Genomic DNA, 115343 nt, shown 5'->3' with positions numbered 1-115343 from the left:
GATGCGGCCTCGGGTTTCGCCGTGGTGACCAGTCGCGCAAGTTATGAAATGGTCGCAAAGGCGGCCGCCGCCGGCATGCCGCTGCTTGCCGCCATCTCCGCGCCGACCGCACTGGCAGTGGATCTGGCGGACAGCTGCGGGCTGACACTGGTCGGCTTTCTTCGCAGCGACCGGCATGTGATCTACAGCCATGCTTCCAGGTTGGCGAACGATCGAGGCGCCTAGCTCGCAGCCGCTTCGGGCCGGTCGCGGGATCGCAACGCGTCAAGGCGATCGCTCATACCCGACTAGGACGGCATGCTGGCGCCCGCAGTGACCGGCGGGAGGCATACGCTGGATCGATTTAAATGGGATGATCCCGGCGACGATCCAGCGGCCCCGTTCGGGGACAGTTTCATGGACTTTGCGCATCACGATGACGGCGCCCGGACTTGCCTTGTTGCCGACGTCGGTGGCACGAACGCGCGCCTCGGATGGACGCGTGACGGACGCGAGGTGCTGGATGTGTCCACGTATCGCTGCGGAGACTACCGCGCTCTTGCCGATATCCTGGACGCGTATATCCAACGGATCGCGGCAGAGCATGATGGACGGCGGCCTTCCGAAGCCGTCGTGGCCATCGCGGGATTCCTCCATGGCGATCGCCTGGTGAACGCGAACCTGCCCTGGGACGTGTCGGTCAGTCGCACGTCGGAGGCTGCCGGTCTCGGATCGTTGGCGCTCATCAACGATTTCGGTGCCGTCGCCCATGCGCTTCCGGGGATACGACGGGACACACTGGTTGCCCTGTTGCCGGGACAACATGATCACGGCATGCAGGCGCCCGCGCTGGTGATCGGCCCAGGCACTGGCCTGGGTGCTGCGATGTGCCTCGACCCGGCGGGCAGCGACGTGCTGTTGACCGAGGCGGGACATGCGGCGCTCACGGCCGGCAACACGAAAGAGCTGGATGTACTGGAAGACCTTAGCCACCAATGGCGGCATGTAGATATCGAGCGCGCCCTGTCGGGTACCGGGCTGATGAACCTCTATGGAAGCCTGTCCCGGTTGCGAGGCGAGGCCCCGCGCTGGCCACGCGTGGAACAGGTGGTCGAGGCCGCAGGGGCTGACGATGCCATTGCACGCGAAACGTTGGACGTCTTCTGCGGTTGGCTGGGTAGTACGGTGGCCGATCTCGTGCTGACGCTGGGTGCGCGCGATGTGTATCTGGCCGGAGGCGTCACCACCCACATCGCCGGATTCCTGCATGCAGGAACGTTCCAGCAGCGTTACCTCGACAGATTCGAAGGCGCGCGGACGGCTCCCGCGGTGTGGCGAATCGACCATGGACAGCTGGGCCTCGTCGGCGCTGCCGCTTACTGGCGCACTCACCTGAGCGATCATCGGGATCAATATCTTGAGGCGTATGCATGAACGACAGAAGGAAATTCCTCGGGCAGATGGCGCTGTCTGCGGGCGCACTCGCCGTGTCGAGCGGGCTGGATGCGAAGTCCCCGGATCCCCGAGCGCCCGAAGGTGGGCGCGTGGTGTCCACCTGGGATTTCGGCGTGGGCGCCAATCAGGCGGCATGGGCGCGGCTGATCGCGGGAGGCAGTGCGCTGGACGCCGTCGAACAGGGGGCGCGCTGGGCTGAAACCGATCTATGCAATCCGACCGTGGGCCGCTGCGGCAACCCGGACAGGGACGGCGTACTGACGCTGGATGCCAGCATCATGGACGGCGATGGCCGATGCGGTGCCGTCGCTGCACTTGAAGACATCGACCACCCCATCAGCGTGGCGCGACGGGTCATGGAAGATACGCCACACGTCATGCTGGTGGGCGAGGGCGCGCAGCAGTTTGCCGTGTCCAAGGGTTTCCGCAAGCAGCGCCTCCTCACCCCGGAAGCCGAACAGGCGTGGCAGGCATGGCGTGAGCGCGCCGAGTACCAGCCGCAGATCAATGCCGAACGCCGGCAGCGACCCGGCGACAAGGACAACCACGACACGTTGGGCATGCTTGCGATCGATCGTCATGGCCGGCTTGCCGGCGCCTGCACCACCAGCGGCATGGCGTGGAAGATGCATGGACGCGTGGGCGACAGTCCCATCATCGGCGCGGGGCTTTACGTGGACAACGAGGTAGGCGCGGCGACGGCATCGGGCGTGGGCGAGGAAATGATCCGCAATGCAGCGAGCTTCCTGGTGGTGGAACTGATGCGCCAGGGACGCACGCCGATGGACGCCTGTCACGAAGCGATCGAACGCGTGGTGCGCAAGCGGCCCGAGGCGAGTAAGTCATTGCAGGTCTGTTTCCTCGCCATCAACAGGCACGGCGAGGTGGGTGCCTTCGCCTTGCACGAAGGATTCGTCTACGCGGTCTGCGATGCCACGAAACAGGATGCGCTGCATGCCTCGGACGCGATCTACGCAGGTTCGGGCGCATGACCGGTTCCGCCCGTCCGGTGCTGGAGATCGCTGCAGGATCGCTGGCATCCGCACTCGTCGCCCAGGGAGCAGGGGCGGACCGGGTCGAGCTCTGCGATGCGCTCGAAACCGGCGGACTCACACCTTCCTATGGCGCGCTTGCCTGCGCACGTGATCGCTTGCGCATCCCGCTCTTCGTGCTGATCAGGCCGCGTGCCGGTGATTTTCTCTACAGCACGCAGGACGCGGACGTGATGCTGCGCGATATCGACGTCTGCGTGCGACTCGGCTGTGACGGCGTCGTGGTGGGGGCGCTGGATTCCGAAGGTGCCCTTGATGAGTCGTTGTGTCGGCAACTGGTCGCGGCGGCCGGAACACTGCCAGCGACCTTCCATCGAGCATTCGATGCGACACGCGACCCACCTGCGGCGCTGGAGCAGGTGATCACCCTGGGTTTCACCCGTTTGCTGACCTCGGGCGGCCGCGCCACCGCGATGGAAGGCGGCGAAGACATCGCGTCGCACGTTCGCCAGGCCGCAGGACGACTGCACGTCATGCCGGGCGCCGGCATCGACGCCACCAACATCGCCAGGCTCGCTGACCTTACCGGCGCACATGAATTCCATGCGTCCGCGAAAGCGCCACGCGCTTCCGCAATGCGTTTCACACCTCCGGCGCTGGACGGTTTATCGCCCGACTGGAGCGAGACCGATCCCGCGCGGGTGCGTGCGTTGCGCGCGGCGCTGGACGGGCGGTAGCGCGCGTCACCGCGACATCGAGTACGGCAGCGCCAGACGCCCGCCCGCAGGTATCTTGTCCGGTGCGGCCTGCATCGTGAAGCGCAGTTCGCCGCCCGCCAGGATATCCGCGTGCTCCAGATACGTGCGCTCCAGCGGCTTGCCATTGAGCGTCACGCTGCCGACGTAGGTGTGGGCATCATCCAGGCCTTCGGCGACGACGGTGAAGCGCTTGCCGTTGGGAAGATGCAGCGTGGCGCGGGGCAGGAACGGACGCCCCAGCACGTACTGGTTGCTGGCCGGCGTGACCGGATAGAAGCCGAGTGCGGTGAACACGTACCAGGCCGACATCTGGCCAAGATCGTCGTTACCGGCCAGGCCGTCCGGCCGCGGCGCGTACTGCGTGTCCATGATCTGCTTCAGGCGCGCCTGTGTACGCCAGGGCTGGCCGGCATAGGCGTACAGGTAGGCGACATGATGGCTCGGTTCGTTGCCATGCGCGTACCAGCCGATGAGGCCGGTAATGTCCTCCATGTGTTCGAACACGGCCGGATCGACCTTGGCGTCGAACACCGCATCCAGTTTGGCCAGCAACGCGTCGCTGCCGCCGTGCGCCGCCGCCAGTCCGGCGACATCCTGCGGTACATACCAGGAGTATTGCCAGGCATTGCCTTCGGTGTAGTCGGTACCGTACCCGCTGGCGGTCGGATCGAACGGATCACGGAACACGCCATCGCGCTTGCGCGCCCGCATGAAGCCGGTGGCCGGATCGAACGCATGCTTCCAGTTGGCAGCACGCCCGTTGAATTCCCGAGCAACATCGGTCTTGCCCATTCCCTGCGCCATCTGCGCGATGGTCCAGTCGTCGTAGGCGTACTCCAGCGTCTTGCTCGCCGCTTCGCCTTCCTCATCGATCGGCACGTAGCCCAGCTCGCGGTAGGCGGCGATGCCGTCGTACGGTCCGTAGTTGGCGCTGGCCACCATCGCCTGCAGGGCCTCCTCGGTGTCGTAGCCGCGGATGCCCTTCATGTAGGCATCGGCGATTACCGGTGTTGCGTGGTAGCCGATCATGCACCACGTTTCCAGGCCGTGGAACGACCACACCGGCAGCACGCCATACGGGCTTTCGCGTCGCGCGGCGAGCAGGGAATTGACGAAGTCATTCGTGCGTTGCGGAGGCTGGACCAGCGTGGTCAGCGGATGCAGGGCGCGATAGGTGTCCCATAGCGAGAAGGTGGAGTAGTTCGTCCACCCCTTGGCCTGATGGACTGCATTGTCGGGGCCGCGGTAGCGGCCGTCGCTGTCCATGAACAACGTGGGGCCGAGTAGCGTGTGATAGAGCGCGGTGTAGAAGCTCGTTCGCTGTGTCTGGTCGCCTTGGACTTCCACTGCGCCCAGCGCATCACTCCATTGCTGTTTTGCGTCTGCGCGCATGCCATCGAAATCCCAACCCGGGGCTTCCGCTTCGAGATTGGCGATGGCGTTGTCCTCGCTGACGGGCGAGATCGACACCTTCACCAGCAGCGGCTGTCCGGCGGGTGGCGCCACATCGAACGCGGCGACCAGCTGGCGGCCTTCTATCTGCGCACGCTGGCCAGGGTCCTTGTCGCCGGGCGGCGGAAAGCCCTTGTAGGGGATGTCCTGCTCCGTGTTGTGCAACTGGTGAGCTTTGAGCGGCTGCGAGAACCGCACAGCGAAGTAGAGCTGACGGCCCGGCGCCCAGCCTCGCGTTTCGCGAAAACCTGTGACCGTGCCATCAGGGCGCACGCGCACACGCGACCACGACACCTTGCCAGGGTAGTCGTACATGCTGGTACGCAGATCCAGCACCACATGCGCGGGCTTGTCCTTGGGAAAGGTGTAGCGGTGCATCCCGACGCGTGGGCTGGCCGTGAGTTCGGCACGTACGTCGTGGTCATCCAGCGTGACGGCGTAATAGCCCGGCTGGGCGGATTCGGTGGCATGGCGGAACCGCGAGGTGTATCCGCTCCGCGGCTGATCGGGATTCCCGCGCTCGAGCTTCAGCTCGCCGGTGATGGGCATCAGCAGTAGGTCACCCAGGTCCGAGTGGCCCGTGCCGGAGAAATGGGTATGCGAGAAACCGACGATGGTGGTGTCGCTGTTGCGATAGCCCGCAGCCCAGCCATATCCGTCCTTGCGGGGCTGGATGCGGGTGTCGGGGGAGAGTTGCACCATGCCGAACGGCACCGTGGCACCGGGGTAGGTGTGGCCTTCGCCTCCGGTACCGATGAAGGGATCCACGGCCTGGAAAGCCGCCTCGCCGGCGCCGGCCGACGCGGCGAACGCGCTCCCGGAAGCCAGCGCAGTGACGCCTGCCATTCCTGCCAGCATGACCATGGCCGTACCGAACTGCTTCATCCGCGCACCCTTTAGATCGGTCGAATGCGGGCAAAACTAGCACAGGTGTCAAGCCCCGCTAGCACGAGAGTGATGGCAACGTGCACGCGATCATGTTTGGTGGCAGGCGAGGGTGGCTGTTGCGGAGCAGCATGCAAGATGACCAGGAGCATGCTAAATCTGCACGTGAATTGGATCGATCCAAATTCTCTTCGGACGATAGCGCGCTGCCCGGGGAGGGCCGCATATCGATCATGGTCAGTTCGCCGTTGACACGGAAATCCGCATGAACACCCGGTTCACGACGCTTGCTGCAATCCACAGAGTGCTCGGCATCAGGACGCTGCGCTTGCTTTCGCTGATCGTGCTGTCCGTCCTGGCGGCTGGCGCGCAGGCCGTGGAGGTGAGCGTTCTTGACCAGGGCTGGGAGTTCCGGCAGATGCCGGCGCCGGACGGAACTACGGAGAAGGAATCGAGTGTCGGAACTTCGTGGCGGGCAGCATCGATGCCCGGCACGGTACATACCGATCTGCTTGCCCATGGCCTGATTCCCGATCCCTACGTCGGGGCGCCGGAAGCCGGACTGCAGTGGATCGGCCTGGCGGACTGGGAATATCGCACCACGTTCCAGGCGACCACTGGAATGCGCGACGCCGCGCGCAGCGAGCTGACGTTCGAGGGGCTGGATACCTTTGCCGAGGTCTTCCTCAACGGTGAGAGGGTACTGGAAGCCGACAACGCGTTCCGCACATGGCGCATTCCGGTACAAGGCAGGCTGAGGGAAGGCGGCAACGAACTGCGCGTCATCCTGCGCTCACCGATACGGCGCATGCTGCCGCACGTGCAGGACATGCCGTACCGCATCGCCGGCAACTATCCGTCGCCGTACGGCGACGAGCCGAAGGACGCGATGACGGCGAACTTCGTACGCAAGCCGGGTTATCACTACGGTTGGGACTGGGGTCCGCGCTACGTGACCGCCGGACTTTGGCGTCCCGTGCGGCTTGCCAGCTGGAATGCCGCACGCGTGGACGATCTTCAGCTGCGTCAGGATCTTGTAGATGAAGAAGTCGCCAACGTCACCGCGATAGCGACCGTGGATGCGGCCAAGCCAGGCAACTATCTGATGCGCGTCTGGCAGACCGCCCCCAATGGACGGAGAACGGTGGCAGCAGAGCAACGCATCACGCTGCCTGCGGGAACCAGTCGCGTTCCCGCGCCTATCCGCATCGAACGACCACAGCGCTGGTACCCGGCCGGTTACGGAGCGCAACCGTTGTACGTGTTCGAAGCGGAGCTTGCACTGGGAACGCAGATCGTCGACACACGCCGCGTGCGCACGGGCTTGCGGAGCGTGGAGCTCAGCCGTAAGGCTGACGGGAAGGGAAGGGAATTCGCCTTCGTCGTCAACGATATCCCGGTCTTCGCCAAGGGGGCGAACTCCATTCCCTTCGACATGTTTCCCTCGCGGGTCACGCCGGCACAGATCCGGCGCGTCCTGCAGTCGGCCGCAGATGCCAACATGAACATGGTACGGAGTTGGGGCGGTGGCTACTACGAGAGCGATGCGTTCTACGACATCGCCGCCGAACTGGGCCTGCTGGTGTGGCAGGACTTCATGTTCGGTGGCGGCATGCAGCCCGCTTACGATCCAGCGTTCCGCGCCAATGTGGTGGCCGAGGCGCAAGACCAGATCCGACGGCTCCGCAATCACCCCAGCATTGTCCTGTGGTGTGGCAACAACGAAGAAGAGATCGCCTGGAAGTACTGGGGCCACGGCAAGACGCTGAAAGAGGCCGATCCTGCCTTCGCTGATCGTGTCTGGAACGGCTACGTGCAGCTGTTCGACCGCGACCTGCGTGGCGTGGTGGAGGCAGAAGCGGGCGGTATCGCCTACTGGCCGAGTTCGCCCAGCGATGACATGGCGGAGACGGCCAACACCCCCACAAGTGGTGACATGCACTACTGGGAGGTCTGGGGGAATCCCGCACGCGCTCCCGCGGCATACCTGGATATCACGCCGCGTTTCATGTCCGAGTACGGCTTACAGGCGTGGCCGGTCCCCAGGACGATCGACCACTTCGTCGGCCGGCAGGAGCAACGCATCGATTCGCCGGTGATTGAAGCGCATCAGAAGTTTCTCGCCGGCAAAGGCAATGAGCGGCTACTGCATTACATCCGCATGGAGTTCGGTGAACCGCGCGACTTCGCCGACTTCGTCTACCTTAGCCAGGTCATGCAGGCCGAAGGCATAGGACTGGCCGCACGCCACCATCGCGCCAGCCAGCCCTACACCATGGGTTCGCTGTACTGGCAACTCAATGATGTGTGGCCCGGAGCGTCGTGGTCGGGAGTCGACTGGTTCGGGCGCTGGAAGGCATTGCAGTTTCATGCGCGCCGGTTCTTCGCGCCCGTGGCGCTGGCGGCATTGCGCAAGGATGCAAGCACGACGATCACCGTGGTATCGGATCGCACCACCGCGCGCCAGGGAGAATGGCGGCTGCGGGTGATGGATCTGGAGGGCCGTACGCTCCGCGACGAGCGCAGGCAGATCAGCGTGAAGCCACTGTCGGCAACTCGCCTGGCCTCGTACAACGACGGCGAACTGCTCGGCAGCGCCGATCCAAGGCGAACGGTTGCCGTTGTCGACCTCAGTGTGGATGGCGAGGCGCCATCGCGAGAAATCGTTTACTTCACCGAGGCGAAGAACATCGACTGGCCGGTGTCCCGCGTGCAGGCCGGACTACATCGTGACGCCAACGGCACGTCGCTCGACGTTGTCTCGGATTCGCTAGCACGCGCCGTGTGGATCGATTTCGGTGACCTTGACGTCGAGATCTCCGACAACGCCCTTACGTTGCTGCCCGGCGAGCGCGTCAGACTGCGCATCAAATCCAACGCTGCGCCCGAGGCACTGCGAAGCTCGCTTCATGTGCGCACGCTGGCGGACGCCCTGTCCACAACCTCATTCCCCCGGAGTACCGCATCACCATGACCCAGCTTGCTCCCGCACATGACAATTTTCGTAGTGAGGCGTTCCTGCGCGACCACATCCGCAAAACGATGGCCTTCTACCATCCCCGCTGCATCGATCCGGCAGGAGGCTTCTACCACTACTTCAAGGATGATGGACGCGTCTACGATGCATCGCATCGCCATCTCGTCAGCAGCACGCGCTTCGTCTTCAACTACGCCACGGCGGCGATGGAGTTCGGTGGCGAGGATCTGGCGCTGCGGCAGACCTACATGGACGCAGTGAATCACGGCCTGGCGTTCCTGCGTGAGCGACACATGGACCCGGTGAGCGGCGGCTACTTCTGGACACTTAGAGATGGTGTGCCGGAAGACACCACACAGCACTGCTATGGCGCGGCTTTCGTGCTGCTGGCGTACTCCATCGCCTTGAAGGCAGGTGTCGAAGGCTGCCGCCCGTGGATGGATGCGCACTGGGACCTGTTGGAGGCCCGCTATTGGGAACCCTCGCATGGGCTCTACCGCGACGAAGCCACACGCGACTGGCAGTTCAGTGACTACCGCGGCCAGAACGCCAACATGCACATGTGCGAGGCCATGCTGGCGGCGTACGAGGCCAGCGGTGAGGTGCGCTATCGCGATCGTGCCCTGTTGCTGGCCGACAACATGACCCGCCGCCAGGCCGCACAGAGCGAGGGACTGGTGTGGGAGCACTACGATGTGCAATGGCAGGTGGACACCGACTATCACCGCGATGATCCGAAGCACCTGTTCCGTCCGTGGGGGTTTCAGCCCGGGCATCAGACGGAGTGGGCCAAGCTGCTACTGATCCTTGACGGACACCTGCGCCGGGCGGGCGAAAGCACTGACTGGCTGTTACCGCGTGCTCAGGAACTTTTCGACCGTTCCATGGACGCGTCGTGGGACCACGAGCACGGCGGCTTGGTGTACGGCTTCGCGCCGGAATCACTGAGGAAGGACATCACCGGTCCGCAGCTGCCGGATGGTCGCCATTTCGTCTGCGACGACGACAAGTATTTCTGGGTGCAGGCCGAGTCGCTGGCCTGTGCGGCACGACTGGCGGTCGCCACAGGCAGTGAACGTTACTGGCAGTGGTATGACCGGCTGTGGGATTACGCGTGGGCCCACATGGTCGATCACGTCCATGGCGCATGGTTCCGCATCCTCGACCGTCGCAATCGCAAGTACGACGACGACAAGAGCCCCGCGGGGAAGACCGACTACCACACCATGGGAGCCTGCCATGACGTTCTGTCCATCCTGCGCGCACATGACTGAGTACTCGCTCGTGAGGCGCGCGTCCGCGGCGGCGGCGATGCTCCTGCTGCTGGCAAGCACACGCCCGGCCTTTGCAGAAGACGCAGCCTTCTCCACGTCGTTCGAGGAAGGCCAGATCCTTCCAGCCGTGGCAGGGCGGGGGGAGGTGCGTGTCGAGGTAGGTGGCGGACCCGAACGACCTTATGCAGCAAGGCCGGGCAAAGGCTATACCGGGCAGAAGGCGCTGGGTTATCGCGCCGATGCCAGCGGCCGTCTGTCATTGTTCGAGGTCGACATCAAGGTCGGGAAGTATACGACGTTGTCCTGGATGGTCCTGCCCGAAATCGTGTCCGGGCACACGGCGGCATCCACGGGCGTTTCGCTGGACCTGGTGTTCGATGACGGTCGCCGCTTGTCGGAACTCGGGATGACGGACCAGCACGGTGCCCCGGTCGGTGCGCAAGGCCAGGCCGCGTCGATGACGCTGTATCCGCAGCAGTGGGCGCACAAGCAGGTACGCGTGGGTGACGTGGCTGGCCTGCGCGGAAAGCGCATCCGCGCTATCGAACTGCAGGTGTTGCCCGGCCCTGGCGGCAGCGCGGCGGGATGGATCGACGACATCGCCCTCCGGCAGGAATCCGTTGACGACGCAATACGACCCAGCGATTACGTGCTCACCACGCGTGGCACGCAGTCCAACAGTACGTTCTCGCGCGGCAACAACATCGCGGCCACGGCCATGCCCCACGGCTTCAACTTCTGGGTGCCCGTGACCGACGCGGGTTCACTCAGCTGGCTGTACCGGTGGAACGAGCAGAACGGCGATGACAACCGGCCCCGTTTGCAGGCGTTGTCGCTCAGTCACCAGCCCAGTCCGTGGATGGGCGACCGCCAGACGTTCCAGGTGATGCCGTCCTCGGCAGCAGGCATTCCCGAAGCGGACCGCCAGAAGCGTGCGCTGCCGTTCACGCATGAACGTGAGGAAGCCCGCCCGCATCTCTACCGCATTGACTTCGATAACGGCATCCGTGCCGAGATCGCCCCGAGTGAGCGCGCGGCAGTGTTCCGGTTCCACTTCCCCAAAGGAGGCGATGTCAACCTGCTGTTCGACAACGTCGATGCACGCGGTGGCCTGATCCTGGACAAGGCTTCGCAGACGCTCCGCGGCTACACCGATACCCGGAGCGGCCTGTCCAATGGCGCGACCCGCATGTTCGTCTATGCACGTTTCGATCGGCCCTGGACCGACAGTGGCATGATCGCGACGGGCCGGCCCACCGGCTACGTGAAGTTCTCGCCGGACGAGAAGGGCGGCGTGGTCATGCGCATCGCCACGTCGCTGATCTCCGTGGAGCAGGCGAAGCGCAATCTCGACCTGGAGATCGGCGATGCGAACTTCGACACGGTCCGGGCGCGCGCGCAAGACGCCTGGGACGCACTGCTCGGACGGGTCAGGTTGCAGGAAGCGAGCCACGACCAGCGGGTGACGGTCTACTCCAACCTCTACCGCTTGTTCCTGTATCCCAACGTGGCCCACGAGAACGTCGGTACGGTGGAACATCCAGACTGGCGTCACGCCGACCAGAACAGTTGGTCGAAGGAGAATGCCGGCGGCAACGCCGAACGCACGTCCGCGCCCGTCAAACCGGGCAGGATCTACGTCAACAACGGTTTCTGGGATACGTTCCGCACGACGTGGCCGGCGTACGCGCTGTTCGCACCCGAGCGTGCCGGCGACATGGTCGAGGGCTTCGTGCAGCAGTATCGTGATGGCGGCTGGATCGCCCGCTGGTCATCGCCCGGTTACGCGGACCTGATGGTAGGCACCAGTTCCGACGTAGCGTTCGCCGACGCCTGGTTGAAGGGCGTGCGCGGCTTCGATGCGCACGCCGCGTATGAAGCCGGATTGCGTAACGCCACCGTGGTACCGCCCGTGTCCAACGTGGGGCGAAAAGGCATTTCAAGGTCGATGTATCGCGGCTACGCAGACAACAGCGTCCACGAGGGTCTTTCCTGGACGCTGGAAGGCGCGCTTAACGACTTCGGCCTGGCGCAGCTCGGCCTCGCCCTTGCGGAAGATGAAAAGGATCCCGTGCGTGCACGTCGTTACCGTGAGGAGGCGGAGTATTTCCAGGCACGCGCGACGGAATACGTTCATCTGTTCGACCCTGCCACCCGGTTCTTCCGTGGTCGCACGCCGGATGGCCACTGGCAGCCCGCCGCATCGGGATTCGATCCTCGTGTCTGGGGCGGCGACTACACCGAAGCCAATGCATGGACGTTCGCCTTCACGGCGCCTCACGACGCGGCAGGACTGGCGACATTGCTCGGCGGCGAGAATGCACTCGCGCAGCGACTGGATGAGTTCTTCGCCACGCCTGAAACAGCGGAAAAGCAATTTGCTGGCTCGTACGGCAACGTCATCCACGAGATGACCGAGGCCCGCGACGTACGCATGGGCATGTACGCGCACAGCAACCAGCCTTCGCACCACATTCCATGGATGTACGTGGCCGCTGGACAGCCATGGAAGACGCAGCGCATCACCCGCGACATCCTGGGCCGCTTGTACCTGGGCAGCGAGATAGGGCAGGGCTATCCCGGCGACGAGGACAACGGCGAGATGTCGGCGTGGTATCTGTTCGGCATGCTCGGTCTTTACCCGCTCAGGATGGGGGCGCCGGAGTACATCATCGGTTCCCCTCTCTTTCCGTATGCCGAAGTCGATCTAAGCGACGGAAAGAAGCTCACCGTGATCGCCCACAACAACAGTGCGGGCAACGTGTATGTGCAGTCGCTGAAGGTCAACGGGCAACCTTGGACACAGGCATGGCTACGCCACGCCGACATCGCCGGCGGCGGAACGCTGGAGTTCGTCATGGGCGACAGGCCGTCGACGTGGGGCAGTGATGCCGACGCCTTGCCGCCATCGCTGACGCCGCGGGGCGCTGCACCCCGTGGTTTGGGTGACGTGGCTTCGCGAGCCAAGAACATCTCCGTCTCTGGCGTGCGACAAGTCTCGGCGCTGGTCGATGACGACGCCGCCACATCGGTCGCACTGCCGGCAGCGGCCAGCATCGACTTCCATTTCGATACGCCCACGCGCACCAGTCATTACACGCTGACCAGTGCGGACAAGCCGCTGACAGGGCTGTCGTGGACTCTGGAAGGGCGGTCCGGCGAGGGCCGCTGGACGATGCTGGACCAGCGCAGCGCGCAGACATTTGTATCGGCGCATCAGTTGCGTCCATTCGTCATTGAGCGCCCGGGGGAATACACGGACTATCGCGTGCGGTTCGGGAGGGACGCGAGCGTGGCGCTCTCGGAAGTTGAACTACTGCAGCCCGTATCCCGCGCGCCGGTTCCCTGAGACGAGGCACATTAGGGCAGGCGCGTGGGCGCGCCGCCCCTGATCATGCAAGGACGAAGCCCGGAGTTGCTGCGAGGCAGCATGCAACCTGGAAAACGGTGTGGTAATTATGCGCACCGTCGAATTAGAACGATCTAATTCGGGTTCTGGAGGATGGAGGGAAAGAGGGGAGTTCCGTCGCGTGCCACGCTGGCACCCGGTCCTCCCTGGCGGACGGTTTTCTACGTCCGCAAATTTAGATCGATATAAATCATCGCGTCAGCAGCCGATCAATCTTGGGAGAGGGTGATTGAAATGAAATGCACGCCACACGCACGCAACCGCAGCACGTTGTACGTAGGTATCGCCATTGCGCTGTCCGCCACCATTGCCTCCGGTAACGCGCTTGCGCAGCAGGCCGACGCGCCAGCAACGTCGGGCCAGGCCGAAGTACAGGCCACCGATTTGGACGCCGTGACGGTCAAGGGGTATCGCTACTCGATCGAGCAGAGCCTGGAGCAGAAGCGCAACGCCAACGCCGTGGTCGAAGTGATCACCGCCGAGGATGTCGGCAAGTTCCCCGACAAGAACGTGGCCGATGCGCTGCAACGCGTGCCGGGCGTGCTCATCAGCCGCGATGGCGGTGAAGGCAAGAATGTCAGTGTTCGTGGCCTTTCATCGGAGCTCGTCCTGACTCAGTTGAACGGCAATTACGTCGCCAGCGCCGAGTCCAACGGCGATCCCACGCGCTCGTTCAACTACACGCTGCTGCCGTCCAACATGCTCGGCAGCGCCGAGTTGTTCAAGACGCCGGAAGCGCGCATCGACGAAGGCGGCATCGGCGGCACGGTGATCCTGCATACCCGCCGCCCGCTGGAACTGGAGTCCAACTCGGGCTTCGTCAACATCGAAGGCACGTGGGCCGACACTACCAAGAAGACAGACGGACAGTTCTCGGGTTCCTACTCCTGGCACGACCAGGAAGACCGGTTCGGCGTTTTCGTCGGCTACACCCAGCAGAAGCGCACCACGCGCACCATGGGTGCCAGCACCGAGAGCTGGCAATGGTATGGCCGGGACGAAGGCGGCACGGCCGTCGACGTCAATGGCAACCCGTCGGACTTCAATTCGAACTGGTGGGGCGGCACGGGCTTCTGGGACCAGAACGGCAACTACTACACCGGCTTCATGATGCCGACGTCGGTCAACTTCAACGTCAAGGAAGAAGAGCGCGAACGCAAGGGCGGCCAGCTGACGTTCCAGTTCAAGCCTACCGACAACCTCACGCTGACGGCAAACTACTTCCGCTTCGACCTGTCGCAGAATTCCCAGACGAACACGCTGAAGGTGCCGGAGTGGAACATCGCCCGCTACTTCCGCGACGGTAACTGGGCAGGGGGACGCATGCTCGACGGGCTTACGTTCGATCCCAGTGGCACCATCGTCACCGGCGCTGATTACAGCCTGCATCCCGGCAAGACCTACTACTGCAGTGAAGAAGAAGCTGCGGCCGGCGGCATGGAACCGGGTGGCTGGGGTTCGGACGACTGCACCGTGCCTACGCCGCAGATCACCGGCAGTTACAACATCGAAAAGTCGCTGTCCCAGACGGTCGATTTTGGCGGCGAGTGGCGTGGCGAGAAGCTCGACGTCTCGTTCAAGGCCGGCCGCACCTGGGCGGAAGGTGGTCCCGAGCTGCAGTTCGGCCTGCCCATCAAGCCGCGTCGTCAGAATGCGGACGGCAGCTGGACGAACGGCAACTACGCGAGCTCATGGAATCTGATGGGAACGCCGACGATGACGTTCTCGCCCGAACTGATGCAGAACCTGCAGAACGGCATCCTGCAGGTCGACCTCGGATCGACCGGTTCGTCGTGGACCCGCAACGACACCGAGCAGAAGTACGCACAGGCCGACGGTACCTGGCACTTCGACGGGGACTTCTTCGAATCGCTCCAGTTCGGCGTCAAGGGGCGTGACGGCGGCATTCATCGCAGCACGGGCAACAGCTACTGGGTCTGCCCGGGTACCGATCCGAGCGACTACGACAACCGCTATTGGGCAGGCCGCTGCAACGACGTCGCGACCCAGTTCTCTCCGAACCTCATCACCTCATTGGGCAACCTGCCCGGCGGTATCAGCGCCAGCGCGTACCCGGCGATCAACTTCCCGGGCTACATCGCCTATCTCAACAGCACCTACGGCGCAATGCAGACCCGCGAGGAGGACAACTTCGTCTACAACGTCGACGAAAAAATCTACTCCACCTACCTGCAGGCCAACTTCCGTACCGACCGCCTGCGCGGCAATGTCGGTGTACGCATCGCGCGTACCAAACAGCATGCGGACTCGACAGACAAGGTCACCAACTACAACGACTACTTCTTCGACGGCCCCGACGGCAACCCGCTGGCTTGTCAGCAGGGCGCACCGGTGCCCGTTGGATCACCGGTAGATACCTACTGTGGCAGTGAAGGATACTGGCGTCTACATGAAGACGTGGGTAGGCCGGAGACGTACGAAGTCTCGTCGCTCGACCGCAACTACACGGACGTGCTGCCGAGTTTCAATCTGGCCTACGATTTGACCGAGAACCTGCTGCTGCGCGCTGCCGCCTCCAAGGTGGTCTCCCGCCCCAGCTACAGCGATATCGCCGCACCCGGCAGCCTGGCGTTCTACAGTCAGGAATATGTGGACGACCGTCGACTGACGGGCGGTGCGGGCGAGCTGGGTTGGTACGGGTCGGGCAGCAACAAGAACCTGGAGCCGTACAAGGCGACGCAGTTCGACCTGGGTCTGGAGTGGTACTTCCACCCCGGTTCCGTCGTGGGGCTGGGCCTGTTCCGCAAGAACGTCGAGAACTTCGCCGTGGACGTGATCAGTGACGTGAACATGATCATCGGCGGCGAGACGGTCACCGTGCAGAACTACAGCACCCAGGCCGGTGGCCAGGATGCGGTTTCGCAGGGCGTCGAGCTGTATGCGCAGCACACGCTGGATTTCGGCCTGGGCTTCCAGTTCAACTACACCTACAACGACGCCAGCAAGGCAGCCGTGAGCCTGGAGGACGGTACCGAGGTCGGCAAGACCTCGATGCCGGGCAGCGCCAAGAACCAGACCAACTTCACCGTGTTTTACGAGACGCAGAACCTGTTGCTACGCGCCTCGTACAACCGTCGTGGCGAAGTGGTACAGGGCTTGGTGAATGGCCTGAACGTCTACGATGAGCCGTACTACCAGATTGATCTGAACGCGGCTTACAACATCACCCCGGCACTCAGCATCAGCGCATCGGTGCTGAACCTGACGGAAGAGGAGACGCGCTCGCATCTGGGCAATGACACCAAGGATCGCTTCTACACCAACGGCTATGCCGGCCGCCTCGCGTACCTTGGACTGACCTACAAGTTCTGACGTTGCGCTCCGTGTTTGGCTCCATGCTTTCTCTCCCGCCCGGCAACGGGCGGCGTGGAGCCGACGGCCCGGCCCAGGCCGGGCCACTTTTTCCTTCGCGCGCGGCAATCTACCCCAATGCCGCGTGCAGTGAACCAAGATGGACCCCGAACGCATGAAGCCCCCCCAGATCCTTTCCTTGTGGCGCACGGCTCCCTTGTTGCTGTTGCTGGTGATGTCCGCCACCGCTACCGCGCAGAAGCTCAGTGCCGAGGTGAATACGTTCATCGGCAGCAAGGACGACGGCAACACGTTCCCGGGGGCATCCGCGCCGTTCGGCATGATCCAGGTCAGTCCGATCGGCTCGCACTACTCGGGCTGGCGTTACGACGATCCGCAGATCCGCGGCTTCGGTCATTCCTTCCTTTCCGGCGCAGGCTGCTGGGAGCAGGGCGGGCAGGTGTCGGTGTTGCCCGTGACCGGGCGCATCGGCCCCGGCGGCGATTTCGACACGGCAGACCCGAAAGCCTTCGACCACAAGCGTTACGGATCGCGCTATCGGCACGACGGCGAAAGCGGGCAGGCCGGCTATTACAAGGTGCGGTTGACGGACTACGGCGGGATTGATGCCGAAGCCACCGCGCTGACCCGCGCTGCAGCCGAACGCTATACCTTCACTTCGACCGGCGAGGGCCATGTACTGGTCAACATCGGCCAGGCCAACGAGCGGCACGCGGTGACCGGCAGCGCGCTAACGGTGGTCGGTGACCGTGTGGTGGAAGGCAAGCTGGTGACGAAGAGTTTCTGCGGTGGCCATCAGTACACCACGTGGTTCCGCATGGAGTTCGACCGTCCTTTCAAGGCGTTCGGTACGTGGGGCGAGGGCGGTGGCATACCGGGCTCGCGCCACGTCATGGAGGGCGAGGGCAAGCCGAGTGGGGCATGGTTGACCTTCGACCTTGGGAAGGATCGCGCCGTGACCGCGGTTTCCGCCATCTCCCATGTCGATGCGGAAGGTGCACGCGCCAATCTGCGCAGCGAAGGCATGTCCGGCGGCCGACTGCTCGGCTTCGATGCGATGCGCGCACGCGCGCAGAAGACGTGGGATGCGGAACTCGCCAGCATCCGGGTGCAGGGCGGCAACCGCGACGATCGGACCGTGTTCTATACCGCGCTGTACCACGCGTTGCTGCAGCCGTTGACCGGCAGCGACGCCGATGGGCGCTATCGCGGGTATGACGATCTGATCCATCGCGCCGAAGGCTGGACGTACTACGAGTACTTCTCGCTGTGGGATACCTACCGTTCGCAGAACCAGTTGATCGCGTTGCTGCGACCGCAGCGCGCCACCGACATCGCCCGCTCGGTGCTGGCCATCGACCAGCAAGGCGGTTGGCTGCCGCGCTGGGGGTACGCCAGTTTCGAAACCAACATCATGACCGGCGATCCGGTGACACCGTTCCTGGTGGACTTGTGGCGTTTCGGCGCTTTACAGGGACGCGAAGCAGACGCGTATGCCGCGCTGCGCAGGAATGCCTTCGATGTGCCGCCGCTCAACTCGCGACATGCGGGTCGCTCCGGCAATCCGAACTACCTGACGCAAGGCTTCGTGCAGTATGACCGCGCGTTTCCGTCCAAGGGCATGGATGTGGATCCGCACCACGGCGGCTCCGCAACCCTGGAATATGCATTGGCCGATTGCTCCCTGTCCGTCATGGCACAGGCCCTGGGACACGCCGACGATGCTGCGGTGCTTAAGCGGCGCGGCCGCAACTGGCAGACGCTGTGGGATGCGACGGTGCGCGATGAAGCAGCCGGTTTCAGCGGCTTCCCGCGGCCACGTACCGAGGACGGACAGTGGTACACACCGTCCGAAGGTCACTACAGCCCACGGTCGCACCACGGCTTCCACGAAGGCACGGCCTGGCAGTACCAGTGGCTGGCGCAACAGGATGTGCCCGGGCTGGTACAGGCCATGCACGGACCCGGGGAAGCGGCGCGCCGCCTGGACGACTTCTTCGCCTACGACGCGTTGATCGCTGATCCCGCGGGTGCGGCGCGCAAGGAATGGGTCGTAGGCCCGTACAGCTACTACAACCAGTTCCGCTACAACCCCAACAACGAGCCCGACCTGCACGTGCCGTGGATGTACACGCTGATCGGCCAGCCGTGGAAGACATCCACGGTGCTGCACGCCGCGCAGCAACTATTCACCAACGCACCGAACGGCGTCACCGGCAACGACGATCTGGGCACGATGTCGGCGTGGTACCTGTTCAGTGCCATGGGCCTGTACCCCGTCGTGCCGGGCACGGGGCAGTTCGTGCTGCATGCACCCCGCTTCTCGCGTATCGACATCGACGTGGCGTCGGGCCGCACGCTGCACATCGAGGCCCCCAGGGCCGATGACGGAAAACCCCGCTATGTCCGCGGCGTATCGTTCGACGGCCGCGAGCACCCGGCGGTCTGGCTGGACTGGGAGCGCCTGCAGCAAGGTGGCCGACTTCGGTTCGATCTCACCGATACGCCGCAGCCGCAAGGGTGGGGCACGCAGCAGGGCGACCTGCCGGCGTCGCCCTGCGCCGCGGATGCCGCCACCGTGGCGGGGCAGGGACATTGAGTTGTCGCGTTGCGAGCGCATGGAGGTCGGCGTGATGGTTTACGCTGGGCGCACCATCGCAATGGATCGATCCATATGAGTCCGAAACGCCCGCCCCGGCCGGAGACCGCACGTGCGCCCAAAGCCACACCAAAGGTGGCCAGGAAGGCGAATGCGGTGCCAGGTTCCAAGGCAGGCAAGCCGGCTGGCGCCGATCGCGGCCGGGATCCGCAGCGTGTGGTTACGGTCACCGACATCGCCAACGCCATCGGCGTCTCGCGCGCCACGGTATCCCTGGTCCTGCGCGGCAGTCCGCTCGTGCATGCGGATACGCGGGCGAGGGTAGAGGCCGAACTCAAGCGGCAGCGCTACGTCTACAACCGCGGCGCGGCCAATCTGCGGCGACGCACGTCATCCAGTGTCGCGCTGGTCATCAATGACCTGGCCAATCCGTTCTTTGCCGAATTCGCGGCCGGTGTCGATGAGGCGCTCGGCGACAGAGGCTTCGTCACCCTGCTGGGCAGCACGGGCGAATCGCCCGAACGGCAGCAGGCGGTGCTGACCTCCCTGATGGAGCACACGCCGGCAGGTGTGATCCTGTCGCCCGCCGAGGGCAGCGATGCCGCCCAACTGCACAAGGTGCTGGACGCGCGCGCAAACGTGTTGCTCTTCAATCGCGAACTGACCGGTGCCGACGATTGGGGTTTCCTTGGCCTGGACAACCAGCACGGCGCCCAGCTCGCTACCGAACATCTGATTTCCCTCGGCCATCGACGCATTGCGTTTTATGGGGGGCACGCCGACTCGAGTTCATGCCGCCAGCGGCGAGCAGGGCATGCGCAGGCGATGAAGAAGGCAGGACTGCCCGTCGACCCCACGTGGCTGATCGAATCGGCACCCAACCGCCTGGAAGCGGCCGCACGTACGGGTGAGCTGTTTGGTGACAACGATCATGCGCCGCCGACCGCTGCGGTCTGCTACAACGATACGGTCGCGCTGGGCCTGATGCTGGGGCTTCTGGCCCGCGGCATCCAACCGGGCAAAGGCTTTGCGGTCACCGGATTCGACGACATTCCCGAAGCGGCCGTGACCACGCCGCCGCTGACGACACTGGCCGCCGAGCCGCGCGAACGTGGACGCCAGGCGGCACAGCTCGTCCTCAAGCAACTGGACGCTGGTGCATCACCTCAAAGGACCATCGCACCGGTGACACTGTCGATCCGCGAGAGCAGCGGGGCACGCCTGAAGTGATGTCTGCGATGCCGCACACGTTCCCTGCCTTCGCACTAAGCGACACCGCGCGATTGGTGCTGCGCCCTGTTTTCCTTTCCTTCGTCGTACTCCCCATGAACCAGATCGCTTCAAACGCTTCATCTCCTGCTCGCGCGCGAACCTCGGCGCCCCTGTCAGGGAGCGCCGCATGAGCCCTCCGGCACGCAAGATCGTCTGCTTCGGCGAAGCATTGATCGACATGCTGGCGCAACCGCCGGCGACTCCCGATGCGCCGCGCAATTTCCTGCAGTACGCCGGCGGCGCTCCTGCCAACGTCGCGGTGGCAGCGGCCCGACTGGGTGCCGACGTCCATTTCGCCGGCATGCTGGGCAACGACATGTTCGGCGACTTCCTGTTCGACAGCCTGGCATCGGCCGGCGTCGCCACGGATTGCATCGTGCGGACGGACGAGGCGAAGACGGCGCTGGCGTTCGTGGCGCTGGACGAGCAGGGCGAGCGCAGTTTCAGTTTCTACCGTCCGCCGGCGGCTGATCTGCTGTTTCGCGCGGGGGACTTCACGCCGGCGTGCTTCGAAGGAACGGGCGTTTTCCACGTCTGCTCGAACAGTCTGACCGAGGCCGCCATTGCCGAAGCGACCTACGAAGGCATGCGTCTCGCGCGCGCCGGTGGGGCCGTCGTCAGCATCGATCTGAACCTGCGTCCGGCGTTGTGGCCGCATGGCGAGGATCCTTCACCGCGGCTGTGGCAAGCACTTGCCGAGGCGGACCTCGTGAAGCTGTCGCGCGAAGAGCTCGAGTATCTGGCCGGCCCCTTGGGTGGAGAAGACGCGGTCATGGCACGCCTCTGGCAGCACCGGGCGCAACTGCTCGTGATCACGGACGGCGCCAAGCCCATCCATTGGTACACGCGTGCGGCGCACGGGTCGGTCGAGACGTTCCAGGTCACCGCACTGGACACCACGGCGGCAGGCGATGCGTTTGTCGGCGGAATGCTCTTCAACATCACCCGGCAGAGCGGACCTCGCGATGGGTTCGCCGGGTTTGTCGCGAATGACGGCAACATCGTTTCCGCCATTCGTTTCGGCTCAGCAGTAGGCGCGTTGGCCGTCACGCGCAAAGGCGCGTTTGCTGCGATGCCGAGCTTTGAAGAGGTTGGTGTGCTGCTGTGACGGACCAAGTGCCCGCACGCTCGGGCGATAGCTCGCAGAACTGAGCGGCCCGCGGTCTGGCAGGCGATAAATATATAGGTACCTGCCAAGCGCCGCCCGTCCTGGCGGGCAAGCGAAGCCGAAGGCGGCTGCAGACCCTGGCTCATCCCTTGCTGGTAGTCCCGATGTCTCGCCCGGAGAGGCTGTGCGCGCGCGATGGTGGCGGACCTGAGGAGTGTTCGAAACCCACTTCCAGAGGTCTCCCGTAGATCCGTGACCCGGTGACTAGGGTCCGAGCTGGCTCAGACGGTTCCTGCCCCCTAAACCTTCTCCCACTTCCCGGGACTTGGAGTGATAGGCCCTGACAGCGTCCATGGAGGAGGCGGGGGCGATCGGGGAGTTCGGGTATGTCGGCAGTGTTCACGGGTAATGGCCTGGGTCTGTTCAACACCTCGCTGAGCCAGCTGGGGTATGGAGGCGGGGCCGGGGTGGGGCAAGGACGCGATGCCCAGTACGTGAACGTGGCCACGGGCAACCTGGTCTGGCAGGGCAATGACGAGCATCTGGTGTTCCGCGGCTTGAGCGTAGGGCTGAACCGGACCTACAACAGCCGGGGGCAGCTTGCCGACAGTGGAGCCGACGGGTGGATCACCGGCTTCGAGCGCCGGGTGGCCATGCATAGCGGCAGCTTCAACACTGCCGGCAGTGTGATTCGTCGACACACCGGCGATGGGTCCTACCAGGACTTCACTTACGTCTCGGCCAACAACTACCAGTCCGCCGGTGGCGATGGTGCACACGACACGCTCACCTGGACCGGCACGGTCTGGCGCTACGTGGAGGGCAGCACGCGGCGGGAAGAGGGTTATGCGCAGGTGTCTGATCCCTTGCTACAAGGGCGCCTCACCTACATTCGCGATCAGCGCAGCGACGGCACCACGCCGACGACCTGGCTGGTGGACTATGACGCCAACGGCCGCATCGCCGAGATTCGGAGCGAGGACGGCACGACTGCCGGCGATGCGCTGGTGTTCGGTTACGACGGCAACGGCCGCCTCAGCGCGATAGCCTCCCGTGAGAACGGCACGCTCAAGAGTCAGGTCTGGTACGAGTACGACGTCAGCGGCCGGCTGGCCGCAGTGGTAACGGATCTGACCCCGGATACGGTGGCCAGCGTCACCACCGCGCGCAGCGGCGACAATCTGTGGAACAGTACGGCATCTGCCAACAACGGCAAGCTGTTCCGCACGCAGTACAGCTACGAGGGCACCAGCCTGCGCCTAGCTTCGGTCACGCAGAGCGATGGCACGCTGGTGAGCTTCACCTACCACGCCGATGGGCGGCTCAAAAGCCTGACACGTGGCGATGGCAACGCCAACGATGCCGATGGCGTGGGCCAGACGCAAACTTACACCTATGGCACCGGCACCACCACGGTGGCGGACAGTCTCGGCCGCAGTTGGGTATATGCCTTCGATGCGGCCGGCCAGCTGACCAGCCTGACTGCGCCGGCGTTGTCAGGCCAGTCTGATGTGACGACCTATCAGTATGATGCGGCTGGCAATGTGACTCAGGTAAAGACCGTGCGTGGCGCCACGGTGTTGGCGCAGGTGGACTACGCCTACGACGCGGCGGGCAACGTGACGTGGGAGTGGGATGCGCTGGGCAATGCAATCAGCCGCACTTGGAGTGCGACCAATCAACTGCTTAGTGTGACCCAGTACAGCGGCGTGGATCCGGACCGCACCGGCGCCAGTCTGCCGACTGGCGGCATGACCACGCGCTACGTCTACGACATACAGGACAGGTTGCGCTTCGCGATCGATGCCCTGGGCAGCGTCAGCGAGTTTACCTACGCCACAGGCGGCAACGGCATCGGTCAGCAGGGCAGCCTGCGCCATTACTTGGGTGCCAGCTACAGCGGCGCGTACGACCTGACTAGCCTGCAGGCCTGGGCCACCACGACACAGAAGGCCAATAGTACGCTGAGCGAGCTCAGCTACGATGCTTGGGGTCGCCTGAGCCAGCGGACCGACTACGCCACGGTCGACGCCTCTGGCGGGGGCGTGCTGGATGCAGCCACTGCGATCAGCCGCTACACCTACGACGCCCAGGGCCTGCTGCGCCAGCAGAGCACGCTGCGCGGTACCAGTCGCACGCTGACGGGTACTGCGGTGGCTGGTAGCCAGCAAGTGGTCTATGCCTACGACGGCATGGGGCGTTTGATGAGCAGCACTGTTCGCCAGGTGGGTAGCACGGACACCGACGTGAGCACGATCCACACCAGCTACGCCTATCTTGATTCGGGCCAGCAGATCGTCACGAGTACCGATACAGGCGTGACCCGCACGGAGACACGCAACGCGGCCGGGCGATTGCTCTCGGTCAGTGAGGTCGGCAACGGCGGGGGTGGCAACCAGACCCGTACCACGCTCAACTATTACGATAGCGCCGGCCAGCTGCGTGCCAGCGAAGACGCCGGCGGCGGGCGCACGTACTTCTTCTACGATGCCAAGGGCCGACTGGAGGCCACGGTAGACGCGACTGGTGCGGTCAGCCGCAGCTACTACGATGGCGCCGACCGCGTGGTGGGCACGCGCCGGTACGCCAACCGCCTGACCACCACGGCCTGGCTGGTAAGCGGACAGGTGGTGCCTACCCAGGTAGACAGCCTCGGCATCGTGGCCAGCAATACGAGCGATCGCGTCACCGAGACCAACTACGACGGTGCCGGGCGTATCGCTACAGTGACCGATGGCATTGCCAGCAGTGCAGCGCGCACGATCAGCACCTACACCTACGATGGCGCGCATCGCCTGTTGCAGGTGCGTACGACCGACACGGTCGGTACTACCGCCACCGCGCGGCTTGTGCGTTCTTTCTACGACAGCGCTGGTCGCCAGATCGCCACATTGGATGCGGCCGGCTACCTGACCGAGGTGCAGTACGACCGTGCAGGGCGAGTGCAGGCGCAGACCCGCTACGCCACCGTCTCGCCCTCGGCCCAATGGGCCAGCGGCACGCTGGCGCAACTGCGTCCGGCGGCCAACACCCTCAACGATCAGACCACGCGTTACTACTACGACGGCCGAAGCAACCAGACAGGTGTGCTGGATGCGCAGGGCTACCTGACCGAATGGATCTTCGATGAAGCCGGCAACGCGCGCGCCGAACGCCGCTATTCCAACGCGTTGACCTGGGCGAGCAACGATACCCTGGCTACTCTGCGCAGCCGGGCAGGAAGCTACCGTGAACAGCGCATGGCCTACAACGCGCTGGGGCAAGTGCAGACTCAGACCAACGCCGAAGGCACGGTCACCCGTTACACCTACGATGAGGCCGGCCGTCTGGTGAAGACGGAGGTGGCCCAGGGCACCAGCGAAGTACGCGAGGGCCACCTACGTTACAACGCGTTCAACGAGCTGATCGGTGAGCTCAGCGGTGAGGGCGCCCTGCAGGTGCTGCCGGGGATGACCGAGGCTCAGTTGGATGCGGTGTACGCCCAGCATGGCGTTCGCCATGGTTATGACGTGCTGGGACGCCGGATCGAGAGCATCGATGCATCCGGCAACCGTACCTGGTACTTCTACGATGCCGTGGGTCGGCCTAGCTTCACCGTACGCGGCGTGGCCGATAGCGGCAACGTGGCCAACGCGCAAGGCGAGGTGACCGAGACACGTTACAACGCCTTCGGCCAGGCCAGCGAAACGATTACTTACACCGGCCGCATAAACCTTGCCACGCCGGGCAGCCGCGCCAGTGCTCAGGCGGCGATCTCTGTGCTCAGCTATGCGGCAGCTACCGATACGCGGCGCCAGTACACGTACACCAACCGCGGGCAGCTGGCCAGCCTGCTCGATGCCGAAGGAACCACCACCGAATACAGCTACGACGCGTTCGGTCAACTACGCGAGCAGATCGCCGCCGCTGGCACAGCAGTTGCGCAGACAACGCAGTACCGCTATGACGCTCGTGGGCTGCAGACGCGCGTGATCGAGGGCGTAGGCACGGCCCTGCAACGTGAGCGCACCGCTACATACGATGCCTTTGGGCGGCTGAGCACCACCACCGACGCGCGTGGTGCGGTGCGCAGTCTGACCTACGACCGGCTGGGTCGGCAGCTGGCCGTGAGCCAGACAGTGTCCGGGCGCGTGGAGGCGACCACCACCGTCTATGACGCCTACGGCCAGGTAACCAGCCAGACCGACGCGCTGGGTGCGGTGACCACCTATGTGCACGATGACACCGCGCGCAGCCTGACGGTGACCTCGCCCGAGGGGGTGGTGGTAAGCACGCTGCACAACCGCCACGGGCAGACAGTGCGCGTGACCGATGCCGTGGGCTACAGCGAGTACACCTATAACCGCGACGGCCAGCTGACGCTGACCCAGCGCCGGGCGAGCGATGGCACGCTCGTTACCTCGCAGAGTGATGAGTACGACGTAGCCCGCGGCTTGCTGACTGCCACTGTCGATGGCAGTGGCCGCCGGACGGAGTTCACCTACGATGCGGTCGGCCGGGTGCTGCGCCGGATCGAGGATCCGGCTGGCACGCCGCTGATCACGCAGTACCAGTACGACGGGCAGGGCCGGCAGCTGGCGGTGACCGATCCCAGCGGCCGGGTGGTGCAGTATGCCTACGATCGTGAGGGCCGCCTAAAGGAGGTGGCACAGGATCCCAGCGGACTGAACCTGCGCACGCAGTACACGTACGATGCCGCCGGCCGGCAGGTCAGCGTGATCGAAGGAGCGGGCACGGCGGCGGCGCGCACGATCCAGTATGGCTATGACGCACTAGGCCGCCGCACCAGCGAGGTGATCGATCCCGGGGTCGGGAAGCTCAACCTGACCATCGGCTACGCGTACGACAGCAATGACAACGTAATCCGTCGTACCGATGCCAACGGTACGGTAACGAGGTACTACTACGACGATGCCAATCGGCAGATCTACAGTGTCGGCCCACTAGGCGCGATGACGCGCAACTGGTACGACGCAGCGGGTCGGGTAGTGGCTACGCGAAGCTTCGTCCAGCCGACCAATGCGGCGACGTTGACCGACAGCGACACGATTGCGCAACTGGATGCCCGCCTGACATGGGGGGCCACGGACCAGGGCGATTACCGCGTCTATGACCAGGATGGTCGCCTGCACTGGTCGATCGGACGTAACGGAGAGGTGCGGAAATCGTTGTACGACGCAGCAGGCCGCCTGATAGGCGAACGCGCTTACGCTGCCAAGTTCTATCCTGATACCACGTTGCTTTCCAAGCTGCTCGTCGGCACCGCTGTGCCCAGCGAGATTGCAGCAACCCAGAACGATACGCGCGACCAGCGCACCTATCGCGTGCTGGATGCGGCCGGACAGGCCCGCCTGCTGATTGACGGGCTGGGCAATGTGCGTCAAATGCATTACGACGCGGCTGGCCGGTTGGTCGGCAGCATCGCCTTCGCGCAGGCTGCCGCCCTGACGACAGCGCTGCGCACGCAACTGGAAGCAGGCACGGCGACCCAGTCCAGCATTCTGGCCAAGGTCACTCCTGATGCCGCGCGCGATCAGGTGCAGTACCGTGTGCACGATGCTGCTGGTCGCCTGCGCTACACGATCGATGCGATCGGCGCGGTCCGCGAAAGTCTTCTCGACGCCGCAGGCAACGTGGTGGGCGAGCGTGCGTACGCCACGCCGATCACCGTCGATGCGACCCTTCGCGGCAAGCTGCAGGCAGGTTCGGCGACGGTGGCAGAGGTCGGCGGGCTGTTGGCGGCCAGCGATGTCCGCAACGTCGAGCAATATCAGGTTCGAGATGCAGCCGGGCGGGTGCGCTTCACGCTGAACGTCTTGCGGGATAGCTCGAGCACCGGCACAGGCCTGATGACCGAGTTCAAGTACGACGAGACAGGCCGCCTGATCGAACGTATAGAACGCGAGACGCCGATCAGCGGCGCCACTTTGGATGCACAGTTGCCGGCGCTTCGTGCCGGCACGGCCAGCGTAACCACGCTGGCCAGCTGGATGAGCGGCACCACCCGCAACACCATCTGGATCTACGACGCGGCCGGGCGCGCGCGTTACACACTGCAGGCCGATACGGCCAGCACTTGGACCGTGAGCGAGCAGCGCTACGACGCGATGGGTCGAGTGGTGGCCGACTTGGCCTATGCGGTCACCATCTCCTCCGGCACTTCACGGACCGTGGCCGGTGTGGCCGCAGCTATGACCGCTGCCGGCGGCGATACGGCGGCCCAGCATCGGGTGACGCGGTACGTGTTCGATGCCAATGGCCAGTTGCGCTTCCGCATGGACGACACCGGCGCGGTGAGCGAATTGCGCTACGACGGACTCGGCCGGATGGTGGAGAGTCGCCAGTATCCATCGTCGATCAGCCCGAGCACACCTGCCAGCGAGTCGGCGATGACTGCGGCCGTCAATGGCCAGGCCAACGTGCGCGTCACGCAGACCGCGTACGACTCGGCAGGGCAGGTGGTCTCGGTAACCGATGCTGCCGGAGAAACCGAAAGCTATGCCTATAACGGCGTAGGACTGAGGGTACAACTGACGAACAAGCTGGGGCATGTCTGGACCTACGTCTATGACGCTGCCGGACGCATGGTGGAGCAGACCAGTCCGGCGGTGACCGTGGCCACTGCCAGCATCACCGGTACGGTCAGCACCAGCACGCGTGCGATCAAGACCGTCATTACCTACGACGCGCTGGGCAACGTGCTCAGCCGTACCGAAGATGCCACCGGCTCGCAGCCGCGGACTACGCAGTACCTTTACGACAGCCGCGGTCACCAGATCCGCACGATCTTCCCCGATGCCTGGCAGGTCAACCCGGCCACCGGCCAGCTGGTGGCTACCGGCACCGCGCCTACGATCGAGGTCACCTACGACGCGCTGGGGCGGGCGGTGGTGCAGAAAGACGTGCGCGGTTACTACAGCTACAAGGTCTACGACACCCTAGGACGTGTGTCCCATGAGGTGGATGCCGATGGCTATGTCACGACCTACGGCTATAACGTCTTCGGTGAGCAGACCACGCTGCGTCGCCATGCGGCCAAGCTCAACACGGCCGCCATCGCCGGGTTCACAGCCGGCAACGCGCTGTCGCTGTCGCAGATGACCGCCAGCGCGGTGGTGACAGACGCCGCAAATGATCGCGTGCTGACCACCTCCTACGACCGGCGTGGCCTGAAGACCCAGGTCATCCAGTCCGCGATCACCTACGTGCGCACGACCGGCGCCACTGCCAGTGCTTCCCCCACCACGCAGTTCAGCTACAACGCTTTCGGCGAACTGGCAAGAACTTCCGTTCTGCTGGATCAAGCTGCCGGACTTTGGGCACACAGCTGGCAGTATTACGACGAGCTGGGACGGGCCACGCTGAGTGTGGATGCGGAGGGTTATGTCACCACCAGCCAATACAACGCTTTGGGTGAACTGGTTCAGGTGCGCGAGTATGCGCGCGCATTGTCGACCGCGACGCAGGCTGCCCTGACGACGACAGTGCCGCCCGCTGCGCCGCCGGCCGGGGAGGCATCGATCGGCTATGACCGAATCATCAGCTACACCTACGACGCAATGGGTCGAAGGGCTAGCGAGACGGCGTTGCGACGCTATGGCAGGGCTGACGGCTCGCAGGGCATACGTGATGTAAGCACGCAGTGGACCTACGATGCCGTTGGGCAGGTAGTGATTACCGACCTGGATGGCCAGCAGACGCGAACGAGCTACGACGTGCTGGGGCGTATCAGCGCGGTGCAGGAAGCGGCTCAGCAACGGCTGGCGAACAGTGCTGAAAGCCAGCTGTTGGGAACCATCAACGTCGGACTGGGCACGCAGAGTGTGTACGTGCAGGTCTCGGCCTACACTGCAATGGCGTACGACGCGTTCGGCAATGCGGTGCGCGTAACACGTTACGCAAACGGCTTGCAGAGCGGGCAAAGTGCACCTGTAGCCGATGCGGCCAATGATCAGGTCAGCGTAACCATGTTCGACCGTCAGGGCAGGGCGGTGATGAGCCAGGATGCGCAGGGCCAGCGCGTGTTCATGCAATACGATGCGGCTGATCATGTGGTGCACAGCTGGTATGCGCTGTCAGGCAACGATGGTCGCGACACCACCGTGCACAGCTACTACAGCTACGATGGCGCTGGCCGCCAGCTGAGCAGCCGTACCCAGCGCGATGGATCCAGCGCGCCAGACCAGCGCGAAGCGGTGCGATACAACGCCTTCGGCGAGATCGTCGCCAAGGGCGATGATGATACCGCTGGAGCGACGCTGCAGGCGCAGTACCAGTACGACCAAGCCGGCAATCTTGTACGTAGCAATGCAGAGGGCGGCGCCTGGCGTGACTACGGCTACAACCTGGGCGGGCATCAGGTCCGCGAGTCGCACAGCGTTTACACGGGGTCCGGCAATGTCACCGCGGTGACCCGACAGATCACCGACCGGTTGGGCCGCACCGTGCAGATGGTGCTGCCTTCGCACACCGATACGGTAGGCCAGGTCAATTATCTGTCCCAGCGCGTAGACCGCTGGGGCAATGTACTGGATCTGGTGGATCCGCGCGGCTACCAGACCACCTTCCAGTACAACGATCGCAATCAGCTGGTGAAGCAGATCCAGCCTCTGGTGAAGGTGGTGACGAACACCGAGACCGGAACGTGGCAGCGACCAGAGTTGAGCTGGTCCTATGACGAGTTGGGGCGACTGGTAGCCAGTCGCGATGGCAACGGCAATCTGACCCGCTACGAGTACGACAACGCCGGCAAGCAGACCAAGGTCATCGATGCCAACGGCAGCGTGACCCTCACTGCCTACGATGCCCTTGGACGTGCGCGTATTACGCAGAACGCGCTGGGCTATCTGACATTCAAGGAGTACGACCGGCTGGACCGGGTCACTGCCCATGGCGACTACCTGCCTGCTTCCAGTGGCAATACCCGGACAAGGAAGGTGCTGGAGAGCTATGTGCTCAACCAGAATGGCCAGCGCCTCCAGTCCACCAATGCGATGGGGCAGACCTACAAGTACGACTACGACAGTCGGGGCTCGCTCATCCGCAGCCAGACACCGATGAACGTAGTGATGGAATATGGCTACGATCTCGGCGGGCGACGCTCGCTGGAACGGTATGCGTTGGACCATAAGGATGGCGTGGACCGCGACGGTGAAACCGTGCGTCGCAACGAGCAGACTTGGGACTACGACTACTTCGGAAGGTTGATCGACCGCAACGACCTGAGCGGACGCGACTACAACTTCACGTACGACACCGCTTCTGGCCAGCTGGTCACCGAAACGAGCCAAGCGACGAACGATATCCACGACGAGGACCCGTTATACGTTCCGGACACCCGCGTTCTGAATCGCACCACGACGTACTACGCCAATGGGCTGGTCAAGCAGATCCAGGAGGTCGGTGGCGGTACGTACACCTACGCTTATGACCAGGCGGGGAACCGCATCCTGGAACAGGCCTTGGTCAGCGATAGCCGTGGCAAGACATTCAACCTGCGTACGCAGATCGTCTACGACAGCCACAACCGTCTGCAGAGGGTCGTGCAGGACGATCTGGCCACCGGCCAGCGGGCCTTCGAACTGACCTACGACTACGATGCAGCAGGCAACCGAACGCATGTTGTCGCACGCACCGGCTATGGCGAGAACACCTTGCCGATTACGGTCCTGGATGCAGCCCCGGAAGTGATCGGTCTGCCGCCCGCCCGAGGCATCCGCACCGGTGTGGCCAGCGAGTTCCGCGTCCGCCTGACGGACCTCTTCCGCGACCCGGAAGGCAAGCCGTTGACCATCACGGCCCAACAGATCGTCAGTGGCAATGCGACGGCGCTCCCGGGTTGGCTCAGCTACAGCGTCGATGCCAACACCGGCGAAGCAGTGTTCGTATCCAGCAACGCCTCCATCGCCGGCACCTACAGCATTCGCCTGACCGCCAGCGATGGCACCTCCACTGCAGCGGTGACGTTCAACCTTACCGTGGGCAGCAATACGGCGCCTGGATCCAACCCGACCGCACCAACCCAAGTCCCTGTGCGCATTGGTACGGCCTGGATCGGTGAGTTCAATGTCGCCGACTACTTCCAGGACGCCGATGTCGGCGACGTGCTCACCCTGTCGTTGATCGGCATTTCGCCTGCCGCGTCGTGGCTCACGGTGGAGACCAACCCTGGCCAGGTGCGCTTGAGCGGTAACCCGCTGGCCGCCCATGCCGGTACTTATGCGGTCACGCTGCGAGCCACGGACAGTAGCGGGGCAACCCACACCCGCGTCGTCAATCTGGTGGTATCGCAGAACCAGACGCCGCAAGTGGTCAGTACACCGGCCGAACAACAGGCCGGCATCGGCCGGCAGTTCCTGCTCGAACTGCCGGTATCTTCGGTGTTCCTGGATCCGGATGGCGACCCGCTGGCATTGAGCGCGACACTGGCCAACGGTGGGGCGCTACCTCCTTGGCTCAATCTGAGCGTGATCGAAGCCTCGCCGCGCATACTGCGGCTGGAGGGCGTGGCGCCAGGTACAACCACGGACGGAACCCGTCTGTCGATCCGCCTGATCGCCCAAGACCCGCAGGGAGCAAGTGTTCACGCGCAGTTCGATCTGGTGTTGCTCAACAATCTTGCGCCTGTACTGAACCAGCCTCTGGCCAACCAGACCGCCGGCAGGAACGCGAGCTTCAGTTACCAGATTCCGGTCGCCGCCTTCAGTGATCCGGAGGGCTACTTCCTCAGTTACAGCGCGTCTGGCATGCCCAGTGGTGTCACCTTCAATGCGGCCACCCGCACGTTCTCGGGTACGCCACAGACGTTGGGCGTTCACGTCATCACGGTGACTGCCAGCGATGGGCAGGGCGGTACGCGCAGTAGCACCTTTACTTTGACGGTCACTAACAGCGCACCGATCGCGCCGACCATCCCGGCGCAGAACGCCGTTGGCGGTACCGCATGGAGTTACTTGGTGCCGGCATTCAGCGATCCGAACAGCGATGCGCTGACCTATGCAGTGAGCGGCATGCCGGGCTGGATGACTTTCAATGCCGCCACCCGCACGCTGAGCGGCACGCCTGGTCCGGTAGGCAGTTGGAGCGTCACCGTCACCGCCACCGATTCAGCTGGCGCTTCGGCAACGCGAACGTTCACCGTTACTACGCCCAACAGTGTCCCGACGGCGGCGACCATCCCGACCCAGACCCTTTATCGCAACGTCGCTGGCAACGTGTCGATTGCCAGTTTTTTCAGTGACGTCAATGGCGATACGCTGACATTCACGGCCACCGGCCTGCCGGCAGCACTTGGCATCAGCGCGGCCGGTGTGATCAGCGGTGCTTCGACCGCAGTCCTTGGCAACTACACGGTCACGGCCACCGCCAGTGATGGTCGCGGGGGCACCGTCTCGCGCACCTTTACCCTGGCGATCGCCAACAGCGCACCGGTCGCACCCACGATCCAGAACCAGACGGTCACGGCCGGGACGGCTTGGAGCTACCAGGTCCCCGAGTTTACCGACCCGAATGGCGATGGCTTGACCTACACGGTCACCGGCATGCCGGCGTGGATGAGCTTCAATCCCGCCACCCGCACGCTCAGCGGCACCGCCGGCGTGGTTGGAGCCTGGACCATTAGCGTCACCGCCCGTGACCCGTCCAACCTGACCGCCAGCCGCAGCTTCACCGTCAGTACGCCCAACGACAATCCCACTGCGGTCAACATCCCCACGCAGACGCTGTATCGCAATATCAGCGGCAACTTCTCCATCGCCAGCTACTTCAGCGACATCAACGGCGATGCGTTGACTTTCACCGCAACCGGTCTGCCCAATGGACTGAGCATCTCCAGCGCGGGTCTGGTCAGCGGCAGCACGGGGGTGGCGCTGGGCAGTTATGCGGTGACGGTGACGGCCAATGACGGTCGGGGCGGCACGGTCGCCAAGGCTTTCACACTGACCATCGGCAATACGGCGCCGACGGCCCCGACAATCAACAATCAGACCGCTACCGCGGGCACCGGCTGGAGTTTCCTGATTCCGGCGTTCACCGATCTCAACGGCGATACCCTGACCTACACCGTCAGCGGCCTGCCGACGTGGATGAGCTTCAACGCTGCCAACCGCACACTCAATGGCACGCCCGGTCCTGTTGGCAGTTGGAACATCACCGTCACCGCCACCGATACGGCCGGTGCCGCGGCGACCCGAACCTTCACCGTTTCAACGCCAAACGTAGCGCCCGTGCTGGCCACCAGCCTGGGGAACCATTCAGTGGGCCGCAACCAGGGCTGGTCGTATCAGATCCCGCTGGGCACGTTCTCCGACGTCAACGGCGACGCGCTGACGTACAGCGTTGGCACGCTGCCCGCAGGAATCAGCTACAACAGCGCGACACGCACACTGAGCGGCACGCCCAGCGTCCTCGGCAACCACACGATCACAGTCACGGTCGTGGATGGCAACGGCGGCACGCGCAGCACCACCTTTACCCTCAGCGTCGTCAATACGCCGCCCGTCTACAACGGCGGGCTGGTCGACCGCAGCGCAAACCGCGCGGGTGCGGTGAACTGGTCGCTACCGGGCGGAAGTTTCAGCGACGTCAACGGCGACGGTCTGAGTTACACCGTCTGGGTGGAACGCCCCGGCTACTGGCAAAGCTATGAACCGTTCCCGGGAGAGCTGGATGTCAGGTGGGTCCCCGCACAGTGGTTCCCGGGGAGCAACTACAGCCTGAGCTTCAGCGGTGGAGCGATCACCGGTACTGCGTGGCCGATGGTGCTCGAGAGTGGCACGTCGATGGTGCAAGGCCAGATTACCCACGACTACCGTGTCAAAGTCGTGGCCAACGATGGCAACGGCGGCACGGCAGAGGGCATCTTTTCGCTCCATGTGAACGAGTTGCCCACCGGCCATGTGCCCAACCAGAGCTTCAAGAGTGGGCTGCCCTGGTCATACCAGATACCGGCCTTCAGTGATCCCAATGGCGACTCGCTTACCTACAGCGTAACGGGCCTGCCCAGTGGACTCAGTTTCAATGCCGGCAACAGGACCATCTCCGGGACGGCCGCGACCGCGGGGACGTACACCGTCACGGTGACCGCAAACGATGGGCAGGGCGGCGTCACCGCGGTGTCGTTCACCATGACTGTGCAGGCCAACACGGCGCCCACGGCGCCCAGTGTCTCGAACCAGTCGGCGACAGTAGGGGCACTCTTCAGCTACACGGTGCCCTCGTTTACCGATCCCAACGGCGACGTGATGACGTACACGGCCAGCGGAGTCCCCGCAGGCATGGCGTTCAATGCAGGGAGTCGGGTAATCAGCGGGACGCCATCAACGGCGGGAACCTATACGGTCACGGTCACTGCCAACGACGGTCGAGGGGGCACCACGTCGGTCAACTTCTCCATCACCGTCAACGCCGCCGCACCGCCGAACCAGGCGCCTTATGTCAACGTGGCGCAGAACCAAACCTACTACCACTTCCACTCTACAAACCGCTACTCGGTACCGTCCGAGAGTTTCTCGGTCCCGGTCGGCGCGTTTGTCGATCCCGACAACAATCCGCTTACCTACACCATCCTGCAGAAGCCGGCATGGTTGAGCTACAGCTTTGTCCCGGGTACTGGTCACGTGTTCCAGGGTGTCAACAACGACTCCAGCCCCTACAACTCGCACACCATTCAGATCAGGGCCACCGATCCCTCCGGCCTTTCGGCGACACTGACGTTGTATGTGACGTCTTCGTACGACTACTACGACCCATGGAATCCCACTGATCCCATGGCGCTTCCGGGTGGTCCGGTGCAGATGTTCAGCATGGCGTCCACGCCGATGGAAAAGAGCGGCACGGTGTCGCCTGCGTCGGCAATGATGCAGACGACAAGCACGCCCACCGCCCGTACCGAAAGCTCCTGGTACGCCTACGACAAGCTCAACCGCGTAGCGGTGGTGAATGGCGACTTGGACGCCAATGGGCAGGTCGTCATTTCGCAGTATCGCAACAGCCACGGTTTCGCCTACGACGCCGCAGGCAACCAGGTAGCTCGCCTGCAGTGGAGCAACGGCGAGCTGACGGCCATCCAGCAGGACTACAACCTGCGTGGTCAGCTGATGCTGGAGCACGACCAGCGTCTGGCATCCGCCGGCCCCAATGGTCTGCCCCTATGGGGAGGGCTCGGCGCGGTGGAGAGTCGGACCTACGACGAAGCCGGCAGGGTCACCGAGGTGCGACGTGCGTATCCGCGCGACAGCTGGCAGTGGATTCGTTACGCCGATGGATCCTGGTTTGAGACAAATGTCGGTGGGTGGCTCAAGTCCATCGAAAGAACGACGTATGACGCGGATGGTCGCGTCCTGACGGTAGAGACCAAGTCGCGTCGGGAATACTCCAGTGCACAAGGTCAGATCTCTCAGCACCAGCCCTTGCCGGAACAGGAGATGGAAGAGGCCTACCTGACGGAGCTGACCAAGGTCAGTTATACCGGAAGTGCTGAACTTGGCTACGACGCGGCGGGCCGGGTGAAGGGATACAGCTATCTGTCACGCATGGCAGGCTCAGGCGGAAACTACGAGCACACGTACACGTACAAATACGAAGGCGCGGGTGGCTATCTCGAGAAGACCGTCGCGGGTGTCAGCGACAACACGAACTACAAATCCACAACCAGCACCATGACGTACGATGGTGCGGGACGTCAGATCGAAATCAGTGAGCACACCAACGGCATCACGATGGACGATCGTGTCCGCACGTTCACGTACAACGGCGATGGGATGATCATCACCCGTCGCGATGGCACCGTCACCAGTTCGAATGTCTTCCAGCAGAGGTTCAATAATGCGCCTGCGACGGGTACCCGTCTGGGGCAGATGAACCTGCGCAACGTGTATGCCAATGGGCAGCACGTCGCAGGCCTGGATGAAGCGGGCAGGATCGATGTGCTTAGCCGGTTGACGGGCTTCAGCAATACCGGGTCTGGCAAGACGCAGATCGTGGCGCAAGCGGGTGACACGCCACGTACCATCGCGCAACGCGTTTACGGCAACGGCAACCTGTGGTACCTCGTCGCGGAAGCCAATGGGCTGGATAACAGCCCGGATGGCGCCCTGGTCGCAGGCACCAGCCTGACGGTACCGGAGGCGAAGACCTCAAGTAACGACGCCAACACGTTCAAGCCCTACAACCCCGGCGAGATCACGGGGCCGACGACTCCTGGGCTGCCTTACATCGAGCCCCCGGATAAGGGCTGCGGCACTTTGGGCATGATCATCATGTTGGTGGTCATCATTGTGGTGAGCTACTTCACGGCGGGGGCAGCCACTGCCGCAATGACTTCTGCTGCGCAGGCGGGTGGCGCAACCATGCTGGCGTCTACCGCGACCGTCACGACAGTGGCTGGCGTTACCACTACAACAGCATCTCTTACAGCGCTTGGCACGGCAGTATCAGTAGCGGCGGGGGCGGCCGCAGGCGCAGCAGCGGGCATGGCGGTCGGCAGCGCAATGGGCGTTGCTAGCTTCAGCTGGCGAAATGTGGCGCAGGCGGGTGTCAGTAGTCTGCTCACAGCAGGCCTGGCGAACACCAGCTTTATGCAAGGTGCCATGTCGCTTGCGGGGAATTCGCAGTTTCTCCGCGGCGCAATCACCGAGTTCGCTAGCCAGGTGACCAGTTACGCAGCCAGCAGGGTTGCCGGAACTGAGGCGAACTTTAGCTGGCGACAAGTCGCTCTGGCCGCAGTCTCGTCGGGCGCTGTGTCGAAAGTTACCCCTAGAGTAGTGTCGGCTTTTGACTTTCCGGCCGCTACTGAGAGAGGGCAATTCATGATGGATATGGCCGGAGGCGTTATAGGGCGGACTGCAACGATGCACGTAGGTCGTAAGCTCGGTCTTGGGGGTGACATCGATTACGGTCGCTTAATCGCCGACGCATTCGGAAACACGATTATTAACTCACTTTCTGGTAACCACCGGCGATGGGCGGAGCAAGAAAGTGAACTTTTGTTGACGGGCCAGGCCAATGCAGTCTCCATGCTGGACGAAGAACAGGAGGGGGCTTATACAGACGCGCTAATAAGTGCATTGGAGCAGAGGGCTAACGATAGGTTTCAGGCTAAGTTCGATCGCGATCAGGCCTCATGGGATTTGAAGCAGATTCAGCAAGAGCTGCTATCCAACCCAGAGTTGAGCCAGCCTCTCACTAGAGAAGAACGTGACCGCATGTTCCAAGAGCAGCAGGCCGAGATGGCTCGCGGTGGGGCGATATGGAATCGCAGCGCCCAAGAGAATGATCTAAGCGCATGGACAACACACGCCATGAACAAGCAGTACGGCGCCGCCTTCCGTCAGTTGGTGGTTATGCCAACGCCAGGTTTGGATAGCGCCGTGTGGCGCTACTATGAGTATGAGCCAGGGCACGAAGCGATTGCCGCGGTCTACGAGCACGATGATATTCCGCTGACGGATGCGACCACCAGCGAAGTAATTGTCAGGCGTCTGTATAGGGCTGGCCAGACAGCTCTCGAAACGGGCATTAACTTCGTGGTTCAGCCGATCCTGCAAGGGGCTGACTTGGTCCGCGTCGGCTATGGGGTTGGGCGTGATGCTTTCACGGGCCGTCACGAGCAGGTAATGATGTGGAGCTCTATGGGCCGGGCAGCCGAAATGGGGGTGAGTACGAAGCAGCTGCTGCACGAGTTCAATCCGGTGTATCAGGTACTGGTTGCCCAGTACGAGATTAGGCAGGCATATAGCAGAGGAGACTACGATGCGGTGGCATCTCAGATCGGCGGCTTGGCCGCTGGCACGGTGCTCGGAGTCGCTACTGGGAAGTTTGGAGGTGCTCGAATAGCGCCAGGCAGCTTGCAGGGTGCGGCTAGCGGAGCTTGGAATGCAGGCAAGGTCACTTGGCGCGCTGGTAAGACGATGCTTGCTACTGCCTTCGACGGGCCAACGATGGGCTCATGGCGTGCGCAGATTGGTGCTGTTGGCGACCTTGCCGGTATAAGATTGCCTAGCTCGCAGGCTGCAGTCGCCGACGTGGCAAACACAACAAGGTCTTCCTTGGCTCATTTGGACGAGCTAACCGCATCACGTGTTACCCGTTATGCAGAAGCTGTAAATTCCAACAAGCGTTGGGCTTGGAGTGAGATTGGTGAGGGAATAGGGCGCGCCGACAGGAAACTCATTCGATCTGCTGCCGAAGAGGCTGGCTTGATTCCGAAGATCCCAGTTGATCCTGTGACTGGCGCCGCGGACTTCAGTAGTGTTCTGATTCGCCAAGAGCGGTTGCCCGAGTCCCACTGGGCTCTAAGCGACCGACGACAATTCGGGTACCTCGATCGGCTAATTGGTGGTCGACCATTTGGTACGACATGGCACCATGATGTTGTGCCCGGGAGTATGCAGCTTGTTCCTCTAGGACCACACAACATCACAAATCACGTTGGTGGTCGCACAATCTGGTCCATCGGACCGAGGTAAATTAAAATGACATTTGACATTTCTATGCTTCCAGGAAGTTCGGCCTCGTCGCTTTCGCGAGGTCGCTTAGCTGTGGTTGAGAAGAGTATCGGGATCACGTTTCACCGTGACTATGTGGATTTCCTTGAGGGCGCAAATGGAGGAATCCCGAAGCGGCAATATTTTTTTCTGAAGGGGAACGAGAAAGTAGTTGAAAGATTCTTGTCTGTAGTGGAGGACTACAAGTCAGATCCGCTGGGGATTTATGACATTGAGGTAGTTTGGAGTCAAATCGAGGCGCGACTCAATGATTCGTTGTTGCCATTTGCAAGTCTTTTTGCAGGTGACTTCCTATGCTTCGATTTTTCTCAAGGCTCTGAGCCATCGGTTGTTTTGTGGGATCACGAAAACTCAGAAGAAGATACTCCTGAGTTGACCTCAGTTGCGTCCTCATTTCTTGAATTCTTGGATCTGCTGCATGAGTAACCGTTGCAAATATCAAGTTAAGCCTTGGGCTACTAAGACAACAGGGGTAGATAGTTAGAGTAACTTCCCCCGGAAGCGGGGTGGAGACAGTTGGGTGTCTCCTTATGGTCGCCTTGCTCCCAGCGATGCTCACAATCAAGCATTACGCCCAGGATATTCCAGAAATCTCCAACGAAGGCACCTCGTTCTTGTCTTGAGGAACAGGAAAGTAGGGGTCAGAGTAAACTCTTACGATCCAAGCCCCTGGAACTGTTTGATATGCGGAGCCAGTGATCAAGGTTTTGGGGGCAGCAGAATGGACAGCAGTGAACTCTGATATCAAAGCGGGCACTGTCTTGGAAATGCCTTTTAGATTGCGTCCGGCCGCCAACCAGGGAAATAAATGAGTTACGAACGACTTGATGACGAAGAACTGCTTAGGCTGTCGTTGTCCGCCATGAACGCTGAAAGGGACGCCGAAGCTACAGACCTGCTCAAAGTCTTGATCGAACGCGAGCCTAGCCACGCATATGGCCACTACCTGCTTGCCGCCCAGCATGCCCAGCTCGGTTTGATGGACCGGGCCGAAGCTGGTTTCCGCACGGCAGCAGGTCTCGCACCAGCCGATTTCCCGATGCCGCGCTTCCAACTCGGGCAACTGCTTGTACTTAAAGGCGAAGCCTACGAAGCGCGGGAAGTCCTCGAGCCGCTGACCCGGCAAGGCGGTTCTCTTGCCGCTTATTCCGCCGCACTCAGCCACCTGGCTGCAGAAGACGTCCCCTCGGCCATCGAACACCTCCAGCAAGGCCTGGAACAGCCGCAGCCCATACCCGCGCTCGAGCAGGACATGGCACGCCTCCTGCAACAACTGAGAGAACGCGAGCAACATCAGGAACAACCTGAAACCGCCGTATCCGGCGCCAGTTTCCTGCTATCCAACTACGGTCGCCAACACTGATATCCCGTGGCTATCGACCGGCTGTCCTCCACGTCATCCCTGATCTCCGCCTTGCGCGGAGACATGCTGCGCAAAGCAGGCAAGCGGTCGCCAACGTCGCCTGCAACACAGGCGCCTGAAAGCCTGAAACAAGGTGGAGAGTCTGCGAAATCCCCGGCAAAACTACGCGCCCAGCTGATCGACATCGCGCGCGACGTGGACCTGGACGATCCTGCGTCCATCCAGAATTCGCGCGTTCGCCTGGTCCGGTCGATCTTGTTGTGGGAATACGGCGAAGCATTCCGCGAGCACCCCGATTGGAAGCCCCTGCTGGATCAAGTTTCCGCAGCTTTCGATGCCGACGATGCGCAGAAACAGAAGTACATGAATTTACTTAAAGCGCTGAAATCCAGCAAACACAAGTAGTTGCATCTGCCGCTTGACAGCGGCAGCTTCGCCTGCATTAAAGTCCGCCGCCAAGGGGGACGCTCGACGATTCCTGCGAACGATCAGTCACATTCGGGGTGAATGTTGATTGCCTTAATCGTCACCGCAGTGCGTTGGGCTCCATGGATCTGGTGCGAGCAACGGTGCCGCCACTACCAGTGGCACCATGCAGGGACGTAGGCAGTCAGCAGTCATGTCGTTAGAGCGGTTGAGCGCCTTTCTGGCGCAGGATCCAGGCAATCCGGAACTGGCGTGTGAAGTCTTCGATCTTCACTTCGCCGCCGGCGATTTCGAACAGGCACGCAGTGCTTTAGCCTCACTTCCGCCAGACGCACAGGCCTTGGCGGGCGTGCAGTTCCGTATTGCGCGGCACGACCTCGTCACCGGCGCTTACGCCCAAGCCGAAGCCACACTGCGCGACCTCGCCGCGATGGGGCACGACAGCGCCGCCATCGCACACGACATCGCGTTCGCACAACTGTGCCAGCGCAACCTTGCGCATGCACAGCGCACCGTCGATGCCGCCTTGCAGCGCTACGGCGCAAGCCCGGCGTTGCGCATCCTGCAGGCGCGCATCGCCCTAATGCACAAGGACTACGCCGCGGCGCAAGCTGCGCTCGACGATGCCTTGCGCCTGGATGCCCATGAACCGACCGCGCAGGGACTTCGGGCGCTGGCGTTCCTCGATGCCGGCGAGGAAGCACAGGCCGCTGCCGCGGCGGCTCAGTGCCTGTCGCGATATCCCGACCAGCACGAAGCACTGTTGGCCGCGGGCACATCCAGCCTGTGGGTGGGCGATGCCGTGTCGGCAGAACGGCACTACGCACGCGCGCTCGAACGATTCCCCAACTCCGGACGTGCGCTGTCCGGCATGGGCCAGTGCCGCATGCTGGCGGGTGATCTGGATCAGGCCCGCATCGCACTCGACCGCGCGGTCGTCGCCATGCCCGACCACGTAGGCACCTGGCATGCGCTGGGCTGGATCCAGCTGCTCTCGGGCGAGTTGGAAGCGGCTGAGCAGAGCTACCGCAATGCACTCGAACTCGATCGAAACTTTGCCGAGTCGCATGGCGGCTTGGCCGTCGTCGCGCTGCTGGACGAGCGTCACGAAGAAGGCGAGGGCGCCATGAAACGCGCGCTCAAGCTGGACCCCGCCTGCATTACGGGGCGCTACGCGCGCTCGCTGTGGCTGCTGCACACCGGCGAACAGGATGCCTCCGATGCGCTGTTTGCAGAATTGATGCGTGCCGGTGCGATGCCCGGCATCAGCGACCAGGACGCACATGTGGCGGCGCAACGTCTGCGCGATCGCGCTACGGCGCATCGCGGCGGACGACGCTGAGGAGCACGCGGCATGGACGCCGATACCGCGATGCACCTGCTGTCTGAAACGCTGCTGGCCGCCGCGAAGGTCGCGGCACCGATCCTGCTGGTCACCCTGGTCGTAGGACTGGTGATATCGATCCTGCAGGTGGTGACCCAGGTGCAGGAGATGACGCTGACCTTCATTCCCAAGCTCATCGCCGTGGGTGTTGTCAGCCTGATGCTCGGTGGCTGGATGATCGCCACCACCGTGGAACTGGCCAAGCGCCTGTTCGAGTTCGCGGCGGGCCTGTAGTCGTGGATCCCATCACCACCTTCGCCATCGTGTTCGCGTTCGCATTGCTCCGCTATCTGCCGGTCATGGTGTTGCCCGGCCTGTCGCCGCTGAGTTGGGCGCCCGCGTTCGTCCGTATCGTCCTGCTGCTGGCTTTTGCGTGGCTCACCGTCCTCGCGCTGCCGGAAACGCCGGTCTTCGATACGCGTGGGTGGCCGGTGGCGTTGGTGTTGGCCGCACTGGGCGAGCTGCTCGTGGGAATCGTCTTCGGGCTTGGTTTCATGCTGCCGAACGCGGCACTGCATACCTCTGGGTGGCTGCTGGACATGCAGGCCGGTCTCGGTGCAGCCACCCTGTTCAATCCCGGCTCGGACAGCGGCGAATCGTTGCTTGGGCACGCGGTCATGCTGGCGGCAACCGTGTTGTTTTTCACGCTGGATCTGCACGTGCTCCTGTTCAAGGGAATCGCCGCCAGCCACGATTGGATGCCGCTGGGAAGCACGGTACTCAGGCTTCAGCCGGACGCATTCTTCGTAATGTTGGGCAGCAGTTTCCTGTCCGGCCTGATGGTAGTCGCACCTGTCGTGATCGGTCTCTTCTGCGTGGATCTGGCGATCGCCTACGCCAGCCGTTCGATGCCCCAGGCGAACATCTACTTCCTGGCGCTCCCGTTGAAAGTCGCGGTCGCAATGGGGTTGCTGGCGCTGACACTCGCATATGCGCCCACGTTGATCGGACGCCTATTCCGCGATGCGTTCGATCAGGTGCCGGCTGTCCTGGGGGCGCGCTGATGGCGCAGGGCGATCAGGACAAGACCGAGCAGCCCACGCCGTACCGCCTTGAGGAGGCTCGGCGCAAGGGCGAGGTCGCAAAAAGTGCGGACATCGTCGGCGTGGCCGGCCTGCTGGTTTTCGTGCTGGTACTGATGCTGACGGTGGCGGGCATCGCCCACGCATTGTCCGACGCAACGCGACGCGTGGTTGAACTGGCAGGCGCGAGGCCACTGCTGGGCATGGAGATGACTGGCTGGCTGGGGCAGGTCTACGGCGGACTGATGCAGTCGCTGATGCCTCTGGTACTGGCGCTGGTGGTGGTGGCCGTGGTCTCGAATCTCGCACAGACCGGACCGATCTTCAGCGCACATCCCATCCGGCCGGACTTCCAGCGAATGAATCCTGCCAATGCCTTCAAGCGCGTGTTCTCGATGCGCAGCTTGTGGGAACTGGGCAAGCTGACGGTAAAGCTCGCCTTGCTGGTGATGCTCGGCTATCTCGCGTTCGCCGCAGCCCCACAGCTGGTCGGGCTGGTGGCCTCCGCATCGCCGCGGCAGCTCCCCGAGCTGCTGCTCGACGGGTTCTGGAAGACGTCCCTCTACGTCCTGCTGGTGCTGGGCCTGGCCGCGTTGGCTGACCTGCTCTTCGTCCGCCGCGATCACATGAAGCGCATGCGGATGAGTCGTCGTGAGTTGCGCGACGAAGTGAAGCGCCGGGACGGTGATCCGGAGGTCAAGTCCAAGCAGAAGCGGCAACAGCGCGAACTGCTGAAGAAGGTACGCGCCCTGCCACGGGTGGGGGATGCCGATGTGGTGCTGACCAACCCCACCCACTACGCGGTGGCGGTGCAGTACCGGCCGCGGACGATGCGGGCGCCGGTGGTGCTCGCCAAGGGCAGGGGCTTCCTGGCAGCACGCATTCGCGCGCTAGCCGGCACCGCGAACGTACCAGTGTTGCGCATGCCGGCGTTGGCCCGCGCGTTGTATGCCGACTGCGAGATCGACGGACCGGTGCCTGAGGGCCTGTATGGCCAACTCGCGCCGGTTTACCGGCAGCTGTTCGCGCAGGGGAGGGCATCGCGATGAAAGCCCTGTTCGCCCTGTTGTGGTCGGACAAGCGCGACCTGGCCCTGGTCGCCCTGGTCGTCGGCATCCTGATCATCCTGTTTGTTCCGGTTCCCCCGCCGGTGCTGGATTTCCTGCTCGTGATCAACATCAGCCTGGCGCTGCTGGTGTTGCTGGTGACGTTCTTCACCGAGTCGCCACTGAATTTCTCGACGTTCCCCACACTGCTGCTCATCGCCACCATGTTCCGGCTGGCATTGAACGTGTCCGCGACGCGCCTGATCCTCGATGGCGCGGACGCGGGTCGCGTCATCAATGCCGTTGGTTCGTTCGTGATCCGTGGCAACTATGTCGTCGGCATCGTGGTGTTCCTGATCCTGGTCGTGGTGCAGTACGTGGTCGTCACCAACGGCGCGCAGCGCGTGGCCGAAGTGGCGGCCCGCTTCACGCTGGACAGCATGCCCGGCAAGCAGATGAGCATCGATGCCGACATGAACATGGGCCTGATCGATGAGCATGAAGCGCGCCGCAGGCGCGCGATGATCGAGAAGGAAGCCAACTTCTACGGCGCCATGGACGGCGCCACCAAGTTCGTCAAGGGCGATGCGATCGCCGGCATCATCATCATCCTGATCAACATCGTCGGTGGACTGGCCATCGGCATCGCGCAGATGGGCATGCCGTGGACCGAAGCGGTCCAGCGATTCACCCTGCTGACGGTCGGTGATGGCATCGTCACCCAGATTCCGTCGCTGGTGATCGCGGTCGCCACCGGCATCATCATCACCCGCGCCGCCGCCGATGCTCGGCTCGGCGAGGAGATTCCGAAGCAGATGCTCTCGAGCCCGCGCGCCCTCCTGGTCGTCGCCGCGGTATTGCTGGTAATCCTCTTTCTGCCCGACTTCCCCCGTTTTCCCGTACTGCTCGTACTGGCGGGAATCGTCGCGCTCGCGTGGTACGCCATGCGCGCGGTCAAGTCGCCAGGCGAAGGAGACGATGCCGCGAACAGCGCCGAAGCGGGCACGGGTGCCGGCAACGCACAGGACGAACTGCAGCAGGCCATGCGGCTTGAGCCGATCGAAATCCGGATGGGAACAGCCGTCCACGACCTGCTGATGGGAGCCACCGGCGACCTTGCCGACCGCATCGTGCATTTACGGAAGCAGGTCGCGGGCGATCTCGGTTTCGTCCTCCCCAAGGTGCAGACTTCGCTGCGCCCGGATCTGGAAGCGCATACCTACGAAGTGTTGGTCCAGGGTAACCGGGTCGGGCAGGGAAGCCTGCGACCGCAACAGGTGCTGGCGATCAATCCGGGCAGTGTCCGCCAGAAGCTGGAGGGGTTGGAGACACGCGATCCGGCGTATGGCTTGCCCGCACTGTGGATAGAACCGGAGCAGCGCACAGCGGCACGCACTGCCGGTTACACGCTGGTCGAGCCTGACACCGTGCTGATCACCCACCTCAACGAACTGGTCAAACAGCAGGCCCCGGAGTTGCTGACGCGCATGGAAACAGAGCGCCTGGTTCGTCGCGTGCGAGAAAGCAGTGGGCCGCTGGTGGACGAACTGGTACCCAACATCCTCACCTTTTCCGACATCCAGAAGACGCTGCAACTGCTCTTGCGGGAGCAGGTCAGCATCCGCAACATCGAAGCGATCCTCGAGGTGCTGGTGGATACGGGCCGCGCAGTGAAATCGCCCGAGGACCTCGCCGAGCGCGTGAGGGAACGACTGGGCTCGTCGATCTGCCAGAAGTTCAGCGACGCCCGCGGCGAACTCAATGTACTGACGCTGGCGCCCGAGGTTGAACGTTCATTGCTGGGCGCCCAGCGGACGGCGGAAGGGCGTGCACCGCTGTTCTCGGACATGGGTCAGCTGGATGCGTTCATCAAGCATCTGTCGCGTCAGGCGGAAGCGATGATGGGGCGCAACCTGATGCCCGTCCTGCTTTGCCCGTCGCCGCTTCGTCGGCCGTTGCGCGGTCTCGTGCAACGTTCGCTGCCGCATGTGGCCATCGTCGGCCTCAACGAGGTGCCTTCCACCACCATGGTCCGATCTTTCGCCGCGGTCGGGGTTGCGCCATGACATCACCCTTGCCCAGGAGCATCACGTGAGCGACACCATCCAGGCCATCAGTCGTGCTCTCGGCGCGGACGTGCAAGGCCTCAACGCGGTCAGCCACAACGTCGCCAACCTGGCCACGCCAGGTTTCCAGAGCGTCCGCGTGCTTCCCGATTTCGCCAGCGCGCTTGGCCAGGCGCAACACGTGCAATTGCAGGACGGTCCACTCAGGCAGACCGAGCGCTCGCTTGACCTAGCACTGCGTGGCGATGGCTTCTTCCAGATCAAGCGCGGCGACGAGGTGCTGCTCACCCGGGCCGGACAATTCGTCCGCCGAGCCGATGGTGTGCTTGCCACGCTGGCTGGCGACGAGGTGATGACGGATGCGGGCCCGCTGATCCTGCCGGAACAGGACGTACGTATCGACGACTCCGGAGTCATCTGGCAAGGCGACCAGCGCATGGCGCAGCTCGCGCTCGTCGATGTCGCAGAGCCGTCCCGCTTGCGGCCGATCGACGGCGGTTACCGCTACGACGGTGTCGCGGCGACGTGGAACGGCACCGTGCAGCAAGGCGCTATCGAGCAATCCAATGTCGATGCTGCGGAGGAAACACAGCGGCTGATCGAGCTCAGCCGGCATGCCGAGTCCGTGCAACGCGCCATCGCCATCTACGACCGCACGCTCGATACCGGCATCAATCGTATCGGCGACAACTGAGGCAACAAGGACACACCATGATCGACGCTCTCTATATCTCCTCCAGCGGCCTGCGCAGCCAGCAGGAACAGATCGACGTGATCTCCAACAACGTCGCCAACATGCAGACGCCGGGCTTCAAGCGGGGCCGGGTGAACTTCGCGGAAATGGCGGCCCTTCCCGTGGCGGGCCAGGTCGGTTCCCTGGAACAGCAGCATCGCGGCGCCGGCGCGCGCGTGGTGTCGACCAGCCAGGAGTTCGCCATCGGCGCGCTGCAACCCACGCGTGGCGCGCTGGATCTGGCGATCGACGGCAATGGCTTCTTCGAACTGGAGAACGCCAGCGGAAGCCGCTTCTACTCCCGCTCTGGTCAGTTCCGCCTGGATGACCAAGGCTATCTCACCGCGGTCAACGGCATGCGCCTGACAGCAGGTATCCAGATCCCGCAAGGCGCGAGTGACGTCAGGATCTCCGCAGAAGGCGAGGTCAGTGCGGTGCTCGATGGCGGCCCCGAGCCCACTGTGCTGGGCAGCATAGACCTGGTGAGCTTCGTTTCGACCGAAGGACTGGTAGCGGAGGGCGGCAACGTTTTCAGTGCGGGGGTGCGCGCGGGCGAACCCTTGCGCGGCACCGCCGGGCAGGACGGGTACGGCAAGCTTCAGCAGGGTTACCTGGAGATGGCCAACGTCGACATGATCGACGAAATGACGGGACTGGTGCTGGCGCAGCGTGCCTACCAGCTCAACGCTCGCGTCCTCCAGGCCTCGGACCAGGTCCTGGAAACCATCAACAACCTGCGCCGCTGATGAACGTAATTGCGCGCGTCTTCATCTTGCTGTTGGCCACGGTAAGCGCCCCGTGCCTGGCGATGCATACCGTATCGGGCGAGCAGCTGCTGGCGTGTGCGGAAGCATCGCTGCGGGAACGTAGCGCCTTGCTGCCCGGACGACTTGCACTCTCCGCAAGTGCAATGCCGGAACCTTCGCGCATCGAGGGTGAAGGAGAGATCAGGCTGCTGGCGCGCGCCGTGGATGGCGCGTGGCCCCGGCGCCGGGTTGGCGTGCCGGTGGAGATCCTGCGCGGTGATCACGTGGAGCAGACCCGAATGGTGTGGCTCTCGGTCCAGTGGTGGCAGCAAGTGGACGTGTACGCGCTGGACGCGCCATCCGGCACGGCGTTGAACGAGCTTCGGGTGCGCACCGATGAGGTCGACATGGCAGGAGCCGGCGAGCCAGCGGTTGCGTTGGACACGATCGTCGCTTTGGAGGACTGGCGTCTGCGGCGCTCGGTACGCGCTGGCGAACCGCTCATGGGTTCGGATTTTTCGCCAAGACCCGCGGTAAGCCGAGAACAGGCCGTGCGACTCTCGCTGCGCCAAGGTCCCGTTGCGTTGACGGTACCCGCCGTAGCGAATGGAGAGGGAGAGTTGGGGCAGTGGGTACAGGTTCTCGCGGAGGGTGCGGATCGCCCGGTTCTGGCCAGAATCGTGGCACGCGGCGAGGTGGCCATTGAACGGTAAGCGATACCTGAGAGAGGGCGCATGGGCGGCGATGCTGCTGGGCTGCATCGTGTTGCCCGCGTGGTCGCAACAGAGCATGATCGATGCGGACGCTTACCGTGGAATCGCGGCGGATCGACGCGCCTACCGGGAAGGTGACCTGTTGACGGTCAACGTCCTGGAGGCGGCCAGGGCACGCTCGGGAGCCGCAACCGACGCGAGCTCCGACATCCGGCTGAGTGCCGCGGCTTCCGCGAAGAACTATCAGGCACAGGCGCAGGGCGCCTTGTCTGCATCCAATAGCGGCGGCGCCGAGACCTCCCGCGTAGGCGAGCTGCGGACACAGCTCTCCGTGCGCGTGGCCGAAGTCCTGCCCGATGGCACGCTGGCCGTGGAAGGCGCGCAGTCGCTGGTCATCAATGGAGAAGACCAGCGAATCGTCCTCAGTGGGCTGGTCCGGCCCGACGACATCGAGTCCGACAACAGCGTCTGGTCGCATCGATTGGCGAACGCGCGCGTCGAGTTCAGCGGGAGCGGCGTGGTCAGCAGTTCGCAGCGACAGAGCGTTGTCTACCGCGTACTGAAATGGCTGAGGTTGCTATGACCCGCTTCGTCTTGTTGATCTTGTTGGCCCTCGTGCCGACGGTGGGTTGGACCACCAGCCAGGAGGTCAAGGTGCGCGACATCGCGCGGATCGCCGGTGTGCGCGACAACCCGCTGACCGGATACGGGCTGGTGTTCGGCCTCTCCGGTTCCGGCGACACCGCGCGCAATCGCGCCACCGTACAGTCCGTTGCCAACACGCTGCGCAACTTCGGTGTACAGGTAGATCTGACCGACCTGTCCAGCCGCAATGTCGCGGCGGTGCTGGTGACGGCCAAGCTGCCGGCGTTCGCCGAACCCGGGCAGCAGCTCGACGTGCAGGTTGCCTCTGCGGGCGATGCGCGCAGCCTCACCGGTGGAACGCTGATGCTGGCTCCACTGAGTGGGCCGGATGGCAAGGTGTACGCGATCGCCCAAGGCGCCATCTCGGTGGGGGGCTACCAGTTCGAGGCCATCACCGCGTCCGTACAGAAGAATCATCCCACCGTGGGATGGATCCCCTCTGGCGCAACCGTGGAGCGTGCCGCGTCGCTGGGCGTCGTCGGTGACGGGCGCTCACTGCAAGTGCTCTTGAACGAGCCGGACTTCACGACTGCCAACCGTATCGCGGGCGCCATCAACGCCGCCATGCCTGATTCGCTGGCACGGGCCGAGCATGCGGGCAAGGTGACGATCAGCTTCGATGCGCCGGTAGCAGACACCGTCGCGCAGATCTCGCGGATCGAGAACGTACTGGTCAGCCGCGAACGACGGGCCCGAGTGGTCATCAATGAGCGGACGGGCACGGTCGTCGCGGGCGGCGATATCCGCCTCGGCCAGGTCAGCATTTCCCATGGCGAACTCCGTGTGGAGATCTCGACCCGGTACAGCGTGTCGCAACCCGATGGCCTGCTTTCGCGTCCAGGCGATGGCGTGCGCAGCGTCGTCGTTCCCGAGAGCACGATCGAGACGCGCGAAGACACCGCACCGCTGGTGAGCGTGGCCGAAGGCGCCACGGTCGCGGATCTGATTTCGTCCCTGCGCACGATCAAGCTGAGCACCCGCGACGTGATCGCCGTCCTGCAATCGATCAAGGCCGCCGGTGCGCTCGACGGCGAGTTGATCATCCAATGACCCGGAGCCCGCATGTCTGACCTGACCATAGATGCCGTACGCATGGCGCTTAACCTGAACCAGCTGAAGGCCGAGGTCACCAGCTGGAACATCGTCAACGCCTCCGCGGTGGACGCACCGATGTTCGTCATCGACCAGAGCGCGACAGACGCGTTGCTCGGTGCGGCCGCGAACGGACCCACGAGCGTCATCCGGGACGCGCTGGCTGCGCCAAGCTCACCCACCATGGCCGTGGTGCATGAGCAGTACACCGCCGACAGGCCGTCGCTGGACCAGCTCGTCGCCGACTCCGTGTCGGCCGGCATGAATTACCAGGCGCTTAGCGAATCGTTGAGCCGGCATTTTGGCCTGATGCGCCTGGCCATCAGCGGAAGGAGCGGGGCATGAGCATTGACGCGATCCTGGAAGCCAGCCGGGCAGGGATGCAGAACGAGCGACTGCGGCTGGATCTCGCCAGTCGGCGCATTGCTGCAGCGAACCAGCCGATTGATCCGGCGGCACTCGGCTCGGGCGCCACATTTGCGCAGGCGTTGGGCACGGATCTTGGCGCTGGCCTTGGTACGCGTTCGGTGCTCGATCCCAAGCATCCGCTCGCGGACGCACAGGGCCGCGTGCATTACCCCGCTGTCGACATGGTGCAGGAGATGACCACGCTGCTGACCGCCAGCCGTGGCTACGAAGCCAACGTCCGCTCGTTCAACGTCCTGCGCGGCATGCTGCTGCGCGCCATGGAAATCGGAGCCAAATGATGAGTATCGACGCCATTGCCGCGCTCGGAGCGGCTTCCCTCGCCGAGGCACCGGCTTCGGCCATCCCGTCGCCGCGCGCCGATTTCGGTGCGGTCGTGGAACGAGGCGTCGCGTCCGCCAACGAGGCCCTGCACGCGGCCGATCAGAACGTCCGTCTGCTTGCGTCTGGCCAGGAGATCGCCACGCACGACGTGATGATCTCCCTGGAGGATGCCCGCATGCAGTTGATGTTGCTGTCGGAAGTGCGCAACCGGGTGGTCGAGGCGTACCAGGAACTGTCGCGGATGCAACTGTAAGGAATGACTGTCGTGTCTTCGATCAAGGCGTTTTATCAATCATTGGCCTCCGGAGCCAGGCGCGGCCTGCTGATCGGCCTGGTCCTGCTCGCATTGGCCACTGTGGCGGCCCTGTGGTGGATCTTCTCGCCTCGCGAGTCGCTGCTGTTCGGCAATCTGGAGGAAGCAGACGCGGCCGAGATTGCCGCGGCGCTGGAGGAGTGGAAGGTCCCGCACCACTTCACGCCGGATGGCACCGGAATTCTGGTCGATGAAGAGCAGATGCATGCCTTGCGCATGCGTCTTGTGTCCGCCGGTGTTCCGCGCGGCGGACACGTCGGTTTCGAACTGTTCGACGACAACGAGTTCGGCGTCACCGAGTTCGCCCAGCGGATCAACTACCAGCGGGCGCTGCAAGGCGAGATCGAACGCACGATCGCCACCGTTCCGGGCGTTCAAAGCGCGCGCGTGCACCTGTCCATCCGTCGCCCGGGGCTGTTCCTCGCGGACGAAGCGCAATCCAAGGCATCTGTCGCACTGACGCTGGTTCCCGGCGCCGCACTGGAACGCAAACAGGTGGCCGGCATCCGCAACCTCGTTGCCTCCGCCGTGGACGGACTGCAGCCGGAGTCCGTGGTCGTGGTGGGTCCTTCCGGCATGCAACTGCTCGGGGGCACCGCGCCGGACAGCATCGCCGAAAGTTCCGGTACGGCCGATGAGCTGGCCAGCGCACTCGAAGCGAAAATAGGCAAGGTGGTCGCGCACGCCCTTGATGGCCAGCAAGCGGCGATCTCCGTCAATGTGGCGATGAACTTCGATCGCGTGCACACCACCAGCGAACGCCTGCTGGGAACCCCGGGCAAGGAGCATGGGCTGCTGGTCCGGAGCAATCGCAATGGCGACCGTGCGCCGGAAGGGGCCACTGCCCCGGCAGGCTTGCTGAACGAGCAACTGGAGTACGCCCACGGCCGTGAGCGCCAGGAGGTGACCCGCGCTACGGGTGCCGTCGAACGGATCACCGTGGCGATCCTGCTGCCTTCCTCCGTGCCGGCCACCCAGCAGGCGCACCTGCGCCGGCTGGCCGCCGCTGCCGCGGGACTCGATTTCAAACGCGGGGATAGCCTGGAAGTGGCGGTGGCATCACCGCGCGTAGCGCCCGTCCAACAACCAAGCGTCGAAGCGTCATCGTCAACCGCCGTATCCCGTGCGACGTTGCGCGCGTTCGAAGGGGTGCCGTCAGTCCATCCGCTTTGGATGCTAGTCGCGTTGGTACTGGGGGCACTCGGTATGTGGGTACTGCGTGGCAAGCGCTCGGCGACGCCCCCCAAAGCGCTGAGCCATGAGGAAAGCGAGCAGGCAGCGCGAAACATCCGCGCATGGCTAGCGGGTGAAGTGCGTTGAGCGCGCTGGCGTTTCGTAAGGCTGCGCTGGTCGCAAGCCTCATGGATCATGACCAGCGCAGGCGCTTGTTCGCCAGTGTCCCTCGCTCCGCCGCGCGGCAACTGCGTCACGCGGTCAACGAGGTGGAACGTAGGGGATGGGCGCGAAGGGACCTGGTGGAACTGGCGCTGGGCCAGTCGCTGACCGCACTCGAAGGCCCTCCGGACTTCGGCCTGGATGAGCTGGTGCAACTTGCGGCTCGCGTGGACGCGCGAACGTTCGCGCGCATCCTTGCCGCCGCTCCGCTGCGCGATCACGGGTTCCTATTCTCGCTGCTGCCTTCCAGCTTCGCGGACAACGTCCAGTCGCACTTCGAAGAATTGCCTGCGATGCCGGAACGCCTGCGGTCCGCCGCGCTGGTGGCCGCGCGCGCGCAGCTGAAGGCGGAACCTGCATGACGAAGCCGCTCGTCCGCCGCCTGGATGCGACCGGCCTGGAGTTGCGCGCGTGGTCCAGCGATGAGCCAGCCGTGGATGCGCCCGTGCAGGAAGCGGCTGAACTTGCGCAGCAGCGCCTGATCGCGGCACAGCGCCAACAGCAGGATGAGCTGGAACGCCAGCGTGAACGCGGCTATCAGGCTGGCATGGCAGAAGGTCGATCCGACGCCGCCATGCAGGCGAAATCGGAACTGGCGTTGATGAAGAAGCGCCTTGAGGACGAATTGACGAAGGCCAAAAGCGACCTGGACACCGAAAAGGCTGGCTTGCAACTGCTCGCTGCCCGTCTCGAACAAGCGCTTGGTGAGGCAGAGCGGGAGGCAGAAGAAGCCGCCGTTCAGGCGGCGTACGCAGCACTGACGCGCCTGTTGGAGGCACGCGAAGCAGACGGCGAGCTCCTGCCTCCGCTGGTCCGCCAAGCGCTGGTCGATGCCGGCGGAGACACGCATGTGCTGTGGGTCAGCACGCAGGATCGCGACGCTCTGGGCGAACTGGCGGCCGTCGATCTGCGCGTCGACTCCACACTCAAGCGAGGCCAGATCCGCCTGCAGTCCCGTCTCGGCCATTACGACACCGGTCTGGATGTGCGCTTGGACCAGATCAAGCACGCATTCCTGTCTGGCCTCGCCGCGCATCGCCGCAAAGGAGAATCATGAGCCTGGGCGAACGGCTGCGTAGCGCTGTAGGAACGACGGAAATGCACCAGCGGCAAGGGCGCATCGTGGCGTTCGACGGCCTGGTCATCGAGGCCGAAGGCCCCGATGCGACGCTGGGCGAGTTGTGCGAAATCATCGACCGAGAAGGCGGGACGTCCATTCGCGCGCAAGTGGTCGGGTTCCGCAAGGAACACATGCTGCTGATGCCCTACGGCTCTGTGTCGGGTATCTCGCCGCGAAGCCTGGTCCGCGCCTGCGGCCATACGTTGGACGTTCCGGTCGGCGCAGCACTGCTCGGTCGGGTGGTGGATGCTTTCTGCCAGCCTCTGGACGATGGACCGGCGCTGGCGTTGTCCGATCGCCGTGCGTTGCATGCCGCACCTTCCAATCCCTTGCGCCGACGTGGGATCGACCGTGTCATGGAAACCGGCGTGCGAGCCATCGACACCTTGTTGACCCTGGGAGAAGGGCAACGTGTGGGTGTATTCGCAGGCAGTGGCGTCGGCAAGAGCACGTTGCTGGGCATGCTGGCGCGTCATGTCAGCGCGGACATCACAGTACTTGCGCTGATCGGTGAACGTGGCCGTGAAGTCGGCGACTTCATCCATGGTTCGCTCGGCGAAGGTCTGCAGCGTTCGGTCGTCATGGCGGCTACTGCCGACCAGCCGGCGCTGGTGCGCGTGCATGCCGTGCACGCGGCGCATGCCGTCGCCGAGTACTTCCGAGACCAGGGAAAATCGGTGTTGCTCGTGGTCGACTCGATCACGCGCTTTGCCATGGCACAGCGCGAGATCGGCCTCGCCATCGGCGAGCCCCCGACGTTCCGCGGCTATACGCCGTCTGTCTTCGGCTGGTTGCCGCGCATCGCAGAGCGCTGTGGCCATTGGGGCGAAGGCGCGATCACCGCGATCTACAGCGTCCTGGTCGAGGGCGACGACATGAACGAGCCCATCGCGGATCACATGCGCGCGATCCTGGATGGCCATATCGTCCTGGATCGCGGGCTTGCGGCGCGTGGACACCATCCGGCCATCGACATCCTCCAAAGCACGAGTCGCCTGTTGGGAGCTTTGGCGACACAGGAGGAGGAAGCGCTGGCATCCGAAGTGCGTCGTCACCTGGCCACGTATGAAGGGTCCCGCGATCTCGTCGAGCTGGGTGCGCACCAACGTGGCGTCAATACCACACTGGATGCAGCGATTGACCTCAAGCCAAAGCTGGATGCCGTCCTGCGCCAGGCGGCGCAGGACGCGTATTCCCGCAAGGAGGCGTTGTCGGCACTACGCCAGGCATTGGATGGCCAGCATGGATAAGGCCAGTGCGCGCCGCGCGGAAGTGCTGTCACGCTTGCGTCAGTTCGAACAAGACCTCGCCCATGCCACGATGCTGAGCGCCGCCCGCGACGCTCGCGATGCGCAGGACGCCCGCGATGTCCTGCGTGCTGAGGCCGAAGCCGTGGGAGGCTGGAAGGTGCCGTCGGCGAACGGCGGTGTCGTCGAACTGGCGGTCTATACGCATGCCGTGCAGATCGAAGCCGCTGCGATGGCGCGGTGCTCTGCAGCAAACGAAAAGGCGAGCGAGGCCGAGCGCGCACTGGATCTGGCTCGGGACGGCTACCGTCGAGCTCTGTTGGCCAAGGACGTGATTACTCGGCGCCAGCAGCGCATTGCGACCACGATGATGGCCGAAGTGGAGCATCGCGACGCCGATACCACGGGCGACATGTGGTTGGCCAGGAGGCGTCATGGATCCGATTGATCGTCGCGCTGCACCTTCGCCTCCCGTCGATGTACGCATCGAGCCCGGACAGCGGGAGGCGACGCGCGAGGGAGCGCGGGATCCGAGCGATTTTCGAGCATGGCTGGAGAGGACAGCCGAGGCTGCACCGTCGCCAAGCGCGGAGGCCGTCATGGTTGCGACCGCCTCCGACACCGTCGTGCAGGCTGTGGCCGGTCGTGCGGATTCCGTTGACGTGCTCTATCCGTGGACACTCCAGGCACATGCTCACCTGTCTCAGCTGGGCGGGCAGATGCATGGCGATCCCGCCCAGGTGTCGGCGGATGACGCCAGCGCCATGAACCCGACATCTTCAGCACGCACGGCTGTCGCGGCGCTGCCTGCCCAGTTCGCCACTCCCCCGTATGGGGCGCTCAATGACTTTCAGCTTCCGATCGTCGTCGGTGCGGCCTCCACTGTCCGCGGCTCGAATGCTTCGGTCAGCGTGTCAGACGCAAAGCCCTCCGATGCCGCCGGCACCGCCCTCGCTGCCTCCTGGTCCGAGCGCTTGTTGCGAAAGACAGTGGACGCCAACGGCAACACGACCTGGTGGCTGCGCGACTACGGTATGGGCTCCACCGAACAGGAAGCCCTCACGCATTCCCTCTCATCCCTGCCGCTGCAGCAACGTCCCCAACGCATCGTCATCAACGGCGTCGAAGTCTGGCGCGCCCCTCATCCCTTGCCGGAGCCCTGAGCATGGCTATCGACGCCATCGGATCCATCGTCAACAACGGAAGTGCCAGCACCGGAGGTCGCAATACCATCGACCAGGAGGGTTTCATCAAGCTTTTCCTGGCCCAGTTACAGTTCCAGGATCCGCTGGAACCGGTGGACAACAGAGAGTTCCTTGCGCAGCTCGCCCAGTTCAGCAACCTCGAACAGTCGCGCCAACTAAGCATGAACTCCGAAGCCCTACTGACGATGACATCGGCCAGTCAGGCACTGACCCTGCTCAACCGGAAGGTTGAGATCGCGCAGTCTGGAGGTATCAGCGTTTCGGGGACCGTCACAGCTATCCAGTTCACCGCGTCCGGGCCAGACCTGACGGTCGATGTGAATGGAAGCGTCCTCACCGGTGTCCGTCTTCCCCAGGTAAGCCTGGTCCGCCCCTAGGAGCTACACATGTTCCAAGCACTCTTCAACAGCCTGTCCGGACTCTTCAGCTTCTCCCGCAGTCTGGATACGGTCAGCAACAACGTTGCAAACATGAACACGCCAGGCTTTCGCGGTAGCGACTCATTCTTCGAGAACATCGCTGGCGAACATGGCGCTCGCATCACCGGGCAGGGCATGCGTACCGGCGCCGGCGACATGCGCCAGACCGGAAATTCGACCGACGTCGCAGTAGAAGGAGGGGGCTTCTTCGTCTTGCGCGATTTGAACGGTTCGCTGCACTACACCCGTGCTGGGCAGTTCATCTTCGATGAGCAGGGCATCCTGATCGACAGCGTCAGCCGTTTCCAAGTGATGGGCATCGACCAGCATGGCAACCTCGCACCGGTCTCGCTGGAGGGACAGCGTACATTGCCGGCCCAGGCCACGACGCGGGTGACGTTCAGCGGGAACCTGCAGCCTGACGACGACCCCCACGAGATCACGGTAGCCAATATCTACACGGCAGCCGGCGCAAGCCAATCGCTGAAGATCAAGTTCACCAAGAACCCCGATCCGGCGCTGCCGCGTAGCTTGCTGGTCACGATCACCGACGCCACCGGCGCACAAATATCCAGCGGTGAGTTGCGCTTCAGTGCATCTGGCTTCCTCGAGCCAGGCTACAACACGCTCACTGCCCAGCTGACCGTGGAAGGTGTCACCCAAGAGCTGACGTTCGACTTCGGGGTCCCGGGAGCGTTTCAGGGTACGACGCACATGCAGAGCATCGCAACCAACATCGGCGGCACGGTCGCCGATGGCCGGCCCGTCCTCGGCATCACCACCCTGCAGTTTGACGACAAGGGTGTGCTGCAAATGACCTACAGCGCCAATGAGAAACGCCAAGGTGCGCGCCTGGCGCTTGCCTCGTTCCATAGCGAGAGCCTGCTGGAGCTCCGCTCTGGCCGACTTATCTCGGACGCTGACGCACAGCGCAGCGAGCTTGGAAGAGCAGGAGAGGGGGTGTTCGGGCGAATCCACGGCGGGAGTCTTGAGATGTCCAACATCGACCTGACCCAGGAGTTCGCCGACATGCTGATCATCCAGCGCGGCTATCAAGCCAGCTCGCGAGTGATGACGGTCAGCAACGAAATGATCGAGCAGCTGTACAACAGCACGCGGGGAGGCTGATGCCAATGCGGCGAATCTGTTGGCAGGGGGCCACACGTGCACGCTGGCTGCGGGAGCGCATGGAACAGCGGCTCACGCACTGGTGGCATGGCTGGTTCAGTGGCGACGGCCTTCTGGAGCTGCAGCTGCATGCAAGCCCGCTTCTGCCCGCGCACTTATCCGGCTTGGAATGGCACTCTCTTCGCCACGAGGACCAACAACTGATGCTGGGGGCTCCCGTTGGCGTCTGCGACGAGTTCGCTGCGCGTGCGTTGTGCATGCCCGACGACGAGCCCAGCACATTCACCCACGATGTCGCCATGGCCTGCCGAGACGATCTTGTCGCGTCGCTGTGGGGTGAGGGACCGCATTCCTTCCTGCCGCGCGACGAGCGTCCGGCTCTCTGGCAACTGGACCCTCGCCATGGCGGCCTACTGTTCCAGCTCAAGGGATTGTCGGGCACGGCCTGGATCTGGATGAACCAGGGCTGGTGTGAAGCGCACGGTCCCGAGCCGGCAACGCGAACATCAAGTGTCCTGTCGGACAGGCGTGCGGCAATTGGGGGGAGCGCGCTGCGTTTGTCTGCGCATATCGATCTTGGCCAGATAACGCTGGCCGATTCCCTTGGATGGTCCGTCGGTGAGGTGCTGCTGACCGACATTCCGCGAAATGCGAACGTCGCGCTGTCAGTCAACAAAACGTTCGTGACCAATGGCGTACTCGGACAGGCTGGCGCGAACCGGCACGTCACCATCACCTGAAAGTCCTCTCGTTAAGAAGAAACCACCATGAATGCAGAAGTTGTCGGAAGCGGCAAGGACGTGAGCCTTGTCGGACACGTGAATGTCTCCCTGGTCGCACAGATCGGCCACGCCGAGCTGACGGTAGAGGAACTGTTCGCATTGAAGAAGGGCGATGCCGTGCGGCTGGAGGAGGGGAGCGACGCGATAGTGACGTTGCTGCTCAATGGCAGGGCGGTAGCCCTGGGTGAGCTTGTCTGCGTGGACGACAGACTCGGCGTCCGTATCACCGAACTGGCATGAGCGATCTAGCGGCCGTACAGAGCCCAATTCCCTATCGGGCCGAAGCCACAATCAGCAGCGGCGAGCTTACGAGCACGCTGGTCGCCACGATTTTGCTTTTGGCGGCCTTCCTTGCGCTGGCGCTGTACGCGAAAAAGCGAGGCTGGTTGCAGAAGCTGACGACCCTGGGGTCTGTCGGTCAAACCGGCAAACGCGGGCGGTTTCAGGTCAGTGCACAACGCATCAGTCGCATGACGACGGTCTACAGGATCGAGGATGGCGCCCGCGCTTGGCTGGTGGTGGAGTCGACGGGACAGATTGCGGTCTCTGCGATAGCGGACACCGAGGTGGAGGAGGGCACTCATGGAGCGCCGTGACCGTCGTCTGATCCTGCCTGCGCTGGGTGCGCTACTGCTGATGTTGCCGGTGTGGGCGATGGCAGCGGATCCCGCCACGGAAGCCCTGGCATCCGCCAGCCGCCAGGATTTCGCGCCAGCACTGCGAACTTTCGTCATCCTGAGCCTGTTGTCCTTCATCCCGGTTCTTCTGATAGGGATGACGTCTTTCACCCGCATCATCGTGGTGCTCGCGCTGCTACGGCACGCGTTGGGCATTCCGCAGACCCCGCCCAACAGTGTGCTGATCACGTTGGCGTTGTTCCTGACCCTGTTCTCGATGGGGCCAGTGCTTGGCAACGTGCACCAGCAGTCACTGGTGCCGTACCTAGCCGACGATATCTCGGCCACCGAGGCGGTGGCACGGGCCAGGGATCCGATCCGCGACTTCATGATCCGCCAGACGCGTGAAAGCGATCTGCTCGCCGTCGTGGAGATGGCGCGTGAACCCGCCCCCAAAAGACTCGATGACATCAAGTTCACTCACTTGGCAGCGGCGTTCCTTCTCAGTGAACTGAAGACGGCCTTCCAGATCGGTTTCGTGATCTTTCTGCCGTTCCTTCTGATCGACCTGGTGGTATCAGCGGTATTGATGGCCCTCGGCATGATCATGTTGCCGCCAACGACGATCAGCCTGCCGTTGAAACTACTCTTGTTCATCCTGATCGACGGCTGGGTGCTCGTATCACGTACATTGCTGGGCAGCTTCTGGTCCTAGCGCATGGCAATCGAGGATGCCGAGCAGGAACTCTGGCGCCGCTACCATGAAGATGAAGACGCAGCCGCTCGAGACTATCTGTTCTTGAAGTACGCGCCTTGGGCGCGGCGAGTCGCGGGCGGTGTCATGGGCAGGGTGCCATTACGCGGCATGGAATGGGCCGATCACGTACAGAACGCCCAGATCGGACTGCTGGAAGCAATGTCGCGATTCGACGTTCGGCGTGGCATCGAATTCACGGCATTCGCGAAGCCGCGCGTGCGAGGCGCCATATTCAACGGCATCCGTGCGTTCATGCGCTCGCCGGCAGACAGGTCAATGGATACGGTTGCGAGCGACCGAGCGCAGTCGCTATGGGAAACCGACGACCAGGATCCGCTGGACGGCTTCATAGACGCCGTGGTCGGTCTGAGCCTGGGGTACTTCCTGGAAAATGGGAGTGATGCGGGAGATGTTGACAGCCTCAGGATCGATCGGCTGCTTGGCGACGTCTTGCTGGATCTTCCGTCACGACAGAGACAGATCGTGATCGCGCATTACTTCCATCATCGCCAGTTCCAGCAGATCGCCGAAGACATGCATGTCACGAAGGGGCGCGTTTCACAACTGCACAAGAGCGCGCTCGCCGCGCTACGGGATGCTCTTAGGCAGCGGAACGCCGTTAGAGACAGTTTCTTCTGACGTGCTCAGCGATCGTTGACCTTTGTCTGCGAAGCGAAGAAGAGTAGAGAGCTTGAGGAGTGTTTGACGCGCTGAAATCGCCCCATTCCTAAGTGCTTGATCTAGTTGATTCTGGTGAAGCGGGGAGGGGAGTTTGTGGCCTATCTGACAGCCAACAACTTGCCGCGCTGTTGATGAAGTGACGGCAATCGCCTCACATACTGGCAATGTCGCCACAACATGCCCCGCAATTGACGATAGATCCATGAGGCCACTTGTCTGCCGTAGACTCGACCCGCGTGCTCACGCCTCGGGCACTTGCGGTTGCCTAGATCGGGGCGATGCCGTACGTAACGGCAGTCTTATCAATCCAGCGGCGCACCGAGGGTGTGATCAGGGTATGGATTGAGCCGCTGCCGCAGCCCGTCTGACTCTTGGCACCTCGCGAGACGATGCCCGCCAGTACATAGCGCGCCTCCAGCAGCTGTTTGCCTTTGGCATCCAGCTCGTCATCAAACAGGCGCCAGAACGCCCCGCCGCCGCTGTCACCTTTGCAGGCATCGGAGTCGGCCTCAACAACTATCTTGTCTGGACCTATCCACTGTCCAGGCCCGATCACCATTTCGACTATACCCGCCATCGGTGGATGACAGTCATAGATGGCGCTGTCGGGCCGACGCTGAGCATCGAATCCGTTGCAATCGCTGGTTAAGACGGTTGCAAAGCCATGCAGCCGTTGACGTGCCAGGTCGCCATCGGCAGTACGTTTGCCGTATCCCACGACATTGACTAGGCCGCCCGGACCTACAACAGAGGTGGCCGGCAGCCGCGCCACATCAACGGATATAGGCTTTTCGAGCACCAGGATGGTCAAATCCGGTCGGCCAGGAGCGTGAGCACAGGGATTCTGCTCATCGAACGGTACGACCTTGGGCGCGGCCAGGGAGTAGTGTTGCCCCGTCTTCGTTAGCTGACCAGTATTGACGCCAGTCGCCAACGAGGGGCGATGCTGCTTGCCCTCACAGAAGCAGTGGGCCGCCGTGAGCACCATCCTGGGTGCGATGGCCACTCCTGAGCATGCATAGGTTTTCGATATGCGTACCGCCACGACCGAGGCATGGTGGTCATCATCGGCCTTAAAGCCATTCAGGATGTACTTCTGATTGGCGCCCAAAGTTTTGTCCAGCAACTTATCCCTAAGATTGCTGGCCAGCGCATTGGGCGCTGCCGGCTTTGCGTCGCCGGTGAATTTGTGCAAATGCTGCGCGCCCGCCTTAGCGTTCGGCGCAGCCGCCTCTGCAGTGGGGACGACAACGACCCCACCCAGGAAGGCCATTGCAAAGGCAAGCGTCCAGCACCGAATCATGGCGTTGCGAAGGATGAGGGTGGTTCTTTCACATAAAAACCCTCTTCCGGAAAGTCCCTGGCACGTGTGGCATCGACATGGTCGGTCTCGAAGGGCGATTCGAGTTCAGCCTCCCTGGCGGCGCGTGCGGCGGTGCGCTGATCGGTCAACGCCTTGTCGTACAAAGGCAGTCCATCTTCCCGCTTGTAGGTCGGCGGAGCTGCACCTTCGGCTTTACGTGCATTCCACCAATCTCGGTAGGCGCGCACGGACTTCAGGGCCGCTGCTTCGGCTAGGACGGCTGCCGACACCTTGCCTTCTCCTGCCAGTGCTTCCTTCTCGCTATTGGCTTCCCGCTGAGTCGGGATCACTGCCACGTTGGCGGCCTGAACGATCTTCTCCTTGTGCGGTTCAAGCAGTTTCGAGAGCGTCCTGAAGAAGGCTGAGCCATCGGTGCTCTCGGTACGAGCTACCCATAGCGTCCGGGGATTCTCCACCTTGCCGGATGACTTCGGGATCACAATCCATGGACTGGTGGGCGCCAACGCGTCGGCGGCACGCGGATAGAGCCGCAGATAAGGACCCTGGTCGGCCACTATGATCCGCCCAAAATCGAAGGTGACGGCAGAGGTGGTGCTTTTGATGGATTCGCCGGTAAGACTGGTGGTGCCGGGTGCGGTGAACGCGAGCGTGAGCACCACGTCGCTCCCCTTGGTGCGGGCGCGCTTGGCATCAAGTGGCTTCTCGATCAGCAACGCCCGCGTAACGATGCGAAAGGCTGTTGTATCGGCTTGGTCATCGGTGATGACTTCGCCTTCCCAGAAAAAGTCTACGTTGCCCGCAATGTTGGCTTGACGCGACAGTTCCTGCTTGATGAGACCAGCTACAACGGCAGCTTCTTGACCCCGTGCCGCAGCGCCAGATGCAGGTGGCGAGGTGACGGATGCGCTCCACGCCAAGTCGCCGCCAATGACTTGGAAGCACGGTTCTTGATCACTATCTATCGCACTGCGCAGAAGAATCGGTGCCAGCGCCGTCTTGGTCACAGCCTTGCTCTCCCCGGCCTTCTTGATGGCATTGAACAACTTGCTTGGCGGTTCTCAGATCACGGGGCAACTTGTAGGAGCCTCAACAAATCTGGGGCGGTTGTTGGATCCAAATGAGGCGATTGTTGAGCGTAGCGGGGGCAGATTCGCTGCGGCAATCAAGGAGGGCCTTTCAGGAACCAGCCCAGTGTCTGACGCGCTGAAATCGCCCCATCCCTAAGTGCTTGATCTGGTTAATTCTGGCTAAACCGATGGGGAAAGTTGTTGACCTTTTTGCAGCCAACAACTTGCCGCGAGATTGATGAAGTGACGGCAATTGCCTCACCTATAGGCGATGTGCCTACAACCTGCCTCCGAAATTAACGATTGAGCCTGTGGGGCAACTTGTCTGCCGAAGAGCCGAGCCGCCTGTTGAGGCCTCAGGGGCTTGCGGTTGCCACGACAGGGGCGATGCCGTAAGTAACGGCAGTCTTGTCGATCCAGCGGCGCACCGCGGGTGTGATCAGGGTATGGATTGAGCCGCTGCCGCAGCCCGTCTGACTCTTGGCACCTCGCGAGACAATGCCCGCCAGTACATAGCGCGCCTCCAGCAGCTGTTTGCCTTTGGCATCCGGCTCGTCATCGAAAAGGCGCCAGAACGCGCCGCCACCGCTGTCCCCTTTGCAAGCATCGGAGCCGGCCTCTACAACTATCTTGTCTGGACCGACCCACTGTCCAGGGCCAATCACCATCTCGGCCATGCCTGCCGTCGGTGGATGACAGTCATAGATGGCGCTGTCGGGCTGACGCTGTGCATCGATTCCGTTGCAGTCGCTGGTCACGACGGTGGCAAAGCCATGCAGCCGTTGACGCGCCAGGTCGCCATCGGCAGTACGTTTGCCGTATCCCACGACATTGACCAAGCCACCCGTACCGACAACAGGGGTGGCTGGCAGCCGCGCCACATCAACGGGCAGGGGCTTTGCGAGCACCAAGATGGTCAAATCCGGTCGGCCAGGGGCGTGAACACACGGGCTCTGGTCATCGAACGGAACTACCTTGGGTGCGGCTAAGGCGTAATGTTGACCTGTCTTGGTTAGCTGGCCGGTATTGACGCCGGTCGCCCACGAGGGGCGATGCTGTTTGCCCTGACAGAAGCAGTGAGCCGCCGTGAGCACCATCCGGGGTGCGATGGCCACGCCTGAGCAGGCATAGGTTCCCGATATGCCTACCGCCACGACAGAGGCGTGGTGCTCGTCGTCGGCCTTGAGGCCTTTCAGGATGTACTTCTGATTGGCTCCCAAGGTTTTGTCCAGCAATTTCTCCCTCAGGCTTCGGGCCAGCGCATAAGGGGATGCTGGCTTTGCCTCGCCCGTGAACTTGGGCAGATGCTGCGCATCCGCCTTGGGTCCCACAGCCTCTGCAGCGGGAACGACAACGACGCCACTCAGAAGGGCGATCGCAAAAGCGAGCCTCCAGCGCCGATTCATGGCGTCGCGAAGGAATCGGGCGGTTCTCTCACGTAAAAGCCATCCTCGGGAAAGTCTCTGGCACGTGTGGCATCGACATGATCAACCTCGAAGGGCGACTCCAGCTCAGCTTCCTTGGCGGCGCGCGCGGCGATACGCTGATCGGTCAGTGCCTTGTCGTACAAGGGCAGTCCATCCTCCCGCTTGTAGGTCGGCGGAGCTGCACCTTCTGCTTTGCGCGCATTCCACCAATCTCGGTAAGCCCGCACGGACTTCAGGGCCGCCGCTTCGGCCAATACGGCCGCAGATACCTTACCTTCCTCGGCCAACGTTTCCTTCTCGCTGTTGGCTTCCCGCTGGCTCGGGATTACGGCCACATTGGCGGCCTGAACGATCTTCTCCTTGTGCGGCTCAAGCAGTTTCGAGAGCGTCCTGAAGAAGGCAGAGCCATCGGTGCTCTCGGTGCGCGCTGCCCATAGCGTCCGGGGGTTCTCCACCTTGCCGGAGGATTTCGGGATCACAATCCAAGGACTGGTAGGTGCCACGGCATCGGCAGCCCGCGGATAAAGCCGCAGGTAGCGGCCCTGGTCGGGCACCTTGATCCGCCCAAAATCAAAAGTGACGGCAGAGGTGGTGCTCTTGATGGATTCGCCGGTAAGACTGGTGGTGCCAGGGGCGGTGAAGGCCAGCGTGAGCACTACATCGCTACCCTTGGCACGTGCGCGCTTGGCATCGAGTGGCTTCTCGATCAGCAGCGCCCGGGTAACGATGCGAAAGGCCGTCGTATCGCCTTTGTCATCGGTGAGAACCTCGCCTTCCCAGAAGAAGTCGACGTTGCCGTCGATGTTGGCTTGGCGCGCCAGCTCCTGCCTGATGAGACTGGCCACCACCGCGGCCTCCTGGCCGGGCGCGGCGGCGCTTGACGCCGGCGAAGCGGTGGCAGGCACACTCCATTGCAAGTCGCCACCAATGACCTGGAAGCACGGTTCCTGATCACTATCGATCGCGCTGCGCAGAAGAATCGGGGCTAGCGCCGTCTTAGTCACGGCCTTGCTCTCTCCCGCCTTCTTGATCGCGTTGAACAACACGTCAAACCCTAGGGAGATAGCGCTGCTGGCCATGCCCTCCAGGATTGGGCTCAAGCCACTCAGGTTGGGATCAGCGCCCACGGTCAGGCACGCTCCTTGGCGTACCAGCATGCGAGGTTCGCGTTCCATCCAGGAAGCCGCCTCTTCCGCGTGCTTGATCAGCGTCTTTGGCGTATCCGCCGCATGTGCCGAAGGAGTTCCAAACAGGATCGTCGCTGCGAGCAGCGCGCAGGCATGCAGTGCTTTCACGTTATCCCCTCAGTGCAAGACATGGCTGGGTCCACCCCGACCCAACCCAAGCTAGGGTGCGCCATGGACGTTCTAAATGCATTTACAAATGCGGGTTCGGCGAATGGAGGACCTGGCCCGTGCTTAGCCGGACTACATAAGAAGGGGACGCGAAGCTGGCCGTTCACCACGTCGCTCCACACGGACAGTTGCCACCGGGGATTTCTGCTCAATCCAATTCAGGCGGATGGCCCTCAAGCGGCCGGATCCACCGACCATCTCCAGAATCGGCCATGCGGCGCGTGGGATGCTGGCATCCAGTTTGACGCCCAAATCGGCGTGCAAGCCGTACGCGTAGGCTCGCGTGAGGATCTTGGCCAGCGCGTCGGCAAGATGCCCGCGTCCCCGGATCTGATCCATGGCCGTGGAGCGGGCGGCCTGCAACGAGTAGGACGCCAGGACCGAGCCGCCCGGTGCGCCCAAATGTGCGGTGGCCTGATCCAGCACGTGTCCGCAGAAGGCCGCAATGTGCGCATCGACGGTGGAGAGGTTGAGCCACATGGCCGAGCCGCTCTGGTCGCGGGGTTTGATGAAGCAGTCCGGTCGCAGGAACACGTTCTCTCGCAAGGTGGCACTGGCTTCAAGCGCGTTGGCATCCACCAACTCGAACGGGGTCCGACTTTCCGGCGGCAGTGCGTCCACCACGGCTTTGGTGGCCTCACACAAGAGCGGATACATCGTGGCAGGCAGCGGTGCCAGGGTCAGCGGACGCTCGCCACCCCAGCAGGACCAGCCCCAGAAGTGACGCGGTGCCGGATCGGCGCTGGGCCCGCTGAAGATCTCAATCACCAAAGGCGTATCCGTGTCGGTGCGTTGCAAGCGCGCGGGCGGGGCCGCCAAGGCCGCAAACCCCTGGTCCCACGCCGTGCAGTTGGTCGGAACGCAGATCCATCGCCCGGCGCGCCGGCGTTGCGCCCATGCCTGGTAGTCCTCCAGCCAGTCCTGGGCCTTGTCCGTGGGGAAGTCCCACATATGCACGCTGGCCACGACAGCATCGAAGGGATCATGCCCGCACGCACAGACGCCCAGACGGGCGTGGTCATCAAAGCGGGCGTGATAGGGCGCATCGCAGTGTGGACAGGTGTGTTCCAGCGGCTGCCGGTGCCAAGGACAGTGCGTGATGGAGGGCAACTGGAACAGCGCGCAGTGGTAGCCGTGAGCCGCGCACTGCGGGCACTGTCGCAGCGGGCGCGGCCGACGTCCGAACAGATCGCCGGTTTGCACGGGCGACCATTGCTGCGGGTTCCAGTAGGCGGCCATGTTCGTGTCCTGCAGATGCAGGCGACGCAGGAAGGTGGACCTGGCCTGGGTCGGCGTCTGGGTGGCCAGCAGCACATCGGTGACCTGGCGATTGCGAAACCCCAGTGTGCTAGTGACTTGCGAGGGCAGCGGTGTGGCCAGGCGGGTCACGCGATGGACCAACCCGAATCCGGACAGATAGGGGTAGGGCTCAAGCTCGGCCCCCAGCGCGGCCGGCAACGCCGGCCGCGCGTGGATGATCTCTGCCCAGCCCATTACGCCGCGTCCTGTTCCACCGGCTGCCGCAGGCTGTCCGGCAGGCGGATGCGCGCCCGCACGAACTCCAGGCGCAGGTAGCCGGTGGCCAACAGAGCGCTGCGCACCTGCTCGGCGGTCAGCGCCTTGAAGCCTTCCTGCCGAGCGGCCACCTCGGAGAGCAGGTAGTGCACGGCCAGGGTGAAGGTGGCCATCGGCCAGGCCTCACTCTCCGGCAGCTGGTACGCCTTCCTCAGGGCCTTCATCTCCGCCACGATCAACCCCGCCTCCGAGGCGAGCGTCCAGCCCCGGTCGAATGCCTCGCGTGCGAAGTAGCGGGTGAAGGGCATGTCCGGCGTGGGCCAGGTCACGCTCTTGTCGTAGCGAGAGAGCGCATGGGCAATCTCACGCAGCCCCATCAACGGCTGGAACGGCATGGTGTCCATGAACCAGCGACGCACGGTGTGGGAGGGACGGTCCAGCCAGTCATCACCGATGTCCACGCCTTCGGCATCGCTTTGGCGCACCAGCACCAGGAACAGGCTCAACCTGTCATCGGCCAATTGCGCGTCCAGGTCTTCCAGGTACTGGAACTCGCCATCGGTGATGCGCTGGGCGTTATCGATGAACAGCACCATGCGCCGCACGCGCGCCTGCCCACAGCGCGTGCGGATGAAGTTGCGCATCCGGTCCTGGGCCAAGGTGGGCTCTACCCGCAGCGCGGTGGAGATGTTCAGGCGGTAGTTCATCACGCCCCAGAAGGCGCGATCGCTGCGGCGCATGCCGCTGGGCATCAGCATGCGGGCAGCCACCCCGATGGGCTGCTTGTCCGGCCCGATAAGCCAGCGCGAGGCGTTGTCGGTCAGGTACTGCTGGGCGGTGGATTTGCCCAGTCCGCCGCCACCGTAGGTCGAGCAGCCGTGATGGCCCTGGCTGATGTTGGTGACGATGAAATTGGCCAGTCGCGTGGTGGTTATGGTGTTGATCTGGTAGCCATTGGTGATGAAGATCGGATGCGGTTCGTCGGACATCGGGAACTCCGGCAAGAAGATAAAAAGGCAAGCAACTGGGCCGTGCGAGGTCATCGTCGGCTCAGTCGTCATCGAGGCTGATCCAGCCGCCCGGCGGCACGCGGGGGGCCTGCGGCAACACCGGGTTTTGCCCCGTCGGCGGTTTGCCGGCGTGCAGTTGCTCCATGCGCGCCAGTTGGTCCACCGCTTGCGAGGAGCTGGTCGCCTGCGCGCGCAGGAAATCCACGTATGCCTTCACCGCGCAGTCCGCGCCGGCGATCGAGAAGTCCCTGCGCAACTTGGACCACTGCATGACCAGCTTGCGCGTGGTCTCATCGTGCAGTGTGCGATTCCATGGGGCGGCGGCGCGCACCACGCACATCGGGGCCGTCACCGAGCGCATCAGCACGATCGTGCGCAGATCGTGGCGGTCGACCCGGGCCAAGACCCGCTGGCCGATCATTTCCCATTTGCTGTCCAACTCCGTGCTGCGATAGCGCACGTAGGCGTAGTTCACGTGGGGCATCACGCCCCGGGCGCGATTGCCGTGCACGACCAGGGGGATCAATACACTGCTCATGGCCGCCGCATCGTCCCGTCCGCTGTCCGGGGCGAAGTCGAATGCCCGGCGCTGCTGCATCTGCAGGAACTGCAGCGGCGTCAATTCGCCCAATGCCGGATGCGGGGTGGCGTTGTAGTTGGCGATGATCACTTCCAGCAGCTCCTCGAACAGATGGAGCTGGATGGGGTGATCGCCCGGGGCGAAGTTGCTGATGCGGATCTTCTTCTCGCCCAGGCGCGTGGCTGGCTCAAAGCCGCCGGGCACATCGCGCAGCGCACCTCGCTCCAGGCGGGAGAACAGCTGCTCCACGATCGGGCGCGAGCGCGGTTCGTGGGCCCGGCCAAAAACCAGCATGCCGCCACGTGCCCGCGTGATCCCCTGTTCCAGATCCGCGGCCAGATGCGCCTTGGCGTTGTCCATGGCCACCGAGCGCGAGCGCCAGCCACTGAGCGCGCCCAGCAGGCCCGAGGGCAAGCCGGCGCCAGGGGCGTATTCCAGGCCGGGAATGGTCAGCGTGCGGCGCTCCCATGGGCGCAGGCTCACCGCCAGACACGCGGCCACATCCAGGTTGTTGTAGGCCCGTCCCACGCGCAGCGTCCACCCCACGATCGCCCGCGAGGTCACCTCGACCTCCACCAGTAGCCACATCGAGGTGATCTCGGCCTTGGCTACGCCTCCGTTGGGCAGGGCCACGGCCAGGACCGCTTCGATATCGATGCGATGGCCATCCAGCTCGGTGCGGGTAAAGGGCGTGGACCGGAAGATGTCCTGCAGCCGGGTCACCTCCGGCACCTCGGCATCCCAGTCCCCGCCCGTGACCTGCATCCGCCGACTACGCAGAAAGCGGAGCAGGGCACGCCGGCCCTCGTCGGGCTGGTTGAGCGGATAGTGGTCGGCCAGATCCCGTCGCCTGAGCTCGGCCACGATCTGCTTGTGCAGACGCAAGAACACCTTGGGCGGGCGCCCCGGGGGCAGGGGGTGATCAAAATCGTCGACCCACTTGCGAATGGACGGCTGCGCGCCCAGCAGCCGGGTCATGGCGTGGGCACCGGCCAGGCGCGGCATCTGCGTGGCGCTCTCGCCCAGCGGACGACGCTGGTAGGTGCCCCACGGCACGCAGACCCGGTAGCCGTATGCCTGGCCATCGGGCGCGATCTCTGGTGCCAGGGTCACCATGCTGCGCAGGCGCTTGCGGCAAAGATGGTGCATACCGGCCGCGCGGGAGAGCGAGAGCTCCCCGGTCAGCACGGCGGTGATGGCCGCGCACGCTTCGCGATAGCGCGCGCGCAGGCCTTCGGCCAACTCGTGCTCCACCGGGCGGTACCACTGCGTCAGGACCTGCGGGTCGTAGACCATGCTGGGCTCACGCATGGGGCACCTCCAGCACCGCATCCACGCCGCCGGGCTGGTAGTCGACCAGGCGCACGCTGCCCTCATGCACCATGGCCGCTACCACGGCCCGCACGTGCGAGGGCTCGTAGTCCAGCGCCTTGAGTAGGCTGGACAGGTTCATCCGCTCCACGTTGCGCATCAGCCCCTCGATACGAGCGCGGATCATCGAGCGGTTCAACAGCCGGCCGTACTGCCAGACCAGGGGCAACAATTCGAAGGCGGTGGCCAACCAGGTCCGGCTGGACAGCAACTCGTCCTCGGTCACGAAGTGCAACGTGATGCCCTGGCGCTGGGCGGCAGCCTCCAGGACGCTGCGATCGCGAATGGACAGCGTGCCCACGGTACTGCCCACGGTGCCGCTGTCGGGGATCACCAGATAGAACGCCTCTTGGCCGGTCTTGCTGCGCGTCCAGAAGGTGATGTCGATTTCGTGCTTGTCCGAGACCTTCAGGCGGCGCGGACGCTCGATGTAGTGGCTCAGGGTGGGATCAAATTCCAGGCGCAATGCCAGCGCCACGTTGACCATGTCGGCGATCATGGCAATGCGTTGGTTGCGCGGAGAGAAATAGACGAACACCTCGCGCCGACTGCGCTCGCCACGCTTGAGCGGGCGAGGGTGATAGGGCAGGTGCGGCGTGGTGGCATGGGCCTGGATTGGCGCCGATTGGGTCGCTTTGGTTCCTGCGGTCATGACAGATCCTTGGCGCATCCGTTGCAGATGCGCGCATAGGGCTTGGCCGGCGCGCGGCCAGCCAAGCAGTTCAGGGAAGGGGACTGCTGCCGGGGCAGACAGGCCGACGGACTAGCGCAGCGTGCGCAGGCGCAGGCGATAGCTCAGGATCTTGCCGGTGAGCCGGTCCTGACGTATCTCTAGCTCGTAGTGGTGCCCGCTGGGCAACTGCACCTGGGCCACACTGCACAACGGCGGGTCCTCCTCCCAGGCAGAGGCCGCAGCGCAGGGGGTACGCCGCTGACGCTGGCGCAGCGCAAGCACCGCCTCGGCCGTGTGGCCGCGACGGGGCAGGGGATGGGGTTGGAATTGAGGCATGTTGGACACTCGGGTAAGGCTGCCGGTAGGCAGCAGTTGACCGTTCCCCGTAAAAGTGCCAAGCTCAGAGAACGCGATAGCTTCTGAAGTCTCGGCGGGACCCTTGCAGGGGTCCCGTTTCTTTTTGGGGTTCCTGAAACTGAGTTGTGAGTGTTGGGCGTTGGTCGGTACGGCGTGCTCCTTTGGCCGGGATGGCCTGATCAACCAGGGATATGACCCGCCAAGGGCGGGTAAACCAAACCTCTAGGTCTGCGGAACTTCGCCAGCGGCAGGGTGCCCGCTCACGGCGTTATGGCGCAGCTGCGCCAACCACATGGCAATGTCTTTGCTTAGGGCGTATTTGCCGCGACGGCCGGCAATGGTGAACACCGGGACCGGTAGCCGCCCGCGCGCCATGGCCTGTCGGAAGGCGTCCTGAGAGGGGTAACCCAGTGCTTGGCGCAACTCGTCTGAGCCTACGACCGGGCCATAGCGCTGTAGCAGACCCTGCTCAAATTCGCTGGCCAGCACCGCGAGAGGCTCGTCGTCACGCTCTGTCATGCCTGAAGGGTAACCATTGCCTCTGGCGCCGACCAGAAGTCAAACTGCGCCCCCGATTTGACTCGGTCCCCCGATGCGCCTGCCTGATGGTGTAAAAGAGGTGCGCCTCTACAGCTCGGTGCGAGTAGCGACCGTGCTGCGGTGGGCCGCCAGTGATCACCCTCGAGCCCCGTCAGCCGCCTTGGGCGTGGTGAAAGTAGCCCGTTGGTTCGAGGGGCTGCGCGCACATGTGGGGTCCCTCAACGCCTACAGCGTGGGCAAGCAACTGCAACCCGGCGCGTACACGAAGTTCAGTCACAGCAACCTGTGGTCCAAGTACGCCGCCGGGAAACATGTGCCCCGCAAGCTGCTGGTCGGGGTAGAAGAAAAACTTCCCGGATCACGGCAGGTGGTGGACTGGTCGGGCTGGCGTGCGCTGGATGTGACGCAGCCGATCGGCACACAGGCGGTAGCGTTGATCCGCACGCTCAATCCCCGCATTCAGACCGCCTGTTTTGACAAGGCTGAGCTGAAACTCGATTGCTATGTGTTGCGGACCAATGCGGAAAAGCTGCTGAAAAATCTCGAACAACGCGCCGGCTGGGATGCGGTGGCCGCCGCTACCATCTTGCTTCGCCTGGCCCACGAGCAAGGCGATCAAAAGGGTGCCTACCGAGCAGGGCGGAGCCTGTACTACCTGCTACTGATGACGGCCGTGACCAGTTCTACGTACTGGATCGCGCCGGAGGTCTTCGCCTACTTCATCCACTTCATCTTTCCGCTCGCCGCCACTGGCGTTGTGGCCTATGACCTGCACCATGATGCGATGTGGCAACGCGTGCAGTGGCTCTACAAGATGGTCCTGGATCAGGAGGATGAGGGACGACCGCTAGCCGGTTATGGTGCCGAGACCCGTCGCCTGCGGCGTGTCTTTTCAGGCAGGTATGGGTTTGACCTGATGTTCGGTTTTGCGCCTAGGCTGAAACTCGTTTCGCCGGAGTTGGACGAAGGCAAAAGGCGCACGCTCGCATACCTGCAGGTATTCTGGCAGTGGGCTGATAGCGTGCTTGCCCAAGAACGCCAGCAACCGATGTTCCCAGAGCATCTCATCGTACAGTTGGAAGCGGCGTGGCCGACCGCGGCTGCGGCCGACCCGGCATAAGGTCTTGGTCGAACGCGCCGGGCCGCAGCCGGACTACTTCCGTCTGGGTTTACTTCGCTTCCGGCTCTGGCGCCGCCCTGCAGCGGCCTGCGCGGTGGCCTTCTTCATGTCGCGTTCGAACTTCTCCGCCAACTGTTTCGCGTGATCGTAAGGGCCGGGTCGACCGCCACGAAAGGCCGCGAACATCTTTTCCAGGGTAGGCGAGACGCCCATCTTGCGGTGTGTGAGGAAGTAGCTGACCTGCTTGGCCGATACGTAGGCCGAAAAGCCGGCCGCGATGATGTTCAGCTGCAACCACAGCGAGGCGGCGGCCGGGATCTGCCCCGAGTAGATCCGGATCAGGATCCAGCTCGACAGCACCAGCATCGCCGCAGGCACGCTCATCAGGAACAGCCGCTGGCCCATATTGAGCCGGAGAATGCCCACCGGATCCTTGGCGCGCGCCAAGGCATCTATTGCGTTGATGAACAAGGGAAGGCCCAGGCACGCGATGTCGATGTTGGACAGCGCGTAGCCTGGCGTGGCCATCGAGAAGATGACAAACAGCACGCCGGCCAGCACGAGCACGGCAATGAGGTCTGCGTGCAGCTCGGCATAGAAGCTGCGCAGGAATTCGTTGTTGTTCCGGTAGTGGGAGTTGAACAGGTCGATGACATATACCGTGGCAACGCCCCAGAACACATCGATCACGACCACCGCCATGAGCGCCAGCGACAGTGGCCAGCCGCAGGGACCGGTCAGGTACGGAACCAATGAAAGCACTCCCCACAGCAGGGAGACGAGCAGTGACAGAAGCAGGATGCGGTGCATGTTCGGTAGCGCAGCAGAGATCGGCTAGCTATCGGCATCTGCCGTCTGGGCTTGAGGCCACGTCATGATCTCGCTCCTGCGTCTTGACTCGCGATCATGGTCGGCCTTATGTAAATACGACGATTAGAGCCAGAGCCAGACCTTCTGGCATGTGCGTTGACCTGTGCATCGCTGACCGGTGCAGGTTGCGCCATTTCTGTTGCATGCGCGCAGTGAGAGCGCGCCTCTGAGCAGCCTGGGGGATTCACCCACTACGCCTGATTCAACCTGCCCACGAATGGGAGAATGCGAAGATGAACAAATATCTGGCGATTTTTCTCGGGGCGGCATCCGACGCGCAGAAGCAAGAGATCTCGCAGGAACAGGGTAGGAAATTTATGGAGGCGTGGGGAGCCTGGACGCAGAGGCACGCCGATGCCATCGTCGATCCGGGCGCACCGCTTGCCAGTACAAAGCGTGTTGACGCCGCGGGTATTGCCAGTGCCCAAAACGAGCTGACAGCTTTCATGATTGTTCAAGCCAGATCGCATGAGGAAGCTGCGCAGATGTTCCGTGATCATCCTCATGTGGCACTCATGGCCGGTAATGCGGTCGAGGTTATGGAATGCCCGCCGCTGCCCACGGGCTGATGTTTATGATGCCGGGTCATGTCCCAGCGTGTACCGGCACTGGCCAGGCCTGACAGCTCACTGACGCTGCGTCCATTACACTCCGGCGTGCACGCCCACTCTCCGTTGTACGAGGTCATTTCTACGCATGAGCAAGCCCACCCTGGACTCCATTGCCACGGCCAAAGCCAGACTAGAGGAGGAGCTTCGCAAGCTGGAGCAGCAAGAAGCCCAGCTGCGAGAACAACAAGCCGCCGATGCGTTCGCCGAGGTCATGAATCTGTTGGGGCAGTACGGCCGGCATTTCAGCGCCAAGCAGAAAGCCGAGATCGTCGCCGCCGCAGGCGCCAGCAGTCCGGCACGGGTGAAGAAGCCGGCCACGTCCTCCGAGGTCGCCCCGAAATACTGGCTACCCCACACGCAGGACACCTGGACCGGGCGCGGACGCCCGCCGCGGGCCTTCACCGCCTGGGAGGGCACGGCGGCCTACAAGGAATGGAAGGCCAAGCATCCCAACGAGAAGTTTCCCAAGTATCCGGGCTGAGCGCGACCCAACGCCGAGCTCAGCGTCCAGCCTGCAACGCCGCCGTGCTGGGCAGTTGCGTCCAGTACGCCTGTCCCAGAGTGAACCACTGGCAGGCCAACCCTTGCGCCAGCGCCGTCGGTGGCTGGGCTCCGGCCGGCGTGAACCCACATCGTCCGTAGCGGCCGGCAGCCACGGCCGCCGCCCGTCGCAGGATTTCCCCGTACATACCCTCGCGCACCAGCGCCGGGCCTGTGCCTTGGCAGGCCAAGCTTGCGCCGTGACGGACCGCCGCCCAGGCGCAGTACCGCCACTGCGAGGCGCTCAGCGACAGGCGCGTTAAGCGTTGCGCAAAAGCCATATCCTGCTGCCAAGCCGGATCGAACTGGCACCGGACCAGTTGCTGGGCATAAAAGGCTTGGGCTTCATCGCGCAGCAGGCGTTGCCAGAGCGCTACCCCCAACGTCAGCACCAGTTCCTCGTGTGTCACCGAGGACAGGAAATCCTCCAGTGCCGGCAGGGCACTGGAGGGGTGGTAAGCCCGCCAGATCCATCGCCACCGGATGCCTTCCAGTGGGGTGAGCTGAACCGGTGTGGACGACTCCTCGGTGTCCAGCACCAGCACCTCATGGGTCGCCAGCACCTGCAGGATCTCCCGGGACAACTCGGCCGTGGGCGCCAAAGCCAGTCGATGCTGCTGGGCATGAAGCAACGACCACAGGTACACCGCGCCCGGCAACCCCAGGTCGTCCAGCGTTTGAGGCGTCATGGGGTGGGCCGGATTGCAGGGGCACTAAGATTAACTTAGTATCCAAGGCGCGGCACTTCGGCCATCCTTTTGTCAGGATGTGACCAGGGGCCCGTGTGTCCAAAGCGGCTGACAAGCGATCGATCTTTGCCCGGCGGCTGGCGCAGGCACGCCTGAGCCGGGGCCTGACGCAGGCTCAGCTAGGTGTTCTGGCTGGCATGGAGGTCGAGGTGGCAAGCCCCCGCATCAATCAGTACGAGCGTGGCGTCCATGAGCCCCGTTCGGCCATGGTCAAGCAACTGGCCCAGGCCCTGGGGATTCCGCCGGCCTTTCTCTACACCGAAGACGAGCTACTGGCCAAGGTGCTGCTGCACTGGCCCACACTGACGAAAAAGAAGAAACGCGAGCTGGTGAAGGCGCTGGAGACGCCGCCCACGAAGTAGCCGCCCGCCCCGCGGGCAGCCGCGGGGGGGGGCCGTCGGAACTGGCGATCTAGGGCTAGACCGACTGTCAGTTCCCAGCGCTAGTGGTCTGAAAAGCGCTCACCTGTGCATCCCACTTACCGAACCTACCTCAGCCTCACATTTCGAACGCTGGTCGACACCAGTCACGGGTGGCCGGAAGACGGATGCTAAGTGCTAGATCAATTTGTCAGGGGTGATCGGCAAGTCGCGAACGCGATTGCCTGTGGCGTGGTAGACCGCATTGCTGGGATAAGCGCATGGTGGGCCAGACGCGTCCGGTAAATCTCAGGACAGCAGAGGTGGTGGAGCGTTCGTCGCTGACCTACACCATCCTGCGCTCGGTCTAGTTGACGGACAAGCCGACCGAGGCGTTCCAGCTGACCCGCAAGGGCGAGTCCTACAAACGCACGGAAACCTCACGCGCCAGCATTGGTCGACTCGTCGCTGATGTAGCCAACAATCCGGCGCTTACGCCAACGATAACCTGGGGATCAGTCAGGCCGGTACCGAGGGTGACATGCCGGTGGCATACCGCTGAGCTTCCGGTGTTGACCAGAAGGCAAGTCTGCCAACCCATTTGCCTACGTCCTTCGTTGCAGGTGCAGGTCAGGACGGCACGCGGCTCGGCCACGGATGGAGGCGGGGCAAGGGTATGCTCCCGTTCTTGCTTCCGGCTATGGGGCCATGAATGGCGGCTGTTCCAGATCACGTTGAAGGGCCTTGGGCGGACTTGTTCGCAGGAGGTCAGGTTGACCGCGTCAACCTCGTCCTGATCGGTCGAGCGGGACTGGCAGCGCGCCTGGCACGCCTCATATTTCTCGTCCTGGCCGGCGCGACCGACGAAGCAGGACGTCCCGCGTTTCGCAAGGCACTAGTCCTGCTGCCTCCGGACATGCCCGATACCGTGGTGGCCGACGTGGTCGCCGATACAGCTCAGATCCGGGGCTACGCGCTGGACGCCGAAGAGCTTGAGGTGCTCTCCCGTCGCCTGCAGGTACACCGGATCGCCCGCCTCGAGACCGTCGCCGTCCTCGATGCCATTGCTGGCGCTGAGCGGGGCGACTTCGTCATCGTGGTCGAGGGCGCGCGCTACCGTCCCACCCACCATCAGATCGCTGCGCCGACGGTGCTGCAGGCGCCGGAAGATCGCTGGGTACCTGCCTTGGTGGAGCTTGCCACGCAAAGCGTGAGGCGGGTCGGCGAGGGGGTCGTCGTGTTGATTGACGTGGGTGAGTATCTGCCCGCCCTTAGGAGCAATGAACAGGCTCTGCAAGACCTGGACTGCACCATATGGGGGGCTGATGCGCATCAGGCCATCGATGATGGACTGATGGCCCAGCTCCAAGCATGGAGCCACCGCGTTGAACGCGGCGACATCGTGTCGGTGCTGGGCGAAATCGATGCACTGGCCGGACTGTCGGCCTCAAAGCACCTCTTGCTCAAAGCCCAGATCTTGCACAAGGGCGGTCGCTCGATTCGAGCGCTGGAGTTTGTTCGCGCATTTGCTCCGCATCTGGCCGAGGCGGCCGCCGATCTTAAGTTGAAACTCGCCACCATCGCCTTGGCCGGCGAGGATCTGGCATTGGCGCAGCAGCTTCTGGGCTCCAGTGCAGATCAACTCGACGATCTTGAGTTGAACGAATTAGCCTTGGAGTTGACCCAGTCGATCCCCTCGGCGCTTATCGAAGGGCAATCCTTGCGATGGCTGGCTAACCATTTTCCCGCTTCCTCGGTCTTGGAACAGCATCAGATGCGGCGATTGTTCATGGCCGCGCGCGATGGGCAGGATCCGGCCCCGACAACGGGGGCAGCTTTACCGCTAGACGATTACATCGCCGTGGTGTTGCACGCATTGCATCAGCAGACAGTGCCTGATTACGCTGCCCTTATCGAGCAGGCCGATGCGCAATGGTTTGGCAAAGCGGCTCAGACGCGTCTGGCGGCTGCGCTGGACGCCAGGCGCCGTAACTTGCCGGTACACGTTGCCATGCTCGCATCGTCGATGGACCCAGAATCGACCTTCGCCCGTTCGGGGGCAATCGTGCAGTTGTGGTCGATCGAACAGTTGATACTGATCGGCGATGACCAGATGCAGGAGGTTCTCCCTGAGTCGGTGGTGTTTATCTTGTGCTACCTGGCAGTCCATCCCGCCGATACCGCATCGCGGGAACGCTTGGATGAGCTGTTGTCGATTGACGTGGCCGGGATTGTGGGGGTGGCCGTACTGGCCTACGCGTTGTTGCGCCTGGCAGGCGCGCCTGCCGTTGCCCCTGTGGCATTGCCGGTCCCCGAAGAAGAACTCGATGCCCAACAGTTCCTGCCGTTCTACGGCGCGGCGGTGGAGTGGCTTAGCCGAGAGCGCGCCGTGGATCTGGCCACGGTGGTGCTGCCAGCGCATCTATTGACGCTGCCGGCCGACAAGGCGCTGAGCAATCTCAAAAGGATGGTGCAATATGTCGGCAAACAGGAACAGTCCGACGATGAGAATGCGCTACGGCAAATGGTGACCGTGGCCTTCGCGCTCGCCCCACACGCCACGCGTCGCAATGATGATCTGGAAGTTCTGCGGCTGGTGACCAGTCGGCTGGCGGTCGGGGGACAGGCCCAACTGGCGCGCGATCTGGTGGAAGCCGGCCTGGCCGCCACGCAAGGGCGGCCGGACCGGCTGCGCTTGGCCTGGTTCGCGTACGGGGATGCATTTCATCGCATGCACAACCGCTCCCGGGCCTTGATGGCCTTTGGCTGTGCGCTGGCTACTCACGGTGCTGTGGAACTGGAACATCAGTACTACGAGACGATGGGGGTTGTTCGCGCCTTGCGTGACGCCGGTCTGCTGGACCCTGCCCGCCAGTTCCTGGATCGGTGCGAGCAGCTCTTGCACCAGTTGGGGGCGCACGCAGGCTCGGGACATCGCATCCAGACCGTGCGTCTGGGCTTGCAGATGGCCGAGTTCAAGGCGGCCCAGTCGCGCGAGGCTGCCCCCTGGTTGGCGCTGCTGGATGCCATCGATGCCAATCTCCAAGACGTGGTCCGAGAACAGGACGAGCTCACCACGGTCCTGGTCATGGCGGTACAGGCACTCACACAGGCGGAGAGCTTAGGCTTGCAAGCGCATGCGCAGCTACGAAACCGAATCCAGCATGCCTTGCACGCTGCCGGTGAAATGACGGCCGAGCTGGTGCAACTGGCGGCCAATACCGCCGTTGGACCTCAGCGGCTGCTCGAGCGCGCGCGCGCCGCACAGAACGCGCGCTACTCGGATGACGTGGGCTTTGATGTCCTTTATCTCGTGCGCGCCGCACGCAGCCAGCTAGCTGAGGAGTCGACTCTGGCCGATTCCACCACCGCGAGCTTCGCAGCAGAACTGACGAGCGATCACGCGATCGCATTGCCCGGCGTCAATGAGGGCAACTGGCTGCCAACGACCATTGAAGAACCGTTACAGACGCTGGTTGACCTGTCCCAACGCGGACTTCGCATGGAAATGCTCGCCCTCGACAGTGCCGATCGACTCATACGCGTGAGTGCCGAAGCCGGACGGTTGACCGTGCAGCGCGAGCAGGACACGTTCTCACTCAGGCGCCTGCATGAGTGGTCCGTCCGTTTTCCCTTCGAATATGGACTGGACACACAAGACCCGAATCTTTTCTATACAAGCATGCGCGAGATAGGACTCTCGCAGGACGTTGGCGATAAGGCGGTTTTCATTCTGGACACCAGCTTGCAGCGGCTTCCCCCGCAGTTGTTGTTGATCGATGGCCAATTGCTGGGAACCACCGCCGCTAGTGCGGTCGCGCCCTCGCTGACGTGGCTGAAGGCAGCCGTGGCCGCGCCCAGCAAACACTACGGTCCGCCTACGGCCTGGATCTCCACGGCCGTGGAAGGGCAGGGCAATGGCACGTTGGCCACCGTCGCAGATCGGGTCGGGGACGTCCTCGCCCAGCACGGTGTTGTCTTGCACACCGGCGAGCAGGTCCCGGCCGACCTCAGTAGCGCCGAGTTGGCAATTGTCGCCGCGCACGGCGGACTGGCCGATGACAACCGCTTCTTCAAAGTGATCTCCGACGAAGCCCAGCTGCGGATGAATGCGTTGGGGCTGGCCCGTGCGTTGGAGGGTGCGGGTGTGATCATCTTGTTCGTGTGCAGTGGCGGTCGCCAGGATGAGCATCCGGTTGCCAGTACGACGGTGGGATTGCCCAAACAGCTTCTGGACCGCGGTAGTGCGGCTGTAATTGCCTCACCCTGGCCGCTGGATTCACGCGTGCCTTCTCACTGGCTGCCGGCGTTCCTTGCTGCATGGCAGGCGGGCCAGACGTTGATCGATGCCCATGCCGCAGGCAATCGCGCCGTCGCCGCGCAGATGGGAAACGAGCCACGCGATGCGCTGGCAATGACGCTCTATGGCAATGCGTTTCTGCGGCGGGCCGACCTAGTGGGCCACTGACTCACGGATCTGCAGCGCGTGCAGGTCCAAGCGATCGCGACAAGAAAAAGTCACGTGCCTAGCCTCAAGAATGCTTGGCTGCTATGAGTTCCTGAAAACGTCTCTGGGTCGGTTTGAGCGCTCACCCGCGTCAATCAGTGCGGGTGAGACCCTGTCCAGCGACGAGAAATTGCCGTCAAAGGTTCTGTTGCGCTGGCCTCGCTGACCAAGTTGCAGAAACGCGAACGGATTTGGACCCCAGCGGCCGCCTCGGAGAGGTATCTTTCCAAAGGCCCTCCTCGGCAGATCAAGGAAGGGGCCGAACTGGACCCCACGGTCTATGCGCGTTTCCAGGCACAATGCATTCTGGATTGCGACCAGAAGGTCGCCTACCGACCCGAAGCGTTGCGCAACCACCGTGATCTGAAGCAGTACTATCCGCCCAGCTAATGTTTGCAGGCGCAGAGCTGCTTTATTTCGGGGGATCGAACCGACTCTTTCTCGTATTGAAGTGTGGAGCGAGGTCGCAGCACCATCGCGGGAAGGAGCAGGTCGGATACGCTTGGGGGAGAGATGAAATACGAAATGGCGCTAGAGGTCGTGCGCCACGCAGAAAATGCATTGACCGGCAGTCGAGTGGACCACTCGGACCGATGGCTTCAGGGCGTGACGGATACGGTACTGGCTGGCCCCGGGCTGGTTTTCGCAGGCGGGCAGCTTCTGCTGTGGCGGTTCTTCTGGGTTATGGTGGCCTCGGCCATCTTCGCGTTCATTCTGCGTGTGCTGGAGGGACAGCCGGTACAGGATGTTTTCCTGCCGTCGTTCTTTCTGGCTATTGGCGTGGTTTATTTCAGTACACCCAGCCGATCCATGGCCATAGGTGTGGACGCCAAGCGAGTGGGAGAAGTACGCAACTTCATCCTGTCCATCGCGCATCAGCCGCAGCAGCTTCAGTACCTGGGTGAACACATTGAGGTCGTTCGCACGCATACGATGCAGAAGCTAGGCCGATTTAATGTTCTGGCGGGCATCGCGTGGGGCGTACTGTTCTGGTTTGTTGGCACGCATGCGCTTGCCCCAGGCCTTTCCGCTGAAGCTGTCAGCCGTGGTCTGTCCTACGGCATCGTGGGGGCGGTGGTGTTCACCCTTGTACTGTGCGCGGGAATTTGCCATGCCACCGCCGTCCGGGCCGTATGTCAGATTCTGGAGTTCGCCATGATCGAGGCTATCGCCGAGGTTGAGTCAGCGAGCAGCGCGCCGGCTAATCACTGACCTGTGAGATCCCGCGATGCAAGGATGTATTGCCCTTCATCCATAGGGCGCCTGAGGAAAGGCATGCCATGGCGTCTCGGGTACGGCTTGGCCACGGGTGGTGATAATTTCCTGCCTGATCTGATCGCGGCGCTCACCGAGGTAATCGAAAAGATCGGGAGCCTCATAAATCACCGTGGCCACCGCTGTAGCGGCCACCGCGAACATGTCAGCCGCCATCACAGTGTGTAGGGTACGCTCAAGGCTAAAGGGTGTTTTCCAATCGCGTTCGCCCAACTGGGACATGCCACCATGCGTGTAGCTATCCAGATATCGGCCCTGCCGAGGCAGCATCCTGGCTAAAACATCCACGCCGTCCAGCCCTTGTATCTTGCTTAGGGCTTGCAGCATTTTGGGCAAGGTGGGTGTGTCTCTCTGGCCGGCCAGAATCATCGTTAAGAGTTCGGGCGGACAGGCATACACAAGCCAATAGGCGCATGCACCGGCTTCCATCAGGGGCCTGAGCAGTGCGGCGGCGGTGGAGTAGTTGCCGAGGCTGGATAGGGTGATGATCGAAGCATGGTGCTCCAGCGCCAAGGCCAGTGCACACCGGGCCAAGCGGTGACGTGGTGAGCGGGGTTCCTCGCCAGGTAGCCGCAAGTGGATGGCATACGCCTGCTCGGTGGATTGCCTGCAGCGTAAAGAGAACGGATCCATGCGGGTGTCTCGCATTTGGCGGTGAGTCTTGCCGACCCATTGTGAGGCTCAGCACGTGCGTTCGGTATCACCATACGACTTGGGAAGATGCAGGAATCTTCGTTCTCAAATCATCTGGCCAAGTGGAGCTAGCGCAAATGATCGCGGCGTGACTGAAGCTGCTCAAACGCGTGGCCGCCGTTGGACGGCTGCAAGGGAAAGAGGAGGGCGGGGCAAGGCAGTTCGGCGGGTCGAAAGACGGTAGCGGACAGTTCCAAACCCCGCCAGAAACGCCTCCTCGCGATCATCAACACGGCAAAAGGTGCATTGACTGCCGGATCGGAAACGATCTCCTGCATTGACGAAATATCCCGATAGCTAGGCAGTGCCGCAACGGTGGGATGCGAATGCCACTCGCCCAAGTAATTGAAACGGGCATAGTCATGTCCTGTGCGCTGATAGAAGTCGGCCAGAAACTGGCGATGCTGCTCGGGATCTCGCTCAAACGTCATTTGAGTACCTCCATGACGCTGTACCGACGCATCCATCAGATTAAACGTGCCGTCACCCAAGTACTCCGCCACGAGTACGCCACCAATTTCGCGCCTGCCGGCAAGTTTGAGCTCCCGACTCAATTGCTCGCAAAGGGCTTCAGGTACAAAGATCTTCACTGCTGCTCACGGGCCTTTTCGATCATGCTGCCCAAGAACTCCAACTGCTCGCCCATCTCCTGCGCCGTCAGTTCGGGGCTGGCAACGGGCAACGGCGCGGGAGGAAGCAAGATCGGATGCGTCTCAAAGGGTTGATCGAACAAGTCGCAAGGCGCCAAGCCAATGACGTAGATGGCGTGGGGGAAATCCGAGGAATGACGTATCAGCGTGTCGATGGCCAGCCGGGCAGCACTGGCTGCAATGCTGGAGACATCAGCATCATCGGCAATCAACGGAACACCGTCTTCGGAGCGCTCGTAGGGGTAGCCTTGGGACTGCGGCGCGCTTACGCGCTGGCTGAACCAGCTTTCGATAGCCCGTCGCATGAGTGCGATCGAGGGCTCAACGCCGGGACGATGGCGAGCCACGATGCCGCCAACGCCGCCTGCGAAAACCTCGACCCATACCAAGGGAATTCTCGCCGTCCGGGTGAATTCGGACATGATGTTGCCAACCGCCGGATTGGCGGTGGCATCAATGATCAGATCCGCTTCCGCGATGTAGCCGAGGATATTCTCTGCGGCACTGGGCGAATCCTGTCCTGCCAACTGCTGGAAGCGTGTGCGTACTTTTACGTCAGGGTGAATCCGGCGAATGCGATTGGATAGGGCCTGAGCCTTATGCTGGCCCACATCCCGCCAATCCAGTTCGTGCCGAACCAGGTTATCTGCGGCCAGAATGTCGTCGTCGATCAGCACGAAATTGGAAACACCCGCCCGGGCAAGCATGGCGGCGATCTTGCTGCCCACTGAGCCGCATCCCAGAATCGCTACGGTACGGTCGGCGAGTTGAGTATGAGCGGCACTTACGCGGGCGGCTTCCTTCGGGGGGAAAATGGGCTCCATGCTGTACACAGCGGCATCGAAGACGCTGTAAGCACGGACTTGGTCTCCATCGAGAAGCACGAACGTTCTGTCAGAAGCTTCCCATCCCAGCTTGCTAGCACTGGGCGAAAACTCTTCGTAGCTCTCAACACTAGGAAATAGCTCACCTGGAGCGAGTCTGCGCACATATGCAGCCACCTCCCAGGTTTCCGGGCCCAGTAGCGAAGGTACCTCAGGGTCAGACCATGCTTCGCCTTCCACTTGAAGGCTTGAAATGATCCGCACCAGATTGGTTTCGGGGATGTAGAGCAGCGACTTTCCGCGCGCGCCTTGGCCGGGAGCGAGTTCTGCGAACTTGCGCATCAAAGAGCGAGTGAACGGAATGCGTGAATACGTGGAGCGCAACCGCTGGCCCTCAGTGATCTGATGGGCTGATGCGACTTGTTGGTGCTGGTCTGGCAAGGGATTCTCGCCTTGGAGAAGACGATAGGCGCTCTCCACCATTTGCCAGCCCATGATCTCGGGCAACCAGTTGTCAGGTCGATACTCCAAGCACAGCTCGCCACCAGCGCCGTACTGGTGGCCCGACCACAACTGACCGCTGTTTCGCGGACGCACGGACGGCGGAGAGTGCGGAAACGTCGTCGGATACCGTAGTACCGCTTCAAATACCCGGTGTCCGATGTCCAGATCGACGTCCACAGCGATATGACCATCATCGAACCTGACACGCTGCAGCGTTATCCCCTCGGAACGCGCTACCAGACCGGCCAAACCCTCACGCTCGCGCTTGAATCGCGCAAGATCTTCAAGGAACCAAGGATTAAGCGAAGCCATTGCGTTTTGCGGGGCCACTGGGCTGGTCACGGAACGCGTACGGATCCGGGGCGGAGGTAGCCGGTTGCAGCAACCCTGCCGATGCCGCCGCCTTGGCCAGCTTGGCGGTCTTGTCATCCTTGGCGGCGAGTTCTTCCAATGCCACCGGATAAGTCAGCCCTTGCCGTTTGCGAGCGCTGCCGAAGATCGCGCGGGCAGCTGCGCTAGCCTTGTCATAGGCCACTTGGCCCAACGCGGTTTCCGATCCACCGCAGCGCCCCTGCTCGGTTTCGGCAGCCAAGGTCCCGCGGCTCACCGAGCACCGGATTAACGCGCCCTTGAGGCCCAATCGAGTCGCAGTCATGGGGCCGTACTCGAAGCCAATCTGGATCCCCAAGCTGGACGCATCGGTCCCATCGGCTTTGAGCTTGGCCAACGCCAGATCGAAACTGCTGCGCATGCCACCGGCACACAGCACCATCGTACTGACGCTGGACTCGGCATCGGTGTTCTGGGCCGTGCCCTCGGCCATGAGGCCATGCACGCAATCCCCGATAAACCGCACCTTTCGACCCTTGAAGTCCTCATGCAGTACGGCGTCAAGCTCGCTGCGCACAACGTGCAATGCGCGGACAACGTGCTTGGCTTTGGTGTCGTCGTCGATGCGCTCACCGACGTAGCGGGTAAACCCATCGATATCGGCGTAAACAGCGATGGCATCCTGGCGGCGGGAGTTCTTCACCGACAGCGATTCCATATCCAGATCCGAGAAGGGCGGGGTATGCGCACTAAACTCGAACTTGCCGATCGGATTGGCCTCCAGATCCTTCTGCCATTCCTTCACCACGCCATCCACGGTGCTCGTCAAAGCCGCCTTCTCTTGGCTGGTAGCCACCTCCGCTGCCGTTAGGGCAGTCGCATTCTCATCCTTCACGCTGGCCAAGCCGATGGACAGGCGGGCGCTATTGGTCAGATAAATCCCGGTGGCCGAGCCGCCTCCAGAGCGCTTGGCCGCCTGGTTTGCCGGCTGGCCGAGGAAGAGGGGTTCGCGATGGCCGCGACGGCCATTATTCACGGCTAACGCCTTGCCCGTATCGATGCCGACGCGGACCTGAGCTGCCGGGTGGTCGGCATCTTCGCCCGTCTGGGCCAACGCGTCGATCAACAACTGGCCAATGGCGATGGCCCGATGCACGCGTTGGGCCTCATCGCCATACGGCTTGGCCACCACCGAGTGCAGTCGCTGGTTGTGGAAGTCGATCAACATGACCCCTTCGTTGTCGAGAATACGACTTGCCGCGCGATAGTGCAGGTTCAAGAAGCGCAGCACCCGGCGATGGCACATCTCCCCTTCAACCTGAGTCGTCTGCAGCATGTCCTTCAAATTGACGATATCCGCGTACACGTGGACACCGTCCACGCGATAAGCCACGTTTTTCGGGAGCCCGGTCAGGTCCGTGTCACGGACGTAATCCTTGATCTGGATGTCCTTCAACGGCACATCGTCGAGCTTCTTCTGGATGCGCTTGTCGGCACGAGATTCATTCCAAGCCCGTGCGCTCATGCCTCACCTCCCCGGCAGAAGGGGGGAGAGGACGGCCGATCAAAGTGAACTTGACGCATCATGTGGGTGCTCCCGGTAGCCATGCTGGAAGCAACGGTGCTACAGGGGCGTCGCCAATCTTGCGACGAAAAAGGCGTGGAAGCGCTCCCCGCCCAGCCACCCCGAAAGGCCGGTGCTAGGAACCGGTATTGGGCCAGCCATCCCGTTGTTCAAGTGCGCTGAAGCACATATTTTTCGTGACTTGCTCGGTTCTTCGCCGAGATTGGCGAGAAAACGTTTTCAGCATGCCTCAGTGCGGCTCCCGAGCCGGAAGCGGTCCACTCAGCGCCGTTTTCCTGCAGGCAGGTGAACACGCGACCTGGCCTATTCCATCACTGCAGCATGTGGCGACTACTAGACGCCGGGACGTGGCCCAGTATCCAAAAAGTGGTCGCGCAATTCATTACACGCCGGCGCGAGCATGGCTTGCTTGTCGCGGCTGTCCTTATCGAAGCGATACGTGATGGTGGTGACGCCAGCAAGATCGCTGGGGAGCTTTACCTTATTGTTGCGGGGCTCAAGCAAGATGGCTCTTTGTCGGCCAAGCCGCCCCATGAACAAGCCCAACTCGAAGATCACGTTGTCACGTGGCGCTGGCCAGTCCTTCTCACGGTACTCGATGACATCATCGGCATGAGCAATTGCGACCGCAAAGTCGGCCTTGTTTACTTCATCCTCTAGCGTCTGGAGCGTATAGCAGGCGGCCTTGAAGGCGCCTTCCTGCCACGGAATCACCTCGAACTCTTCATCGTGGGAAAGTGCGTTGTGCACGACTCGGGCGATCGGCATGGACTCCTTGGAACTGATCAGGAATACACGCATCTTGGCGTGGGCAGGGCGTACGTGATCATTGCGCTGTTTGAGCTTCTGGCCCATGAGGACCGCTATGTACTTGAATACCTCAGGGTGAACAGTTGCGACCTTGGACAGATCTTCCTCCGACAAGGAGGCCACCAGCGCATCCGTGACCGCAATGACATCAGCGGAACGCCGCATGGTGGGATCCACCGCAGCCATTTCACCCAGCACGTCATTGATTGTGCGCTCAGCGATCTTGGTTCCCTTCACCACGATCTTGAACGTCCCGTCCAGAACCAGGTACAGATCGTTGTCGGCCGCATTCTCTTCGATCAGTCGTTCGCCGGCTTCCAACTGCCTCAGCTGGACATGCTCCACCAGCATCTCGGCCAGGACGGAGTTACCCCCTGCAATCTTCTGCTGACCCAATGCGTTCACCAGCAGGCGGCGACCCGCCTCACCCTTAAAGCGATCAATCATGCGCATGCGTGCATCCTTCCCCTTTGATGTTGCGTGCCGCCCCCCCCCCCCCGCGAGGCCGGACCTTGGGCGATTATCAGGGAACTCAGCCTGAGAAGCGCATGCGTTGCGCTAAGCAAGGGGATCCAGCAATCGCGCTGCGGGATTTTCGGGAGCCGTGCCTGCTTGGAAGTAGCCCATCACACTGGCCACGGCGCGATGCTCGGTCATGGCCATCAAGGCGGGTAGGGCGATGCCCCGGCGGGCGCCTTCGGTAACAAACCCCGAGCGCAAGCTGTGCCCGCCAAAGTCACCTTCCAATCCCGCTAGTTCGGCGCGCCGCTGGATGATCGCCGCCACGGCCTTAGGACTGAGGCCTGGCCCCACCCGCTTGCCCCAGAGGCGACGAAAGATCGGCCCCTCGGTTAACGCTGCGGCCTGTAGCCAAGCCGTCAGCGCTTGAGCCGCTGCGCCCAGTACCGGCTTGTCGGGGCTGGATCCAGCGGTGGGACCGGCCTGCTGGGTCTTGCTGTGCCCTAGCCAGTACACGTATCCCCCTTCGGGGAGTGTGCGTAGGTCAGCTAGGTCAGCGGCGGCGATCTCGCTGCGCCGGCGCCCGCCGGAGGCAAACCCGAAGCAGAGCAGGGCGCGATCGCGCAGGCCTTCCAGTGAGTCATCGCAGGTGGCCAACAGCGCTTCCAGTTCGGGGCGGGCCAGCGCGGTCTTTTTGCGGGCTCGTACACCCTGTTTGACCGCCGCCCGTCGGCTGCGCGCCAGCAGGTGGCGCACCGCCGGCGCCTCGGCTGGATTGGGCATCACCTGGTGCAACCTGTGCGCCGTGGACAGCACCGCCACCCGATGGATGACCGTCGCCAGCGACCAGGGACCCTGGCGTTGCTTCAGGCCGCTGTCTACCAGCAGCGCATCCAAATCCGCTGGCAGCTCCCACGCCTGGCCCGTGCGGGTGCGACGGGGCAGGTGGTCGACGATGAACTGGATCATCGCTGCTTCGGGCACTGGCAGTGCCAACGGCTGGCCGTAGCGACCCTGAAACCAGCCGGCCCAGTAGCGCAGGGCGCTTGCATAGCTGCGGGTGGTGTTGGCCGAAGCCGCCGCGGCCAGGATCTCGCGCACGGCGTGGGCTGCCTGATCGGCCAAGCGATCCGGTTGAAGCTGGCCGCTCAGTCGGACCAACGGCGCGATATCGTTGTTTTTCATATGTACTATGTATGTAACACTATGAATTTGTTATTATACCACCGGTAAATATAACTTATCGGATGTATAGAGCGCCCAGCCCGTTTTTCGCAGCAGGAGACCTTCGATGGCCCGCGGCATCACTGAAACCGACGTCCATACCGCCGCCGATGAACTCGTTGCCGCCGGCGAACGGCCCACCGTGGATCGCATTCGTACGCACTTGGGTACCGGCTCGCCGAACACCGTCACGCGTTGGCTGGAGACATGGTGGCGTGGGCTGGCGACGCGCCTGGAGACGCATAGCGCGAAACTGGCGCTGCCAGACGTGCCTGAGGTCGTGAGGACGGCTATGGGCCACGTGTGGGAGGTGGCACTGGAGGCGGGCCGCGGCCAAGCGGAAGCAAGCTTGGCCCCCGAACGCCAGCAGCTCACCGAGGCCAGAGCTACGCTTGCGTCGCAGCTGACCGCCGCCGGAGATCAGGTCCGACAGGCCAACGCGGCGGAGCAGCAGGCCACCGCCACCGCACAGGCCGCCGAAGCTGCCTTGGCGATCAGTACGCAGCGTGCGGGCGAGCTGGCCACGCAAGTCAGCCATCTTCAGCGTCAGTGCGAGGACCTCAACCAGCGCCATGGCGTCCAGGAAACGCAGCTACAGGCTGCGCTGACACGCCTGGACCAGGAACGTGCCGCGGCGGCGGCCGAACGCGAGGACCAGCAGACCCATTTGCGCCAGACCGAGGATCGTGCCTACGCCGAGATTGATCGGTTAAGGCAGGAACTCAAGGTCGCGAAAGCCCAGCTGAGCACGCAGGCCCGCGAGCATGCGAGCGCGTTACGCGCCGCCGAACAGGCTCAGCGGGCGGCGGAGAAGGCGCAACACCTTGCAGAGCGCGAGAGCGCGGCGGCTAACGCTCGCCTACAAGCGATTGCACCGACACCATTACCGAAAGCACGTACCCCAAGGAAGACGGCAACGACGGGACAGCGCCGTGCGGTCGCCTCCTGAGGACGGCCACTCAGACCGGCGCGGTGCGCCGGTGGGGCGGGGTCAGCGCGATGCGGACCTCGCAATCGCGGCAGACCAAGTGTGACTCGGTCTTCAGCTGCTCTTCGTCAGCCTGGACGAGCTCTCCCTCCCAACTGTACTCGCGCACCTGCGAGATATGGACATTGACGCGGTAGCCACTGTCTCCGCCACACCGCGGGCACGCGTGGCCAATGCGCTCCGGCGCAAGCGGCGGATCGAAGCCGACCAAACGCCGGCATTCAGCCAAGGCTTTAGGGCCTATGTCATCCACCTGTCCCGACACGACCGCGTCCCGAATCTGCTCGACAGTCCTAGGTTGCGTACCCGCAACAGATTAGCTGTGCGTGTACTCAGAAAGACGGTGTCGTCGCGATCCATTAGGTGGCCTCATTACGATCAGTATCCATTACAGCCGAATCGTCTGAGCGTGCTTCTTGAAGACCCAGCCTTTCCGCGGGACGCTGTGCTTGGGGCAATGAAATGACGCTGCATGATATGGAGATTGGCCCTCCCCGATGCCCGGCATGTAATGGTCCTGCGGACACCACAGGATAAGGGTGGACGGCTCGCTTCGCGAGAGAAAACTCCGTCGTAAAGGGCAGAATGTCATTGAAACTAATGATGGAACTGAAGTTGGGGAGATAAAGCCCGCCCTTCAGAGGAGGGCGGGCCTGCAACAGTTTTGGCTAAGAGGCATATCGCTAGCCAAGGATCACTTCGGATGTTGATCTCCGAAATACTTCACCGGCGACCACTCCGGGAGCGTGGGGGGCAGCACGGGGGAGAGATCGGCGTAGGCTTGCGCACCGAACACCACCCGACCGTCAACGACGGTAAGCACAGACGAGATGGTCTTGATTTGGTCGTCGGAAACGGTGAAGTAGTCCTTGTCGAGCAAGGCGAAATCGGCGAGATGGCCGGGCGCGATCTTGCCCATCTCGTTTTCCTGCTGGACGAACCAGGCTGGGCCGACCGTGAACAGGGCTAGCGCTTCGGCGCGCGTGAGGCGGTTGTCGTCGGCCAGGATCTGCGAGCCCGACACCGACTTGCCGGTGGTCATCCAGCTGATGCCGATCCATGGGTTGAACGTGGATGCGCGAAAGGCATCCGTCGTCATGGCCAGCGGTACGCCACTGTCCACCAGTTCCCGTAGCCGCGGCGTGTACCAGGCTTTCTCCATGCCGTAGGTCTTGATGAAGCCGTCACCGTGGGAAGCCATCTTCGTATCTAGGGCGATGCCCCCACCCAGCTTCTTGACGCGGGCGATGTTCTCCGGCGAGATCGTTTCGGCGTGCTCGATGCTCCAGCGCAAGCCATCCAGCGGCGTCTTGCGATTGACGCTTTCTACGGCATCGAGGAACGGCGAGATGTTTTCGTCGTAGCTGACGTGCATGCGGAACGGGATGCCGTGCTGTACCAGCTTGGCGATGTCCTCTTCCATCTTTCCGCGCATCAGGACCGGATCGATGATGTACGCCGGCCGGTCGAAGTTCTCATGGTCGTGCACTTCCATCCTGAGCAGCTCGCCGGCACCCTCATACTCGTGGCCGTGCGCCATCGTGGGATGCAGGTTCTGCCCCGCGCTGATGGGCGCCTTCCGGGTGACCGCGTTGATCTGCGCATCCACCAGGCTGGCACTGCTTTCGTCGCCGAACTGGAGATCGATGAAGGGAAAGCGGACGTTGAGCCGGTTTTCCTTGATCAGGGCCTGCACGGGCGCGTGCCCTGCCGGATAGCCGACCAGCGGCGCCGCATCGACGATCGAGGTGACGCCGAAGCGATTGACGTCGTGGATGGCGTTGGTGATGGAGCTCACCTGTTCCTCGAAAGAGGGCTGGGGCACCATCGACTCAAGCGAAATGAAAGTAAAGGTATAGCCATGGACGACACCGGTGTAATTGCCCTGGGCGTCCTTCTCAAATTCGGTGCCCGGTAGGGCGGGAAATTTCTTCGTGCCCACGCCGAACGCGGTCATAGCCAGTTCGTTCATGAAAGCGCGGTTATATGCGTATTGCACGATCAGCGGCCGGTTGGGCACCGCTTTGCGCAACTCGTCCAAAGTGGGGAAGCGGTTTTCCTTAAACTGGTATGGTGACCAGCCGCCGATGACTTTAACCCAGTGACCCTCCGGTGTGCGTTTCGCCTGCTCGCTGAGCATCGCCAAGGCGCGCTTGAGCGTCGGTACGCCATCCCACCTGACCACGAGGTTGTAGCCGCGCTCGTTCAGAATGTGGGTATGGGCATCGTTGATACCGGGAATCAGACGCTTCTGTCCGGCGTCGATGAGTTGGGTCTGGTCGCCCTTCAGGCTGAGAATGTCTGCGTCACGCCCCACGGAATAGATGCGGCCAGCCTTGACCGCCACGGCGGACGCTTCTGGCTGCGTCTTGCTGCCGGTATGAATGCGTGCGTTGTAGACGATCAGGTCGGCACCCACACTCACTTCCGCAGCGCGGGTGCTCGCACAACAGGACAGCGCCAGTAACAGCATCAGGGTGGCTAGGGATTGCACGTCGAAGTGTCTCCTTGGAGTGGGGTACAGGGTTACCATCGTGGATAAGCGAAGGTGGTCCGCCAACAGAACGAATAGGCATGTTCTGCGCTTCCGGCGTTGCTTGATAAGCGCGGCAGCCGGATTGCACTCGTCCATGGATGGACTAATAGGTCGCCAGACACCCCGTCGTGACTGCGGGCGAATCGACGTGGGCGTCAGGCTCCGGCCGGGGAGCAGGGGTACCGCGTCTTATGTCGATGCCCGCTCTGTCTGCGACCGGATTGCTTATCCGCTGAAAATCGCCATATGAGGCGCTTGCTCGAAACACTCGATCAGCAACTCGGTGAGCACACGGACCTTGCGGGAGGGATACGCCCCGGGCGGACGGATCACGTAAATGCCTGCCGTCGGCAAGGGGTAGCGTGTCATCAGCGGTACCAGTGCACCGGAGGCCACGTGCTCCTGCGTCAGACCGTCCGGTAGCCACGCGATGCCGAGACCGGCCAGGGCGGCGTTGACCAGCGCGACGGCGTTGTCAGCCTTGAAGCGTCCTTGGGGACGTACGGAAACGATCCGGTCGCCGTCCATGAACTGCCATGTCTCCGTGCCCTGCATGAGTGCGGGATGGTCGAGGATTTCATCCGGGTGTTCGGGAGCGCCGTGGACATGGATGTAAGCCGGGCTGGCAACCAGCTTCCCGTAGATCGGTCCGACGCGGCGGGCAATGAGGTTGGAGTCCGAGAGATATCCAGCGCGGATCGCGCAATCGAAGCCTTCGCCGATGAGATCGACGAAGCGGTCGCTATAGACGGTGTGCAGGTGGAGGTGCGGATGGCGTCGCGCCATCTCCGTGAACACCGGAGCGAAATGGGCTGGGCCGAAAGACAGCGGTGCGGCCACACGCAGGCGACCACGCAGATCGCTCTCAGGTAGCATCGTCTCGCGGAACGACTCAATTTCGGCACAGGCGCGCGCGGCGTGCTCGCGGAACGCGATGCCGGCTTCGGTCAGCGCCGCGCCGCGCGTGGTACGCGCCAGCAACTGGATCCCGAGCTCCGATTCCAGCCGCGCCAGCCGACGGCTGACGATCGACTTGGCCACGCCCAAGCGCCGTGCGGTGGCCGACAAGCCACCGGCATCGGCCAGTTCCACGAACGTCATCAAATCATCGATATCCATGTTGCGTTCCCCGTTGGGCAACGCAGCCTGCCACAGAATCGTCCGCCCGGTCGTTCCGTTCCGAGCGACACAGCTATCCAGAGAACAGTGCTACCCCTTGCTGTTCGAGGATGACAAGGTGCGTCGTCGCGAGCGGGGCGACGCCGTGTTCTGCTCGGGAGACCAGACAGTTGATGAGGCGATGTATCGGAGAAGCCACCCTTGCGGCGGTCGCGTCGTTTCGCGGCCGCCGTCGTCAGGATCAGAAAGGACATGCCGTCCTGCACGTGGCCCGGTTCAGAATGTTCATGATGGTGGCCGTGGGCTTGTTCGGCTGCGTCGGACAGTGCACCGCCATGGCGTACGACGCGGCGCCGCCGCTGCCGGACAGGCCGAAGATCAATGCGGATCGCTGGCGGGAAGACTGGTCTTCACTCGCCCATCCCGAGAGCCGGACGCATGCGCTGGACAGATTGAAATACATCGCGCTCTCCGACAGCGATCCTGACCGCTATGTGTCATTTGGATTGACGGTGCGCGAGATTTTCGAGTCCAGCGACGCGCCGGCGCTGGGGACCATGCAGTCCAATCCCCGTGACAGCTACGGACTGCAGCGGGCGCAGCTCCACGTCGATGCGCGGTTCGCCGAACACTGGCAGCTATTTACGCAGGTCGAGGATGTAAGAGCCTTCGACAAGAAGGCGGTCGGCAGTACTGACGCCAACCGGTTCGATCTGAGGCTCGCGTTTCTGGCTTACTCGCGCGCGTGGGACAAGGGTGTTTTCAGCGCGAGGGTGGGGAGGCAGGATTTCGTGTTCGATATCGAGCGCTTCATGTCCTCGCGGGACGGGCCCAACGTGCGCCAATCGTTCGACGCCGTCTGGGCGGGATGGGAAACCGAGACATGGCGTCTCTACGCCCTCGTCAGCCAGCCCGTGGTGTACAGGAACCGCCATACCTTAGACGATACCTCGAACAGCGACATGCGCTTGTCGGGCGTGCGGCTGGAACTGCAACCCTCGGACGACATCCAACTGAGCGGCTATTACGCGCTGTATCAGCGCAGGCATGCCAGCTACCTGGACGCGTCGGGAGAAGAGGATCGGCATGTGGTCGATGTGCGTTCCGCCGGGAGCCATGCGGGCTTCGACTGGGATGTCGAGGCCATGGGGCAGTTCGGCCAGGTGGGATCTACCGAGATCCGGGCGTGGGCGTTCGGTGCCCGTACGGGATACACGGCGACCGACATCGCATGGTCGCCGAGGATCGGCCTGCAGTTCGATATCGCCTCCGGCGAGCGGCGTCCCGGCGACGGACGCATGGAAACCTTCTATCCGCTGTTCCCGAACGGATTCTATTTTTCGCTCGGCGGGCACACCGGCTATACCAACCTGATCCATCTCAAGCCTTCGTTGTCGTTCAAGCCTGTCGCCCAGGCGACGCTGACGGCAGGGCTGGCCGCGCTGTGGCGGCAGACCACGCACGATGCGGTCTACACGCTGCCGAGCATTCCCGTGCCGGGTACGGCGGGGCGCGGCACGTCGTGGACCGGTACCTATGCGCAACTGCGCGCGGACTACCGCTTCACGCCTGCGCTGTCGGCATCGGTTGAGCTGGTGCGCTACGCCGTCGGCGCCAGCCTGCGCGCCGCCGGCGCGCACAACAGCGACTACGTTCGCTTGGAAACCAAGTTTTCGTGGTAACGGCGCAACCGGCATACCCGGAGACCGGGGACGTCCTATGCTCGATCTGAATGATGTGGCGATCTTCGTGGAAGTCGTGCGGCACGGCAGCTTCGCCGCGGCAGCGCGGCAGCTCGGTGTTCCGGCAAATACGCTGAGCCGTCGCGTGCAGCAGCTAGAAGACCGCATCGGCACGCGGTTGATGCATCGCTCCACGCGGCAGCTCTCGCTGACTGATGCGGGCACCTCGTTCTACGAGCGCTGCGTGGGCCAGGTGGACAGTCTGCGGGATGCGGGCCGCGAGGCGATGGTGGGCAGCGCGCAGGCCGCCGGCCTGGTGCGGGTCGCCGCGCCCGCGGACTTCTTCGACTACTTCAGGATGACGTGGGTCGCGGAGTTCCTGGAGCAGCACCCGCACGTGCGCCTGGACTTCGTGCTCAGCGACGAGAAGGCCGAACTGATCTCGGAGCGGATCGACGTCGCCTTCCGCGGCGGGCTTCTTGAAGACTCGTGCTACGTCGGGCGTCAACTGGTCGCTCCCAGCAAGAACCGGCTGGTGGCCAGCCCGCGCTATCTGGAGACCTTCGGGGTGCCCGCCCATCTGGATGCGTTGGCGTGCCACCACGCGGTGAGTTTTCCGCAAGCCGACGGTTACGTCAGCTGGCGCCTGTCGTGCGACACCGGTCAGGTTGCGCATGTACGCCTGCCGATCCGGGTAAGCGGCAATGCGATCGAGACCGTGAGGAACGCCGCGGTGGAAGGCGTCGGCATTGCCCTGTTGCCGCAGCCGGTGGCGCAGACGGACCTGCAGTCCGGCGCCCTGGTGCCGGTGCTGGCGCAGTACTGGAACCTGGGCGCCGGGTTGAACGTGCTGTACCCCAGCCGGAAACACCTGCCGCTGGCGGTGTCGCGGTTCATCGATCTGGTCGCGCTACGCATGGCGCAATCGCCGCCGTGCAGGCTGCCGGCGGCCAGCGAACGGATGGCGTCAGCCGGCTGACCTGAAACGCCCTTCGTCGCGCAGCGCGATGCCCAGCCGGCGGATCTCGGCTTCGCCCCGCGCCAGCCCTTCCTTGCTGGTGTGGACGGAGTAGTTGCCCAGCCACAGGTCGTGCGGATGGCGCACGGCCGAACCGATGACGAACGCAACGTCGTCGTCTGCCGTGATCTCGATGGGCTGGTCCGAGTCGGCAAAGATCACCAGTTCACCCGCGCCGACGCGTTCGCCTGCACCTAACGAGCCGGACGCCACCGCCAGCCAGGCCACTTGCTGCCCAGCGTTCGGCGTATATGTCCACCGCTGTCCGGCATGCAGCTTGACCCCGAGATACGTCATGTCCGCCGGTGCCGGGATGCCACTGAGCGCACCGTCATGGCTGCCCAGCAGTACGCGCGCGGGGCCTTGCTGTGGCACTTGGCAAGGATCGAGGTAGATGCTCCCCGGTGACGCGTTCTCCTCGGCGGGCGGCAGGGCGACCCATAACTGAAAGCCCAGCTTGGGGTCGTCACCTACAGGAGTGCCGGTATGCCAGACGCCGTTGCCTGCGCGCATCCATTCGACACCGCCTTCGGGCAGGATGCCGCTCTTGCCGGTCGAGTCCGAATAGGCGACTTCGCCCTGGAGCAGGAAAGTCACGGTGGCGATGCCCGAATGTGGGTGCCATCCGAAGCGGGGGAACGAGGTCTGATCACGCGTGTCGAACAGATCCAGGAAGACAAATGGCTTGATCAGCTGACCAAGATCTGAGGGACTAACAAGTCGGGTTATCGGACCGTGGCTGCTTCCGTGGGTACGAAAAACAATTTTTCTCGGTCGAGAGTCTGTCGCCGGTCCCGGATATGAAGTGCTTGCGATCGCGTCTGATACATCCACGGGAAGTACTCTTCTGCAGTGCGCAGACTCCACGATAGGCCAGAAGCCTAGCCGCACCTAGGACGTTCCGTGGAGTTCAGTCATCCAGCTATGCAAGCAATACGGGAAATGCGCGATGCCTGCTTCTGGCCGATGGCGGACAACTTTCGGTCGGCGTTCCTGGGCAAAACTATTTCGGACTCCAGTCAAACTCCATGCTCATCCATTCGCGCCATCAGTCATAGCCAGGAGCACCGAGCACAGCATCCTTTGTCCGTCCTTGTAAACGGCGAGGCGGTAGCTCAAAGCACGCCCGATTGGCTCCCGACCCCCGCGCCCCGAATGCTCACACTGCTTCTGCAATCTGCTCGCGCAGCCACCTGTGCGCTGGGTCGCGATGTACCCGTTCGGGCCAGACCATGACCATCTCGAAACCGGGCACTTCCAGCGGTGGCTCGACCACGCGCAGGGAGGTATTGCCTTCTATCAATCGAGACGGAACTAGCGCTACCAGATCGCTACGCTCCAGTATGGTAATGAGGAAGAGGAAGTGAGGCACAGACATGACCACGCGTCTGGCCATTCCCAGTTCTGAGAGCGCCACGTCGGTGACGCCTTGGAAGCCGCCGCCATCCGGCGACGCAATGACATGATCTAGCTTGCAGAACTGTGCCAGCGTCGGACGCCGCTTGAGTTGTGGATGATCGATGCGGCCAGCTAGCACATACCTTTCGGTAAACAGGGACCGACTACGTAGGCCTTGCGGGGCTTCGGCAGCGGTCATGAGGGAGAGATCGATCTCTCCTTGGTCCGCCTTTATCGCCACCTGTGCTGGTGCACTCTGCACGAGTGCCAGACGCGAGCTTGGTGCGGCATCGCGAAGCCTGCCTAGAGCAGGCAACAAAACGGTGAACTCGCCGTAGTCAAAGGCAGCTATTCGCCACGTCGGCGTGGCTAGCCTGGGGTCGAAAGGGGCTGAGGGAAGGATCGCCTCTGTCAGCAGCGCTAATGCGTGCCGCAGTGGCTCCCGAAGTTCGTTGGCTCGGGCGGTTGGTCGCATCCCGCGCGGTCCAGGAAGCAATAGCGGATCGTCAAAGTATTCCCGTAAACGCGCCAGCTGCACACTGACGGCGGGTTGAGATAGATGCAGGCGTCGCGCAGCTCGTGTCACGTTCAGCTCAACAAGCAGCGCGTCCAGCGTAGTGAGCAGATTGAGATCCAAGCGGTGCACGGAATTAATCATGCAAATACCTACCATCACGAAGATTCATTTTAACTATACCGAGAATTGCCTCATTCTTGGGTCGATCGGTTCTTTCCTGAGCTCAGGGGACCTCCCGACATTCAAGAGGATTACTGTGTCTTTGCTATCTATCCAGCCCGCCAATCTGTGGGATTCCTCACCTTATCTGTTTAGCCAGGTTGTCCGAGCAGACGAGCCCACGCGCTTGGCGTTCATTTCAGGGCAGGTCGCCCTGTCTGCGGATGGATCATTGGTGGGTGAGGGCGATGTTGACGCTCAGCTCAAGCAGATCTTCAGCAACTTGCGAGCGGCACTTGCCGGTGTTGGTGGCACGCTGAATGACATTGCGAGCGTGACGCTCTATGTCAAAGACGTCTCATATCACAAGAACTACATGAACTTGCAGCGCGAAGAATTCGCGGGCTGGCGGCCTGCGGAGACGTTGGTTCAAGTTCCCTCACTGGCACTACCCGAGCTGCTCGTAGAAATTCAGGCCACTGCGGTTCTCTGATTGCGGTTGGCCATGCAAGAAGGGCCAAGCATCACAAACGACCATATATAGGAACTCCCAGCTTGGGTGATGCTCCCACAGCCGTCATGTCATCGAACTCTAGGCGCAGGGCTTTGGGCAGAGCAACGCATCTCTTCGCCGCCTTGTTGGATGAGCAATGCCCCGGTGTCATTCGGTTGAATCTTTCTTTCAAGACTGTCACGAACTGATGAGCAAGACTGTCCTTATTATTTCTGCCCAACCAGAGCCCACGTCACTGACCCAGAGCCTGGCGAAGGTGTCTCGCAAGTCTCTCGAGGCATCGGGATACAAAGTTCTGGAATCTGATCTCTACGCAATGCGTTGGAAAGCTGTATTCGATGCCGCGGACTTTCCTTATCGGGAAGACTCTCATCGCCTTTCCTTCGGTGCGGAATCGGCACATGCTTACGCGACTGGTCAGCAGACGTTGGATGTTACGAAAGAGCAGGAGAAGGTGCTCGCCGCCGACGCCGTGATCTTTCATTTTCCTTTGTGGTGGTACGGCATGCCCGCCATCATGAAAGGTTGGATTGACCGCGTGTGGGCAGCGGGTCTTGCCCACCAGTACAAGAACGCGGGTAACACATATCGTTACGGCGAGGGCGCCTTCAAAGGCAAGCGCGCCATACTTGCTGTGTCTGCAGGTGGCCCGGAAACCGACTATGGACCGAGGGGCATCAATGGTCCTATTGAGCAGCTACTCTTTCCTGTGACTCATGGATCGCTGCACTTCCCTGGCTTCGATGTGCTTCCTACCTTCGCCGTGTATGGTGCTGGTCGCATGGAGGCTTCCGAAGTGGCACATGCCGAAGCGCGATGGGAGTCTTGTTTGAAAGGCTTGTTCTCGGACGCGCCCATTCCATTTCGCGCTCAGAACGGTGGGGACTACACGGAGCTGTTTGAGCTTAAACCTAGCGTCGCAGCCGGCCAAACCGGCCTTATGGCTCACATTGCTTCCATTGAGGTCGCGACGAGGCCCCCGGAATCGGCGTAAAGCACTCGCAATTCTCACCCCTCTCCCCGACGGAGGAGCGGAGTCCATTCAATGAGTAAGCTGAGCCACTTCGTTGGCCAAACTCTATGTCCGCTCCTGGCCGGATGCGGACATCTAGTGCTACGCGCAGGTACTCCAAGGCTGCAGTCTCTGGTCTATGTCTTCTAAACAAGCCACCTAAGATGGTGGCGATGCATTGGCATGCCGTCCAGCAGAGCTGCTAGACGGGCCCATGCGGTTCATTGGAAGCAGGTCCTGCAAGCCAGACGCGGAGCGTCATGTTCAGTGCGCCCGCAGCATCCCGAATTTCTAGTTCGCGATCAGTACCGACTCCGCGCAGGAAGCTCACGATATCCGGGCTCCACATGATGGCTGTGGTCTGATCTCCGAACACTAAGTCTTCTGGCTCGCGCATGCGCGACAGGATAGCCTGCGCGCGCCCGTCCATCACGATTGAGATCGGCTCTTCTGCCCAGAACCGAACACCGCTTTGCTCGCTTTCCGCCGCAGCAAAGCGTTACGGCACCGTTCCACATTACCTTTGTTCGCTCAGCGCGGCGCCAGCGTCTGCCGGAAGAAGCCGACCGCGTCGGCATTGATCTGTGCATGCAGCGCGCCGCGATCGATGCTGGGCGGGTCGATGCACAACACACGCAGCGCTTCGCTCATGCCGGGATTGCACGGCGCCAGGAACACGTAATGACCGGCGCCCACGATGCCGCGGAAGGTATGCAGCCGCGGCAGCGCATCGCGCACCGGCAACACGTTGTACGCCGGCAGCAGTACGCGGTCGGCCATCGCGCCGTACAGGAACACCGGTGCGTCGACGCGCTTCAACGCCGCGTCGTCGAAGAAGATCGCGAACGGCGCCATCACGAAGCCCGCGCGCAGGCGCGAATCGGCGGTGCCGCGCGACACCGGCAGGCGTTCGATCACGGCGGGTACTTCCACGCAGACCTCGGCATCGGCCGGTTGCGCGGCGCAGTACGCGTCGCGTCGCGCGAAATCCGGCGGCGCGCCGAGCAACAGCAGGCTGGTATAGCCGCCGGCGGAGAAGCCGGCCACGCCGACGCGGTCGGCATCGATGCGCGGACCGAACTGCGGATCGGCCAGCAGCAGGTCGAGCAGCGCGGACACCTGCCAGGCGCGGCCGCGCAGGACGCGCTCGGTGCCGAAGCCGCTCTGGTCGCGATGGCTGTCGCCGGCGTGTTCGATCGCCGCGACGATGAAGCCTGCATCGGCCAGCGCGGTCGCCAGGTCGTGGTGGCCCAGCGCGCTGCCGCCGTGGCCGTGCGAGATCAGCACCAGCGGATGCCGGCCTTCGGCAATCGGCAGGCCGGGCGTGGCGGCGACGCGGTAGGGCCCGAGGTCGGTGGCGCCGGCGGGACCGGTGGCCGGGTAGAACACTGTCGCCGGCATCGTGGTGCCGGTGGTGGCTTCGTGCACGTCGCGGAAAGCGATGCCGTTGGCGGCCAGGGCAGGAGCACTGGCGACGGCGATAAACGACAGCAGGAGGGAGGTCAGCAGCTTCATCGGCAACTCCAACGGGGGTCGGTTTTGCGATGCGGGAACGGGGCGGAGCGTTTAAACGCGCCCACGACCGAAGCAACTTGGTTGCCCAGCTTCACCTGCCCCCGATGGCCCGAAGGCATCACCATGACAGCTGCCGACCCAAAGCAGACATGACGACGCCTGCATGTCAGCGCTTGGTGCCGCTCCGCGTGAATTCATTAAGGCTGAGGTCCACAAAGCTGCGAACCTTGGGGTCCATGTAACGCGTCGAGGCGTACACGGCGTGCACAGGAGCTGGGACTTCTGCCCATCCGCGAAGTACGCATGACATTCGTCCTTCCGCCACGTAAGGCTCAGCCACAAAGCGAGGCAGTTGAGCGATTCCGATGCCAGCCAGGACCAGGTTCATTGCGGCGATCGTGCTGTTTACTGAGCAGCGCGGGGATGCGGTGACCTTCTCGGTGGTGCCGCCCTTCACTAGAGTCCAGCTGGACCGCCCACGCGTGGTCTTCATGATCAGATCGTGGTGGCGCAGATCACTGACCGAAGACAACGCCGGAGCACCTTTCAAATAGCTGGGTGATGCATACAGCCCGTAGTCGACTTCGCCTAGCTTGCGCGCCGACAGCCCTGAGTCTTCAAGGGCGCCGACCCGGATAGCCACATCAAAGCCCTCATGGATGATGTCGACCAGGCGATTCGTGTACTCAGCCTCGACGGTCACCTTGGGCGCTTGCCGTAGGTACTCCGCGATCCACCTGTCTACCACCAAGGTTCCGAATTCGGAGCCTGCAGTGAGTTTGAGAAGACCTTTCGGTTCTCTGGACTGTTGGGCTACCGCCGCCTCGGCAGCTTCAGCGGCAGTCAGGATGCTGATCGCGCGCTCGAAGTAATCGCGCCCCACCTCGGTGACATTGAGCCTGCGTGTAGAGCGAGTAAGAAGCTGCGCACCCAACTTCTCTTCCATCCGGCTAACGATCCTGCTCACTCGAGCCTTATCGGTACCTAGCCGCTCTGCTGCCATCGTGAACGAACCATCGGTCACGACCGCTGCAAAGACCCTCATTTCCGGCAAATCGATTGATGTGTTCATGGACAACAGTATTTGCCTGCCAACTGTATTTATCAAGCCGGACGCCTCGCTGATAGTGCGCCTCTCGCTACGCGTCGCAGACAACTGACGCGGCCGAGTTATGGCTCGGCGTGCGATCGCACGCCTATGCAACCTTTCGGCAGGTAATGCCGTCGTCCACAGAGGAAGTACCCCCATGACGCAGACAATCGGAATCATCGGCTCAGGCTTGGTAGGCAAGGCCGTCGCTCGCCTGGCCATCGCGGCCGGCTACAACGTGGTTATCAGCAATTCGCGTGGTCCCAGCACCCTTTCGACCTTAGTGAATGAGCTGGGCTCGAAGGCACGTGCCGGTACCGTAGAGGAGACGATCGCCGCGGGCGACATCGTGACCCTCTCAGTGCCGCTTGCGACGTTCGAGAAGCTTCCGGCCAACGCTTTCGCGGGCAAGACCGTTCTTGATCAAAGCAACTACTACCCGGGAATGGGCGAGTTCCGTCGAGCCGATCTGGATGCAGGCGAGCTGACGTCCAGCGAACTCATGCAGCGCCATCTCAAGGGTGCCAAGCTGGTCAAGGGTTTGCACAACCTCAGCTGGATCCACATGGAGAGCAACGCTCGTCCGGCAGGGCACGCGGACCGCACCACATTACCGATCGCCGGCGACGAAGGCGCCGCAAAGGCAACGGTAGCCGGTTTCATCGAAGCCATCGGCTACAACGTCGTGGATGCCGGCTCACTCGCAGAAAGCTGGCGAATCGAACCCAACACGGCGATCTACTTCTGGCGCTATGCCCCCAAGGTGCCAGACGGCGTGTCCCACGAAGAAGCCAAGCGGATCTATCAGCAGCGCGGCGAACCGGTCTCCCCTCAGGAGGCGCGCAAGCTGATCGATGAGGCTGTGCGTCCATCGCCGATCGGCGGAACGCTGGAAGGCATGCCGCAGGTGCACGTGGATCTGTTCCTGGAACAGGCCAGCGCGGACACCATCAAGCAGTAAGCGAGCAGCGCCACGCGGCGACTCCCCGCGCTGGGTGACGTTTCAAGTCTCGAAAGGGCGGCCAACCGACCGCCCTTGCTCTTCGCATTGTCGATGGTTCGTTGATGACTTCTAGGACAACAGTCTGTCGTAAACATCGCTATTTATCTACTTCGATAGCTTACCTACAGTGATGTCCACATCGCAAGTACGGTAAGGCGAAGGCGCAATGAAGATTGGAATACTCAACACCGGCAACGTGGGCAGCCGGCTCGCACGAGCCTGGGCAGCTGCGGGACATCAATTGAAGCTCGCCAAGGACGGGGAGGATCGCAAGATCGCGCCTCTTCTGGATGAGCTGGCAAGCGAAGCGACCCTTGGCACGATCAAGGAAGCTGCCGAGTACGGAGACGCACTGCTGTTCTCCGTCTACTGGCCCAGGGCGAACTCTGTCATCGAAGCCGCAGGCAAGGCGCTGGCGGGCAAGGTGGTGATCGAGACCATGAATCCGTTAGGCGTTACGGACGACTTCGTTCACTTCCACGATCATGCCTTCATGCGGGAAAGCTCGACTGCCGAGTACCTGCAGGAGCGGCTCCCCGACGCGAAAGTGGTCAAGGCATTCAACCTACTCGCAGCCCCCGCGCTTGAGTCGGACGCATGGTCATCCTCGGCCTCCAAGCCGAGCATCTTCTACGCAACGGATCACCACGACGCCGGTCAGGTTGTACGACGGCTAATCGAGGATGCGGGGTTCACGCCCGTCAACGCCGGGCCCTTGAAAGCTGCACGTCAGCTCGAACAGCTCGGCGTGCTGCTGCATCACGTGGCCGAGAACGAGTACGGCGGCGACGCTGATCTTCTGAAGCTGGGAGTCTCGGTGGTCGAGGCGATCCCGGGTCCCATCATGCGCGAACGCATCGTCTGACTCGCCAAACGCCTCACTACAGGGTCCGGCTGCCGCGACCCCAACTCCACATCCGTCGAGGAACTCTGAATGACTAAGCAGCTTTCTGGTAAGACAGCATTGGTAACAGGTGGATCACGAGGCATTGGCCGCGCGATCGCAGAGCGTCTTGCGAAGGACGGCGCGACCGTTGCCCTGACTTACAACGCGAGCAAGTCGGCGGCCGACGAGGTGATCGCCGGCATTCTGAAGTCGGGCGGCAATGCCTTTGCGCTACACGCCGACCTGGTCGACGCGAGCAGGATTCCGGACCTGTTCGACAAGTTGGACATCGAGCTGACCCGTCGGAATGGCGCCAACGCGCTGGACATCCTGGTGAACAATGCCGGTAACGCGGGATGGGGCGGGATCTCCGACGCGACGCCGGATAGCTGGGACACGATGATTGCCGTCCATGCGCGTGCGCCCTTCTTCATGGTGCAGTCCGCCTTGCCGCGCCTCAGTGAGGGCGCCCGCATCATCAACATCTCATCCGGTCTGGCGACTCGGCCGCTTCCGATGGTCCCCATCTACTCGATGGCCAAGGCGGCCATCAACAATCTTACGCACGCGCTGGCGATGGAACTTGGTCCGCGTGGGATCACGGTGAACGCCGTGGCGCCTGGCTGGACGCGAACCGACATGAATGCCGCTGTGCGTGAGAACGCTGATATGGTCAAGGCGATTGAAGGCGACACCGCCTTGGGTCGATTCGGCGAAACGTCCGATATCTCAGCGGTGGTCGCTTTCCTGGCTTCGGATGAAGGTCGTTGGGTCACCGCACAGGTGATAGAAGCGAGCGGCGGCTACAAGCTTTGAAGTCCGCTTCTGGCCGGAAGCGGACATCTGCCCGATCTGCCTATTCTCCCGAACAACGCTCTCTCGGACTCCAGTCGGACTGCAAACTCATCCACGGGGTGTCATCGGGTATGACCAGCAGTACCAGGCTTCGTCGCCCTTTGGGTGAGGCCTGCAGGTGTGGCCCTCCATGCAGGATGTAGTGCTCACCCGCGGCAACAAGGGCAATGCCATCGCGGGTTTCCACGCACTGCTCTCCTTCCAGCACATAGAAGACTTCTGGTCCCGGATGGGAGTGAGCTCGGGTCTTCATGCCCGGGGGAAACCAAGACTCAAGAAAACGTACACGGCCCTGCAACGGCGCACGGATAGGCCCTATTGATTCCGTGATCGTTGCGCCATGGATGAGAGCCGGTCTGGCATCACCCATCACATGAAGCCATGCTTTTCCATGAGCCTCCGCGGCGACGGCCTGGCCAGCCTGCGTCGCGGCGACGCGGGCATCAGTCATCGTCGGGAGAGAGTAGATGTGCCAGTAGAGCTCGCCGCTGGGGGCCTCGATATCAATCTCTGCGGACAAGTAGCAACCGGGCTCTCCAACGTGCTCACTGGCAGGTGCGGTGCACTGACCAGGCACGGCATTGCCGACAGTCTGTGTTGCGAGTAGTACCGCGAGTAGAAGCGACATGAGCTGCCTCCTTGTTGCGTACAAATCCCAACGGCACGACAGGGGGAGTCAGGACATCAGTTCTGGCCACTTCCGACCCATAACGGACACCGATGGCGATAGCCTTATCTTGGCTGCTGACGTCAGGCATGGGCAGCGGGCACGTTGCCGCGCCCGCCGTTGAACGTTCTCAGAAGTCCCAGCGTCCGGTGATGGACAGCGGCACCGAGACGCGGCTACCCGTGTCGTTGATGGCAGCCAGGCCGAGCCCGGCGATCGCTGAATCGTCATCTGAAAGATCGTCGATGTAGTTCACCCCTGCGGTGAGCCTCATACTGAAGCGCTCGGTAAACGAGATCTGCGCACCGGCCTCAAGACCGCCACTCAGTGCCCAGTCCTTCTCGTAAAACGGCGCATTCGGGATCGTGATCGCGGCATCGGGGATCTCGAAAGTGGCCCTGATGACATCGGTTTCGGTCGCACCCAGTCGCGCCGCGACGAATGGTCTGACCCGGCTGCCGTCGCGGAAGAAGTGCCGGTACCCAGCCTCCCACGCGTACGCGTTATAGCCCGAGAACCTTCCGAAGACGTCGAGCTCGGTGTCGAGCGCCGGCACGTACGCGGCACCGACTCGCACGCGACCATCATCGGCGCTGGTCTCCCTCGCCTGAAGGAACACTTCGCTCCGGTCGCTCAGTCCGTAGCCCAGTTCCAGGCCCCATGACTTGGCGGTGCCGTAGATCTGCTCATGGCTACGGGAACGAATGCGCAACTCCGCGCTGACGCCCGCCAGCGCGGGGTTCAAGGGACCGAGATCCGGCACCGGTGCCACGGCGCCGCTGTGGACGTCCCCGCTGACCGGCCTGTCGACGCCGCCGAACACCGACATCGAGAACTTTCCCTGTTGGGGACCTGCCGCGAACGCGGGCCCTGCCGCCATCAGCAAGGCGGCGCCAAGAAGTTTGATCTGCATGTGCCTCTCCCATCAGTACGGATAGCGCCTACCCACTGTAGGCACTGGCTCTACGCACGCGTGATGGAGGTGGATTCAAACAGGACGAAGTATGTAAGGGGCCTTTCACAACTGCTCACGCCGCGTCGACGTCGCTGTATGCGCTTGCCGTTTGTCAGCACTACTTCGGGCCAGTTCGGCGTCCGCTTCAGGCCGACAGCGGACATGGCTTGTGGCGATAGATCATCCATTGGAGCGCCGGCCTGCGGTCGGTCTGGATGGGAGGGCTCCACACCCACCTGCAGGCCGGCAAAAGACATCAATCGGTCCGCGGACGGGGGCGCATGACGACCTCGGATAGCAGCAGCAAGGCTGCGCCCACCAAGCAAGGGATCAGACCCACGAGGAAGGTGGCAGTCCCCGGCGTCGCCCAGTAGAAGAAGATCGCCATCGCCAGGCCGACGGCAAGGACGATGAGGCCGGCGGTCCGCGCCTTCGTCCGGCTCCTGCCGGCGTCGATCCGTTCGATCTCCCGCACGTAGGCGAGTAGGGGCTCCGGGTCTTTCGCCTCTGCGATGCGGTGCGCCATCTCGTTGCGATAATGCGCTTCCCGTTCCTTGCGGCGGTTTTCGAGCCAGATGACGACTGAAACGAACGCTAGGCTGGCCGTGACAATGATTGCGATCATCCAGAGTGCCGCCATGAGAATCCTCCGTTCCTGGGATTGCCGAATGTGTGGTCCGTCAGACGGCGGTCCGGCCCGGCCGGTTGCATTTTCTTGACTCGGCCCGGCAGCGAAGAAAACGCAACCGCCGATCCGCTCCCTCCGTCCAAGAGGTGAGAGGAGCAGGGATGAGCATGAGTGGAGAAGACGAGGCGACCGTTGACCGGGTGCTGGCAGGCGACACCGCCGCCTTCGCCGTGCTCGTTGCGCGTTGGCAAGGACCGATGGTGAACCTGGCGTACCGCTTCTGCCGCGATCATGCGCGCGCCGAGGACATGGCGCAGGAGGCGTTCCTGCGCGTCTTCCGTCGACTGAGTACATGGCGGCGCGACGCCACCTTCTCGACCTGGTTATTCGCCCTGGCAACCAATGTCTATCGCGATGAACTACGCCGGGCCTCGCCCGAGACCGTGCCTATCGACGTCGAGGCAGCCGCAGCAGGATCGGTTGAGGAGGGCGCCGTCGATACCGACCGCCGTGCGCTGGTAAAGCGTGCCGTGCAGTCCCTGCCGCCGAAGTACCGCGAACCCATGGTTCTGTTCTACTTCCATGAGCAGGATGTCGCCGCAACGGCCCACAGCCTCGGATTGCCCGAAGGCACGGTGAAGGCTCGACTCTCGCGTGGCCGCGATCTGCTGGCATCGAAACTGAGGAACCGGATATGAGTCCCGACGATATCGACCGCATTCTGGCCAGCGAGATCGGGATCGCACCCTCGCCGGCGTTCACCGCATCGGTCATGCGGGCCATCGAGCGGGAGACGCGGACCCTGCCGCCACTCGCTTTTCCTTGGAGGCAGGCATTGCCGGGATGGGTGGCGCTGGTCGCCTGCCTGGTTGCCGGCAGCGTCGGCATCGCAGGGGACGGCCCGGTGCAGGCGCTTCAGACATGGCTGGCCGGCCTATCCGCGAAGGCATCGACCCTTCAGCTCCACTGGGTCGCGCTGTCGATACTGGTGACGGCGCTCTCTCTCATGACCGCCAGCACCTTCGTGCGTCGACGGGCCCACTCGTGGGAGGGTGGTACCGCGGGGCGGTGACGCTGGGTTTCAATCGACGACTGCTTCCGACCCAAAGCGGACATCAAGGCAGTGTCAGCTCGACGCAGCTCCATTTCAGGGAGGCGGGAGGCCCTTTGCCCTAATTGAGAAATTATCGCGTAGGATGAAGCGGTAAGACTCTCGCGTCCCGTCCGACCGCCGATACCGTCGCTCGCTGCGCTTTCCTTCACGTGTCCCGTTGCGTCGGTCGACACATTCCCGGGAGCGCCCATGACGGGCTATCAGGTCCGCGAGACCCGCCAATCTGTTGGTGGGCATGTTTATCGCCTACGCGTGTTGAGTGATAAGCAGCAGTTCGCCGATCCCGACGGCCATGGCGCACGCATCGGGATCTCGCCCGCGCAATGGAGCCTTTTTGGGCAGGTGTGGCCTGCCGGACGCTTGCTGGCCCAAGCGATGCAGCGCTTCGACATCTTCGGCAAGCGCATCCTGGAGATTGGATGCGGGATCGGCCTGGCCAGCCTCGTCTTGCAAAAGCGCGGCGCCCAAGTGGTCGCTTCGGACATCCATCCGCTGGCGGAGGTGTTCCTCGCCTACAACGCTGCCCTGAACGGGTTGCCGGCCTTACATTATCGTCAGCTGCGCTGGGATGTCCCACTGCTGTCGCTAGGTCGTTTCGACGCGATCGTAGCCAGCGACGTTCTCTACGAATGCGACAGCGCCAACGTGCTCAGCGCAGTGATCGCACGTCACGCGGAAGCCCGTGCCGAAGTGTTGATCACCGATCCTGGGCGTGGCAACAGTGCCCGCTTCAGTCGTCTGCTCGCGATGCAGGGTTTCGCGGTGGATTCAACCCCCTGTCCGATGGATGATCGCGACTTGCCACCCCATCGCGGGCGGCTGCTGCATTACCGCCGCGGGATGGCGGCATGAGCGGAATCTCTCGTGCTGCTGAGCCTCTGTGCGCGCGCTGTGATGCTGTGTGTTGCCGTTTGACGGTTGTAGTGCAGCCGGAGGACCGGACTCCACAGCACCTGACCGAGCAGACGAAAGCCGGCTTGACCGTTATGGCGCGCGAAACCGAAGGATGGTGCGTGGCAATCGACGCCGCGCGCATGTGCTGTTCCATCTACGAGGCGCGCCCCGATGTATGTCGCCGCTTCGTAATGGCAGGGCCCTACTGCCGCGACGTACGCGAGGACTATATGGATCGCACTGCGCGCGGCATTCCGCTTTCACTGTTCTGAGAGGAGATGAACATGGAACGCAAACGTAAGCTTCCAGAGCCAAAGGAGACATCGAACTCCAATCCTCGGGACCCAGCAAGTCGAGTATTTGCGCGACGCAAAATCGGTGATCGAACTATGGTGACCCACGAAAGCTTAGCCGAGGATCTGGCATGTTTTCGACGAGGTGGAGGCGTTATCGAAGTGCTTGGTACAACACTGGTGCGGCGAAACGTGGGTCAGGATGGGGCGCTGCAATCATCGGCTCTTGGTAACGAACGTAAACGCCGAAACTAAGAAAGATGGTTGCTCTGAGCTGCGTGGCGATAGCTCACTGCCTCATCAGCACGAGCAACTCCTCTATGTGATACGGCTTCCCCATGTAGTGAACCTTGTCTGGTACATGACCGACTTCGCTGCGAGGATGCGCCGACGCCAGGACGACGCATGCGTCAGGAAGAACGCTTAGCGCCGCGTTGACTACATCCGATCCAGAGCAACCTGGTAAGGAGAAATCGGAGATGACACAGTTGAATGAGGTGCCAGAGCTCAGAATTCTTAAGGCCTCTGGGCCGTTCTTGGCGTATGTCACCGCGAAGCCCTCGTCCTCAAGAATTTCTACCATCAGCTCGCTGAGGAGTATGGCGTCGTCGACGAGAAGAACCTGTGGGCGCGACGGCATTTGGTGTTCCTTGTAGTACCTAGATGCCGAGAACGCGCGGTTCCATTCTTCGGACGAAGAAGTGAACTTAGAAATGCAGAGCAGGAGGCTCTATCAGGATGCAACGTCTAGAGCGGCGACGACACGCAGCAGAGCTGTTTTTCGTTCCAATGCCCAACGCGTAGCCCAGCCCTCACCAGAATCGAGGGATCGCACGGCGACCTCCTCATGGCTGATTCCCTTGCCCGTGATGAGGATCCTTGCAATCCAGCCGCGGCGTTCCGGACCGATCTCGATGATGGGGTGGCTTCGGCAGAACAGCGTCCGGCGCTGCTCGTCGACTTTCCATTTGAATCCTTCGGGGAGTGCAGTGGTGCGTATGCCCATGACGTTCCCCTTAGGTGCGAAGCACGATCTCATGCTGGATGTGCTGGTAGCGTGACGGTCCACAGCGCTTGGTAATCTATGAATTCGGTCGTCACGTGTGCGCGATAGACGAACTACATCGCCATGCTGGCGAAACAACCAAGCATACAATTCACAGTCGTACGCTAGAGGGCGGTGCAAGTAAGCGTGAAGCGATACCCTCGCGCTTCCAGCAACGCTCGCATGCGTTGCTCCGCAGCCGCTCTATGGAAGTCCCGTCCTGCCCAAAGCGTGTAGCACGGACGCCCCTGGGTGCGAACGCCGCTAACACGACGCGATACTGCGATGTCCAGTGATGAGCATGCCGTGGCCCACATGGTTCGAAGATCGGTAGGGCCAATGGATTGCTGTGCACCAAGATGCAGGATAAAAACCTGGGTTTGCTGCTGCTTTAGCATTCGAACCTCGTCGGCACGCGGGTGATCGCGAAGTAAGCCGAGAGGGAGAGGGGTCGGCCCGTAGGGGGCGGAGGAAGCTACCCGTCAGCAACGATACGTATACGCCGTTGCTTCAACAGTAGCAATGACGTGAGGTGCCGTATCGTCGAGCGGGTAGCGCCCCTTCGCGTCAGTCATGGCTCTGCTACGCCAGTGGTAGGTGCCTCATCGCGACGGATGCGCTCATGGCCGGTGTCACCGAGGTCGTACTCGCAGGCACAGCGAGTCAGGATCGCCCACAAAGGTAACGGTACGGACGCAGCTGGATCGCGAATGCTCGCTAGGCCTGAGCGGCGTAGCGCAGCACCGTCTGTTCGTCCTGGATCACCTGCTTTGTCGATTCGAGCCACCTCAGCGCTGCTCCTTGGTTCTTGATCGACCCTCCCAACTCGTCGGTCAAGCAACGTGCGCAGGGCTGGCCGCCAGGGCTGGGTCTGCAGCAACGACTGCAGGGAGACATCGTCGTTGTAGCGGGAGGTCTCAGTTGGTGGGAAATTCTTGCCATAAGGGCGCTGGCCGCACTCAGACTATCCATGGTGGCGTATCCGTGTCGTATAGGGGGCAGGCATGGTCGACGAGGGCCGCGCCGACTAGGGCTGACGGCGCACAAGAATGGCGGGACGGCTCTCCGCCGCTTGCATTCCGTTGCAGCCCTCTCACTGAGGCCTGGCTTCCGGTATGTTCACCTTGTCGATGACATGGATCACGCCGTTCTTGGCCATGATGTCCGACTCCGTGATCTGTGCGCCGCCGATACTCAGCGTCCCTTCTGCGACTTCAACCGGTGCATGCTGTCCTTGCAGGGTACGCGCTGCCTTCCACTGGCCAACATCCTTTGTGGTCCTGTGGCCGCTGACGAGGTGATAGTTGATCAGCGAGGCCAGTTCATCCTTGTTGGCTGGCTCAAGCAGCCGCTCCAGCGTACCGGCCGGCAGTGCCGCGAACGCTTCATCGGTCGGAGCGAACAGGGTGTATTGCTCCGTACCTGTGAAGGAGGCCGCGAGACCGGCCTTGTCGATCGCTTTGATGAACGTGCCGAACGTGCTGTTGCTCCTTAGCGTGCCCAATAGGTTTCGTTGCGCGGGATTTTCTTTTTGCTGAGTTTCCATGGGTATTCCTGCGAAGGACGTTAGGGAGGTCGAATGAACGGCCAGAGCCGTGACTTGGCGCGTGCCAAGTGAAGCTCAATGCGGAGGATCGGCGGGCGTGGGTCTTGCGCGGCTGAGCAGCCGATACGGTATTGCACCGTAACAACTGGACGGTGCGCCGTGCGCCGTTAGTGCGGCGTGACGCCCGCCTATCAGAATGTCGATTGCGATGGCGCGTTACGTGGTAGCTTCATGGGACGCGAAATTCCGATGTTGGCTAGCTTTCGCGCCCGCAGTGTGCCGGCCCGCACAATCGCTGGAGCCGACTCATGAGCATCAAGCGACATCGCATCGTCTCAAGCCAGTCTCCCTTCCAGGGCATCGCCAATCGCCTTAAAGACCAGGCGGTGCAATGCGCCGAGAACGAAGGCTGGCCCATTCCGGATGAGCCTTCAGAGCCGCTGCCGGCGGTAGCGCAGAGCTGCTTCGCGCCGCCTGCCGCTTCGCGCATGAGTAAGCATGTAGGGGATGAGCCCCAGTGCTGGTCCGGGCGTCATGGTTTACGTAAGCGCGTAGCTTTAGTTAGGAGCGCGGTCACGCAGGCTGCGCGAACCTGATCGGCATATCACCGGTAGCCTGCTTGCAAGGACGCCAGTGGAAGGCTCAATCAAGGCGGACCCCTAATGGGTACGCGTTGCCCACAAATTTGGTCCATCTTGCATGCATAACGCGAGGTCTGCACGAAATGCGCGAGAATGCTCGACGTAGTATCAGGAGCGCCTCAACGCGATGGCACTCTCGGCCTGTAACTCCACCCCCATCCGGTCGAACATGCGCCTGCTAGCCGGATGCGAACTGGCCGTAGAATCGATCGAGGACTGTGCGGTGGTCGCCATGCTGCGACCGCGCAGTGGCGAAGCGCAATGGCTGGTCAGCGAAACGTACGCGTTCTACCCTCACGTTCGGCCGACCGAGTTTGTCGACGTGTTCGGCAATCTGTGCCAGCGCTTTGTGGTGCAACGGGGTAGTATGAGAATCCGGGCCGAGCTAGAGGTCGAGACCGAGCGTGATATTGCCATAGCACCTTGGGTCGCGCCGGTACCGGCCGCTCTCCTTCCCGATCACACACTCCAGTATCTGCTACCGAGTCGCTTCTGCCCGAGCGATCGTGCTTTCGATCAAGCGCAGGCCATCGTGAATGAGGCAGACCCTCGCAGTGGTCAGGTCGGCGCGATCGTGGAGTGGATACGCAAGCATATCGTGTACCAGTACGGCGCGAGCGATGCCACCACGGATGCACTCGGCACCATGGAGGCGCGTGCCGGCGTCTGTCGCGACTATGCTCATATCGGCATCATGCTATGCAGAAGTCTGCGCATTCCCGCCCGTATGGTGGTGGGATATCTGTACGGGCTGGAACCCATGGATTTGCATGCCTGGTTCGAGGCATACCTGGACGGCCGCTGGTACACCTTCGACCCGACGCAGTCTTCGCCCCGTGGGGGTCGGATCGTGGTCGCCTACGGCCGCGACGCTGCCGACGTTGCTTTCCTGACCAACCACGGGTGGCTTCAGACGTTGGAAATGCAGGTATGGGTAGGTGAGCCAACTGGTGGTTAGCCACGTTCGTTCATAGGCAACCCACGAGAGCGGTTGGGCAGTCTCCGCATCGTAGCTACGCTTCCTGTTCCAGTGCAGCATGTTCGCTTCTGGCCGAAAGCAGGTGTCTGACATAGCAGGACGGGGGTGGTCACACCAATCCAACACAGTTGATCCAACGAAGGGCCCGCGTATTTTTAAACCCTCCCGCGCAGTCCGAAGGAACAAGAAGGCATCATCGAACGCGGGCCGCATCCAGGGGATGCGGACGAGGACCATCCACGCGCTGAATCGACAGTTCGGGCGCAGGTTGGCTCAGCGCCGGCTTCGGGCCAAGGCCCTCGGTGCCACGTGATCCTTACGATGTGCTTTCGCGCGCCTGCGTACCGCCGAACGTTAGGGCAACTTAACCTCCAGTCGCCCGCCCCGCGTAAGATGCTTGCATACACAAGAGACGTTAATCATGGATAGCCGCTTCCCTCAAGTGGTCGATATCGACGTGCCTGCGCTCCACAAGAAGGTCGACAACGATGAGGACGAGGCCATTGTCATCAGCTTGGATACTGAGCCATCAGATGACTGGATACAGCTTTTCCGAGGAGAAGTAGAACAACTGCGTGGAAAGATCGTACTGGCTGACGTCAGTATCGATGGCAAGAAGATTTCCTTCTTTGCCTCGTCGGGCGACTATCGGCAGTTGGGCGAAGTGATCAAGCGGCTCATTTCGGGAATTGCTTACAAGTTGCAAAGTGCCCGCAACGCGCAATAGCGGCGGATGTATGTAGGCCCTAACGCTCACTTGGCATTGCGTCCTGTGAACAGAATCCTGTCGGCTTCCAGCCCTGTTCGAGCTCCTCAAAGGTCTGTTCTCTGGTAGCAGGAGCAGCAATAGGCTTCGTCTTCCCTCTTGTTGCGGTCTGCAGATGCGGGCCCAGCCATGGCAGGACCGCTTGCTCAGCAGCTTCCCCATTCACAACGCGAGGGCCGAGCGCTTTCTCGACCGCTGGGAGTTCCAGCAGCTTCCTGAGAAAGAGCGCATGCAGCGCATCCCGGGGGTCCTCCCAGGATATGTGGTGGTGGAAAGAGTGCGCTCGAGCGTGCGAGTGCGGTCGCGGTAGCGAAACAACTCGTTTTGAACTGTAATGCGGGAAGATGTCATGAAGGGCGGTAAAGGTCCCTAGCTCAGTGGCACCCGAACTCTGAGTGTCACTCCGCGATGTCCGCTTCTGGTCTTGGATTCAACCGATCGACGCAACAGTTTTCCGATATCGCTGTGCCGGTGTTTCGTAGCCCAGCGTCTTGCGTGGCCGCTCGTTGAGTTGGCGTGCCACGGCATCCAGCTTGGCCTGCGAGAC

The 115343-nt window shown here is 62.7% G+C and carries 93 protein-coding genes and 1 pseudogene (1 of these 94 running past the window's edge); 61 read left to right on the top strand and 33 right to left on the bottom strand.

Annotation, left to right across the window (positions count from 1 at the left end; translation table 11 throughout):
• From fdhD to IB225_RS00460, 4 genes are all read left to right on the top strand, one after another.
• On the top strand, positions 1-225 hold the 3' portion of the coding sequence (fdhD, locus tag IB225_RS00475) for a formate dehydrogenase accessory sulfurtransferase FdhD (protein ID WP_192308693.1). It extends 585 nt beyond the left edge of the window; the window shows 225 of its 810 coding nt (coding positions 586-810); its start codon lies off the left edge, out of view; it ends in the stop codon at positions 223-225.
• A gap of 72 nt (positions 226-297) precedes the next feature.
• Positions 298-1413, top strand: coding sequence for a glucokinase (locus IB225_RS00470; RefSeq protein ID WP_225583142.1), 1116 nt, complete (start codon positions 298-300; stop codon positions 1411-1413).
• The gene (locus IB225_RS00465) at positions 1410-2426 is read left to right on the top strand and encodes a N(4)-(beta-N-acetylglucosaminyl)-L-asparaginase (protein WP_192308691.1); all 1017 of its coding nucleotides are present in this window, start codon (positions 1410-1412) and stop codon (positions 2424-2426) included. The genes IB225_RS00470 and IB225_RS00465 overlap by 4 nt, the downstream gene beginning before the upstream one ends.
• A complete protein-coding gene (locus IB225_RS00460; RefSeq protein ID WP_192308689.1) occupies positions 2423-3163 on the top strand; it encodes a copper homeostasis protein CutC in 741 nt (246 codons plus the stop codon). The genes IB225_RS00465 and IB225_RS00460 overlap by 4 nt, the downstream gene beginning before the upstream one ends.
• 6 nt (positions 3164-3169) lie before the next feature.
• On the opposite strand, the gene IB225_RS00455 is transcribed toward IB225_RS00460, so the two are convergent.
• Positions 3170-5521, bottom strand: a complete 2352-nt coding sequence (locus IB225_RS00455) for a GH92 family glycosyl hydrolase (protein ID WP_225583140.1) — start codon at positions 5519-5521, stop codon at positions 3170-3172.
• A gap of 265 nt (positions 5522-5786) precedes the next feature.
• Here IB225_RS00455 and IB225_RS00450 point away from each other — a divergent pair, with 265 nt between their 5' ends.
• The 37 genes from IB225_RS00450 to IB225_RS00270 all read left to right on the top strand — a co-directional run bounded on the left by IB225_RS00450 (position 5787) and on the right by IB225_RS00270 (position 60605).
• Positions 5787-8495, top strand: a complete 2709-nt coding sequence (locus IB225_RS00450) for a glycoside hydrolase family 2 protein (protein ID WP_192308687.1) — start codon at positions 5787-5789, stop codon at positions 8493-8495.
• On the top strand, positions 8492-9772 hold the full coding sequence (locus IB225_RS00445; protein WP_192308685.1) for an AGE family epimerase/isomerase: 1281 nt from the start codon (positions 8492-8494) through the stop codon (positions 9770-9772). The genes IB225_RS00450 and IB225_RS00445 overlap by 4 nt, the downstream gene beginning before the upstream one ends.
• 37 nt (positions 9773-9809) lie before the next feature.
• Positions 9810-13121 (top strand): GH92 family glycosyl hydrolase, encoded by a 3312-nt coding sequence (locus IB225_RS00440; protein WP_225583381.1) that lies wholly within the window; start codon positions 9810-9812, stop codon positions 13119-13121.
• Between the two features lie 294 nt (positions 13122-13415).
• The gene (locus tag IB225_RS00435; RefSeq protein WP_192308684.1) at positions 13416-16514 is read left to right on the top strand and encodes a TonB-dependent receptor; all 3099 of its coding nucleotides are present in this window, start codon (positions 13416-13418) and stop codon (positions 16512-16514) included.
• A 214-nt stretch (positions 16515-16728) separates the two neighbouring features.
• Positions 16729-19113: a GH92 family glycosyl hydrolase gene (locus tag IB225_RS00430; RefSeq protein WP_225583379.1), complete on the top strand. Its 2385-nt coding sequence runs from the start codon at positions 16729-16731 to the stop codon at positions 19111-19113.
• 156 nt (positions 19114-19269) lie between these two features.
• On the top strand, positions 19270-20343 hold the full coding sequence (locus IB225_RS00425; RefSeq protein ID WP_345776554.1) for a LacI family DNA-binding transcriptional regulator: 1074 nt from the start codon (positions 19270-19272) through the stop codon (positions 20341-20343).
• A 169-nt stretch (positions 20344-20512) separates the two neighbouring features.
• Entirely contained in the window at positions 20513-21493 is a 981-nt protein-coding gene (locus IB225_RS00420) for a carbohydrate kinase (protein ID WP_192308678.1), read from the top strand.
• A gap of 386 nt (positions 21494-21879) precedes the next feature.
• The gene (locus tag IB225_RS00415; RefSeq protein WP_192308676.1) at positions 21880-38958 is read left to right on the top strand and encodes a putative Ig domain-containing protein; all 17079 of its coding nucleotides are present in this window, start codon (positions 21880-21882) and stop codon (positions 38956-38958) included.
• 6 nt (positions 38959-38964) lie between these two features.
• Complete coding sequence (locus IB225_RS00410) at positions 38965-39423, top strand: SMI1/KNR4 family protein (RefSeq protein WP_192308668.1); 459 nt, start codon at positions 38965-38967, stop codon at positions 39421-39423.
• A gap of 382 nt (positions 39424-39805) precedes the next feature.
• On the top strand, positions 39806-40360 hold the full coding sequence (locus IB225_RS00405) for a hypothetical protein (protein WP_192308666.1): 555 nt from the start codon (positions 39806-39808) through the stop codon (positions 40358-40360).
• 6 nt (positions 40361-40366) lie between these two features.
• On the top strand, positions 40367-40765 hold the full coding sequence (locus IB225_RS00400; protein WP_192308664.1) for a hypothetical protein: 399 nt from the start codon (positions 40367-40369) through the stop codon (positions 40763-40765).
• Between the two features lie 187 nt (positions 40766-40952).
• The gene (locus IB225_RS00395; protein ID WP_225583138.1) at positions 40953-42128 is read left to right on the top strand and encodes a tetratricopeptide repeat protein; all 1176 of its coding nucleotides are present in this window, start codon (positions 40953-40955) and stop codon (positions 42126-42128) included.
• A gap of 12 nt (positions 42129-42140) precedes the next feature.
• Positions 42141-42404, top strand: a complete 264-nt coding sequence (locus IB225_RS00390) for a flagellar biosynthetic protein FliQ (RefSeq protein ID WP_192308660.1) — start codon at positions 42141-42143, stop codon at positions 42402-42404.
• Positions 42405-42406: 2 nt separating this feature from the next.
• Positions 42407-43174, top strand: coding sequence for a flagellar biosynthetic protein FliR (locus tag IB225_RS00385; protein ID WP_192308658.1), 768 nt, complete (start codon positions 42407-42409; stop codon positions 43172-43174).
• Positions 43174-44241, top strand: coding sequence for an EscU/YscU/HrcU family type III secretion system export apparatus switch protein (locus IB225_RS00380; RefSeq protein WP_192308656.1), 1068 nt, complete (start codon positions 43174-43176; stop codon positions 44239-44241). The genes IB225_RS00385 and IB225_RS00380 overlap by 1 nt, the downstream gene beginning before the upstream one ends.
• On the top strand, positions 44238-46304 hold the full coding sequence (locus IB225_RS00375) for a flagellar biosynthesis protein FlhA (protein ID WP_192308654.1): 2067 nt from the start codon (positions 44238-44240) through the stop codon (positions 46302-46304). Before IB225_RS00380 ends, IB225_RS00375 begins: the two co-directional genes overlap by 4 nt.
• A 25-nt stretch (positions 46305-46329) precedes the next feature.
• A complete protein-coding gene (locus IB225_RS00370; protein WP_192308652.1) occupies positions 46330-46998 on the top strand; it encodes a flagellar hook basal-body protein in 669 nt (222 codons plus the stop codon).
• A 17-nt stretch (positions 46999-47015) separates the two neighbouring features.
• Complete coding sequence (locus tag IB225_RS00365; RefSeq protein ID WP_192308650.1) at positions 47016-47783, top strand: flagellar hook-basal body complex protein; 768 nt, start codon at positions 47016-47018, stop codon at positions 47781-47783.
• A complete protein-coding gene (locus tag IB225_RS00360) occupies positions 47783-48496 on the top strand; it encodes a flagella basal body P-ring formation protein FlgA (RefSeq protein ID WP_192308648.1) in 714 nt (237 codons plus the stop codon). The genes IB225_RS00365 and IB225_RS00360 overlap by 1 nt, the downstream gene beginning before the upstream one ends.
• A 31-nt stretch (positions 48497-48527) precedes the next feature.
• Entirely contained in the window at positions 48528-49079 is a 552-nt protein-coding gene (locus IB225_RS00355; protein WP_192308646.1) for a flagellar basal body L-ring protein FlgH, read from the top strand.
• Complete coding sequence (locus IB225_RS00350) at positions 49076-50191, top strand: flagellar basal body P-ring protein FlgI (RefSeq protein ID WP_192308644.1); 1116 nt, start codon at positions 49076-49078, stop codon at positions 50189-50191. Before IB225_RS00355 ends, IB225_RS00350 begins: the two co-directional genes overlap by 4 nt.
• A gap of 12 nt (positions 50192-50203) precedes the next feature.
• A complete protein-coding gene (locus IB225_RS00345) occupies positions 50204-50578 on the top strand; it encodes a hypothetical protein (RefSeq protein ID WP_192308642.1) in 375 nt (124 codons plus the stop codon).
• A complete protein-coding gene (locus IB225_RS00340) occupies positions 50575-50940 on the top strand; it encodes a flagellar basal body rod C-terminal domain-containing protein (RefSeq protein ID WP_192308640.1) in 366 nt (121 codons plus the stop codon). The genes IB225_RS00345 and IB225_RS00340 overlap by 4 nt, the downstream gene beginning before the upstream one ends.
• A complete protein-coding gene (gene fliE / locus IB225_RS00335; protein WP_192308638.1) occupies positions 50940-51236 on the top strand; it encodes a flagellar hook-basal body complex protein FliE in 297 nt (98 codons plus the stop codon). Before IB225_RS00340 ends, fliE begins: the two co-directional genes overlap by 1 nt.
• Before the next feature lie 12 nt (positions 51237-51248).
• The gene (gene fliF, locus IB225_RS00330; protein WP_345776553.1) at positions 51249-52616 is read left to right on the top strand and encodes a flagellar basal-body MS-ring/collar protein FliF; all 1368 of its coding nucleotides are present in this window, start codon (positions 51249-51251) and stop codon (positions 52614-52616) included.
• Positions 52617-52771: 155 nt separating this feature from the next.
• Positions 52772-53053, top strand: coding sequence for a hypothetical protein (locus IB225_RS00325; protein ID WP_192308634.1), 282 nt, complete (start codon positions 52772-52774; stop codon positions 53051-53053).
• Entirely contained in the window at positions 53050-53748 is a 699-nt protein-coding gene (locus IB225_RS00320; protein WP_192308632.1) for a hypothetical protein, read from the top strand. The genes IB225_RS00325 and IB225_RS00320 overlap by 4 nt, the downstream gene beginning before the upstream one ends.
• Positions 53745-55061, top strand: a complete 1317-nt coding sequence (locus IB225_RS00315) for a FliI/YscN family ATPase (RefSeq protein ID WP_192308630.1) — start codon at positions 53745-53747, stop codon at positions 55059-55061. The genes IB225_RS00320 and IB225_RS00315 overlap by 4 nt, the downstream gene beginning before the upstream one ends.
• Positions 55054-55506, top strand: a complete 453-nt coding sequence (locus IB225_RS00310) for a hypothetical protein (RefSeq protein WP_192308628.1) — start codon at positions 55054-55056, stop codon at positions 55504-55506. Before IB225_RS00315 ends, IB225_RS00310 begins: the two co-directional genes overlap by 8 nt.
• Positions 55493-56221 (top strand): hypothetical protein, encoded by a 729-nt coding sequence (locus tag IB225_RS00305; protein WP_192308626.1) that lies wholly within the window; start codon positions 55493-55495, stop codon positions 56219-56221. The genes IB225_RS00310 and IB225_RS00305 overlap by 14 nt, the downstream gene beginning before the upstream one ends.
• Positions 56222-56223: 2 nt before the next feature.
• A complete protein-coding gene (locus IB225_RS00300) occupies positions 56224-56640 on the top strand; it encodes a flagellar hook capping FlgD N-terminal domain-containing protein (protein WP_192308624.1) in 417 nt (138 codons plus the stop codon).
• A 9-nt stretch (positions 56641-56649) separates the two neighbouring features.
• Complete coding sequence (locus IB225_RS00295) at positions 56650-57810, top strand: flagellar hook-basal body complex protein (RefSeq protein ID WP_192308622.1); 1161 nt, start codon at positions 56650-56652, stop codon at positions 57808-57810.
• A 59-nt stretch (positions 57811-57869) separates the two neighbouring features.
• Positions 57870-58550, top strand: coding sequence for a FliM/FliN family flagellar motor switch protein (locus IB225_RS00290; RefSeq protein WP_192308620.1), 681 nt, complete (start codon positions 57870-57872; stop codon positions 58548-58550).
• A 27-nt stretch (positions 58551-58577) separates the two neighbouring features.
• Positions 58578-58832, top strand: coding sequence for a FliM/FliN family flagellar motor C-terminal domain-containing protein (locus tag IB225_RS00285; protein WP_192308611.1), 255 nt, complete (start codon positions 58578-58580; stop codon positions 58830-58832).
• On the top strand, positions 58829-59188 hold the full coding sequence (locus IB225_RS00280; protein WP_192308609.1) for a hypothetical protein: 360 nt from the start codon (positions 58829-58831) through the stop codon (positions 59186-59188). The genes IB225_RS00285 and IB225_RS00280 overlap by 4 nt, the downstream gene beginning before the upstream one ends.
• Positions 59175-59924 carry a flagellar type III secretion system pore protein FliP gene (gene fliP / locus IB225_RS00275; protein WP_192308608.1) on the top strand — a complete coding sequence of 250 codons (750 nt, stop codon included), beginning with the start codon at positions 59175-59177 and terminating at the stop codon, positions 59922-59924. Before IB225_RS00280 ends, fliP begins: the two co-directional genes overlap by 14 nt.
• A gap of 3 nt (positions 59925-59927) precedes the next feature.
• The gene (locus IB225_RS00270) at positions 59928-60605 is read left to right on the top strand and encodes a sigma-70 family RNA polymerase sigma factor (protein WP_192308606.1); all 678 of its coding nucleotides are present in this window, start codon (positions 59928-59930) and stop codon (positions 60603-60605) included.
• A 307-nt stretch (positions 60606-60912) separates the two neighbouring features.
• Here IB225_RS00270 and IB225_RS00265 read toward each other — a convergent pair whose 3' ends face one another.
• The 10 genes from IB225_RS00265 to IB225_RS00220 all read right to left on the bottom strand — a co-directional run bounded on the left by IB225_RS00265 (position 60913) and on the right by IB225_RS00220 (position 71845).
• On the bottom strand, positions 60913-61920 hold the full coding sequence (locus IB225_RS00265; RefSeq protein WP_192308604.1) for a trypsin-like serine protease: 1008 nt from the start codon (positions 61918-61920) through the stop codon (positions 60913-60915).
• Between the two features lie 26 nt (positions 61921-61946).
• Positions 61947-63014 carry a hypothetical protein gene (locus IB225_RS00260; RefSeq protein ID WP_192308602.1) on the bottom strand — a complete coding sequence of 356 codons (1068 nt, stop codon included), beginning with the start codon at positions 63012-63014 and terminating at the stop codon, positions 61947-61949.
• A 380-nt stretch (positions 63015-63394) separates the two neighbouring features.
• Positions 63395-64444 carry a trypsin-like serine protease gene (locus IB225_RS00255; protein ID WP_192308600.1) on the bottom strand — a complete coding sequence of 350 codons (1050 nt, stop codon included), beginning with the start codon at positions 64442-64444 and terminating at the stop codon, positions 63395-63397.
• The gene (locus IB225_RS00250; RefSeq protein WP_192308598.1) at positions 64441-65760 is read right to left on the bottom strand and encodes a hypothetical protein; all 1320 of its coding nucleotides are present in this window, start codon (positions 65758-65760) and stop codon (positions 64441-64443) included. Before IB225_RS00250 ends, IB225_RS00255 begins: the two co-directional genes overlap by 4 nt.
• Positions 65761-65892: 132 nt before the next feature.
• Positions 65893-67314 (bottom strand): hypothetical protein, encoded by a 1422-nt coding sequence (locus IB225_RS00245; RefSeq protein ID WP_192308596.1) that lies wholly within the window; start codon positions 67312-67314, stop codon positions 65893-65895.
• A complete protein-coding gene (locus IB225_RS00240) occupies positions 67314-68324 on the bottom strand; it encodes an ATP-binding protein (protein ID WP_192308594.1) in 1011 nt (336 codons plus the stop codon). Before IB225_RS00240 ends, IB225_RS00245 begins: the two co-directional genes overlap by 1 nt.
• Before the next feature lie 61 nt (positions 68325-68385).
• Entirely contained in the window at positions 68386-70236 is a 1851-nt protein-coding gene (locus IB225_RS00235; protein ID WP_225583135.1) for a hypothetical protein, read from the bottom strand.
• Positions 70229-70948, bottom strand: coding sequence for a hypothetical protein (locus IB225_RS00230; protein ID WP_192308592.1), 720 nt, complete (start codon positions 70946-70948; stop codon positions 70229-70231). The genes IB225_RS00235 and IB225_RS00230 overlap by 8 nt, the downstream gene beginning before the upstream one ends.
• A gap of 111 nt (positions 70949-71059) precedes the next feature.
• Positions 71060-71305, bottom strand: a complete 246-nt coding sequence (locus IB225_RS00225; RefSeq protein ID WP_192308590.1) for a hypothetical protein — start codon at positions 71303-71305, stop codon at positions 71060-71062.
• A 243-nt stretch (positions 71306-71548) separates the two neighbouring features.
• On the bottom strand, positions 71549-71845 hold the full coding sequence (locus IB225_RS00220) for a hypothetical protein (RefSeq protein WP_192308588.1): 297 nt from the start codon (positions 71843-71845) through the stop codon (positions 71549-71551).
• A 73-nt stretch (positions 71846-71918) separates the two neighbouring features.
• On the opposite strand from IB225_RS00220, the gene IB225_RS00215 reads away from it, so the two are divergent.
• Positions 71919-72986 carry a hypothetical protein gene (locus IB225_RS00215; RefSeq protein WP_192308586.1) on the top strand — a complete coding sequence of 356 codons (1068 nt, stop codon included), beginning with the start codon at positions 71919-71921 and terminating at the stop codon, positions 72984-72986.
• Positions 72987-73019: 33 nt separating this feature from the next.
• Here the strand turns inward: IB225_RS00215 and IB225_RS00210 are convergent, their stop codons facing one another.
• The gene (locus IB225_RS00210) at positions 73020-73796 is read right to left on the bottom strand and encodes a hypothetical protein (RefSeq protein WP_192308584.1); all 777 of its coding nucleotides are present in this window, start codon (positions 73794-73796) and stop codon (positions 73020-73022) included.
• Positions 73797-74089: 293 nt separating this feature from the next.
• Between IB225_RS00210 and IB225_RS00205 the strand changes: the two genes are divergently transcribed.
• Together IB225_RS00205 and IB225_RS00200 are read left to right on the top strand one after the other, a co-directional pair.
• Positions 74090-74425, top strand: a complete 336-nt coding sequence (locus tag IB225_RS00205; protein WP_192308582.1) for a YciI family protein — start codon at positions 74090-74092, stop codon at positions 74423-74425.
• Positions 74426-74552: 127 nt separating this feature from the next.
• Complete coding sequence (locus IB225_RS00200) at positions 74553-74948, top strand: H-NS family nucleoid-associated regulatory protein (RefSeq protein WP_192308580.1); 396 nt, start codon at positions 74553-74555, stop codon at positions 74946-74948.
• A gap of 19 nt (positions 74949-74967) precedes the next feature.
• Here the strand turns inward: IB225_RS00200 and IB225_RS00195 are convergent, their stop codons facing one another.
• Positions 74968-75696 (bottom strand): hypothetical protein, encoded by a 729-nt coding sequence (locus tag IB225_RS00195; RefSeq protein ID WP_192308578.1) that lies wholly within the window; start codon positions 75694-75696, stop codon positions 74968-74970.
• Between the two features lie 95 nt (positions 75697-75791).
• On the opposite strand from IB225_RS00195, the gene IB225_RS00190 reads away from it, so the two are divergent.
• The 3 genes from IB225_RS00190 (at position 75792) to IB225_RS00175 (ending at position 81834) form a co-directional block, all read left to right on the top strand.
• Entirely contained in the window at positions 75792-76118 is a 327-nt protein-coding gene (locus tag IB225_RS00190; RefSeq protein WP_345776552.1) for a helix-turn-helix transcriptional regulator, read from the top strand.
• Positions 76119-76827: 709 nt separating this feature from the next.
• Complete coding sequence (locus IB225_RS00180) at positions 76828-80583, top strand: CHAT domain-containing protein (RefSeq protein ID WP_192308576.1); 3756 nt, start codon at positions 76828-76830, stop codon at positions 80581-80583.
• A gap of 552 nt (positions 80584-81135) precedes the next feature.
• Positions 81136-81834 carry a hypothetical protein gene (locus tag IB225_RS00175; protein WP_192308574.1) on the top strand — a complete coding sequence of 233 codons (699 nt, stop codon included), beginning with the start codon at positions 81136-81138 and terminating at the stop codon, positions 81832-81834.
• A 36-nt stretch (positions 81835-81870) separates the two neighbouring features.
• On the opposite strand, the gene IB225_RS00170 is transcribed toward IB225_RS00175, so the two are convergent.
• From IB225_RS00170 to IB225_RS00145, 6 genes are all read right to left on the bottom strand, one after another.
• The gene (locus tag IB225_RS00170) at positions 81871-82530 is read right to left on the bottom strand and encodes a hypothetical protein (RefSeq protein WP_192308572.1); all 660 of its coding nucleotides are present in this window, start codon (positions 82528-82530) and stop codon (positions 81871-81873) included.
• Positions 82531-82658: 128 nt separating this feature from the next.
• Positions 82659-83180, bottom strand: a complete 522-nt coding sequence (locus tag IB225_RS00165) for a Mov34/MPN/PAD-1 family protein (protein WP_192308570.1) — start codon at positions 83178-83180, stop codon at positions 82659-82661.
• Entirely contained in the window at positions 83177-84880 is a 1704-nt protein-coding gene (locus IB225_RS00160; protein WP_192308568.1) for a ThiF family adenylyltransferase, read from the bottom strand. Before IB225_RS00160 ends, IB225_RS00165 begins: the two co-directional genes overlap by 4 nt.
• Positions 84867-86423, bottom strand: coding sequence for an adenylate/guanylate cyclase domain-containing protein (locus IB225_RS00155; RefSeq protein ID WP_192308566.1), 1557 nt, complete (start codon positions 86421-86423; stop codon positions 84867-84869). Before IB225_RS00155 ends, IB225_RS00160 begins: the two co-directional genes overlap by 14 nt.
• 393 nt (positions 86424-86816) lie before the next feature.
• Complete coding sequence (locus tag IB225_RS00150; protein WP_225583133.1) at positions 86817-87746, bottom strand: TIR domain-containing protein; 930 nt, start codon at positions 87744-87746, stop codon at positions 86817-86819.
• 105 nt (positions 87747-87851) lie between these two features.
• A complete protein-coding gene (locus tag IB225_RS00145; protein ID WP_192308564.1) occupies positions 87852-88937 on the bottom strand; it encodes a site-specific integrase in 1086 nt (361 codons plus the stop codon).
• A 106-nt stretch (positions 88938-89043) separates the two neighbouring features.
• Between IB225_RS00145 and IB225_RS00140 the strand changes: the two genes are divergently transcribed.
• Positions 89044-89925: a DNA-binding protein gene (locus tag IB225_RS00140; protein WP_192308563.1), complete on the top strand. Its 882-nt coding sequence runs from the start codon at positions 89044-89046 to the stop codon at positions 89923-89925.
• Positions 89926-89935: 10 nt separating this feature from the next.
• On the opposite strand, the gene IB225_RS00135 is transcribed toward IB225_RS00140, so the two are convergent.
• The 3 genes from IB225_RS00135 to IB225_RS00125 all read right to left on the bottom strand — a co-directional run bounded on the left by IB225_RS00135 (position 89936) and on the right by IB225_RS00125 (position 93619).
• Entirely contained in the window at positions 89936-90229 is a 294-nt protein-coding gene (locus IB225_RS00135) for a hypothetical protein (RefSeq protein ID WP_192308561.1), read from the bottom strand.
• A gap of 429 nt (positions 90230-90658) precedes the next feature.
• A complete protein-coding gene (locus IB225_RS00130; RefSeq protein WP_345776551.1) occupies positions 90659-92458 on the bottom strand; it encodes an amidohydrolase in 1800 nt (599 codons plus the stop codon).
• A gap of 267 nt (positions 92459-92725) precedes the next feature.
• Positions 92726-93619 (bottom strand): LysR family transcriptional regulator, encoded by an 894-nt coding sequence (locus tag IB225_RS00125; protein WP_192308559.1) that lies wholly within the window; start codon positions 93617-93619, stop codon positions 92726-92728.
• Between the two features lie 173 nt (positions 93620-93792).
• On the opposite strand from IB225_RS00125, the gene IB225_RS00120 reads away from it, so the two are divergent.
• A complete protein-coding gene (locus tag IB225_RS00120; protein ID WP_225583132.1) occupies positions 93793-95301 on the top strand; it encodes an alginate export family protein in 1509 nt (502 codons plus the stop codon).
• A 37-nt stretch (positions 95302-95338) separates the two neighbouring features.
• Positions 95339-96280 carry a LysR family transcriptional regulator gene (locus IB225_RS00115; protein ID WP_192308557.1) on the top strand — a complete coding sequence of 314 codons (942 nt, stop codon included), beginning with the start codon at positions 95339-95341 and terminating at the stop codon, positions 96278-96280.
• Here the strand turns inward: IB225_RS00115 and IB225_RS00110 are convergent.
• Entirely contained in the window at positions 96269-97153 is an 885-nt protein-coding gene (locus IB225_RS00110) for a pirin family protein (protein WP_345776550.1), read from the bottom strand. The two genes, IB225_RS00115 and IB225_RS00110, sit on opposite strands and share 12 nt — an antisense overlap.
• Before the next feature lie 325 nt (positions 97154-97478).
• Positions 97479-98375, bottom strand: coding sequence for a LysR family transcriptional regulator (locus tag IB225_RS00105; RefSeq protein WP_192308555.1), 897 nt, complete (start codon positions 98373-98375; stop codon positions 97479-97481).
• Here IB225_RS00105 and IB225_RS00100 point away from each other — a divergent pair.
• The gene (locus IB225_RS00100; RefSeq protein WP_192308553.1) at positions 98374-98886 is read left to right on the top strand and encodes a RidA family protein; all 513 of its coding nucleotides are present in this window, start codon (positions 98374-98376) and stop codon (positions 98884-98886) included. The genes IB225_RS00105 and IB225_RS00100 overlap by 2 nt on opposite strands.
• A 208-nt stretch (positions 98887-99094) precedes the next feature.
• Complete coding sequence (locus tag IB225_RS00095; protein WP_192308551.1) at positions 99095-99901, top strand: NAD(P)H-dependent oxidoreductase; 807 nt, start codon at positions 99095-99097, stop codon at positions 99899-99901.
• 549 nt (positions 99902-100450) lie between these two features.
• Here the strand turns inward: IB225_RS00095 and IB225_RS00090 are convergent.
• Positions 100451-101434, bottom strand: coding sequence for a hypothetical protein (locus IB225_RS00090; RefSeq protein WP_192308549.1), 984 nt, complete (start codon positions 101432-101434; stop codon positions 100451-100453).
• Positions 101435-101600: 166 nt separating this feature from the next.
• A complete protein-coding gene (locus IB225_RS00085) occupies positions 101601-102506 on the bottom strand; it encodes a LysR family transcriptional regulator (RefSeq protein ID WP_225583130.1) in 906 nt (301 codons plus the stop codon).
• Between the two features lie 100 nt (positions 102507-102606).
• On the opposite strand from IB225_RS00085, the gene IB225_RS00080 reads away from it, so the two are divergent.
• The 3 genes from IB225_RS00080 (at position 102607) to IB225_RS00070 (ending at position 105229) form a co-directional block, all read left to right on the top strand.
• Positions 102607-103485 carry an NAD(P)-binding domain-containing protein gene (locus tag IB225_RS00080; protein ID WP_225583128.1) on the top strand — a complete coding sequence of 293 codons (879 nt, stop codon included), beginning with the start codon at positions 102607-102609 and terminating at the stop codon, positions 103483-103485.
• Between the two features lie 208 nt (positions 103486-103693).
• The gene (locus IB225_RS00075) at positions 103694-104392 is read left to right on the top strand and encodes an NADPH-dependent F420 reductase (protein WP_192308546.1); all 699 of its coding nucleotides are present in this window, start codon (positions 103694-103696) and stop codon (positions 104390-104392) included.
• Between the two features lie 69 nt (positions 104393-104461).
• Positions 104462-105229, top strand: a complete 768-nt coding sequence (locus IB225_RS00070) for an SDR family oxidoreductase (protein ID WP_192308544.1) — start codon at positions 104462-104464, stop codon at positions 105227-105229.
• A gap of 40 nt (positions 105230-105269) precedes the next feature.
• On the opposite strand, the gene IB225_RS00065 is transcribed toward IB225_RS00070, so the two are convergent.
• The 3 genes from IB225_RS00065 to IB225_RS00055 form a co-directional block, all read right to left on the bottom strand.
• On the bottom strand, positions 105270-105896 hold the full coding sequence (locus tag IB225_RS00065) for a hypothetical protein (protein WP_192308542.1): 627 nt from the start codon (positions 105894-105896) through the stop codon (positions 105270-105272).
• Positions 105897-106065: 169 nt separating this feature from the next.
• A complete protein-coding gene (locus IB225_RS00060) occupies positions 106066-106848 on the bottom strand; it encodes a MipA/OmpV family protein (protein ID WP_192308540.1) in 783 nt (260 codons plus the stop codon).
• Between the two features lie 298 nt (positions 106849-107146).
• Positions 107147-107530 carry a DUF6249 domain-containing protein gene (locus IB225_RS00055; RefSeq protein WP_192273583.1) on the bottom strand — a complete coding sequence of 128 codons (384 nt, stop codon included), beginning with the start codon at positions 107528-107530 and terminating at the stop codon, positions 107147-107149.
• Between the two features lie 149 nt (positions 107531-107679).
• Between IB225_RS00055 and IB225_RS00050 the strand changes: the two genes are divergently transcribed.
• From IB225_RS00050 to IB225_RS00035, 4 genes are all read left to right on the top strand, one after another.
• Positions 107680-108216 carry a sigma-70 family RNA polymerase sigma factor gene (locus tag IB225_RS00050; protein WP_192308538.1) on the top strand — a complete coding sequence of 179 codons (537 nt, stop codon included), beginning with the start codon at positions 107680-107682 and terminating at the stop codon, positions 108214-108216.
• Positions 108213-108590: a hypothetical protein gene (locus IB225_RS00045; protein WP_192308536.1), complete on the top strand. Its 378-nt coding sequence runs from the start codon at positions 108213-108215 to the stop codon at positions 108588-108590. Before IB225_RS00050 ends, IB225_RS00045 begins: the two co-directional genes overlap by 4 nt.
• A gap of 231 nt (positions 108591-108821) precedes the next feature.
• The gene (locus IB225_RS00040) at positions 108822-109484 is read left to right on the top strand and encodes a methyltransferase domain-containing protein (RefSeq protein WP_192308534.1); all 663 of its coding nucleotides are present in this window, start codon (positions 108822-108824) and stop codon (positions 109482-109484) included.
• Positions 109481-109798: a YkgJ family cysteine cluster protein gene (locus IB225_RS00035; RefSeq protein ID WP_192308532.1), complete on the top strand. Its 318-nt coding sequence runs from the start codon at positions 109481-109483 to the stop codon at positions 109796-109798. The genes IB225_RS00040 and IB225_RS00035 overlap by 4 nt, the downstream gene beginning before the upstream one ends.
• Positions 109799-110108: 310 nt before the next feature.
• Here IB225_RS00035 and IB225_RS00030 read toward each other — a convergent pair whose 3' ends face one another.
• The 3 genes from IB225_RS00030 to IB225_RS00020 form a co-directional block, all read right to left on the bottom strand.
• Positions 110109-110459: a response regulator gene (locus IB225_RS00030; RefSeq protein WP_192308530.1), complete on the bottom strand. Its 351-nt coding sequence runs from the start codon at positions 110457-110459 to the stop codon at positions 110109-110111.
• A 93-nt stretch (positions 110460-110552) separates the two neighbouring features.
• Positions 110553-110825, bottom strand: coding sequence for a hypothetical protein (locus tag IB225_RS00025; protein ID WP_192308528.1), 273 nt, complete (start codon positions 110823-110825; stop codon positions 110553-110555).
• A gap of 1132 nt (positions 110826-111957) precedes the next feature.
• A complete protein-coding gene (locus tag IB225_RS00020; protein ID WP_192308526.1) occupies positions 111958-112410 on the bottom strand; it encodes a fasciclin domain-containing protein in 453 nt (150 codons plus the stop codon).
• A 768-nt stretch (positions 112411-113178) separates the two neighbouring features.
• On the opposite strand from IB225_RS00020, the gene IB225_RS00015 reads away from it, so the two are divergent.
• Complete coding sequence (locus IB225_RS00015; RefSeq protein ID WP_225583126.1) at positions 113179-114009, top strand: transglutaminase family protein; 831 nt, start codon at positions 113179-113181, stop codon at positions 114007-114009.
• 442 nt (positions 114010-114451) lie between these two features.
• A complete protein-coding gene (locus IB225_RS00010) occupies positions 114452-114757 on the top strand; it encodes a hypothetical protein (RefSeq protein ID WP_192308524.1) in 306 nt (101 codons plus the stop codon).
• 469 nt (positions 114758-115226) lie between these two features.
• On the opposite strand, the pseudogene IB225_RS00005 reads toward IB225_RS00010, so the two are convergent.
• Positions 115227-115343, bottom strand: a pseudogene (locus IB225_RS00005) (IS30 family transposase); the annotation flags it as partial.

The sequence above is a fragment of the Pseudoxanthomonas sp. PXM02 genome, assembly GCF_014851805.1.
GTDB lineage: Bacteria > Pseudomonadota > Gammaproteobacteria > Xanthomonadales > Xanthomonadaceae > Pseudoxanthomonas_A.
The sequence above is the reverse complement of the archived record's forward strand: the minus strand, read 5'-3'. Positions and strand labels throughout refer to the sequence as shown.

Bases quoted from the DNA above. Each gene is read 5' to 3' on its own strand.
- IB225_RS00470 (WP_225583142.1), top strand. From the start codon at position 298: ATGCTGGCGCCCGCAGTGACCGGCGGGAGGCATACGCTGGATCGATTT.
- IB225_RS00465 (WP_192308691.1), top strand. From the start codon at position 1,410: ATGAACGACAGAAGGAAATTCCTCGGGCAGATGGCGCTGTCTGCGGGC.
- IB225_RS00460 (WP_192308689.1), top strand. From the start codon at position 2,423: ATGACCGGTTCCGCCCGTCCGGTGCTGGAGATCGCTGCAGGATCGCTG.
- IB225_RS00455 (WP_225583140.1), bottom strand. From the start codon at position 5,521: ATGAAGCAGTTCGGTACGGCCATGGTCATGCTGGCAGGAATGGCAGGC.
- IB225_RS00450 (WP_192308687.1), top strand. From the start codon at position 5,787: ATGAACACCCGGTTCACGACGCTTGCTGCAATCCACAGAGTGCTCGGC.
- IB225_RS00445 (WP_192308685.1), top strand. From the start codon at position 8,492: ATGACCCAGCTTGCTCCCGCACATGACAATTTTCGTAGTGAGGCGTTC.
- IB225_RS00440 (WP_225583381.1), top strand. From the start codon at position 9,810: ATGCTCCTGCTGCTGGCAAGCACACGCCCGGCCTTTGCAGAAGACGCA.
- IB225_RS00435 (WP_192308684.1), top strand. From the start codon at position 13,416: ATGAAATGCACGCCACACGCACGCAACCGCAGCACGTTGTACGTAGGT.
- IB225_RS00430 (WP_225583379.1), top strand. From the start codon at position 16,729: ATGTCCGCCACCGCTACCGCGCAGAAGCTCAGTGCCGAGGTGAATACG.
- IB225_RS00420 (WP_192308678.1), top strand. From the start codon at position 20,513: ATGAGCCCTCCGGCACGCAAGATCGTCTGCTTCGGCGAAGCATTGATC.
- IB225_RS00415 (WP_192308676.1), top strand. From the start codon at position 21,880: ATGTCGGCAGTGTTCACGGGTAATGGCCTGGGTCTGTTCAACACCTCG.
- IB225_RS00410 (WP_192308668.1), top strand. From the start codon at position 38,965: ATGACATTTGACATTTCTATGCTTCCAGGAAGTTCGGCCTCGTCGCTT.
- IB225_RS00405 (WP_192308666.1), top strand. From the start codon at position 39,806: ATGAGTTACGAACGACTTGATGACGAAGAACTGCTTAGGCTGTCGTTG.
- IB225_RS00395 (WP_225583138.1), top strand. From the start codon at position 40,953: ATGCAGGGACGTAGGCAGTCAGCAGTCATGTCGTTAGAGCGGTTGAGC.
- IB225_RS00390 (WP_192308660.1), top strand. From the start codon at position 42,141: ATGGACGCCGATACCGCGATGCACCTGCTGTCTGAAACGCTGCTGGCC.
- IB225_RS00380 (WP_192308656.1), top strand. From the start codon at position 43,174: ATGGCGCAGGGCGATCAGGACAAGACCGAGCAGCCCACGCCGTACCGC.
- IB225_RS00375 (WP_192308654.1), top strand. From the start codon at position 44,238: ATGAAAGCCCTGTTCGCCCTGTTGTGGTCGGACAAGCGCGACCTGGCC.
- IB225_RS00365 (WP_192308650.1), top strand. From the start codon at position 47,016: ATGATCGACGCTCTCTATATCTCCTCCAGCGGCCTGCGCAGCCAGCAG.
- IB225_RS00360 (WP_192308648.1), top strand. From the start codon at position 47,783: ATGAACGTAATTGCGCGCGTCTTCATCTTGCTGTTGGCCACGGTAAGC.
- IB225_RS00355 (WP_192308646.1), top strand. From the start codon at position 48,528: ATGCTGCTGGGCTGCATCGTGTTGCCCGCGTGGTCGCAACAGAGCATG.
- IB225_RS00350 (WP_192308644.1), top strand. From the start codon at position 49,076: ATGACCCGCTTCGTCTTGTTGATCTTGTTGGCCCTCGTGCCGACGGTG.
- IB225_RS00345 (WP_192308642.1), top strand. From the start codon at position 50,204: ATGTCTGACCTGACCATAGATGCCGTACGCATGGCGCTTAACCTGAAC.
- IB225_RS00340 (WP_192308640.1), top strand. From the start codon at position 50,575: ATGAGCATTGACGCGATCCTGGAAGCCAGCCGGGCAGGGATGCAGAAC.
- fliE (WP_192308638.1), top strand. From the start codon at position 50,940: ATGAGTATCGACGCCATTGCCGCGCTCGGAGCGGCTTCCCTCGCCGAG.
- IB225_RS00320 (WP_192308632.1), top strand. From the start codon at position 53,050: ATGACGAAGCCGCTCGTCCGCCGCCTGGATGCGACCGGCCTGGAGTTG.
- IB225_RS00315 (WP_192308630.1), top strand. From the start codon at position 53,745: ATGAGCCTGGGCGAACGGCTGCGTAGCGCTGTAGGAACGACGGAAATG.
- IB225_RS00310 (WP_192308628.1), top strand. From the start codon at position 55,054: ATGGATAAGGCCAGTGCGCGCCGCGCGGAAGTGCTGTCACGCTTGCGT.
- IB225_RS00305 (WP_192308626.1), top strand. From the start codon at position 55,493: ATGGATCCGATTGATCGTCGCGCTGCACCTTCGCCTCCCGTCGATGTA.
- IB225_RS00300 (WP_192308624.1), top strand. From the start codon at position 56,224: ATGGCTATCGACGCCATCGGATCCATCGTCAACAACGGAAGTGCCAGC.
- IB225_RS00295 (WP_192308622.1), top strand. From the start codon at position 56,650: ATGTTCCAAGCACTCTTCAACAGCCTGTCCGGACTCTTCAGCTTCTCC.
- IB225_RS00290 (WP_192308620.1), top strand. From the start codon at position 57,870: ATGGAACAGCGGCTCACGCACTGGTGGCATGGCTGGTTCAGTGGCGAC.
- IB225_RS00285 (WP_192308611.1), top strand. From the start codon at position 58,578: ATGAATGCAGAAGTTGTCGGAAGCGGCAAGGACGTGAGCCTTGTCGGA.
- IB225_RS00280 (WP_192308609.1), top strand. From the start codon at position 58,829: ATGAGCGATCTAGCGGCCGTACAGAGCCCAATTCCCTATCGGGCCGAA.
- fliP (WP_192308608.1), top strand. From the start codon at position 59,175: ATGGAGCGCCGTGACCGTCGTCTGATCCTGCCTGCGCTGGGTGCGCTA.
- IB225_RS00270 (WP_192308606.1), top strand. From the start codon at position 59,928: ATGGCAATCGAGGATGCCGAGCAGGAACTCTGGCGCCGCTACCATGAA.
- IB225_RS00265 (WP_192308604.1), bottom strand. From the start codon at position 61,920: ATGGCCTTCCTGGGTGGGGTCGTTGTCGTCCCCACTGCAGAGGCGGCT.
- IB225_RS00255 (WP_192308600.1), bottom strand. From the start codon at position 64,444: ATGAATCGGCGCTGGAGGCTCGCTTTTGCGATCGCCCTTCTGAGTGGC.
- IB225_RS00245 (WP_192308596.1), bottom strand. From the start codon at position 67,314: ATGGGCTGGGCAGAGATCATCCACGCGCGGCCGGCGTTGCCGGCCGCG.
- IB225_RS00240 (WP_192308594.1), bottom strand. From the start codon at position 68,324: ATGTCCGACGAACCGCATCCGATCTTCATCACCAATGGCTACCAGATC.
- IB225_RS00235 (WP_225583135.1), bottom strand. From the start codon at position 70,236: ATGCGTGAGCCCAGCATGGTCTACGACCCGCAGGTCCTGACGCAGTGG.
- IB225_RS00230 (WP_192308592.1), bottom strand. From the start codon at position 70,948: ATGACCGCAGGAACCAAAGCGACCCAATCGGCGCCAATCCAGGCCCAT.
- IB225_RS00225 (WP_192308590.1), bottom strand. From the start codon at position 71,305: ATGCCTCAATTCCAACCCCATCCCCTGCCCCGTCGCGGCCACACGGCC.
- IB225_RS00220 (WP_192308588.1), bottom strand. From the start codon at position 71,845: ATGACAGAGCGTGACGACGAGCCTCTCGCGGTGCTGGCCAGCGAATTT.
- IB225_RS00215 (WP_192308586.1), top strand. From the start codon at position 71,919: ATGCGCCTGCCTGATGGTGTAAAAGAGGTGCGCCTCTACAGCTCGGTG.
- IB225_RS00210 (WP_192308584.1), bottom strand. From the start codon at position 73,796: ATGCACCGCATCCTGCTTCTGTCACTGCTCGTCTCCCTGCTGTGGGGA.
- IB225_RS00205 (WP_192308582.1), top strand. From the start codon at position 74,090: ATGAACAAATATCTGGCGATTTTTCTCGGGGCGGCATCCGACGCGCAG.
- IB225_RS00200 (WP_192308580.1), top strand. From the start codon at position 74,553: ATGAGCAAGCCCACCCTGGACTCCATTGCCACGGCCAAAGCCAGACTA.
- IB225_RS00195 (WP_192308578.1), bottom strand. From the start codon at position 75,696: ATGACGCCTCAAACGCTGGACGACCTGGGGTTGCCGGGCGCGGTGTAC.
- IB225_RS00180 (WP_192308576.1), top strand. From the start codon at position 76,828: ATGGCGGCTGTTCCAGATCACGTTGAAGGGCCTTGGGCGGACTTGTTC.
- IB225_RS00175 (WP_192308574.1), top strand. From the start codon at position 81,136: ATGAAATACGAAATGGCGCTAGAGGTCGTGCGCCACGCAGAAAATGCA.
- IB225_RS00170 (WP_192308572.1), bottom strand. From the start codon at position 82,530: ATGGATCCGTTCTCTTTACGCTGCAGGCAATCCACCGAGCAGGCGTAT.
- IB225_RS00160 (WP_192308568.1), bottom strand. From the start codon at position 84,880: ATGGCTTCGCTTAATCCTTGGTTCCTTGAAGATCTTGCGCGATTCAAG.
- IB225_RS00155 (WP_192308566.1), bottom strand. From the start codon at position 86,423: ATGAGCGCACGGGCTTGGAATGAATCTCGTGCCGACAAGCGCATCCAG.
- IB225_RS00150 (WP_225583133.1), bottom strand. From the start codon at position 87,746: ATGCGCATGATTGATCGCTTTAAGGGTGAGGCGGGTCGCCGCCTGCTG.
- IB225_RS00145 (WP_192308564.1), bottom strand. From the start codon at position 88,937: ATGAAAAACAACGATATCGCGCCGTTGGTCCGACTGAGCGGCCAGCTT.
- IB225_RS00140 (WP_192308563.1), top strand. From the start codon at position 89,044: ATGGCCCGCGGCATCACTGAAACCGACGTCCATACCGCCGCCGATGAA.
- IB225_RS00125 (WP_192308559.1), bottom strand. From the start codon at position 93,619: ATGGATATCGATGATTTGATGACGTTCGTGGAACTGGCCGATGCCGGT.
- IB225_RS00120 (WP_225583132.1), top strand. From the start codon at position 93,793: ATGAGGCGATGTATCGGAGAAGCCACCCTTGCGGCGGTCGCGTCGTTT.
- IB225_RS00115 (WP_192308557.1), top strand. From the start codon at position 95,339: ATGCTCGATCTGAATGATGTGGCGATCTTCGTGGAAGTCGTGCGGCAC.
- IB225_RS00100 (WP_192308553.1), top strand. From the start codon at position 98,374: ATGCAAATACCTACCATCACGAAGATTCATTTTAACTATACCGAGAAT.
- IB225_RS00105 (WP_192308555.1), bottom strand. From the start codon at position 98,375: ATGATTAATTCCGTGCACCGCTTGGATCTCAATCTGCTCACTACGCTG.
- IB225_RS00095 (WP_192308551.1), top strand. From the start codon at position 99,095: ATGAGCAAGACTGTCCTTATTATTTCTGCCCAACCAGAGCCCACGTCA.
- IB225_RS00090 (WP_192308549.1), bottom strand. From the start codon at position 101,434: ATGAAGCTGCTGACCTCCCTCCTGCTGTCGTTTATCGCCGTCGCCAGT.
- IB225_RS00085 (WP_225583130.1), bottom strand. From the start codon at position 102,506: ATGAACACATCAATCGATTTGCCGGAAATGAGGGTCTTTGCAGCGGTC.
- IB225_RS00080 (WP_225583128.1), top strand. From the start codon at position 102,607: ATGGCTCGGCGTGCGATCGCACGCCTATGCAACCTTTCGGCAGGTAAT.
- IB225_RS00075 (WP_192308546.1), top strand. From the start codon at position 103,694: ATGAAGATTGGAATACTCAACACCGGCAACGTGGGCAGCCGGCTCGCA.
- IB225_RS00070 (WP_192308544.1), top strand. From the start codon at position 104,462: ATGACTAAGCAGCTTTCTGGTAAGACAGCATTGGTAACAGGTGGATCA.
- IB225_RS00065 (WP_192308542.1), bottom strand. From the start codon at position 105,896: ATGTCGCTTCTACTCGCGGTACTACTCGCAACACAGACTGTCGGCAAT.
- IB225_RS00060 (WP_192308540.1), bottom strand. From the start codon at position 106,848: ATGCAGATCAAACTTCTTGGCGCCGCCTTGCTGATGGCGGCAGGGCCC.
- IB225_RS00055 (WP_192273583.1), bottom strand. From the start codon at position 107,530: ATGGCGGCACTCTGGATGATCGCAATCATTGTCACGGCCAGCCTAGCG.
- IB225_RS00050 (WP_192308538.1), top strand. From the start codon at position 107,680: ATGAGCATGAGTGGAGAAGACGAGGCGACCGTTGACCGGGTGCTGGCA.
- IB225_RS00045 (WP_192308536.1), top strand. From the start codon at position 108,213: ATGAGTCCCGACGATATCGACCGCATTCTGGCCAGCGAGATCGGGATC.
- IB225_RS00040 (WP_192308534.1), top strand. From the start codon at position 108,822: ATGACGGGCTATCAGGTCCGCGAGACCCGCCAATCTGTTGGTGGGCAT.
- IB225_RS00035 (WP_192308532.1), top strand. From the start codon at position 109,481: ATGAGCGGAATCTCTCGTGCTGCTGAGCCTCTGTGCGCGCGCTGTGAT.
- IB225_RS00030 (WP_192308530.1), bottom strand. From the start codon at position 110,459: ATGCCGTCGCGCCCACAGGTTCTTCTCGTCGACGACGCCATACTCCTC.
- IB225_RS00025 (WP_192308528.1), bottom strand. From the start codon at position 110,825: ATGGGCATACGCACCACTGCACTCCCCGAAGGATTCAAATGGAAAGTC.
- IB225_RS00020 (WP_192308526.1), bottom strand. From the start codon at position 112,410: ATGGAAACTCAGCAAAAAGAAAATCCCGCGCAACGAAACCTATTGGGC.
- IB225_RS00015 (WP_225583126.1), top strand. From the start codon at position 113,179: ATGGCACTCTCGGCCTGTAACTCCACCCCCATCCGGTCGAACATGCGC.
- IB225_RS00010 (WP_192308524.1), top strand. From the start codon at position 114,452: ATGGATAGCCGCTTCCCTCAAGTGGTCGATATCGACGTGCCTGCGCTC.